The 115343-nt window shown below is 51.4% G+C and carries 111 protein-coding genes, 9 tRNA genes, 1 other RNA gene and 2 pseudogenes; 99 read left to right on the forward strand and 24 right to left on the reverse strand.

Annotated elements, in window-relative coordinates:
• Nucleotides 1-112: 112 nt before the first annotated feature.
• The 8 genes from FKP33_RS06880 (at nt 113) to FKP33_RS06915 (ending at nt 976) form a co-directional block, all read left to right on the forward strand.
• A tRNA-Ser gene (locus FKP33_RS06880) sits at nt 113-200 on the forward strand.
• A 93-nt stretch (nt 201-293) separates the two neighbouring features.
• A tRNA-Met gene (locus FKP33_RS06885) sits at nt 294-370 on the forward strand.
• 65 nt (nt 371-435) lie between these two features.
• Nucleotides 436-511, forward strand: a tRNA-Val gene (locus FKP33_RS06890).
• 7 nt (nt 512-518) lie between these two features.
• A tRNA-Thr gene (locus FKP33_RS06895) sits at nt 519-594 on the forward strand.
• A 15-nt stretch (nt 595-609) separates the two neighbouring features.
• A tRNA-Asp gene (locus tag FKP33_RS06900) sits at nt 610-686 on the forward strand.
• Nucleotides 687-711: 25 nt separating this feature from the next.
• Nucleotides 712-787 (forward strand) — tRNA-Phe (locus FKP33_RS06905).
• Nucleotides 788-808: 21 nt separating this feature from the next.
• A tRNA-Tyr gene (locus FKP33_RS06910) sits at nt 809-894 on the forward strand.
• Between the two features lie 9 nt (nt 895-903).
• Nucleotides 904-976, forward strand: a tRNA-Lys gene (locus FKP33_RS06915).
• Nucleotides 977-1090: 114 nt separating this feature from the next.
• Here FKP33_RS06915 and FKP33_RS06920 read toward each other — a convergent pair.
• From FKP33_RS06920 to FKP33_RS06935, 4 genes are read right to left on the reverse strand one after another with little or no spacing between them, the layout of a single operon-like run.
• Nucleotides 1091-2671, reverse strand: a complete 1581-nt coding sequence (locus FKP33_RS06920) for a GMC family oxidoreductase (protein ID WP_141334335.1) — start codon at nt 2669-2671, stop codon at nt 1091-1093.
• Entirely contained in the window at nt 2668-3276 is a 609-nt protein-coding gene (locus FKP33_RS06925; RefSeq protein ID WP_244933003.1) for a gluconate 2-dehydrogenase subunit 3 family protein, read from the reverse strand. The genes FKP33_RS06920 and FKP33_RS06925 overlap by 4 nt, the downstream gene beginning before the upstream one ends.
• A 7-nt stretch (nt 3277-3283) precedes the next feature.
• Nucleotides 3284-3676: a hypothetical protein gene (locus FKP33_RS06930; RefSeq protein WP_141334337.1), complete on the reverse strand. Its 393-nt coding sequence runs from the start codon at nt 3674-3676 to the stop codon at nt 3284-3286.
• A 24-nt stretch (nt 3677-3700) separates the two neighbouring features.
• Nucleotides 3701-4966 (reverse strand): nickel-dependent lactate racemase family protein, encoded by a 1266-nt coding sequence (locus FKP33_RS06935; RefSeq protein WP_141334339.1) that lies wholly within the window; start codon nt 4964-4966, stop codon nt 3701-3703.
• A gap of 279 nt (nt 4967-5245) precedes the next feature.
• Between FKP33_RS06935 and FKP33_RS06940 the strand changes: the two genes are divergently transcribed.
• The 25 genes from FKP33_RS06940 (at nt 5246) to FKP33_RS07060 (ending at nt 30681) form a co-directional block, all read left to right on the forward strand.
• Entirely contained in the window at nt 5246-6349 is a 1104-nt protein-coding gene (locus tag FKP33_RS06940) for a PucR family transcriptional regulator (RefSeq protein WP_127609199.1), read from the forward strand.
• A gap of 93 nt (nt 6350-6442) precedes the next feature.
• Complete coding sequence (locus tag FKP33_RS06945) at nt 6443-7567, forward strand: ABC transporter ATP-binding protein (protein ID WP_127609197.1); 1125 nt, start codon at nt 6443-6445, stop codon at nt 7565-7567.
• Nucleotides 7568-7710: 143 nt separating this feature from the next.
• Nucleotides 7711-8652, forward strand: coding sequence for an HPr(Ser) kinase/phosphatase (gene hprK, locus FKP33_RS06950; protein WP_141334341.1), 942 nt, complete (start codon nt 7711-7713; stop codon nt 8650-8652).
• Between the two features lie 59 nt (nt 8653-8711).
• Nucleotides 8712-9710 carry a prolipoprotein diacylglyceryl transferase gene (gene lgt, locus FKP33_RS06955; RefSeq protein WP_141334342.1) on the forward strand — a complete coding sequence of 333 codons (999 nt, stop codon included), beginning with the start codon at nt 8712-8714 and terminating at the stop codon, nt 9708-9710.
• Between the two features lie 31 nt (nt 9711-9741).
• Nucleotides 9742-10398: a pyrophosphatase PpaX gene (gene ppaX / locus FKP33_RS06960; RefSeq protein ID WP_141334344.1), complete on the forward strand. Its 657-nt coding sequence runs from the start codon at nt 9742-9744 to the stop codon at nt 10396-10398.
• A complete protein-coding gene (locus FKP33_RS06965) occupies nt 10395-10895 on the forward strand; it encodes an acyltransferase (RefSeq protein WP_127609189.1) in 501 nt (166 codons plus the stop codon). Before ppaX ends, FKP33_RS06965 begins: the two co-directional genes overlap by 4 nt.
• A gap of 287 nt (nt 10896-11182) precedes the next feature.
• The gene (locus FKP33_RS06970) at nt 11183-12382 is read left to right on the forward strand and encodes an ATP phosphoribosyltransferase regulatory subunit (RefSeq protein ID WP_141334346.1); all 1200 of its coding nucleotides are present in this window, start codon (nt 11183-11185) and stop codon (nt 12380-12382) included.
• Nucleotides 12383-12397: 15 nt separating this feature from the next.
• Nucleotides 12398-13042: an ATP phosphoribosyltransferase gene (gene hisG / locus FKP33_RS06975; protein WP_054797495.1), complete on the forward strand. Its 645-nt coding sequence runs from the start codon at nt 12398-12400 to the stop codon at nt 13040-13042.
• A gap of 17 nt (nt 13043-13059) precedes the next feature.
• Nucleotides 13060-14349 (forward strand): histidinol dehydrogenase, encoded by a 1290-nt coding sequence (gene hisD, locus FKP33_RS06980; RefSeq protein WP_141334348.1) that lies wholly within the window; start codon nt 13060-13062, stop codon nt 14347-14349.
• A complete protein-coding gene (hisB, locus tag FKP33_RS06985; protein WP_127609185.1) occupies nt 14342-14959 on the forward strand; it encodes an imidazoleglycerol-phosphate dehydratase HisB in 618 nt (205 codons plus the stop codon). The genes hisD and hisB overlap by 8 nt, the downstream gene beginning before the upstream one ends.
• Before the next feature lie 3 nt (nt 14960-14962).
• On the forward strand, nt 14963-15583 hold the full coding sequence (gene hisH / locus FKP33_RS06990) for an imidazole glycerol phosphate synthase subunit HisH (protein ID WP_127609183.1): 621 nt from the start codon (nt 14963-14965) through the stop codon (nt 15581-15583).
• Nucleotides 15584-15623: 40 nt separating this feature from the next.
• Nucleotides 15624-16352, forward strand: a complete 729-nt coding sequence (gene hisA / locus FKP33_RS06995; RefSeq protein ID WP_054800219.1) for a 1-(5-phosphoribosyl)-5-[(5-phosphoribosylamino)methylideneamino]imidazole-4-carboxamide isomerase — start codon at nt 15624-15626, stop codon at nt 16350-16352.
• Between the two features lie 45 nt (nt 16353-16397).
• A complete protein-coding gene (hisF, locus tag FKP33_RS07000) occupies nt 16398-17156 on the forward strand; it encodes an imidazole glycerol phosphate synthase subunit HisF (RefSeq protein WP_127609179.1) in 759 nt (252 codons plus the stop codon).
• Entirely contained in the window at nt 17153-17845 is a 693-nt protein-coding gene (gene hisIE / locus FKP33_RS07005; protein ID WP_141334350.1) for a bifunctional phosphoribosyl-AMP cyclohydrolase/phosphoribosyl-ATP diphosphatase HisIE, read from the forward strand. Before hisF ends, hisIE begins: the two co-directional genes overlap by 4 nt.
• Before the next feature lie 31 nt (nt 17846-17876).
• Nucleotides 17877-18704 carry a histidinol-phosphatase HisJ gene (gene hisJ, locus FKP33_RS07010; protein WP_141334352.1) on the forward strand — a complete coding sequence of 276 codons (828 nt, stop codon included), beginning with the start codon at nt 17877-17879 and terminating at the stop codon, nt 18702-18704.
• A 100-nt stretch (nt 18705-18804) separates the two neighbouring features.
• Nucleotides 18805-19755, forward strand: coding sequence for a ribose-phosphate diphosphokinase (locus tag FKP33_RS07015; RefSeq protein ID WP_054797498.1), 951 nt, complete (start codon nt 18805-18807; stop codon nt 19753-19755).
• 180 nt (nt 19756-19935) lie between these two features.
• Nucleotides 19936-21684: a tetratricopeptide repeat protein gene (locus tag FKP33_RS07020; protein WP_127609175.1), complete on the forward strand. Its 1749-nt coding sequence runs from the start codon at nt 19936-19938 to the stop codon at nt 21682-21684.
• Between the two features lie 34 nt (nt 21685-21718).
• Nucleotides 21719-22666 carry a thioredoxin-disulfide reductase gene (gene trxB / locus FKP33_RS07025; RefSeq protein WP_054797499.1) on the forward strand — a complete coding sequence of 316 codons (948 nt, stop codon included), beginning with the start codon at nt 21719-21721 and terminating at the stop codon, nt 22664-22666.
• A 190-nt stretch (nt 22667-22856) separates the two neighbouring features.
• On the forward strand, nt 22857-23807 hold the full coding sequence (locus FKP33_RS07030) for an ROK family glucokinase (RefSeq protein ID WP_127609173.1): 951 nt from the start codon (nt 22857-22859) through the stop codon (nt 23805-23807).
• 295 nt (nt 23808-24102) lie between these two features.
• Nucleotides 24103-25002, forward strand: coding sequence for an RNase adapter RapZ (gene rapZ, locus FKP33_RS07035; RefSeq protein WP_127609171.1), 900 nt, complete (start codon nt 24103-24105; stop codon nt 25000-25002).
• Nucleotides 24999-25988 (forward strand): gluconeogenesis factor YvcK family protein, encoded by a 990-nt coding sequence (locus FKP33_RS07040; RefSeq protein ID WP_054797500.1) that lies wholly within the window; start codon nt 24999-25001, stop codon nt 25986-25988. Before rapZ ends, FKP33_RS07040 begins: the two co-directional genes overlap by 4 nt.
• Before the next feature lie 5 nt (nt 25989-25993).
• A complete protein-coding gene (whiA, locus tag FKP33_RS07045; protein WP_127609167.1) occupies nt 25994-26920 on the forward strand; it encodes a DNA-binding protein WhiA in 927 nt (308 codons plus the stop codon).
• A 225-nt stretch (nt 26921-27145) separates the two neighbouring features.
• On the forward strand, nt 27146-27415 hold the full coding sequence (locus FKP33_RS07050) for an HPr family phosphocarrier protein (RefSeq protein ID WP_010500412.1): 270 nt from the start codon (nt 27146-27148) through the stop codon (nt 27413-27415).
• Between the two features lie 451 nt (nt 27416-27866).
• The gene (locus FKP33_RS07055) at nt 27867-29645 is read left to right on the forward strand and encodes a copper amine oxidase N-terminal domain-containing protein (protein WP_141334354.1); all 1779 of its coding nucleotides are present in this window, start codon (nt 27867-27869) and stop codon (nt 29643-29645) included.
• A gap of 223 nt (nt 29646-29868) precedes the next feature.
• Nucleotides 29869-30681, forward strand: coding sequence for a hypothetical protein (locus FKP33_RS07060; RefSeq protein WP_141334355.1), 813 nt, complete (start codon nt 29869-29871; stop codon nt 30679-30681).
• A gap of 79 nt (nt 30682-30760) precedes the next feature.
• On the opposite strand, the gene clpP is transcribed toward FKP33_RS07060, so the two are convergent.
• Entirely contained in the window at nt 30761-31342 is a 582-nt protein-coding gene (gene clpP / locus FKP33_RS07065; protein ID WP_127609161.1) for an ATP-dependent Clp endopeptidase proteolytic subunit ClpP, read from the reverse strand.
• A gap of 133 nt (nt 31343-31475) precedes the next feature.
• A tRNA-Arg gene (locus FKP33_RS07070) sits at nt 31476-31550 on the reverse strand.
• Between the two features lie 243 nt (nt 31551-31793).
• On the opposite strand from FKP33_RS07070, the gene FKP33_RS07075 reads away from it, so the two are divergent.
• The 11 genes from FKP33_RS07075 (at nt 31794) to ssrA (ending at nt 44244) form a co-directional block, all read left to right on the forward strand.
• A complete protein-coding gene (locus FKP33_RS07075) occupies nt 31794-32822 on the forward strand; it encodes a sugar-binding transcriptional regulator (RefSeq protein ID WP_127609159.1) in 1029 nt (342 codons plus the stop codon).
• A gap of 60 nt (nt 32823-32882) precedes the next feature.
• Nucleotides 32883-33890 carry a type I glyceraldehyde-3-phosphate dehydrogenase gene (gene gap, locus FKP33_RS07080; RefSeq protein WP_127609157.1) on the forward strand — a complete coding sequence of 336 codons (1008 nt, stop codon included), beginning with the start codon at nt 32883-32885 and terminating at the stop codon, nt 33888-33890.
• A gap of 288 nt (nt 33891-34178) precedes the next feature.
• Entirely contained in the window at nt 34179-35363 is a 1185-nt protein-coding gene (locus tag FKP33_RS07085; RefSeq protein ID WP_141334356.1) for a phosphoglycerate kinase, read from the forward strand.
• 57 nt (nt 35364-35420) lie between these two features.
• Entirely contained in the window at nt 35421-36173 is a 753-nt protein-coding gene (gene tpiA, locus FKP33_RS07090) for a triose-phosphate isomerase (RefSeq protein WP_141334357.1), read from the forward strand.
• A gap of 1 nt (nt 36174) precedes the next feature.
• Nucleotides 36175-37719: a 2,3-bisphosphoglycerate-independent phosphoglycerate mutase gene (gene gpmI / locus FKP33_RS07095; protein WP_127609151.1), complete on the forward strand. Its 1545-nt coding sequence runs from the start codon at nt 36175-36177 to the stop codon at nt 37717-37719.
• Nucleotides 37720-37763: 44 nt separating this feature from the next.
• Nucleotides 37764-39056, forward strand: coding sequence for a phosphopyruvate hydratase (gene eno / locus FKP33_RS07100; RefSeq protein ID WP_054797503.1), 1293 nt, complete (start codon nt 37764-37766; stop codon nt 39054-39056).
• A gap of 244 nt (nt 39057-39300) precedes the next feature.
• On the forward strand, nt 39301-40011 hold the full coding sequence (locus FKP33_RS07105) for a M50 family metallopeptidase (protein WP_141334358.1): 711 nt from the start codon (nt 39301-39303) through the stop codon (nt 40009-40011).
• Nucleotides 40012-40141: 130 nt separating this feature from the next.
• Entirely contained in the window at nt 40142-40381 is a 240-nt protein-coding gene (secG, locus tag FKP33_RS07110; protein WP_054797504.1) for a preprotein translocase subunit SecG, read from the forward strand.
• 320 nt (nt 40382-40701) lie between these two features.
• Nucleotides 40702-43071, forward strand: coding sequence for a ribonuclease R (gene rnr / locus FKP33_RS07115; RefSeq protein ID WP_141334359.1), 2370 nt, complete (start codon nt 40702-40704; stop codon nt 43069-43071).
• A 94-nt stretch (nt 43072-43165) separates the two neighbouring features.
• Entirely contained in the window at nt 43166-43645 is a 480-nt protein-coding gene (gene smpB / locus FKP33_RS07120) for an SsrA-binding protein SmpB (RefSeq protein ID WP_127610814.1), read from the forward strand.
• A gap of 235 nt (nt 43646-43880) precedes the next feature.
• Nucleotides 43881-44244, forward strand: a transfer-messenger RNA (tmRNA) gene (gene ssrA, locus FKP33_RS07125).
• A gap of 17 nt (nt 44245-44261) precedes the next feature.
• Here the strand turns inward: ssrA and FKP33_RS27020 are convergent.
• The 4 genes from FKP33_RS27020 to FKP33_RS07140 form a co-directional block, all read right to left on the reverse strand.
• Complete coding sequence (locus FKP33_RS27020; RefSeq protein WP_155614707.1) at nt 44262-44423, reverse strand: hypothetical protein; 162 nt, start codon at nt 44421-44423, stop codon at nt 44262-44264.
• 68 nt (nt 44424-44491) lie between these two features.
• Entirely contained in the window at nt 44492-44746 is a 255-nt protein-coding gene (locus FKP33_RS07130) for a hypothetical protein (protein ID WP_141334360.1), read from the reverse strand.
• Nucleotides 44743-45339 (reverse strand): hypothetical protein, encoded by a 597-nt coding sequence (locus tag FKP33_RS07135; RefSeq protein ID WP_141334361.1) that lies wholly within the window; start codon nt 45337-45339, stop codon nt 44743-44745. Before FKP33_RS07135 ends, FKP33_RS07130 begins: the two co-directional genes overlap by 4 nt.
• 324 nt (nt 45340-45663) lie before the next feature.
• Complete coding sequence (locus FKP33_RS07140; RefSeq protein ID WP_141334362.1) at nt 45664-46971, reverse strand: MFS transporter; 1308 nt, start codon at nt 46969-46971, stop codon at nt 45664-45666.
• A gap of 266 nt (nt 46972-47237) precedes the next feature.
• Here FKP33_RS07140 and FKP33_RS07145 point away from each other — a divergent pair, with 266 nt between their 5' ends.
• The 8 genes and pseudogenes from FKP33_RS07145 to FKP33_RS07180 all read left to right on the forward strand — a co-directional run bounded on the left by FKP33_RS07145 (nt 47238) and on the right by FKP33_RS07180 (nt 55653).
• Complete coding sequence (locus tag FKP33_RS07145; protein WP_141334363.1) at nt 47238-48929, forward strand: LytS/YhcK type 5TM receptor domain-containing protein; 1692 nt, start codon at nt 47238-47240, stop codon at nt 48927-48929.
• Between the two features lies 1 nt (nt 48930).
• The gene (locus FKP33_RS07150) at nt 48931-49671 is read left to right on the forward strand and encodes a LytR/AlgR family response regulator transcription factor (protein WP_127608917.1); all 741 of its coding nucleotides are present in this window, start codon (nt 48931-48933) and stop codon (nt 49669-49671) included.
• Between the two features lie 186 nt (nt 49672-49857).
• Entirely contained in the window at nt 49858-50598 is a 741-nt protein-coding gene (locus tag FKP33_RS07155) for a hypothetical protein (protein WP_258313402.1), read from the forward strand.
• Nucleotides 50599-50664: 66 nt separating this feature from the next.
• Complete coding sequence (locus tag FKP33_RS07160; protein WP_141334364.1) at nt 50665-50961, forward strand: type II toxin-antitoxin system death-on-curing family toxin; 297 nt, start codon at nt 50665-50667, stop codon at nt 50959-50961.
• A 369-nt stretch (nt 50962-51330) separates the two neighbouring features.
• Nucleotides 51331-51765 (forward strand): VOC family protein, encoded by a 435-nt coding sequence (locus FKP33_RS07165; protein ID WP_141334419.1) that lies wholly within the window; start codon nt 51331-51333, stop codon nt 51763-51765.
• A gap of 731 nt (nt 51766-52496) precedes the next feature.
• A pseudogene (locus FKP33_RS07170) lies at nt 52497-53419 on the forward strand (MFS transporter).
• A gap of 368 nt (nt 53420-53787) precedes the next feature.
• On the forward strand, nt 53788-55017 hold the full coding sequence (locus tag FKP33_RS07175) for a sensor histidine kinase (RefSeq protein ID WP_181410063.1): 1230 nt from the start codon (nt 53788-53790) through the stop codon (nt 55015-55017).
• 3 nt (nt 55018-55020) lie between these two features.
• Nucleotides 55021-55653: a response regulator transcription factor gene (locus FKP33_RS07180; protein WP_141334366.1), complete on the forward strand. Its 633-nt coding sequence runs from the start codon at nt 55021-55023 to the stop codon at nt 55651-55653.
• Nucleotides 55654-55792: 139 nt separating this feature from the next.
• Here the strand turns inward: FKP33_RS07180 and FKP33_RS07185 are convergent, their stop codons facing one another.
• On the reverse strand, nt 55793-57304 hold the full coding sequence (locus FKP33_RS07185) for a response regulator transcription factor (RefSeq protein WP_141334367.1): 1512 nt from the start codon (nt 57302-57304) through the stop codon (nt 55793-55795).
• On the reverse strand, nt 57301-58812 hold the full coding sequence (locus tag FKP33_RS07190; RefSeq protein WP_373423838.1) for a sensor histidine kinase: 1512 nt from the start codon (nt 58810-58812) through the stop codon (nt 57301-57303). Before FKP33_RS07190 ends, FKP33_RS07185 begins: the two co-directional genes overlap by 4 nt.
• 416 nt (nt 58813-59228) lie before the next feature.
• Here FKP33_RS07190 and FKP33_RS07195 point away from each other — a divergent pair, with 416 nt between their 5' ends.
• The 6 genes from FKP33_RS07195 (at nt 59229) to FKP33_RS27025 (ending at nt 64993) form a co-directional block, all read left to right on the forward strand.
• Nucleotides 59229-60530, forward strand: coding sequence for an ABC transporter substrate-binding protein (locus FKP33_RS07195; RefSeq protein WP_141334369.1), 1302 nt, complete (start codon nt 59229-59231; stop codon nt 60528-60530).
• A gap of 158 nt (nt 60531-60688) precedes the next feature.
• Nucleotides 60689-61537: a carbohydrate ABC transporter permease gene (locus FKP33_RS07200; protein ID WP_258313405.1), complete on the forward strand. Its 849-nt coding sequence runs from the start codon at nt 60689-60691 to the stop codon at nt 61535-61537.
• On the forward strand, nt 61534-62349 hold the full coding sequence (locus tag FKP33_RS07205; protein ID WP_127608909.1) for a carbohydrate ABC transporter permease: 816 nt from the start codon (nt 61534-61536) through the stop codon (nt 62347-62349). Before FKP33_RS07200 ends, FKP33_RS07205 begins: the two co-directional genes overlap by 4 nt.
• A gap of 49 nt (nt 62350-62398) precedes the next feature.
• Nucleotides 62399-63391, forward strand: a complete 993-nt coding sequence (locus FKP33_RS07210) for a 4-hydroxythreonine-4-phosphate dehydrogenase PdxA (RefSeq protein ID WP_141334371.1) — start codon at nt 62399-62401, stop codon at nt 63389-63391.
• 31 nt (nt 63392-63422) lie between these two features.
• Nucleotides 63423-64721 (forward strand): alpha-glucosidase/alpha-galactosidase, encoded by a 1299-nt coding sequence (gene melA, locus FKP33_RS07215; protein ID WP_141334372.1) that lies wholly within the window; start codon nt 63423-63425, stop codon nt 64719-64721.
• A gap of 122 nt (nt 64722-64843) precedes the next feature.
• Complete coding sequence (locus tag FKP33_RS27025; protein ID WP_181410065.1) at nt 64844-64993, forward strand: hypothetical protein; 150 nt, start codon at nt 64844-64846, stop codon at nt 64991-64993.
• 37 nt (nt 64994-65030) lie between these two features.
• Here the strand turns inward: FKP33_RS27025 and FKP33_RS07220 are convergent, their stop codons facing one another.
• A complete protein-coding gene (locus FKP33_RS07220; RefSeq protein WP_127608906.1) occupies nt 65031-65639 on the reverse strand; it encodes a P-loop nucleotide/nucleoside kinase family protein in 609 nt (202 codons plus the stop codon).
• A 324-nt stretch (nt 65640-65963) separates the two neighbouring features.
• On the opposite strand from FKP33_RS07220, the gene FKP33_RS07225 reads away from it, so the two are divergent.
• The 5 genes from FKP33_RS07225 to FKP33_RS07245 are packed head-to-tail and all read left to right on the forward strand — an operon-like array spanning nt 65964 to nt 70533.
• Nucleotides 65964-66758: an IclR family transcriptional regulator gene (locus tag FKP33_RS07225; RefSeq protein ID WP_054796479.1), complete on the forward strand. Its 795-nt coding sequence runs from the start codon at nt 65964-65966 to the stop codon at nt 66756-66758.
• A 60-nt stretch (nt 66759-66818) separates the two neighbouring features.
• Nucleotides 66819-67457 (forward strand): bifunctional 2-keto-4-hydroxyglutarate aldolase/2-keto-3-deoxy-6-phosphogluconate aldolase, encoded by a 639-nt coding sequence (locus FKP33_RS07230; protein ID WP_054796480.1) that lies wholly within the window; start codon nt 66819-66821, stop codon nt 67455-67457.
• A gap of 46 nt (nt 67458-67503) precedes the next feature.
• Nucleotides 67504-67980, forward strand: coding sequence for a tripartite tricarboxylate transporter TctB family protein (locus tag FKP33_RS07235; RefSeq protein WP_164751896.1), 477 nt, complete (start codon nt 67504-67506; stop codon nt 67978-67980).
• A gap of 13 nt (nt 67981-67993) precedes the next feature.
• On the forward strand, nt 67994-69499 hold the full coding sequence (locus tag FKP33_RS07240) for a tripartite tricarboxylate transporter permease (RefSeq protein ID WP_127608904.1): 1506 nt from the start codon (nt 67994-67996) through the stop codon (nt 69497-69499).
• A 41-nt stretch (nt 69500-69540) separates the two neighbouring features.
• Nucleotides 69541-70533, forward strand: a complete 993-nt coding sequence (locus tag FKP33_RS07245) for a tripartite tricarboxylate transporter substrate binding protein (protein WP_127608903.1) — start codon at nt 69541-69543, stop codon at nt 70531-70533.
• A gap of 106 nt (nt 70534-70639) precedes the next feature.
• Here FKP33_RS07245 and FKP33_RS07250 read toward each other — a convergent pair whose 3' ends face one another.
• A complete protein-coding gene (locus FKP33_RS07250) occupies nt 70640-71575 on the reverse strand; it encodes an aldo/keto reductase (protein ID WP_127608902.1) in 936 nt (311 codons plus the stop codon).
• 218 nt (nt 71576-71793) lie between these two features.
• Between FKP33_RS07250 and rpoN the strand changes: the two genes are divergently transcribed.
• A complete protein-coding gene (gene rpoN / locus FKP33_RS07255; RefSeq protein ID WP_181410066.1) occupies nt 71794-73101 on the forward strand; it encodes an RNA polymerase factor sigma-54 in 1308 nt (435 codons plus the stop codon).
• Between the two features lie 33 nt (nt 73102-73134).
• On the opposite strand, the gene FKP33_RS07260 is transcribed toward rpoN, so the two are convergent.
• Complete coding sequence (locus FKP33_RS07260) at nt 73135-76032, reverse strand: transporter substrate-binding protein (protein ID WP_258313403.1); 2898 nt, start codon at nt 76030-76032, stop codon at nt 73135-73137.
• 452 nt (nt 76033-76484) lie between these two features.
• On the opposite strand from FKP33_RS07260, the gene FKP33_RS07265 reads away from it, so the two are divergent.
• The 14 genes from FKP33_RS07265 to ureG all read left to right on the forward strand — a co-directional run bounded on the left by FKP33_RS07265 (nt 76485) and on the right by ureG (nt 88989).
• Nucleotides 76485-77726, forward strand: coding sequence for a transporter substrate-binding domain-containing protein (locus FKP33_RS07265; RefSeq protein ID WP_230876116.1), 1242 nt, complete (start codon nt 76485-76487; stop codon nt 77724-77726).
• A 71-nt stretch (nt 77727-77797) separates the two neighbouring features.
• Complete coding sequence (urtB, locus tag FKP33_RS07270) at nt 77798-78655, forward strand: urea ABC transporter permease subunit UrtB (protein WP_054799448.1); 858 nt, start codon at nt 77798-77800, stop codon at nt 78653-78655.
• A 6-nt stretch (nt 78656-78661) separates the two neighbouring features.
• Nucleotides 78662-79735, forward strand: a complete 1074-nt coding sequence (gene urtC, locus FKP33_RS07275) for an urea ABC transporter permease subunit UrtC (RefSeq protein ID WP_127608900.1) — start codon at nt 78662-78664, stop codon at nt 79733-79735.
• Between the two features lie 19 nt (nt 79736-79754).
• Complete coding sequence (gene urtD / locus FKP33_RS07280; RefSeq protein WP_054796496.1) at nt 79755-80504, forward strand: urea ABC transporter ATP-binding protein UrtD; 750 nt, start codon at nt 79755-79757, stop codon at nt 80502-80504.
• The gene (gene urtE / locus FKP33_RS07285) at nt 80497-81195 is read left to right on the forward strand and encodes an urea ABC transporter ATP-binding subunit UrtE (RefSeq protein WP_141334376.1); all 699 of its coding nucleotides are present in this window, start codon (nt 80497-80499) and stop codon (nt 81193-81195) included. The genes urtD and urtE overlap by 8 nt, the downstream gene beginning before the upstream one ends.
• 48 nt (nt 81196-81243) lie before the next feature.
• A complete protein-coding gene (locus tag FKP33_RS07290) occupies nt 81244-82290 on the forward strand; it encodes an aliphatic amidase (RefSeq protein ID WP_127608897.1) in 1047 nt (348 codons plus the stop codon).
• 133 nt (nt 82291-82423) lie between these two features.
• Nucleotides 82424-83518: an AAA family ATPase gene (locus FKP33_RS07295; protein ID WP_127608896.1), complete on the forward strand. Its 1095-nt coding sequence runs from the start codon at nt 82424-82426 to the stop codon at nt 83516-83518.
• An 18-nt stretch (nt 83519-83536) separates the two neighbouring features.
• A complete protein-coding gene (locus FKP33_RS07300; protein ID WP_141334377.1) occupies nt 83537-84355 on the forward strand; it encodes an urease accessory protein UreD in 819 nt (272 codons plus the stop codon).
• Nucleotides 84356-84368: 13 nt separating this feature from the next.
• Nucleotides 84369-85037, forward strand: a complete 669-nt coding sequence (locus FKP33_RS07305; protein ID WP_141334378.1) for an urease accessory protein UreF — start codon at nt 84369-84371, stop codon at nt 85035-85037.
• Nucleotides 85038-85067: 30 nt separating this feature from the next.
• Nucleotides 85068-85418 (forward strand): urease subunit gamma, encoded by a 351-nt coding sequence (locus tag FKP33_RS07310; protein ID WP_054796501.1) that lies wholly within the window; start codon nt 85068-85070, stop codon nt 85416-85418.
• A 15-nt stretch (nt 85419-85433) separates the two neighbouring features.
• Nucleotides 85434-85853: an urease subunit beta gene (locus FKP33_RS07315; RefSeq protein WP_141334379.1), complete on the forward strand. Its 420-nt coding sequence runs from the start codon at nt 85434-85436 to the stop codon at nt 85851-85853.
• Nucleotides 85843-87555: an urease subunit alpha gene (gene ureC / locus FKP33_RS07320; protein WP_141334380.1), complete on the forward strand. Its 1713-nt coding sequence runs from the start codon at nt 85843-85845 to the stop codon at nt 87553-87555. Before FKP33_RS07315 ends, ureC begins: the two co-directional genes overlap by 11 nt.
• Nucleotides 87556-87591: 36 nt before the next feature.
• A complete protein-coding gene (locus FKP33_RS07325; protein WP_141334381.1) occupies nt 87592-88212 on the forward strand; it encodes an urease accessory protein UreE in 621 nt (206 codons plus the stop codon).
• 162 nt (nt 88213-88374) lie between these two features.
• Nucleotides 88375-88989 carry an urease accessory protein UreG gene (gene ureG, locus FKP33_RS07330; protein ID WP_141334382.1) on the forward strand — a complete coding sequence of 205 codons (615 nt, stop codon included), beginning with the start codon at nt 88375-88377 and terminating at the stop codon, nt 88987-88989.
• Nucleotides 88990-89031: 42 nt separating this feature from the next.
• On the opposite strand, the gene FKP33_RS07335 is transcribed toward ureG, so the two are convergent.
• Complete coding sequence (locus tag FKP33_RS07335; RefSeq protein ID WP_305781541.1) at nt 89032-89994, reverse strand: DNA-3-methyladenine glycosylase family protein; 963 nt, start codon at nt 89992-89994, stop codon at nt 89032-89034.
• Nucleotides 89995-90125: 131 nt separating this feature from the next.
• Between FKP33_RS07335 and FKP33_RS07340 the strand changes: the two genes are divergently transcribed.
• The 4 genes and pseudogenes from FKP33_RS07340 to FKP33_RS07355 form a co-directional block, all read left to right on the forward strand.
• Nucleotides 90126-90722 carry a bifunctional transcriptional activator/DNA repair enzyme AdaA gene (locus FKP33_RS07340; RefSeq protein WP_141334384.1) on the forward strand — a complete coding sequence of 199 codons (597 nt, stop codon included), beginning with the start codon at nt 90126-90128 and terminating at the stop codon, nt 90720-90722.
• Nucleotides 90706-91257, forward strand: coding sequence for a methylated-DNA--[protein]-cysteine S-methyltransferase (locus FKP33_RS07345; protein ID WP_141334385.1), 552 nt, complete (start codon nt 90706-90708; stop codon nt 91255-91257). The genes FKP33_RS07340 and FKP33_RS07345 overlap by 17 nt, the downstream gene beginning before the upstream one ends.
• A gap of 93 nt (nt 91258-91350) precedes the next feature.
• The gene (locus FKP33_RS07350) at nt 91351-91605 is read left to right on the forward strand and encodes a hypothetical protein (protein ID WP_141334386.1); all 255 of its coding nucleotides are present in this window, start codon (nt 91351-91353) and stop codon (nt 91603-91605) included.
• A 293-nt stretch (nt 91606-91898) separates the two neighbouring features.
• Nucleotides 91899-92273 (forward strand): annotated as a pseudogene (locus FKP33_RS07355) (ABC transporter substrate-binding protein); the annotation flags it as partial.
• A gap of 59 nt (nt 92274-92332) precedes the next feature.
• Here FKP33_RS07355 and FKP33_RS07360 read toward each other — a convergent pair.
• On the reverse strand, nt 92333-93145 hold the full coding sequence (locus FKP33_RS07360) for an AraC family transcriptional regulator (RefSeq protein ID WP_141334387.1): 813 nt from the start codon (nt 93143-93145) through the stop codon (nt 92333-92335).
• A gap of 217 nt (nt 93146-93362) precedes the next feature.
• Between FKP33_RS07360 and FKP33_RS07365 the strand changes: the two genes are divergently transcribed.
• The 4 genes from FKP33_RS07365 (at nt 93363) to hmpA (ending at nt 97121) form a co-directional block, all read left to right on the forward strand.
• Complete coding sequence (locus FKP33_RS07365) at nt 93363-93812, forward strand: SRPBCC family protein (protein WP_127608889.1); 450 nt, start codon at nt 93363-93365, stop codon at nt 93810-93812.
• A gap of 317 nt (nt 93813-94129) precedes the next feature.
• Complete coding sequence (locus FKP33_RS07370) at nt 94130-95353, forward strand: ROK family transcriptional regulator (protein WP_164751894.1); 1224 nt, start codon at nt 94130-94132, stop codon at nt 95351-95353.
• Nucleotides 95354-95568: 215 nt separating this feature from the next.
• Nucleotides 95569-95721 (forward strand): (2Fe-2S)-binding protein, encoded by a 153-nt coding sequence (locus FKP33_RS28055; protein ID WP_127608887.1) that lies wholly within the window; start codon nt 95569-95571, stop codon nt 95719-95721.
• Between the two features lie 140 nt (nt 95722-95861).
• Nucleotides 95862-97121 (forward strand): NO-inducible flavohemoprotein, encoded by a 1260-nt coding sequence (gene hmpA / locus FKP33_RS07380; protein WP_141334388.1) that lies wholly within the window; start codon nt 95862-95864, stop codon nt 97119-97121.
• A gap of 7 nt (nt 97122-97128) precedes the next feature.
• On the opposite strand, the gene FKP33_RS07385 is transcribed toward hmpA, so the two are convergent.
• A complete protein-coding gene (locus FKP33_RS07385; RefSeq protein ID WP_127608885.1) occupies nt 97129-97638 on the reverse strand; it encodes a Crp/Fnr family transcriptional regulator in 510 nt (169 codons plus the stop codon).
• A gap of 267 nt (nt 97639-97905) precedes the next feature.
• On the opposite strand from FKP33_RS07385, the gene FKP33_RS07390 reads away from it, so the two are divergent.
• From FKP33_RS07390 to FKP33_RS07420, 7 genes are all read left to right on the forward strand, one after another.
• Complete coding sequence (locus tag FKP33_RS07390; RefSeq protein WP_127608884.1) at nt 97906-98268, forward strand: hypothetical protein; 363 nt, start codon at nt 97906-97908, stop codon at nt 98266-98268.
• A gap of 23 nt (nt 98269-98291) precedes the next feature.
• Entirely contained in the window at nt 98292-99128 is an 837-nt protein-coding gene (locus FKP33_RS07395; protein ID WP_127608883.1) for an electron transfer flavoprotein subunit beta/FixA family protein, read from the forward strand.
• 17 nt (nt 99129-99145) lie between these two features.
• Nucleotides 99146-100267 (forward strand): electron transfer flavoprotein subunit alpha/FixB family protein, encoded by a 1122-nt coding sequence (locus FKP33_RS07400; protein WP_141334389.1) that lies wholly within the window; start codon nt 99146-99148, stop codon nt 100265-100267.
• Complete coding sequence (locus FKP33_RS07405; protein ID WP_127608881.1) at nt 100264-101574, forward strand: FAD-dependent oxidoreductase; 1311 nt, start codon at nt 100264-100266, stop codon at nt 101572-101574. The genes FKP33_RS07400 and FKP33_RS07405 overlap by 4 nt, the downstream gene beginning before the upstream one ends.
• Entirely contained in the window at nt 101571-101855 is a 285-nt protein-coding gene (locus tag FKP33_RS07410; protein ID WP_054796509.1) for a ferredoxin family protein, read from the forward strand. Before FKP33_RS07405 ends, FKP33_RS07410 begins: the two co-directional genes overlap by 4 nt.
• A gap of 398 nt (nt 101856-102253) precedes the next feature.
• Nucleotides 102254-102451 carry a hypothetical protein gene (locus tag FKP33_RS07415; RefSeq protein WP_127608880.1) on the forward strand — a complete coding sequence of 66 codons (198 nt, stop codon included), beginning with the start codon at nt 102254-102256 and terminating at the stop codon, nt 102449-102451.
• A gap of 24 nt (nt 102452-102475) precedes the next feature.
• Nucleotides 102476-102817: a hypothetical protein gene (locus FKP33_RS07420; RefSeq protein WP_181410067.1), complete on the forward strand. Its 342-nt coding sequence runs from the start codon at nt 102476-102478 to the stop codon at nt 102815-102817.
• Here FKP33_RS07420 and FKP33_RS07425 read toward each other — a convergent pair whose 3' ends face one another.
• From FKP33_RS07425 to FKP33_RS07445, 5 genes are all read right to left on the reverse strand, one after another.
• Nucleotides 102818-103543: an ABC transporter permease gene (locus FKP33_RS07425; RefSeq protein WP_127608878.1), complete on the reverse strand. Its 726-nt coding sequence runs from the start codon at nt 103541-103543 to the stop codon at nt 102818-102820.
• 28 nt (nt 103544-103571) lie between these two features.
• On the reverse strand, nt 103572-104300 hold the full coding sequence (locus FKP33_RS07430) for an ABC transporter permease (protein WP_127608877.1): 729 nt from the start codon (nt 104298-104300) through the stop codon (nt 103572-103574).
• The gene (locus FKP33_RS07435) at nt 104297-105205 is read right to left on the reverse strand and encodes an ABC transporter ATP-binding protein (RefSeq protein ID WP_054796515.1); all 909 of its coding nucleotides are present in this window, start codon (nt 105203-105205) and stop codon (nt 104297-104299) included. The genes FKP33_RS07430 and FKP33_RS07435 overlap by 4 nt, the downstream gene beginning before the upstream one ends.
• 82 nt (nt 105206-105287) lie before the next feature.
• Nucleotides 105288-106691, reverse strand: coding sequence for a HAMP domain-containing sensor histidine kinase (locus FKP33_RS07440; RefSeq protein WP_127608876.1), 1404 nt, complete (start codon nt 106689-106691; stop codon nt 105288-105290).
• Nucleotides 106688-107407 carry a response regulator transcription factor gene (locus tag FKP33_RS07445; RefSeq protein ID WP_127608919.1) on the reverse strand — a complete coding sequence of 240 codons (720 nt, stop codon included), beginning with the start codon at nt 107405-107407 and terminating at the stop codon, nt 106688-106690. The genes FKP33_RS07440 and FKP33_RS07445 overlap by 4 nt, the downstream gene beginning before the upstream one ends.
• 438 nt (nt 107408-107845) lie before the next feature.
• On the opposite strand from FKP33_RS07445, the gene FKP33_RS07450 reads away from it, so the two are divergent.
• Nucleotides 107846-108439 (forward strand): FadR/GntR family transcriptional regulator, encoded by a 594-nt coding sequence (locus FKP33_RS07450; protein WP_181410068.1) that lies wholly within the window; start codon nt 107846-107848, stop codon nt 108437-108439.
• On the opposite strand, the gene FKP33_RS07455 is transcribed toward FKP33_RS07450, so the two are convergent.
• On the reverse strand, nt 108422-109780 hold the full coding sequence (locus FKP33_RS07455; RefSeq protein WP_028406325.1) for an IS4 family transposase: 1359 nt from the start codon (nt 109778-109780) through the stop codon (nt 108422-108424). The two genes, FKP33_RS07450 and FKP33_RS07455, sit on opposite strands and share 18 nt — an antisense overlap.
• 182 nt (nt 109781-109962) lie before the next feature.
• Here FKP33_RS07455 and FKP33_RS07460 point away from each other — a divergent pair, with 182 nt between their 5' ends.
• The 5 genes from FKP33_RS07460 (at nt 109963) to scpC (ending at nt 115291) form a co-directional block, all read left to right on the forward strand.
• On the forward strand, nt 109963-110874 hold the full coding sequence (locus FKP33_RS07460) for an ABC transporter ATP-binding protein (protein WP_181410069.1): 912 nt from the start codon (nt 109963-109965) through the stop codon (nt 110872-110874).
• Entirely contained in the window at nt 110858-111574 is a 717-nt protein-coding gene (locus tag FKP33_RS07465; RefSeq protein WP_141334393.1) for an ABC transporter ATP-binding protein, read from the forward strand. Before FKP33_RS07460 ends, FKP33_RS07465 begins: the two co-directional genes overlap by 17 nt.
• 146 nt (nt 111575-111720) lie before the next feature.
• Nucleotides 111721-112746, forward strand: a complete 1026-nt coding sequence (locus FKP33_RS07470; RefSeq protein WP_141334394.1) for an AI-2E family transporter — start codon at nt 111721-111723, stop codon at nt 112744-112746.
• 255 nt (nt 112747-113001) lie between these two features.
• Nucleotides 113002-113646 (forward strand): LytTR family DNA-binding domain-containing protein, encoded by a 645-nt coding sequence (locus tag FKP33_RS07475; protein ID WP_054799475.1) that lies wholly within the window; start codon nt 113002-113004, stop codon nt 113644-113646.
• A gap of 133 nt (nt 113647-113779) precedes the next feature.
• Nucleotides 113780-115291, forward strand: a complete 1512-nt coding sequence (scpC, locus tag FKP33_RS07480; RefSeq protein WP_141334395.1) for a succinyl-CoA:acetate CoA-transferase ScpC — start codon at nt 113780-113782, stop codon at nt 115289-115291.
• The last annotated feature ends 52 nt before the right edge of the window (nt 115292-115343 follow it).

The raw sequence follows: 115343 nt of genomic DNA on the forward strand, positions 1-115343 counted from the left end.
GATTTTCACTATTGTGAAATCAAAGCATTCAGCATGCTGAGTTTCGTATCCAGTTTTCAGGGCGCAAGCTCTGTGCTTATGACGGTGTACAAGCTGTCGTATAGCTCATCTTGGAGAGATACCCAAGTGGCTCAAGGGGACCCTCTGCTAAGGGGTTAGACTGCGCAAGTGGTGCGAGGGTTCGAATCCCTCTCTCTCCGTTGCTTCACCCTCATGGATTGAGGGATGGGAACCGAAGGTTCATCGGAGCATAAGCTTCGTAAGCGAAACTTCGCAGACTCATTGATTGATATGGCGGCGTAGCTCAGCTGGCTAGAGCGTACGGTTCATACCCGTAAGGTCGGGGGTTCGATCCCCTCCGCCGCTACCAAAACAAGTTGAATGATTTAGACATTTTATGGTATGATTCGACTTGTGTGTACTTGTACATACTATGGAGGCTTAGCTCAGCTGGGAGAGCATCTGCCTTACAAGCAGAGGGTCGGCGGTTCGATCCCGTCAGCCTCCACCATACATACGCCGCTGTAGCTCAATTGGTAGAGCAACTGACTTGTAATCAGTAGGTTGGGGGTTCAAGTCCTCTCGGCGGCACCAGTTGTCTTTCATTGTGGAGCCGTGGTGTAGAGGCCTAACATGCCTGCCTGTCACGCAGGAGACCGCGGGTTCGAATCCCGTCGGCTCCGCCATGAATAACTTCATAACCCTACATATGGCTCGGTAGCTCAGTCGGTAGAGCAGAGGACTGAAAATCCTCGTGTCGGCGGTTCGATTCCGTCCCGAGCCACCATAGGCTTTTTTTAGCCGTCTTGGAGGCTTAGCGAAGTGGCCAAACGCAGCAGACTGTAAATCTGTTCTCTGACGAGTTCGGTGGTTCGAATCCATCAGCCTCCACCATTCATGTAAGAGCCATTAGCTCAGTTGGTAGAGCACCTGACTTTTAATCAGGGTGTCGTAGGTTCGAGTCCTACATGGCTCATCTTGTTACAAAGAAGAGATCTTCCATGAGAAGATCTCTTCTTTGTTTTGGCAACATTCCGTTTCTCTACTCACACGGATCGCCCCCCGTTCACAAGGACGAACCGTGTGGTTCTCATTGCAGTTCGAGCCTCGTACCGCTCTGCTTGATATAATCCGCCGTCCGAAGCGCGAGCGCCATGACGGTGTTCGTCGGATTACCGCCGCCTGAAGTGACGAAGGAGTTGGCACCGCATAGAAATAGATTGGGGATGTCGTGACATTGTCCGTAACTGTTCACGACCGACGTCTCCGGGTTGTCTCCCATTCTGCAACCGCCCATCAGATGGGCGGTATCGGGAACAATGAATTCGACACGTCCGCCGGAGGCTTCAAGGATAGCGCTCATTGTACCGATAGCGTGTCGAATTAATCGCCGGTCATTCTCTCCATAACCGAATGTCACTTTAGCTCGCGGCTGGCCGTGAACATCCTTCTCTTCGCATAAGGTGATGCGGTTGGCTTCGTCTGGAAGCACTTCCCCGACCAACGTAACGCGTCCGTAGTAATTATAATCAAGCATCGCCTCGCGCAGCCGATTGCCCCAGACCGGTCCTCCGGCACCCCCGGATTTGGCGATGCCTTGAGCGAAGCCGAGCGGTCTGGCGCCGTGCGCATGCAAGGTATAGCCTCGAGCGAAGTCGCGGTCCGGCGACGTGCTATAAAAGTCCTGCGTCGATGCGAGCACGGGCGTACCTTTATAGAGCCGCACTTCGTCGTCGAAACGGGCGTATACATCATGACTGCTGTGCGTCATGAACGCTTTGCCCACCCAACCGCTGCGGTTGGCGAGGCCTTCGGGATACTGTCCGTTGGCGGAATTGAGCAACAGCCGTGGGGTTTCGACGACATAGGTAGCTAATACGACGATGCGGGCCTTTTGCTCATAGGTATCGCCATGATGTACGAACGTAACACCGGTCACCCTACCGGTCGCATTCATATTCACCTGGGTCACGGTACAATCCGCAAGCACTTCTGCTCCCGCTTTCTCCGCTTTGGGGATGTGGACAATCAGCGTGCTGAATTTGGCGTTCGGCATACAGCCTTGATTGCAAAACCCGCGGTTGATGCAGGGCGGCCTGTCTTCAAACGGTGCGGATAAAATCGCGAGCGGCGTGACCGTCCAGCCGATGCCCAGCTTCTCGCAGCCGCGGGCAAACACTTGCGCATTCGGGCTGATCGGATCACGTTCCGGATACGGATACGGTCCACGGAACGGCCCCCAAGGGAAATATTTCGGGCCGGATACGGCAATGTCCCGCTCGATCTTCTCATAGTAGGGCTTCAGATCGGCATACCGGATCGGCCAATCCTCCCCGACGCCATCGAGCGTACGCGTCTGAAAGTCCGACTCATGAAACCGCAGAAACACCCCGGTAAAATGCGTTGTACCGCCGCCAACCCCCCAGCCGGAGTTATTGTGACCCATTTCCAGCGGATCGGATCCGTCAACAACGCGCGTATCCTGCCAGCCCAACCGCTGCATCGCCAGCTCGTCACTCGCGAAATCATGCTGAGGGTCGCGATAGGGCCCCGACTCCAGCACGACTACTTTCATACCGGCTTCGCTCAGCTCTTTGGCCAAGACGCCTCCGGCGGCGCCAGCGCCTACAATCAAGACGTCGACGGTTTCATCTCCATATCGCCTGTTCATGAGGGCTTACCTTCCTTTATCGGCTCCCAAGGGTCGGGCACATCCGGATTCATGCGTACATAACCGCGGGGATAGGCGGGCCCTCCGTATCCGATTTCCGACCAAACCTCCGGATGCGAGTAATAGCCGTCAATCGCAAGCGTCAACAGCTTTTGAAACCAAGCTTGCTGCGGGATAGACCTCCAAATATCGGGGGGAGAGCCGTCTCCTTGACTGATTGCATGCATAATCTGCTTCTTTTGCTCCTGATCCATATGAAAAAATCGTTTCGTATGTAGTCTCTGACAAGCCGAGTCGAGCGCTTGCAAGCCATTGCGCACGAGCGCCGGAGCCGGCGGTTCGCCAGGTTTACGCTGGCTTTCCTGACCGGAATTCATCTTGGTGTCAATATGATCGAGTACGAACTGTATGATCTCCGGTCGCTCGTCATCCAATAACAGGCAGCACCAAGCCCGCAAGTTTTCAGCTTCAACAGCCGTCAGGAAGGTATAGCCGCCGCCTGTCTGCAGGCGGTCAAGGACGATGCGCCGTGTGTGCTCATCCCATTCGTGCCGCTGACTCATAACGTCATAAGAGGGATAGCGGGTCAAACGTTTAATAGACATTCCTCTCTCACCTCCAGTAATAAGCAAGCAAGCCCAGTACGCTTAACGCGCTAAAGAGAAGCGGCAAAACGACCGGAGGCCCAGCCAGAAAGTTGCGCATCGAATAGCCGCCGACACGGACGCCGACGCCGTGAAAATGATAATAGAAACCGGTGGCTCCGATCATGACGCCCAGCCACATCAGTCCCGCAAAGACCAGAAGCAGCAGGTGGCTGCGGTCGAAGGCGAGCCACACGGCCGTCAGACTGAAGATAGGCGCCGCGACGACGGGGGTCCACATCGATTTGTGATGGAAATTTTGCCGGTAATGCGACAGCGCCACTTGAATCCAAAGGACGAAGAAGGCAACGCCGACAAACAAATAAATGACACGGTCGAGCGACCAGCTTATCCAATCCATGATCATCGCCTCCATGGCTTCGTTTTATAGGCTCGGTGAAGCCGGTTTAGGAAAGGTCAACGCGCCATAAGGCAGACAGGCCGCTGCCGTAGGTCGTTGCGGGGACAGAAGCTCTTCGAGCAGCGAGTTCAGTGATTCGACGGGAGTAAATCCGAGCAGCTGCGTGACGGGTCGCGGCATAGCGGACAACAGATATACGCGATGGTGAGCAAGAATTTCGTCTATATGTAAAATTTTGTGCGCCCCCAATACGAAATGCGCCCTAAGCTGGGCTACCGTGTGTGAACGGTTATGCATCGTATCGAGCCAGGCTTGAAATTGCCCGTTACCGAGCATTTCGGAACATTCCGCCACGAGAATGATGGTCCCGCCCGGTTTCGTGAAGGCTGCGGCGTTACGCAGCGTTTTGACCGCTTGATACATATGCAGGTCCTTCGGATACCCGCCCGGCGAGGCGATCACAATATCATAAACGGGCGAAGCCGGCACTAGAAACCGCTCGGCAGCAAGCCTCATGCCCACTTGATGGGCTTTCACGATATCGCCGGCAACGGCGTCCAAGACATGACGGTCGTGGTCGACGATCACATTCAGCATGAAGTGGACCGGCACCAACCGCTGCGCTTCCTCTAAATCGCGATGGACGGGGTTGTCCGAGCTCCCGACGATGGCTTTGTGCGTAAGCGAGAGCGCGTGGTTGTGCTCAATGCAGCGCTTGGAGGCAACGCCGGGAACTAACGATTTGACGCCTCCGGATATGCCGACGAGCGAGTGCGGCTCGATATTCCCGATGACGATGCGCAGCGGTGAAGCCGCGACAAGGCGGTTAATTTCAACGGGCGTTCCCAGCGTCGTCGTCCCGATATAAACGCAATCTTCGGACAAGCAGGAATGATTATGTACCCGAACCCGCGTATAAACGGGATGGGAAACAAGCTCGCGCAGCTCCTCTTGCGTATGCCGCCGATGATAGCCTAGAGCGACGACCACATCGATGCGATCATCGGGGATCCCCGCCTCGTTCAATTCCTCTAACAGCGGCTCAAGCAGCAAGGGACTAGGGCATAGGCGCGTTCCGTCGGGAATTAAAATAACCGCCTCCGTCTTGCTGCGGGCAAGCCTGCGCAGCGGAGAGCTGCCGATCGGTGCATCGAGCGCGCGGCGAATTCGGGCTCTGGATTCCAGTTGAGATCCCGGATTTCTGGGAAGCCTATAGGTGACGGTGCGAAGCGTATGGCCCGAAGGGATCTGGAAGCTTACGGTCGTCTGGCCATAACGCAGCATGGGCATCTTCTGATTTCACCCCCTGCATGAAGTTAAAAGTGATGAAAGCAGTTCAATTTTTCCCCAATATCATAAAAAGTATCCTGTTTCCCTGGAAATAAGGGATGTTTATACGGCCGCCCGTCCGATCATAAGGAAATGAAATCGGGAATGGAGCCTTTGCTTCCTTTTTGTTTATGCTACAATAAGAGGATGTCGCCGGGAGTGGCGCCGAAATAGAGAAAACGTTTGCAACGTGACGCGGTTCGTCGGTACCGGTTGCAAATAAGGAGAGGGAGCCAAGGAATGGATTGGGAACTCGTACGTCAGCAAGTCGAAAGCGCGCTCGGTATACCTGTCAGCAGCGTCAAATGTTCAGTGGAAGAATGGTCCAAGCAGGTCGAGGAAAACGGCGGCGCCGTCTCGGGGGTGGACAAGAACGGCCAAGTTTACTTTTTGGTGCACAAAGAAGGGCAAGACGCGCTGCTTCTGCAAGTGCCCGCCGGGTCGGTAACGCCCAAGGAACGGATGCTCCTTGGATTGCTGCTCGAAAACCGGAAACAGCAGGATAAAAAATCGGCTTCGCCAAGCGGTGAAGAGGAACGGAAAGCGGCATTGATCCGTGAATGGTTCAAAGGCCAGCAGGAACTCGGCTATACGCAAGCGGAGCTGCCGGATACGCTGGTGTCGCAATTATCGCTGTACGCAACGAAAATTCCGCTGCTGCTGTATGTCGATCAGATTACGTCGCGGCGCGCGCATTATACAGAGCTGAAGAAGCTGTTAGAGTCTTTCTTCGATGCGCCGCTTACACTGATTCCCCTCACGGATAAAGAATGGCTTATTCTCGGTCCGGAAAAAATATTGACGATGGACGGCGGGGACGATAAAGCCGATGCGTCCGACGAAACGCTGGAAGATCAGCTCGCCGCACTTGGTTACGGTCTTCACGAAATGCTGGAGAATGAATGGGTGGGTGAATGCCATCTTGCCGTTCATTACCCGATCCTTCCGGCCAAATCGTTATATGCCACCGTGCTTCAGCTGCGCGAGACGATCATGCTCGGTCGGACCTATCATATCGGCAGTAATATGCATATGCCTTGGGAGCTGCAGTTGGAGAAGCTCGTCCATATGCTTCCCGAAACGGAGAAGGCCAATTTTCTGGAGCGGGTGCTCAAGCGGCTTGATGTCGCTTTCGATCCGGAGACGATGACGACGCTTGAGCATTTTTTTCAGCTCGATTGCAATGTCAGCGAGACGGCCAAGAAGCTCTATATTCATCGGAATACGCTGCTTTATCGGCTGGATAAATTCAAACAGGAAACGGGATTGGACGTGCGGACGTTCAATCATGCGGTGCTTGTGAAGATCGCCTTGTTATTGTACAAAGTAACGAAAAGAAAGTGATTTTTTTGTGAAGATTGTGCATAGTCATCAACGGATCAGTAAGGTATGATGTAAGCATATTAAGAAGATATCAACTCGTAGGGGGAATTAATCATGGCAGGCGTACGTTTAAACCACATCGTAAAAAAATATCCGGGTGCAGCGGAAGCAACGGTTAAAGACTTCCATTTGGACATCAAAGATAAAGAGTTTCTCGTACTCGTAGGCGCTTCCGGCTGTGGTAAATCGACGACGCTTCGTATGATCGCAGGTTTGGAAGAAATCTCCGAGGGCGAATTGTACATCGGCGACCGTTTGGTGAACGACGTGGCTCCGAAAGACCGCGATATTGCAATGGTATTCCAATCCTACGCTTTGTATCCGCACATGAACGTGTATCAAAACATGGCTTTCGGTTTGAAGCTTCGCAAGTTCAAGAAAGCCGACATCGACGCTCGCGTTCGCGAAGCGGCGAAAATTCTCGACATCGAGCACCTGCTCGACCGTAAACCGAAAGCATTGTCCGGCGGTCAGCGCCAACGTGTTGCCTTGGGCCGCGCGATCGTTCGCGAACCGCAAGTGTTCCTGATGGACGAACCGCTTTCCAACCTGGATGCTAAACTTCGCGTACAGATGCGCGCTGAAATTACGAAACTGGTTAAACGGCTTGAAACGACAACCGTTTACGTCACGCATGACCAAACAGAAGCCATGACGATGGGCGATCGGATCGTCGTTATGGATAAAGGGGTTATCCAACAAGCAGCTACGCCGGAAGAGATTTACAACTTCCCTGTTAATATGTTCGTAGCGGGCTTCATTGGTTCCCCATCGATGAACTTCGTTAACGGCAGCTTTACTGAGCAAGGCGGACAGCTGCACTTCCGTACAACGGGTGTCGACGTTCAGCTGCCTGAAGGCAAAGCCAAAATTATCCGTGAAAAAGGTTACGCCAATAAAGAAGTCGTACTCGGCGTTCGTCCGGAAGATTTCCATGAAGAAGCGATCTTCATCGAGGCGTCCCCGAACTCGATCGTTAACGCTCACATCGAAGTGTCCGAGAACCTCGGTCATGAGATGATCCTTCACTTGAACGGTATCGGCAACTCCAACGTTGTTGCCCGCGTAGACAGCCGTTCCGGCTTCCACGAAGGGATGAACGTCAAATTGGCGATCGACATGAACAAAGTTCACTTCTTCGACAAAGAAACGACAGCTTCCATCCTGCTGAATGGCTAATGGAATCGTATAAATAAAAAACCAGCCGAAAGGCTGGTTTTTTATTTGAATGATAGCGATAAGCAAAGCGGGCGGCAGCGGTTGATTTATGCGGCCGATTCCTTTACGATGAGGATATTGGTATAAAAAGGAGACGAACGACCTTGCCTAAAAAAGTAAAAGTTTCGGATTTGGTAAGAGAGTTTCAACTTGAGATTATATGCGGCGATGAGGGCTTGAAGCGTCCGATCATGACTGCCGACCTATATCGACCCGGGCTGGAACTGGCCGGTTATTATGAGTTTCATCCGCATGACCGGGTACAGATTTTAGGAAAAACGGAGCTGACCTTCTTCGAAGGTCTGTCGCCGGAGGAACGCACGGAGCGGATGCACCGGCTTTGCGCGCCGGATGAAATCCCATGCATCATCATTAGCCGCGGCCTGGAAGCGCCGATCGAGCTGCTGGCGGCGGCGAATGACTACCGGATCGCGGTGCTGCGGACGCCGATGGCGACGACGATTTTGGCAAGCCGCTTGACCGGTTTTTTGGAAAATCGTCTCGCACCGACAACGACGATTCACGGCGTACTTGTGGACGTTTACGGTATCGGCATGCTTATCTCCGGTTCGAGCGGTATCGGGAAGAGCGAAACAGCGCTTGAGCTTGTGAAGCGCGGGCACCGCTTGATTGCGGACGATGCGGTGGAAATTCGCCAAACGGCCGACCACACGCTGATCGGGAACGCGCCGGAGCTGATTCGGTACTTATTGGAAATCCGCGGGATTGGTATTATTAATGTCATGACGTTGTTCGGAGCCGGAGCGGTACGCACCGCGAAGAAAATTTCGGTTGTCTGTAAGCTGGAGAATTGGCAGCAGGACAAGCAATACGACCGATTGGGACTGGACGAAGAGAAGACCCGGATTATCGACACGGATATTCCGCTCGTCACGATTCCTGTGCGTCCCGGGCGGAACTTGGCGGTCATTATCGAGGTGGCGGCGATGAATTACCGCTTGAAACGGATGGGCTATAATGCCGCGCTGCAATTTACGAACAAATTGACGGAATCGTTAAACGAGGATATGGACGACTTGGAATAATCCCATTGAACGGGGAGCGGTTCTCGGACCGTTCGCTTCGTATAAGGAGAAGATAGCGCATGTTTTTAGCTCTGAATCCGATCGCATTTTCACTTGGACCGCTGACGGTCTATTGGTATGGCATTATCCTGGGAGCGGCGGCGATGATGGGATTGTTGCTAGCGGTGCAAGAAGGCAAGCGGTTTGGCATTTCACCGGACTTTTTCATGGATTTGGTATTGATCGGCGTGCCTTCGGCCATCATCGGCGCGCGAATTTATTATGTCGCCTTTAAGTGGGAAGATTACAAGGATAATTTGATCGAAGTAGTCAAGATCTGGCATGGCGGCATCGCGATCTACGGCGCTTTGATCGGCGCAATCATCGCTGCTGTCATTTATGTACGGCGCAAAGGCTATTCGTTCTGGAGGATTGCGGACATTTGCGCGCCGGGGCTGATCATCGGACAGGCCATCGGGCGCTGGGGCAACTTCATGAACCAGGAAGCGCACGGTGGACCGGTAAATGAAGCGTTCTTACGGAACAATCTGCATCTGCCTGATTTTATCGTCAATCAGATGTTGATTGAGGGACAGTATTATCACCCGGCCTTCTTATACGAGTCATTGTGGAATTTAGCCGGACTTGTGATCCTGTTCGTACTGCGCCGTCAACGGTTCTTGCGGGCAGGCGAGTTGTTCTTCAGCTATTTCATTTGGTATTCGATCGGCCGCTTCTTCATTGAAGGGGTCCGGACGGACAGCCTGGATTTCACCGGACCGGAATGGTTGGTCTCCCTGATGCACAGCTTATGGTCGCCGATGCGCTCGATCGGGTTTGAGCCTGGGGTGATGACGTACGGCGGCAATGTGCGGATTTCGCAGCTGCTGGCCGTACTGATCGTTATTGCCGCGATCGTCGTGATCATCGTGCGGCGGAAGACAGGAGCGTCTGCAGAGCATTATTCCGATCCTATTCTACAGGTCGGTGCGGCAGCGGCGAGCGAGACGACGACGGCGGTAAACGCCGAAGGAACTCCGAATGAGGCGAAGCCGGGAGAGGCAGAGGAAACAAGATGAACATGAGACCAGCAAACGAAGGAGCAGAAGCATGATTCAAGCCGTACTGTTTGATTTGGATGGGACGATTCTCGATACGAATGAGCTGATCATTCAATCTTTTTTACATACGTTTGACTGGGACACGCCGGAGCCTGTAACGCGGGAGCGCATCATTCCCAACATGGGGCGGCCTTTGCACGAGCAGATGGCGGATTTCTCGGGGCGGGAGCAGGTGGAAGATTTGATCATGAAATACCGGGCTTTCAACATCACCCGGCATGATGAATTGGTCACGGCGTTTCCTCATGTGCCGGAAACGCTCGCCCAATTGCGTGAAGCGGGGGTGAAGCTCGGCGTCGTCACCAGTAAAATCCGGAAGACGACAGAGATGGGCCTGAAGCTGACCGGCATTATCGGTTATTTTGATTCGATTGTCACGGTCGAGGATGTAGAACAGCCGAAGCCGCACGGGGAAGGCATCTTAAGAGCGCTGCGCGAATTGGGTGTGGACGCCTCGAGCGCTTTGATGGTCGGCGACAGCCATTACGACATCGAGGCGGCCCGAAATGCGGGTGTCTCCTCGGTTGGGGTCGCCTGGTCGTTGAAAGGCGTCGAATATTTGCGCCGGTATGAGCCGGACCACGTTATTGACGATATTCGCGAACTATTGCCGATTGCCGGCATAGGAGGAGAATCCAACGCTTGAGACAGACGGACCGATATCCGGTGGACGGGCCTAACTCGTTATGGCAAGTATACAGTACGATAAGCCGATGGAAGGCCATTCGTAACTTTATTTTTATCCAGATCGCCAGGTATGCGCCCTCCTTGCCTTTGAAACGGTGGATTTATCGCCGTATCTTAGGGATGAAAGTGGGGGAGCATGCCTCTTTCGCTTTAATGGTCATGGTGGATGTATTCTTCCCGGAGAAGATCGAGGTGGGGGACAATACGATCATCGGATACAATTCGACGATCCTGACGCATGAGTATTTGATCAAGGAATACCGGCTCGGGCAGGTGAAGATCGGTTCCCATGTGATGATCGGAGCGAACAGCACCATACTGCCGGGCGTAACGATCGGGGATCATGCGATCATTGGGGCAGGCTCGGTCGTGCATAAGGACGTTGCGCCGTACAGCTTCGTCGCGGGCAATCCCCTGCGCGTAATACGAGAGGACGTCCGGGAGAGCGGGGAGTAAAACGATATCCGATTTAGCCTAACAGGGGCCCTTCACACCGGTTTGAACGGGAATAACGAACGTAGTTCCGCTCTTGTCGGAAACGACGGTTTACAAGCAGAAATACCGCACCCGGGTTCCGCTCGGGCGTTCGGATGAAGCTCTGCAGACATACGGAGAACGTTCGTGTTATTCCATTGACGGAGTCTCGTTTCCATGGTAGACTAACGATTACATTCTTTATTTTGGTAGTATGGTAGCACATTAGCGAACTAAAGCAAAAATTACGAATAGTAGGGTGAAGACCGGTGTCCAAACCGAAAGTGTTCGAAAAGCCGACAGGCGTCAAAGATTATTTGCCCGAGGCGGCGGCCAAGCTGCGCAGCATTGAGTTCAAACTGATGCAGTGTTTGGAGCGCTGGGGTTACAGAGAGATCATTACTCCAACGTTGGAGTATTACGATACCGTAGGGGTAGCGAGCTCGACGGAAGATAAGAAGCTGTTCAAGCTGCTCGACCGTAACGGCACGACGCTCGTCATGCGCTCGGATATGACGGCGCCGATCGCGCGTGTCGTTTCGTCCTTGCTTCGTGAACATGCGTTCCCTCTTCGTTTGTCGTACCACGCGAACGTCTTTCGTGCGATTGAAGCGGAAGCGGGGCGGGATGCGGAATTTTTCCAGACTGGCGTTGAGCTCGTCGGCGATGCGTCAAGCGAGTCCGATGCGGAAGTGATCGCACTCGCGGTCGCTTGCTTGCAGGCGGCCGGCGTGAAGCCGTTCAAAATCGCGCTGGGTCATGTCGGCTTCCTGAACGGCTTGTTCCAGGAAACGCTGCGCGACCGTACGGATGCGCAGACGCAGTTGAAGGGCTGCTTGCTGAACCGCGATTACGTCGGTTATCGGGAAGCGCTCAAGACGATGGGCTTGCCGGCGGAGGTGCGGGAAGAGCTGGAGGGCATCCTTCGCTTGCGAGGGGGCCAAGAGATTTGCCGCCAAGCGCGTCAGTTAACCGACGATCCGGTAGCGCAGCAAGCGATCGCACATTTGTGCGAAGTGTGGGACGTGCTGGAGGCGTATGGCGTCAGCGAGCATGTGCTGATCGATTTGACCATGATCGGCGACTTTTCTTATTACACGGGCATGACCTTTGAAGGCTATGCGGCGGATCTCGGATTTCCGGTGTGCAGCGGCGGTCGTTATGACAACCTGCTGGCGCAGTTCGGCCGTCCGGCCCCGGCGACCGGCTTTGCGCTCAAGACGAACCGGATTCTTGAAGTGATCAGCAAGGAGGCTGCCGCAGAGACGTCGAACCGCGTGCTGATCGTCTATACGGCGGACAACCGGCAGCAGGCGTTAAGCCGGGCGGGAGAGCTGCGGATGGAGCGGCAAGCGCCGGTGGAGACGCTGCTCGCCCCGGACGGTCAGTATGAGAAAGAACAGCTGGCCGGCGGTTCGGTTCGCGTTCGGGGGATCGAATATCAAAGCGTCATTGAGTTTGTGAATTAAAGGAGCGGCGAGCCCATGCAGGAGTTATTGAAAGTAGCGATGCCCAAAGGGCGTATTTATAAGCAAGCTTCGAAGCTGTTCCGCGAGGCGGGCCTCGCGATTCCGGACGAAACGGACGAATCGCGCAAGCTGATTATCGCGGTGCCCGAAGCCAATATGGAGTTTATTATGGCGAAGCCCGTCGACGTTCCGACGTATGTGGAATACGGCGTAGCCGATATCGGCGTCGTCGGCAAGGACGTGCTGATGGAGGAAAACCGCGACGTTTACGAGCTGCTCGATCTCGGTATTGCCCGCTGCCGCATGTCGGTCATCGGCTTGCCGGATTGGAAGCCGGTGCTGAATCCGCGGGTGGCGACCAAGTATCCGAACGTCGCCTCGCAGTATTTTCGGGAGCGGGGACAGCAGGTGGAAGTGATCAAGCTGAACGGCTCCATCGAGCTTGCGCCGCTGATCGGGTTAGCCGACCGGATTGTCGATATGGTCGAAACGGGCAGCACGATTCGGGAAAACGGGCTCGCGGAGCACGAAGAGATATTCTCGATTACGAGCCGGTTGATTGCGAACCGGGTAAGCTACCGGATGAAAAATAACGCTATACAAGCACTGTGCGACCGACTGCAGCCGGTCATCGCAGCGGCCTTGGCGGCGAAAGCATAGAAGGAGGTTGCCCTCAGATGAAACGGATGCCGGCATCGGAGTTTGCTTTGAAACGGGAAGTCGAGTACGGCTCGCCGGAGCAGAACGAGCGCGTACGGCTTATTATCGAAGAGGTCCGTCAAGACGGGGACGCGGCGCTGCGCAAGTTCGCCAAGCAGTTCGATCGCGCCGACGTGAGCGACCTCCGTGTCGCCGAAGCGGAGATCGAAGCGGCGTATCGTCAAGTGGATGACGAGTTCCTGACGGCGATTCGCGAAGCGGCCGTCAACATTCGCCGCTTTCACGAGAAGCAGCGGCGTACGTCGTGGATGGATTTGCAGCCGGACGGCAGCATCCTCGGGCAAGTGATGCGGCCTTTGCGGCGGGTCGGGCTGTATGTGCCAGGCGGTAAAGCGGCCTACCCGTCCTCGGTGCTGATGAACGCGATTCCGGCCCAGGTGGCGGGCGTACCGGAAATCGTCATGGTGACACCCCCGGCAACGGCGGGTATCGAAGGGATTAATCCGCACATCCTGGTGGCGGCAGCGGAAGCTGGCGTACGCGAAATTTATCGCGTCGGCGGCGCGCAGGCGGTGGCGGCGCTTGCTTACGGCACGGATTCGATCGCCCCGGTCGACAAAATCGTCGGTCCGGGCAACATTTACGTGGCGCTGGCGAAGCGATACGTGTTCGGCGCCGTCGATATCGACAGCATTGCCGGACCGAGCGAGATCGTTGTCCTCGCCGACGAGTCGGCGGATGCTGCCTATGTGGCGGCCGACCTGCTGTCGCAGGCGGAGCACGACGAGATGGCGTCGGCGATTCTGATTACGCCGTCGGAGGCGCTGGCGGAAGCGGTGCAGGCGGAAGTGCAGCGCCAGCTTGCCGAGCTGCCGAGGCGTGAAATCGCCGGGCAATCGGTGCGCGATTACGGCGCGATTCTGACCGTCGGCAGCCTCGAAGAAGGCGTAGACGCGGTGAATCGGCTCGCCCCGGAGCATCTGGAAATTCTCACGCGCGAGCCGTTCCAATATTTAAGCAAGATTGAGAATGCGGGCGCCATTTTCTTGGGTCCGTACAGCTCGGAGCCGGTCGGCGATTATTTTGCCGGTCCGAACCACGTGCTGCCGACGAACGGCACGGCGCGGTTTTCGTCGCCGCTGAACGTGGATCATTTTATGAAGAAGTCGAGCGTGATTTACTACAGTAAGGAAGCGCTGCTGCGCGACGGGGATAAGATTATCGCCTTGGCACGCCATGAAGGGCTGGAGGCGCATGCGCGCGCCATCGAAATTCGTTTGCAGAAAGAAGGGGACTCTCGTGGCTGAACAAGGACAAGGTCAACAACCGGGTGGACGCCGCTCGGAAGTGGCGCGCCGTACGAATGAAACCGACATCAGGCTTGCGTTTAACGTGGATGGAACCGGTGTGTCGGAGATCGAGACGGACGTGCCGTTCTTGAATCATATGCTCGACCTGTTTACGAAGCACGGCCAATTTGATTTGAAGGTGGATGCGAAGGGCGACGTCGAGATCGACGACCACCATACGGTGGAGGACATCGGCATTTGTCTCGGCCAAACGCTGCGAGAGGCGCTCGGCGACAAACGCGGCATCAAGCGCTACGCGAGCGTGTTTATTCCGATGGACGAGGCGCTGGCGCAGGTTGTCATCGACATTAGCAACCGCCCGCATTTCGAGTACCGCGCCGAGTATCCGTCGGCAACGGTAGGCAGCTTCACGACGGAGCTTGTGCACGAGTTTCTGTGGAAGTTCGCGCTTGAAGCGCGCATTACGCTGCACGTCATCGTGCACTACGGCCACAACACGCATCACATGATCGAGGCGGTGTTCAAAGCGTTGGGGCGTGCGCTCGACGAAGCGACGAGCATTGATCCGCGCGTACAAGGAGTGCCCTCCACGAAAGGGGTTCTGTAAGCCATGATCGCGATTATCGATTACGGAATGGGCAACCTGCACAGCGTTCGTTCGGCAGTCGAGCGGTTAGGTTATCAGGCGCTGATCACCTCGGACGAGCGCGAGCTGCTTGAAGCCGAGGGCGCGATTCTGCCCGGAGTCGGCGCGTTCGGCGATGCGATGGAGCATCTGCGCGCCTCGAGATTGGATGAGGCGACGGCGGCCTACGCGGCAAGCGGCAAGCCGCTGCTCGGCATCTGCCTCGGCATGCAGCTGCTGTTCAGCCGCAGCGAGGAGCACGGCGACCACGAAGGGCTGAATCTGCTGCCAGGTGATGTCGTGCGCTTCCGCGGCGATTACAAGGTGCCGCATATGGGCTGGAACAAGCTGTTGTTCCGCGCCGGCGACAGCCCGCTTTTTCGCGGTGTGGAGGAAGGTCACGTGTATTTCGTCCACTCCTTCCATGTGAAGCCGGAGCGGGAGAGCGATCTGCTGGCGACAACGGACTACCATCAGCAGGTGACGGCTATTGTCGGTCGCGGCAATGTGTACGGGATGCAGTTTCATCCGGAGAAAAGCGGCAGCGTCGGCATGCAGCTGCTTGATAACTTTCTGGGGTTGTGCGAGAAGAAACAAACGGTCTAAGCGGCCCCTTGAACTCTATATGTAGTGGAGGAAACGAATCATGTCTGCTTTTATCATTTATCCCGCCATCGACATCCGCGGAGGCAAGTGCGTTCGTCTGATTCAAGGCGACTATAATCAAGAGACGGTGTACAACGAGAATCCGCTTGAAGTGGCGAAGGCTTGGGAAGCCCAGGGAGCGAAATGGATCCACTTGGTCGATCTGGACGGCGCGAAAGCGGGTAAACCGGTGAACGACCAGCTGATCGGTGAAATCGCGCGTTCCGTCAGCGTTCCGGTTCAGGTCGGCGGAGGCATTCGCTCGGAAAGCGACGTCGACTATGTGCTGTCGCTCGGCGTGTCCCGCATCATCCTTGGCACGGCGGCGATTGAAGACCGCGACTTCGTCCGCCGCGTGCTGCAGAAGCACGGCGAGAAGATTGCGATCGGACTTGACGCCCGCGACGGTTACGTGGCGACACGCGGCTGGCTGGAGACGTCGACGGTCAAAGCCGACGAGCTGGCGGTCGAGTTGGCAAGGGAAGGCGCGCGCACGTTTATTTTCACCGATATTTCCCGCGACGGGATGATGGGCGGACCGAACGTAGAGGCGATTGTCAACCTGGCCAAAGTATCGGGTCAAACGGTCATCGCATCGGGCGGCGTCAGCCAATATGAAGATTTGCAAAAGCTGGCGGAGCATACGGACGAGGGCGTCGGCGGCGCGATCGTCGGCAAGGCGCTGTACACCGGCAGCATCAAGCTGGAGGAAGCGCACAGTCTGGTCTAACGGACCTATGCTCTCGTGCGCATTCCATACGAAAGGGGTACGGCTATGCTAGCCAAACGAATCATTCCCTGTCTTGACGTCAAGGACGGCCGGGTCGTCAAGGGTGTTAACTTTGTCAATTTGCGCGACGCCGGAGATCCGGTGGAGCTTGCTTCGATTTACGACCGCGAAGGCGCGGACGAGCTGGTTTTTCTCGATATCTCGGCTTCGCACGAAGGACGGGCGACGATGGTCGAGGTCGTGCAGAAGACGGCGGGGCAAATTACGATCCCGTTCACGGTCGGGGGCGGGATCGCCAGCGTGGACGATATGAAACGGCTGCTGCGCGCAGGCGCGGATAAGATCGGGATTAACACGGCGGCGGTGCGCAACCCGCAGCTCGTGTCCGACGGCGCGCGCCGGTTCGGTTCGCAGTGCATCGTCGTCGCTGTGGACGCCCGCTTTAACAAGGAGTGGGGCGAGTGGGAAGTGTTCACCCACGGCGGACGGAACGCCACGGGCATGAAGGCGCTGGAATGGGTGAAAGAGGTGGAACGCCTCGGCGCCGGCGAAATTCTGCTGACTAGCATGGATGCCGACGGCACGAAGGACGGCTTTGATGTGCCGCTCACGAAGGCGGTGTCGGAACTGCTGACGATTCCGGTTATCGCTTCCGGCGGAGCGGGGAAGAAGGAGCATTTTTACGAAGTGTTCGCGGAAGGCAAGGCGGATGCGGGTCTGGCTGCAACGATTTTCCATTATAAAGAGATAACGATCGAAGAGGTTAAGGACGACCTCAAGGCTAAAGGAGTGGAAGTGCGATGAGCGAACGAAAAATGGCAACCAACCTGGAGGAGCTCCTAGCTGCGGTGCGCTTCGACGCGCACGGTCTCGTGCCGGCCATCGTGCAGGATGCAGTCAGCAAAGAAGTGCTGATGATGGCGTACATGAACCGGGAGTCGCTCGGCAAAACGTTGGAATCGGGCGAAACCTGGTTCTGGAGCCGTTCGCGCAGCGAGCTGTGGCATAAAGGAGCGACGAGCGGTAACATTCAGAAGGTGCGCTCGCTCCGGTACGACTGCGACGGCGACACCTTGCTCGTGCAGGTCGATCAAGCGGGCCCGGCTTGCCATACAGGCAGCTACAGCTGCTTCTATCATGACGCGAAGATCGGCGCGCTGGCGGCGGATGCGGCAACGGCGAACGAGTCCGACAAGCAGGACCGCTTCGCCATCTTGAACGCGCTCGAAGCGACCATTGCGCAGCGCGATGCCGAACGGCCCGAAGGCGCGTACACGACGTATTTGTTCGAGAAGGGCGTCGACAAAATTCTTAAGAAAGTCGGCGAAGAAGCGGCCGAAGTCATCATCGCAGCCAAAAATCGCGACAAAGACGAGCTGCGTTACGAAGCAAGCGATCTCATCTTCCACTTGATGGTGCTGCTGCGCGAGCAGAGGCTGCCGCTTGACGACGTGATGCGGGAACTGGATCGTCGTCATAATAAACAGAAATAAACGTCAGATTTTCAGGATAAGGAGCGTTTCTATGCGCATTGATTACCATACGCACCATGTGCGCTGCGGACATGCGTCGGGAGAGCTTGAGGAGTACGTGTTGAAGGGCATTGAGATCGGGCTCGTCCAGTTAGGGCTGTCCGATCACATGCCCTTGCTCCATGTCGACCCGGCCGCCTATCTTCCCGACATGGCTATGCCGATGGAGGAATTGCCGAATTATGTCGAAGAGGCGTTCCGACTGCAGGAGAAATACAAAGACCGTATCGACATCCGGGTCGGGATGGAGGGCGACTATATCGAAGGCTGGGAAGCTGAGATCGAGCGTCTTGTGAAGGCGTATCCATGGGATTACGTCATCGGCTCGGTTCATTTTCTGGGCGAATGGGACATTACGGACTACCGGCAAACCGATGGCTGGAAAGAACGCGACGCCTACGAAGTATACAAGCAATACTACGACGCCGTCGGCAAGGCTTGCCGAACCGGATTCTACGATTACATCGGCCATATCGACGTCATTAAGCGATTCGGCTTCAAGCCCGAGCAAAGCGTCGAACACCTCGAACGACAAGCGCTGGAGGCGGTCCGGGCGGCGGGCATGGCGATCGAATTGAATGCGTCGGGGCTGCGGATGCCGGTGAACGAGATGTTCCCGAGCCGGCGCATGCTGGAATACGCCCTGGAGCTTGGAATTCCGCTCACCATCGGCTCCGATGCGCATCAGCCGGAGCGGCTCGCCCAATATTTGGATCAAGCCGTCGATTTGTTGAAAAATGTCGGATTTAACGAATTAGCCACATTTAAGGGCCGGAAACGGACGATGGTGCCTATTGGTTTCGATTCTTTTCATGTATAATGAGGGAGTGGAAGCATTCTAAATTTTATGTAAACGCTCAAGACTTCCGAGTCTGGGCATCGTCAAACGAACCACGTAACAACAGAAAGCGGAGGTAACCATGTATACCGACAAATTGAAGATTTTCTCGGGTTCGTCCAACCCGAAACTGGCGGAGCGTATTTGTCAAGAGCTCGAAGTGCCGCTAGGTCAGATCAAACTTTCCCGATTTAAGAGCGGGGAAATTTACTGTCTTTACGAAGAGAGCATTCGTAACTGCGACGTGTTTCTCGTACAAACGTTCTCGCATCCGATTAACGAGCACTTCATGGAACTTCTCGTGATGATGGATGCGGCGAAACGGGCATCCGCGAGAACGATCAACCTTGTCGTTCCTTACTATGGTTATTCCCGCCAAGAGCGTAAAGCCGCGCCGCGCGAGCCGATTTCGGCCAAGCTGGTTGCGGATCTCCTGACGGCGGCGGGCGCCGACCGTGTGATCACGATCGACCTGCACGCTCCGGCGATTCAAGGCTTTTTCAACATCCCGGTGGATCATTTGACGGCGCTGGATTTGGTTAGTGATTATATTAAAGGTCTGAATATCGAAAATCCGATCATCGTATCGCCGGACGCTGGACGCGCTACGACGGCTGAGAATTTGGCCAACATTCTCGATGCGCCGTTCGCGATGATGATCAAGAAAAGACCCGCTCATAACGAAGCGGTTATTACGCACGTCATCGGGGACGTCGAGGGACGCACGCCGATCATTATCGAGGACCTGATCGATACGGGCACAACGATCGTGAATGTTGTCGAAGGTCTGAAAGAGCGCGGAGCCAAGGACGCTTATATCTGTGCTACGCATCCGGTGTTCTCCGGCCCGGCGCTGCAGCGTCTGGACCATCCGAACATTGCGGAGGTGGTGATTACGGACTCGATCGCGATTCCGGACGATCATTCCGCCCGGTTCAAGGTATTGTCCGTGTCCCACCTGCTCGCCGATGCGATCAACATTATCGTGTCGGGCGGCTCGCTCAGCTCCTTGTTCAAGTACGGCGGAGTATAAAACTTATCCTAAATGTTTTTTCCACACGTCTCCGGCTTTCAAAACCTACGGTTTTGGGCCGGATTGTGTTATAATTAGGAATCATTAGAATTCCGGGAAGCAACAGACGATAGCTAACGTCATTCGTTATTCGTATTCGGCGGTAAGCTCTACCGGACGGGTCACGGAGGTGCCTTAACCATGGAGAAGAAAAAACGTGTGCTGCCCCAGACCAGCACCAATGTCGTTCCGATGCAAATGGATGCCACGTTCTTTTTCGAAAAAGCCGTTCAATCCCTGGACCGTTATCACTACGATAAGGCATTGAAGTATTTTCGCCGGGCGGCCGAGTATGAGCCTGAAAATCCGGTCAACCATTGCAATTTGGCTGGGCTTTTGTCGGAAATGGGCAACTACGAGGAATCGAACCGCATTTTGCAGCATGTCCTGGATCAGATCGATCCGGCGATGACGGAATGTTATTTTTATATGGCCAACAATTTTGCCAATATGGAGAATTACGAGTCGGCCGAGAAGGCGATCGTTCATTATCTGGAGAACGATCCGACAGGGCAATTTCTCGAAGAGTCCGAAGAAATGATGGAGCTGCTGCGCCTGGAGCTCGATCGTCCTGCGAAGCTGACGACGATCAAGAGCCGGGAAGGCTTGTTCGAGCACGATCGCGCGCGCAGCATGCTGGAGGAAGGCAAGTTCTCCGAAGCGGTGCGGCTGCTGGAGACCATTATTCGCAACCATCCGGACTTCATGGCGGCACGCAACAATTTGGCGCTCGCTTATTATTATATGGGTCATTTCGACCGATCGGTGCAGATGATTCGCGAGGTGCTCGAGCTGGAGCCCGGCAATCTGCATGCGCTTTGCAACCTGGCGATTTTCTACCAGCATTTCGGCGACCGCGAGAAGCTGGCGGGGCTGCTGGACATGCTGCGCAAGACGTATCCCTTCCATCAGGACCATGTGTTTAAACTGGCCACGACGATGGGTATATTAAGTGAACATGACAAAGCGTACCGGCTGTTCAAAAGGCTGTTAAAGACAGGCGAGGCAGGACCGGACCCTTGCTTGTTCCACTATGCGGCCGTAGCCGCATACAATACCGGCCGCTGGGACGAAGCGGAGCGGTTGTGGCGGCAAGCGGAGAAGAACGATCCGGGCTCGGATATTCCGAGATTTTATTTGAATATCTTGAACAAGCGTCGCGACGGCGATACGAAGGCTCAGGTGAGCTATCATTATCACCTGCCGTTCGAGGAACAGCTGCGCGGCATGGAGCGTAAGGAAGGCGGCCTGCCGGATCACTTGAAAAAAGATCCGCTCGTCCGTTCCTCGTTCTTCTGGGCGCTGCGGCACGGCGATACCGATACGAAGCTGCAGGTCATTCAGGCGTTTGGTCTTATTGCGGACGATGAAGTAAAGGATGCGCTGACGGAGTTTATTCTGGAGCCGGAGGAAGACGACTATTTGAAAAAGATGGCCGTGTTCGTCCTGCGCAGCATCGGGGTTAAAGATCCGCTGCCGGCGGTGCTGGAAGGCCGTTCGACGACCGTCGCACCGTCGCCGCATTCTCCGAGCCTGCCCGTATGGGACCGGAAATGGCAGCTGGTCATGGAATTGGCGCAGCGTGAAATGGCGCGGCGGTACGATATCGTACAGCAGTACGATTTACAGACCCTTTGGGTAGAATATTTAACGCGGGTATTTCCCGCCGTTCCGAAAATCGCAAAGGTGGAGGGCTGGGCCGCGGCGCTCGAATATTGGATCGCCCGGATGCACCGTCGTCCTGTCAGCTTTCAAGAGACAGCCGACCGTTACGGCGTTTCCGTGGCTACGGTCAGCAAGAACGCCAAGCTCATCGACGAGGCTTGCGGTTTACGCGAGAAAATGGACTCCATTTTCCGAAAGTTTTCCGGACTGGAAGCTCCATCCTAAAAAATAAGCGGGATCTGTAGGGAGGACACCTTCTATGTACAAATCAATCGTAATCGGAACCGGCCCGGCCGGTTTAACGGCAGCTATCTACTTGGCGCGCGCGAATCTGAACCCGCTCGTCATCGAAGGTCCTGAACCCGGCGGTCAATTGACCACGACGACGGAGGTCGAGAACTTCCCGGGTTTTCCCGAAGGCATTATGGGGCCGGAATTAATGGATAATATGCGCAAGCAGGCCGAACGTTTCGGCGCAGAATTCAAGACCGGCTGGGTCAACAAGGTCGATCTGTCGAAACGTCCGTTTAAGCTTAACGTCGAGGGCTTGGGCGATATTGAAGCGGAATCGCTGATTATCTCGACGGGCGCTTCGGCGAAGCTGCTCGGCATTAAGAACGAGAAGGAAAGCATGGGCCGCGGCGTCAGCACATGTGCCACATGCGACGGATTCTTCTTCCGCGGGAAGAAAATCGTCGTGGTCGGCGGCGGCGATTCGGCGATGGAAGAAGCGAATTTCCTGACGCGCTTCGCTACGCAAGTGACGCTGGTGCATCGCAGAGCAGAGCTGCGCGCTTCGAAGATCATGCAGGACCGCGCGCGCGAGAATTCGAAGATCTCGTGGAGCTTGAACCGGACTCCGCTTGAAGTCGTGTCGGGCGACAAGGGCGTTACCGGGTTGAAAGTGAAAAACAACGAGACCGGCCAGGAAGAAATCATTGAGACGGACGGCATTTTCGTCGCGATCGGCCATAAGCCGAACACGGATTTCCTTGAAGGTCAAATCGTTACGGATGAGGTCGGCTACATCTTGGTCAAGCCCGGCACTTCGATGACGAACGTTGAAGGCGTGTTCGCGTGCGGCGACGTGCAGGACAGCAAATACCGTCAAGCGATTACCGCGGCGGGAAGCGGATGTATGGCCGCGCTCGATTGTGAGAAGTTTCTGGAAGGACACATGGTGCACGACTGGAGCCAAACGCTCTAAAAGGCCGTCTGCATAAAGCGTGGAACAAACTTGTTCCACGTTTTTTCCCGTGGACTCTTCTTGACCTCCCGGGTGGGTTGCCTTATAGTTGGAACATGGAGCGCTCATCCTGAGCGGCTGGACAAGACCATAAAGCTCGAACACATACAAAGTTAGACGATGCGATTATTTATGAGGTGAGAAGACGGGTATGGGCGATCAAGTGTATTTGGGAGTCGATTTGGGAGGCACCGCGATTAAGGTAGGTTTGTGCGACGAACAGGGCAATCTGCTGCAAACGGACGAAGGGCCGACCGGAACCGAGCACGGCCCCGATGTAGTGCTGGAAAATATTGCGCAGTATGCGCGTAAACTTGTAACGGAATCCGCATATACATGGGATCAAGTGGCCGGAATCGGTGCCGGGATCGCGGGGTTTCTGGATATCCCGGAAGGCTTTGTCAAGCTATCTCCCAACCTGGGTTGGCGGAATGTGCCGGTCAAAAAAATTCTTGAAGAGAAGCTCGGCAAACCGGTCAAAATCGATAACGACGCGAACGTGGCCGCTCTTGGCGAAGCTTGGGCCGGCGCGGGCAGAGGCATCGCGAATATCGTATGCTACACGCTTGGAACGGGCGTAGGCGGCGGAATCATTATCAACGGCCGCATCTATCAAGGCTCGAACGGTATGGCCGGTGAGCTCGGTCATATGATCATCGTGCCGGATCTCGAAGCGATCGATTGCGGCTGCGGCAAGAAGGGCTGTCTCGAAACCGTATCTTCGGCGACGGGCATCATCCGTATGGGGAAAGAGGCCGTAGAGCGCGGGGAGCATACCTCGCTTGCGCTCGTGGAGAACATTATGGCCAAGGACGTGTTCGATGCTGCGAAAACCGGCGATGAGACGGCGCTTCGCATTATCAACCGCGCCGCTATGTACCTCGGCAAATCGATGGCCACCGTGTCTGTCGTGATCAACCCGCAGCGTTTCGTCGTAGGCGGGGGCGTGTCCAAAGCCGGCGACATTCTGTTCGATGCGATCCGCAAATATTACCGCGAGTGCACGCAGGAAACAGCGCAAGAGGGCGTGGACATCGTGCCGGCCATCCTCGGCAACGACGCCGGTATCGTTGGCGCCGCAGGTTTGAACCTGCGCGGCTAATTTTTGAAAGCAAGGTTCGCAGGTCAAAGCGCGAACCTTTCATATACTATAGCGAGGATTGCTGCGAGCGGCGGCTGTTAACTAGCTGCGATTCGTGATCGGGAGGAGAAACACCCGGAAAGTTTACGTGGCTACTTTAAAATTCGGTCTTTACCCTGCTGCTTTTGTTCTTTAGAAACCGAATTTTAACTGAGCTTGGAGGGAGTTTCTCCGGACGCGGAAACCTATCGCAAAGGTAGCTTGTCTCGCCTCCACGCAGCAACTCCGAGCCTAACAAAGGAGTGCTACAGTCCCCATGGAAGAAATGCAAAGCCTAGGCAAGCTGGTCATCATTACCGGCATGTCGGGCGCGGGCAAAACGATCGCCGTGCAGAGCTTGGAGGATTTGGGCTTCTTTTGCGTAGATAACCTGCCTCCGGTGCTCATCCCGAAATTTGCCGAACTGATCGAGCAATCGAAGGGCCGCATCGGCAAAGTGGCGCTCGTGATCGACTTGCGCGGCCGCGAATTTTTCGATTCGTTGTCCGAGTCGCTGCGCTACTTGAACGAGAATTACACGTTAACGTACGAAATCTTATTTCTGGATGCGACCGATTCCGCACTTGTTCAGCGTTACAAGGAAAGCCGGCGGAAGCATCCGCTTGCGCCGAACGGAGCTCCGCTTGAAGGGATTCACCAAGAGCGGAAGCTGCTGGAGGAGCTGAAGGGACTTGCCACGCAAGTCATCGATACGAGCAGCTTGAAACCGGTGCAGCTTAAAGAACGTATTGTATCCAGGTTTACGAACCTCGAGACGGGCATCATCTCCATCAATGTGATCTCATTCGGCTTTAAGTACGGCATTCCGATCGACGCCGATTTGATCTTTGATGTGCGCTTTTTACCGAATCCGCATTATATCGATCACCTTCGCCCTAATACCGGCCAAGACCCGGACGTATATGAATACGTGATGAAATGGAACGAGACTCAGGATTTTTTGACGAAGCTGCTCGATATGCTTCATTTTTTGGTGCCGCAGTACAAAAAAGAAGGAAAGAGCCAAGTCGTTATCGGTATCGGCTGCACCGGAGGCAAGCACCGTTCGGTAGCGATCGCCGAATATCTCGGCAAGGTGATGGCTAACGGCGAGACGGAGATTGTCCGTGTGAGCCACCGGGATTCCGAGCGAGATCGGGTTGAGGTGAAACAATGAGCTCTGATCGGGAGAGCGCAGCCTATTTACCGCGAATCGTTGTGCTTGGCGGGGGCACCGGACTGTCGGTGATGCTGCGCGGGTTGAAGCAGAAGCCGATCGACATTACGGCGGTCGTTACCGTGGCGGACGACGGCGGTAGCTCCGGCATTTTGCGTTCGGAGCTGGAGATCATTCCTCCCGGCGATATCCGCAACGTGCTGACGGCGCTTGCGGACGTAGAGCCGCTGCTGGGCCAGCTGCTGGAATATCGATTTGATAAAGGCAATGGATTGGCAGGCCACAGCTTGGGCAACCTAATGCTGGCAGCGATGCGCGATATTACGGGCGACTTCGTGACCGGCGTGCGGGAGCTGAGCCGCGTGCTGGCCGTGCGCGGCCGCGTGCTTCCATCCTCGGACCAGGCGCTGGTGCTGCGGGCGGAGATGGAAGACGGCAGCATCATCGAAGGCGAATCGAAGATTCCGAAAGCCGGGGGCGTAATTCGCCGCGTTTCCATCGAACCGAAGGACGCGCGAGCTTTGCCGGAGGCGTTGGAAGCGCTTCGGGAGGCGGATGCCATCCTTGTCGGCCCCGGCAGCTTGTATACGAGCATTTTGCCGAATTTACTCGTACCGGAAATTACGAAGACGATTGTGGAATCGAAGGCGCTGAAGATGTTCATCTGCAATGTGATGACGCAGCCCGGAGAGACGGACGATTACAAAGTGAGCGATCATCTAAAGGCGGTTCGCGACCATGTCGGCGAAGATTTGTTCGATTACGTCATTGTCAACAACGGCGAAATTCCCGAGCAGGTGCAGGCGAGATATGCGGAGCAGGGCGCCAGGGTCGTTCGTCTCGATCTGGACGAGGTAACCAAGCAAGGGTACAAGATCATCGCCGACAAGCTTGTTTTGTTCCGCACGTATTTGCGTCATGATGCCGAGAGGTTAAGTCAGCACATTTATCAACTGGTGGAAAGCTGGATGTTCAAGAAGAGGTGATTTCTGTGTCCTTCGCCGCACAAACGAAAAAAGAGCTAACGCTCATGGAGTCCGACCGCTGCTGCGAACGGGCTGAGTTATCCGCACTGATTCGCATGAACGGTACCGTACAGCTGACAAGCCAAAAAATCGTGCTGGACATCTCGACGGAAAACGCCGCGATTGCCAGAAGAATTTATTCGCTGCTCAAAAAAACGTTTCATGTGCACACTGAGCTGCTTGTACGGAAAAAGATGCGGTTGAAAAAAAACAACGTATATATCGTGCGCGTACCGGTACAAGTACAGGATATCCTCAAGGAGCTGTACATCGTCTCCGAAGGATTCCACTTTACGGACGGCATCGAACCGGGCATCATTAAACGGAGCTGCTGTAAGCGCGCATACTTGCGCGGAGCGTTCCTGGCCGGAGGCTCGGTAAACAACCCGGAAGGCTCGTCGTACCATCTGGAGATTTACTCGATGTACGAGGAGCATTGCAAAGCGATCTGCAAGCTGGCCAACGAATTCGACCTGAACGCCCGCTGTATCGAACGGAAGAAAGGTTTCGTCTTGTACATCAAGGAAGGCGAGAAGATTATTGAGTTCTTAAGTCTGATCGGCGCGCATCAAGCGCTGCTGCGCTTCGAGGACGTCCGCATCATGAAAGACATGCGCAATTCGGTTAATCGGCTGGTTAACTGCGAAACGGCGAATTTAAACAAGACCATCGGCGCTGCAGTCAGGCAGATCGATAACATCCGGCTGCTGCAGAAGGAAGTCGGGCTTGAGAACTTGCCGGAGAAGCTGCGCGAAGTGGCCGAGATCCGCTTGAAGCATCCTGACATGAATTTGAAGGAAGTCGGCGATATGCTGAAAGGCCATGTAAGCAAATCGGGTGTCAACCATCGGTTGCGGAAGATCGACGAGATGGCGGAGAAGTTGCGAAAATAAGAACTTTAGCCGGTTCAAATATAGATTTTTTGTGGAAATCATCAAAAATTCTAGTGCAGAACGCCGAAAAATGCTATACTAGTTGAAAAATCGCATTTTTGCGATTACAGCTGTTTACCGCTGTAAGCAAGTCAGTCTACCGTTGCAATTTGTAAAAATAAAATTTATCTATAGGGTGATTTGCCCTTCATGGATGAGCTAATAAAAGTAGGGGGTATTGGTTGCATGTCGAGACGCCCAGTAGTCGTTAAGTTGAAAACAGGCCTTCATGCCAGACCGGCGGCACTTTTCGTACAGGAAGCAAACAAGTTCTCTTCCGAGATTTTCGTGGAGAAGGACGAGAAGAAAGTGAATGCCAAAAGCATCATGGGGATTATGAGCTTGGCCATCAGCACAGGGACCGAAGTTCACATAAGTGCCGAAGGTTCGGACGCAGAGCAGGCTGTAAACGCTTTAGTCACCTTGGTCAGCAAAGAGGAATTGGAGAACCAATAAGCAGAGTCGCAAGCTTCCGGGAGGAAGCTTCTTCCCTTCCGGGGATTGCGGTAATGGTATCGGTATTCGCGAATCACGGCAGTCTGTTTCAGATAGAACAGATTGCTGGAAGCGAACGACAGAGATGAATGCGCTTGCAATTTTCGTGCCTGCGGCAGACCGGTAAAGCGAGGCAGGATCGTTAGCGGAAATTTCGCTCGCGGCGTAATTGGTGGCATTTGTGCTCGTGGTCGCGTAGTGGGAAAACATGAACGGGAGGCCTCGATTTCCTGGAGGGGAGTCGAGGCTTTTGTATGTTTAAAATTGTACATTTCATGAACATCTGGCTAAACGGCGACTAATACTCGAAACACGCGGCAAATGGGGCGCAACCTTTTATAGGCAGCTATCGTCTAAATTGTCGTCGTATATTGGTATCCTGAAACAGACAGAAGAGGAGAAGAAACAACACATGAGACGTATGAAACAGGAACTGGCCTTATTGCTGGTTTTCACACTATTGCTCGGGACGTTTGGCTTCAGCGCATCGGCTGCTGACAAGAAGGAATCTTCGGTATCGTCAGGGACGACGTACGTGCTGCTGTACTTAAATAAAGCGGAAGCGTTCTTGAACGGGGAGCAGGTCACACTCGACGCCCCGGCAACGATTATCAAGGATAAAATGTTCGTTCCGGCGAAATTTCTGGGCGATGCGTTCGGCATGAAAGTCGAATGGAACGAGCAGACGCGGATGATCGAGATGGAGACGCCGAACGCGCAAATTTTGCTCGACAGCGATAACAAATCCGTCTGGATCAACGGTTATTGGATGCGCTTTGAGGACGCGGCGGCGATCGTAAACGGCCGCTTGATGGTCAAACTCACTTGGCTGGCGGATTACATGGGCGCCCGTTATACATACAACGACGAGCTTAAACGCGTCGAAGTGTTATATGTGAAGACGCCGCAAGGCATCTATATCCCGGATACCGGCAACTCCAAGCCGGTAGCCAAGTTCAGCTTCGGCAAGTCGGTCTACAAGATCGGAGAGCCGATCAAATACGTCGATTTGAGCTACGATCCCGATGCCGAGGGCATTGCGAAGTTCGACTGGAAGGGCCGCCAGGAAGCGATCTTCACGCCGGGCACCTATCCGGTGACCTTGACGGTAGAGGACATTCATGGGAACCGGAGCGAGCCCTACACGCGCTATCTGGTTATCGGCAAGGAGACCTATCTGAATGAGGTGGAGTATCCGATTTACCGCAGCCCGGTAGGCTCGTTCATCAAGACGAACTGGTCCGTACTGTGGAGCAATTTCCACGAGCTGCCGGAGCTGCCGAAGCAAGTGACGGAAGACAAATCGCGCAAGCTGCTTGTCAGCGACAGTCCCGAGACGTTCGAGCAGCAAGGGATTTTGTATCAGGATACGATCGAAGGCAAGGGTCGCCTGTACGCAGACCATATTAACGGTACGAACGAAAAAGTGACGATGGCGATACTCGCCAAAAATATGACGGATAAGCCGGTCACCGTCAGAACGACGAACAAAGGCGAAGTATGGCCTTCCGTATATGCGAACCTGATCGGAAACGAAGCGACTGTCGACTTCCTGCTCGGCGACCCGCTGAACGAGAAGCTGACGATTCCGCCGAATCAAACGTTCGTCTATAAACAAATGCCGGACTTCTATCCGGGGCAAGGCGTGAACCTGTTCTATGACGTCGAAACGGACGGACTGGTGCAGTTTTCGTTCATCGCCTCCAGCCAGATCTCGCAAAACTCGCTGACGTTACCGCTGCTTCCGTTCAACGGACACGTGCGCGGCTCGTTCCCGGTGTCCGAGGTGCAGTGGAACATCGACGCGACCACCTTCACGAGCCCGTCGAGGCTGATCGTCGGGGACGGGAAGATCGATCCGTTCCAGCCGGGCTACGATACGATTCGGATGCAGCAGGTGAACAACGACGGCAATTATGGGGTTGTGTATAAAATTCACGCCGATAAGCCGCGCAAAATGGCGGTTATGATTTTGCCAAAGGGCGGTGTCTTTAAAGGTCCGTTCAAAATCAACGGCGAAATTCGCCTTGTGCCGGAATCCGGCGTCATCACGGCGTTTGACGGCATGCAGATTCTGGCTAAAACGACGGGGACGGAAGAAGCGCTCGATATCGAGTTCAGCCCGCCGGCCGGTTCGGCGTTCCCCATCGATTTAATCTTCTACCCGCTCGACGAGCGTGAAACCAAGTAACGAACGAAGCCTCCCGGTTCTTTAGCGGAATCGGGAGGTTTTTTTGTGCGAATGGCGGGATGCCCGAAGCCTTAAGCACGATGGAGTGAGCGCGTCTTGATGTCCGCCGTCAGTCAACCGTCATCGAAACGTTATTCGATCCCGCGTAACCTTCGCGTCTCCTGAACCGTTATAGAAAACGAGCAGGTAAATTTTTGGAAACCAAGTAGGAGGCGCAGGTAACATGGGAATCGGACGGCATGCTCCGGAAAATTGGATGAGAGTGACAGGTTGGAGCTTATTTGCAATAGGCACGCTGTTTATACCTTATGTTCCCTGGTATATCTTGGGCGGCATCCGCGAGGAAGAAATCGGAAGGTGGGGGTTCTTCGCCGTCATCGGCGGGCTTGTCGTCGGAGTCTGTACGCGGATGTACCGACTGGGCTCGCTTCCGGTGAAACGAGGCCTGCTGCTGCTTGGTATCGTCGGCATGGCTTTCGTCGTCTTGGGGCAGGTGCCCGCCTTGTTCAGCTGGCTGATGTACGGGGGCAGCTTCGTACGCCATTGGATGCCGTGGGAACGGATCGGGTTCGGGCTTGGCATGCTGCTGCACATCTGGCTGGCGGTCACGGCGTTAATGACGGCGGTCGTATCAGGCTATGCATTAACCGGCCGGATGGAGCCGGAGCTGCGGCTGAGGGCGAGGGAGGGTGCGATTTATTTCGCTCTACTCGCGGCAGTTATCGGGGGGTGGTGGGGCTGGGACCGCTATCAAAGCTCGCATTGGATCGCGCAAACGGTTCCGGCGGACGGAAGCTTGGAGGTTCCCCGCGATAGCGAGGTTCGGGTTGTGTGGAAGGGCCGGCACGACAGCATGGGCATGCGCGTTCGTTACGCAGATTCGCCGGATACACCGGTCCCGGGAGAGACCGCGGGTTCCGGCGGCGGTATGAGCTACAGGCCGGAGGGCGGCTTTGCTCCCGGAGCGCGTGTGCAGATCACCGTAGAGGCAGGGCGGCGTACGCATACGTTCACGTTCACTACGGCGTCGGAATAACCCTGCCGTCTGGCGATATGACAACAGCCCTGACCCCGCGGCAGGAGAGCCGTAGAGTCAGGGCTGTTACAGGTTTGGTTTAGATCCGCTCGATGACGTTGTCGATCAAGCCGTAGTTTTTCGCTTCTTCCGCGGACATGAAGTTGTCGCGGTCGGTGTCCTTCTCGATCCGCTCGAACGATTGTCCCGTGCGCTCCGCAAGGATCGTGTTCAACTTGTCGCGCATCTTCAGAATGCGCTTCGCGCGAATTTCGATGTCGCTCGCTTGGCCTTCCGCACCGCCGAGCGGCTGGTGGATCATGACTTCGCTGTTCGGCAGCGCATAGCGCTTGCCTTTGGCGCCTGCCGCCAGCAGGAATGCACCCATCGAAGCGGCCATACCGACGCAGATCGTCGAAACGTCCGGCTTAATGAACTGCATCGTGTCATAAATCGCCATCCCCGAAGTGATCGAGCCGCCGGGACTGTTGATATACAGGCTAATGTCTTTGTCCGGGTCTTGTGCGGCCAGGAAAAGCAGTTGCGCGATGATCGAATTGGCTACAACGTCGTTGATTCCGCTACCGAGAAAAATAATCCGGTCCTTAAGCAGGCGCGAATAAATGTCATATGCGCGTTCCCCTCTTGCATCCGGTTCGACAACCATAGGAATAAAACTCATGTGCTGCAGCCTCCTTTTATAATTAAACTATATCCATCATAGCGGAAATTCAAACAAAGGTCAAGAAAGGTCAAACAAAGAGTAAAAAAAACAGCCATCACGTGAAGTTAGGGCTGATTGTCGTTAGTATAGATGGCGCGCCCGTAAGGAATCGAACCTTAATCTCAGGCTCCGGAGGCCTACGTCATATCCATTGGACCACGGGCGCGTATGATGTTGTGCAAGTCACAAAGAGTGACAGCAAAAGTTATTATAAGACATTCTCCAATGAATTGCAAGTCAAAGTTGATGTCTTTTTTAGGCGGATATCTACTTGAATGTGGAATCAAATTGAATTATAATGGGAACATCTAAGTGAGAAGCTTAGTTCTTTTTTTGGGTCATGTGGGACTGAAAATGTATCACCGGGACAAAAAGAGTCCCAACAGAGAGCGATGTGAGATTCGAGGCCATGCGAGATATTCTGGATATTCAGAAGCAGCTTCTGCCCGACCTGCTCGAAACGATGAAAAAACGGTACACGATTCTGCAGCACATTCTTATTTCGGGAGTCGTCGGACGCCGTACGCTGGCGGTTTCGATCGGATCGACCGAGCGGGTGCTGCGCGGTGAAGTCGATTTTCTCAAAGAACAGGGCTTGCTTCAGATCGATGCTTCGGGGATGCGAATCACCGATGCGGGCCGCGTTCTGCTCGAGAAGATCGAGCCGCTGGTCAAAGACGTATTCGGATTGACGGAGTGGGAAGAGCTCATTCGCGACCGATTCGGCTTGAAGCAGGTGGTGATCGTGCCGGGCGATTCGGAAGTTTCGCCGCATGCGAAGAAGGAACTGGGCCGCGCCGGCGCTTTGGTGGTGCGAAAGCTGGTTAAAGAAGATGAAGTCATCGCCGTTACGGGGGGCTCAACGATGGCGCAGGTGGCCGATCAGTTGAATGCTACGGCGTCGATGAAGAGCTGCTGGTTCGTCCCCGCACGAGGCGGACTTGGCGAAAGCGTGGAACTGCAGGCCAACACGGTGGCGGCTACGATGGCCAAGAAGGCCGGCGCCCGATACCGGCTGCTGCACGTGCCGGACCACTTGAATGAAGAGGCCTACCAATCGTTGATACAGGACGATCATATCGCCGAGATCATTCAGTTCATCCGCCGGGCAAGGATGGTCGTACACGGCATGGGAGATGCTATGGTCATGGCAAGACGCCGGAAGGTCGATCCGGAAACGACGAGCAGTTTGCAGCGCGAAGGAGCGCTCGCGGAGGCATTCGGCTACTACTTCGACCGCAGCGGCCGCATTTTGCACAAGATGCCTACGGTAGGTCTTCGCATCGAAGACATTCACGAGATGGATACGGTCATCGGCATCGCGGGCGGGAAGAGCAAGGGCGAGGCGATCGTCGCCGTTCTCCGCCACGGTCACGAGGATGTGCTCGTTACGGATGAGGCTGCCGCCGCTGAAATCGTAAGAAGCTTGACATCTTGACGGGTTTATACCTGTCTTGACATATATAAAAAGAAACCATATTTTAGGAGGAACTTTCTCATGGCAACGAAAATTGGTATTAACGGATTTGGACGTATCGGACGTAACGTGTTCCGCGCAGCGCTGAATAACCCTGAAGTTGAAGTCGTAGCCATCAACGACTTGACGGATGTTAAAACATTGGCTCACTTGCTGAAATATGACACGACGCACGGCAAATTGGACGCTACGGTGGAGTCGACGGAAGGCGCATTGATCGTGAACGGCAGAACGGTTAAAGTCTTTGCCGAGCGCAACCCGGAAAACCTGCCATGGGGAGCTAACGGCGTTGAAATCGTCGTTGAATCCACCGGTATTTTCACAGCTAAAGAGAAAGCCGAGCTTCACTTGAAAGGCGGCGCGAAGAAAGTTATCATCTCCGCACCTGCTACGAACGAAGACATCACGATCGTGCTTGGCGTTAACGAAGATAAATACGATCCTGCTGCACATACGATTATCTCCAACGCATCCTGCACAACGAACTGCTTGGCGCCATTTGCGAAAGTATTGAACGACACGTTCGGTATCGTAAAAGGGATGATGACGACGGTTCACTCCTACACGAACGATCAATCCGTGCTCGACCTGCCGCACAAAGACTTGCGCCGTGCACGTGCAGCTGCCGAGAATATCATTCCGTCCACGACCGGTGCAGCGAAAGCCGTTTCCCTCGTATTGCCTGAGCTGAAAGGCAAATTGAACGGTATGGCTATGCGCGTGCCAACACCTAACGTTTCCGTAACGGACCTCGTAGTTGAAGTCAGCAAAAACGTAACGGTTGATGAAGTTAACGCAGCTTTGAGAGAAGCGGCTAACGGCCCGCTGAAAGGTATCTTGAACTACACCGAAGAGCCGCTCGTATCCAGCGACTTCAACGGCGACCCTGCTTCCTCGACAATCGATGCTTTGTCCACGATGGTTGTCGGCGACAACATGGTGAAAGTTGTTTCCTGGTACGATAACGAGTGGGGCTACTCCAACCGCGTCGTGGATCTCGTTAGCTTCATCGCGAAAAAAGGTCTGTAAGATCGCTTGAAACCCATTGTGGTGATGAACTGAAACTCAAGTTCGACCAATAGCGCAGGGACGGCATTTGTCCGCTTCCGGCAAGCCGGTATCGGCTTGCACGGGAGCGGGCCAACGCGGGGTTCCCTAGCGGGAGGTGCGGGCGAGACGCAGATCATGACCACAATTTTTGTGTGCGGGTAAATGTGCCTAATTTGTGAACAGATAGGGAAAATTCGGATAGAGAGCGAAAATTAAAGAGAGAATGCGGGAAAGAATATCGAGTAATCAATCGGGAGGCGACGAGAAATGAACAAGAAAAGCGTGCGTGACGTCGAAGTTAGCGGAAAACGGGTATTTGTGCGGGTGGATTTCAACGTACCGCTGGAGAACGGCCACATTACCGACGATACGCGGATTCGTGAAACTTTGCCGACCATCAAGTATTTGACCGAGCGCGGCGCGAAAGTGATTCTGGCGAGCCACTTGGGCCGTCCGAAGGGACAAGTTGTGGAGGAGCTGCGCTTAACGCCGGCGGCCGCCCGTTTGTCCCAGCTGCTCGGCAAGCCGGTTTTGAAAGCGGATGAAGCGATCGGCGACGCGGTCAAAGCGCAAGTCGCAGCGTTGAACGACGGCGACGTGCTGCTGCTTGAGAATGTTCGTTTCTACTCCGGTGAAGAGAAGAACGATCCGGAGCTGGCCAAGTCGTTTGCGGAGCTGGCCGACCTGTATGTGAACGACGCGTTCGGTGCTGCTCACCGCGCTCATGCTTCGACCGAAGGCATCGCGCATCACTTGCCGGCCGTTTCCGGCCTTCTGATGGAGAAGGAGCTCGATGTGCTCGGGAAAGCGTTGAACAATCCGGAGCGTCCTTTCACTGCGATCGTCGGAGGCGCGAAAGTCAAAGACAAGATCGACGTCATCAACAATCTGCTGAACATTGCCGACAACATCATTATCGGCGGCGGCTTGTCCTACACGTTCCTGAAGGCGCTAGGCAACGAGATCGGCAAATCGCTCGTCGATAACGAGAAGATTGATCTGGCGCTCAGCTTCATCAACAAAGCGAAGGAAAAAGGCGTGAACTTCCTGCTGCCGGACGACATCGTGGTCACCGACGAATTCAGCCCTACAGCGAACACGCGAATCGTATCGATCAGCGAAATTCCGGCGGACTGGGAAGGCATCGACATCGGGCCGAAAACGCGCGAGAAATATGCCAAGGTGATTGCCGAGTCCAAGCTGGTCGTGTGGAACGGACCGATGGGCGTATTCGAAATCGAACCGTTCTCGCACGGAACGCGTGCCGTGGCGGAAGCTTGCGCGACGACGAGCGCTTACACCGTTATCGGCGGCGGCGATTCGGCGGCGGCGGCCGAGAAGTTCCAATTGGCTGACAAGATGGATCATATCTCGACCGGCGGCGGCGCATCCCTCGAGTTTATGGAAGGCAAGGCGCTTCCGGGCGTCGTGGCTTTGAACGATAAGGAATAGCTTACGATAAGCAGATGAAGCTGTTTAAGGCAAATTTGGAAAGGGGCTCGGACATCGATGCGGAAACCGATTATTGCAGGCAACTGGAAAATGTTCAAAACGGTAAGCGAAGCCGTAGCATTCGTTAACGAGGTTAAAGGCAAAGCGGAGGTAGACGGCGTGGAGAGCGTCATTTGCGCTCCCTTCACGAACCTTCCGGCGTTGGTCGAAGCCGTGAAGGGCACGACGCTGAAAGTCGGCGCACAAAACCTGCATTTTGAAGACAACGGCGCTTACACGGGCGAAATCAGCGGCGTTATGCTGAAAGACCTCGGCGTAGATTACGTTATCATCGGGCACTCCGAGCGCCGCGCTTACTTCGCGGAAACTGACGAGACGGTGAACAAGAAGGTCCATGCCGCGTTCAAGCACGGCTTGACGCCGATCGTGTGCGTAGGCGAGAAGCTCGAAGAGCGCGAAGCCGGTCAAACGAAAGACGTGTGCAAAGTGCAAACGGAAGCGGCTTTTGCCGGTCTGAGCGCGGAGCAAGCAGCTCAAGTCGTGATCGCATACGAGCCGATCTGGGCGATCGGAACGGGCAAATCTTCTACGGCGGCCGATGCGCAGGACGTGATCGGTTACATCCGCGGCCTGGTCGAAGGTCTGTACGGCGCGGAAACGGCGGCAGCGGTCCGGATTCAATACGGCGGCAGCGTGAAGCCGAACAACATCGCCGAGTACATGAGCGAAGCCGATATCGACGGTGCGCTCGTGGGCGGCGCCAGCTTGGAGCCGGCCTCTTACATCGCGCTGGTTGAGGGGGCCAAGTAAAATGGCCAGACCGAAACCGGTAGCGCTCATTATTTTGGATGGCTTCGGCCTGCGCGGCGACGTGCAGGGCAACGCTGTTGCCCAAGCGAAGAAGCCGAACTACGATCGGTATTGGAACCAATTCCCGCACACGACCTTGACGGCGTGCGGGGAAGCGGTCGGCCTGCCCGAGGGTCAGATGGGCAACTCGGAAGTCGGCCATTTGAACATTGGCGCGGGACGGATTGTGTACCAGGATTTGACCCGGATCTCCAAATCGATTCGCGACGGCGAGTTTTACGATAATGAAACGATTCTCGGCGCGATTCGTCACGCCAAGCAGAACGGCAAGAAGCTGCATCTTTACGGCTTGCTCTCCGACGGCGGCGTGCATAGCCATATCGCACACTTGTTCGCTTTGCTCGAAGCCTGCAAGAAAGAGCAGCTGGACGATGTGTACATTCATGCGTTTCTGGACGGCCGCGACGTAGCCCCGGACAGCGCCGCAAAGTACATGGAGCAGCTGCTTGCCAAAATCGCCGAGCTCGGCGTCGGCCGCATCGCGACCGTACAAGGCCGCTATTATGCGATGGACCGTGACAAGCGCTGGGAGCGGACAGAGAAGTCGTACCGTGCGATGGTATACGGCGACGGTCCGAAGTATGAAGATCCGATGAGAGCGATCACGGAATCGTACGAGCGTTCGGTGTTCGACGAATTCGTCATGCCGACGGTCATCGTGAAGCCGGACGGTACGCCGGTCGGACTCGTCGAATCCGGCGATGCGGTGGTGTTCTTCAATTTCCGCCCGGACCGGGCGATTCAATTGTCGCAAGTATTCACCAACAGCGATTTCCGCGGCTTCGACCGCGGCGATAAAGCGCCGACGGATCTGCACTACGTCTGCTTGACGCTGTTCAGCGAGACGGTCGGCGGTTACGTGGCGTATAAGCCGAAAAATCTCGACAATACGCTCGGCGAAGTGCTCGTACAGAACAACCTGAAGCAGCTTCGCATCGCCGAGACGGAGAAGTATCCGCACGTGACGTTCTTCTTCAGCGGCGGCCGGGATGTCGAGCTTCCGGGGGAAACCCGCATTCTGATCAAGTCGCCGGCGGTCGCCACCTACGACCTGAAGCCGGAGATGAGCGCTTACGAAGTCGCGGCGGCAGCGGTCGCCGAGATTGAAGCGGAGCGGCAGGATGTCATCATCTTGAATTTTGCCAATCCGGACATGGTCGGGCACTCGGGCCTGCTGGAGCCGACGGTGAAAGCGATCGAAGCGACAGACGATTGCCTCGGTCAAGTGGTCGAAGCGATTCTCGCCAAAGGCGGCGTTGCGCTGATTACGGCCGACCACGGCAACGCCGATGTCGTCACGAATCCGGACGGCTCGCGCAATACGGCGCACACGACGAATCCGGTGCCTTTCATTGTGACGGATAGTCATGTTACACTAAGGAACGATGGCATTTTGGCAGATATTGCCCCAACGGTCTTGGCGATTCTCGGCGTAGCGAAGCCGGAGGAAATGACCGGAACTTCGCTGATTGCTCAGCGTGTTTAATGACGCCGAAGCTTGATTAAAAATGATAAGGAGTGTTTAGAATCATGACAGTAATTTCTAATGTGTACGCTCGTGAAGTGCTTGACTCCCGCGGTAACCCGACGGTTGAAGTGGACGTGTATCTGGAGTCCGGCGCGCGCGGCCGCGCAATCGTTCCATCCGGCGCTTCTACCGGCGCTTACGAAGCTGTAGAGCTTCGCGACGGCGACAAATCCCGTTACCTTGGTAAAGGCGTGCTGAAAGCCGTTGAGAACGTGAACGACATCATCGCTCCGGAAATCATCGGCATGAACGCTTTGGACCAAGTTGGCATCGACCAGCGCATGATCCAGCTTGACGGCACTCCGAACAAAGGCAAGCTGGGCGCGAACGCGATCCTCGCGGTATCGATGGCGGTTGCCCGCGCAGCTGCCGAAGCTTTGGATATTCCTTTGTACGTTTACCTCGGCGGATTCAACGCGAAGACGCTCCCGGTTCCGATGATGAACATCATCAACGGCGGCGCGCATGCCGACAACAACGTAGACGTGCAAGAGTTCATGGTCTTGCCGGTAGGCGCTCCTACGTTTAAAGAAGCGCTTCGCACAGGCGCTGAAATCTTCCACAGCCTGAAATCGGTTCTGAAAGAAAAAGGCCTGAACACTGCTGTCGGCGACGAAGGCGGCTTCGCTCCGAACCTGGGTTCGAACGAAGAAGCGATTCAAACGATCATCACGGCGATCGAACGCGCAGGCTACAAGCCGGGTGTTGACGTATTCCTCGGCATGGACGTCGCTTCCACCGAGTTCTTTAAAGACGGCAAATACCACCTCGAAGGCGAAGGCAAATCCTTCACGTCCGCCGAGTGGGTCGATTTCTTGGCTGCTTGGGTCGACAAATACCCGATCATCACGATCGAAGACGGCTGCTCCGAAGACGACTGGGATGGCTGGAAGCTTCTGACCGAGAAGCTGGGCTCCAAAGTTCAGCTCGTCGGCGACGATCTGTTCGTGACAAACACCGAGCGTCTGTCCCAAGGTATTGAGAAAGGCATCGGTAACTCCATCCTGATCAAAGTGAACCAAATCGGTTCCTTGACCGAAACGTTCGACGCGATCGAAATGGCGAAGCGCGCCGGCTACACGGCGGTTATTTCCCACCGTTCCGGCGAAAGCGAAGACAGCACGATTGCCGACATCGCGGCAGCGACGAACGCAGGCCAAATCAAAACCGGTGCGCCTTCCCGTACGGACCGCGTAGCGAAATACAACCAATTGCTCCGCATCGAGGATCAATTGGCCGATGTCGCTCAATACGCAGGCAAATCCGCGTTCTACAACTTGAAAAACTTCAAATAATATATATAAATAAACTGTCAGGTAGAAGAGGTTTTGGACTTGGAGCTTTGCCGTCAGGCGAAGAGTAGTGTATGCACCGGAGAGTTTACGTGCCGCCTTTAAAAACGGATGATACCCGCAGCTTATTTCAAATCCAATCATCCGTTTTTAACAAAGGCCGGAGGGCATACAGCTGCTCGCAGCCGACAGGAGGCAACGCCTAGCCTCAACCTTGTTCACCTGACCAACCCCCGGAGGGAATCTTATGAGTAATCTGATAAAGACTGTACTGTTTCTTGTGGTATCGGCCTTTCTTACGCATTTGATTCCCTTCAGCGATTTTTTCCGCAATCTGGATACCATGATCCACGAATTCGGTCACGCTGTCGTCACGCTGGCGCTGTCCGGCAAGGTGATGTACATTGAGCTGTACGCCAACCACAGCGGCGTTACGTATTCGCAGGTATCGAGCAGATGGAGCTTAATTCCGATCTCGCTCGCGGGGTATGCGACAGCTTCGCTGTTTGCGCTATTGTTGTTCCGGCTCCGGTCGCGGGATAAAGAGCGCCTCGGGCTGCAGGTAATGACACTGCTTGCGGTGCTGTCTCTGGTGCTGTTCGTTCGGAATCCGGCCGGTATTTCGTGGCTGATCGGGTTCATCATTCTGAACGTGATCGTGCTGGCTATCGCTCCGCGATGGTTGCGGGATCTGTACTACTTGCTGCTGGCGTTCCTGACGCTGGAGGAATCGGTTTTCGGGCCGCTTTCGCTCATTATGTACGCGTGGAACGATCCGATGCGAGCAGGGGACGCCTCCAACTTGAGCGCGGTGACGCCGTTCCCGGCGATCGGCTGGGCCGTGCTGTTTACCGTCTTCTCGTTATGGTGCGCGGTCAAAGCGCTGAAGCTGTTCCTCCGCGGACGATCGTCTCATCGCGAAGGGAAGCCTCGCATCCAGCAACGGTTCGAACGTTGAACCTGACAAAAATACCGTTACGCTGCTCATCCGTATGGACTGGATTTGTCAGCGTATTTTTTTTGTGGTATAATAAGCTTGCTGTCTATTTTCGGACAAGTTGTGATTGCTGCTCGTAGGAGGTGTGAAGATGGAAATTGCACTGAAAATTATTTTGGTGATTGCGTCGATTGGATTAATCGCGGCCGTATTGCTGCAGCCGGGCAAAAGCGCGGGATTATCCGGTGCCATCTCCGGGGGTGCGGAGCATTTGTTCGGGAAACAGAAGGCGCGCGGTCTGGAGCTGTTCTTGCAGCGTTTGACTATGGCGTTGGCCGTTGTTTTCTTTGTTTTGTCTCTGATCGTGGCGTACTTTGTAAAAACCGCTTAATCATAAAACAACGACAGCAGGGGAATATTACTCCTGCTGTTTTTTTTTCTCTCCGGACGGGTAATGAAGCGGAGGAGGCTTGAAAGATACGCTGGTCGTTCCGAGGAGCGCCGATTACATAGATAAGCATATGTCCTCGCCTTTCCGGCAGATCGCCTATTCCCCGGAATCCTCGCATGGACTGCTGCTGGACGACGAGCGGGAACGGGTTGGCTATGCATTCGGGATTTTTACTTACACTCGGTCAATACGGGCATGGGAACAAGCGGGCGGCAGGTTCCTCCACATAAATTAGAAAGAGAAGATAGGAGTGAGCGCCAATGATCACAAGAGAAGCATTGCTCGATTTTATGAAAGAAACGGCTTATAAGCCTATGACGTACCACGAGTTGGAGCAGCATTTTGAACTGGAGGATGCTCAGGCATTTAAAGAGTTCTTGAAGCTGCTGAACGATTTGGAAAATGAGGGCTTGATATTACGTACCCGGAACGATCGATACGGTATTCCGGAACGGATGAATTTACTGCGAGGCAAGCTGCAAGCGCATGCGAAAGGGTTCGGATTTCTGATCCCGGACGACCGGGAGCTTCCGGATGTGTACATTCACGCCAATGATATGGGAACCGCCATGAACGGCGACATTATTCTGGTCCGCGTCAACTCGAAGAGCGCGTCCGGCGGTCGTATGGAAGGCGAAGTCGTACGCGTAGTCAGCCGTGCCAATACGCAAATTGTCGGCTTGTTTAAGTCGTTGGAAGAGTATGCTTTCGTCATACCGGACGACAAGCGGGTCGTGCGGGATATTTTTATTCCGAAGGATGCGTTTAACGGAGCGATGGACGGGCACAAGGTCGTGGTGCGGATCGTGTCGTACCCGGAAGGCCGCGCTGCGGCACAGGGCGAAGTCATTGAAATTTTGGGGCATAAGAATGATCCGGGCATTGATATTTTGTCAATCATCCGGAAGCACGGCTTGCCGGAATCGTTCGCCGACGATGTGATGGACGAAGCGGCCGCCGCACCGGAGTCGATTACGGAGGAGGAGATCCGCAGTCAGGGACGGCGCGATCTGCGCGGCAAGCGGATTGTTACGATCGACGGCGAAGACGCCAAGGACTTGGACGATGCGGTGAACGTCGAGCGTTTGCCGAACGGCAACTACGTCCTGGGCGTTCATATCGCCGATGTGAGCTATTATGTGCGCGAGGGCTCGGCGCTTGATCAGGAGGCGTACAACCGCGGCTGCAGTGTGTATTTGGTGGACCGGGTCATTCCGATGCTGCCGCACCGGTTGTCGAACGGGATTTGCTCGTTGAATCCGCAGGTCGACCGGCTGACGATGTCCTGTGAGATGGAGTTCGATCAGGATGCGAATGTCGTCCGGCATGATATTTTCACGAGTGTGATCAAGACCAGCGAGCGAATGACGTATAAGAACGTACGTACGCTGCTTACGGAAGAAGCTCCGGAACCGGAGCTGCTCGAGAAGTACGGCTACCTGATGGACGACTTCCGGCTGATGGAAGAGCTCGCGATGAAGCTTCGGTCCAAGCGGATGCGGCGCGGCGCGATTGATTTTGATTTTCAAGAGTCGAAAATCCTGGTAGACGAGAACGGGAAGCCGACCGACATTATTAAGCGCGACCGTACGATCGCCGAGATGATCATCGAGGAGTTCATGCTGGCGGCGAATGAAACGGTGGCGGAGCATTTCTACTGGATGAAGGTGCCGTTCTTGTACCGGATTCACGAAGACCCGGACGGCGAGAAGCTGGCGCATTTCATGGAGTTTATTACGAACTTCGGGTATGTGGTGCGCGGCAAGGGCAATACGGTGCATCCGCGGGCGCTGCAGACGCTGCTGGAGGAAATCAAGGGTACGAAGGAAGAGACGGTTATCAGCACCGTGATGCTTCGTTCGATGAAGCAGGCGAAGTATGATGCCAATAGTCTGGGCCATTATGGCCTCGCGGCGGAGTTTTATTCACACTTCACTTCCCCGATCCGGCGGTACCCGGACCTGATCATCCATCGCGTCATTCGCGAGGTGCTGGAGAGCGGCGGCGTACTCAGCGACAAGCGTCACGAATACTTGGCATCGCGGATGGAAGATATCGCGCGGCAGTCGTCGGAGCGTGAGCGCGTCGCCGTAGATGCGGAACGCGAGACGGAGTCGCTGAAGAAGGCCGAGTTCATGCTCGACAAGGTCGGCGAGGAATTCGGCGGCATCATCAGCAGCGTGACCAGCTTCGGCATGTTCATCGAGCTGGACAATACCGTGGAAGGGCTTATCCGTCTGTCCGACTTAACGGACGACTACTACCACTACCACGATGCCCAGCACGCGCTGATCGGCGAGCGCACCTCGAAGATTTTCCGCCTTGGCGATGAGGTGAAGGTGCGTGTGTCGCGTGTGAACATGGATGAACGCACCATCGACTTCGAGATGGTGGACATGAAGCCGCGGCAGCAGAAGGTGAGCCTCGTTGACGCGCTGAAAGCGGTGCGCCAAGGCAAGCGGGGCGGCCGCGGCAAAGGGCCGGGCGCCGCGAAGACGCGCGCGCTCGAGGCGACGGGCCGCTCGGCGGAGAGCGGCAGCGGGAAGCGCGGCGCGAGTGCCTTCGGCGCCGGTGGTGGCGCGGGCGTCGGCTTCGCCAAGAAGAAGCGCAAAAAGACCGTGAAGCACTAGGCGCCTCTTGATTTCCGGGGATGGAGTTTGGTACAATGGACTCCATCCCTTGGTTTGGTTTGGAGTCTTGATGGGAAGGAGCGGTGCTGCGACAATGGGCAAGAAAGCGGACGGGAAAGTGCTGGCGCAGAACAAGAAAGCGTCGCATGATTATTTTATAGAGGATACGTACGAATGCGGTTTGGTGTTGACCGGAACCGAGATCAAGTCGATCCGCCTCGGTAAAGCCAATATCGGCGATGCGTTCGCGTTGATCCGGAATGGCGAAGCGTTCATTCATAACATGCACATCAGCCCTTTCGAGCAAGGCAACCGCCACAACCCGAGCGATCCGACCAGGGCGCGCAAGCTGCTGCTGAAGAAACCGGAGATTCGCAAGCTGCTCGGTCTAGCCAAGCAGGAAGGCTACGCGCTGGTGCCGCTTAAGATCTACGTGCGCAACGGCTACGCCAAGCTGCTCATCGGCCTCGGCCGAGGGAAGAAGCAGTTCGACAAGCGGGAAACCGCCGCGAAGAAAGACGCCCAACGCGACATCCAACGTGCGCTTCGCGAGAAGCAGAAGGTTGCACGGTAGGCGGGCGCACAGTTACCAGCTTTACCGAGTGCTGGATTTGCTCCCAATAGGTTGGCCTTCCTTTTCAGAGCATGTGTGTTATAATAAGAGTACGCCAGAGGACATCAGCATCAATCAGATCTTATGAAGTCAGCACATCAACAGCTTTGTTGATAAACCTTTTTTCATAACTTCCTTGAATTCATATTTTTACATTGTTTCACTTTTAGGCTCCTTAACCGGAGCCTTCCTATGCGGGGACGTTCTTGGATTCGACGGGGATAGTTCGAGCATGGGTTGCGGGTAGTGGGGACGCGTCCACTTCATCAACGCTAAAGCCAATTAAATGGCAAACAACAACAAAACTACGCTTTCGCAGCTTAATAACCTGTGAGCGTGCTCCTACTCTGCATCGCCCATGTGCCGGGCTAGGGGCTCAACTTTAGTGGGATACGCTGTCTCATCTCCGCCTGCGGTGAGCTGAAGAAGACAATCAGGCTGACCCAACGCGTAGCCGGTTACGGGGCGACGCTCGGGTGACATCAAAACTGTGACTACACCCGTAGAAGCCTGTGTGGCGTTATCTTCGGACAGGGGTTCGACTCCCCTCGTCTCCATAAAGACAAAAGGCACTGACCTAGTGGTCGGTGCCTTTACCTTTTCTGGGATTGTTTTTCGTATCCTTAACTGTAAAGCCTGCTTTTAATAAATCCGATTTTAGTTTTTCCTTAGATGAAGACTTATAATATTCATCTAATTTTGCTTTCCAGACTGCAATTGAATTTCTACCTTTATTCATAAGAAAACCTCCATGACTCCAATACTATAATTCTAGTATTGACTCCATTGAAGGTTTTATACTAACTACTATACAATATCAAGAAGCTGGCCGTTTTTATCAACTAATACTTTTGTTGTGTGCAAGTCTTCATCGAGTTCGCTACTTGCTGCAGCCTCTCTAAAAGAAATTAGTAACTGATTCTTGGCGACATCGTGGTCCACAGCATTTTCAGAGTCGATGACACTGAAACCAGCCAACTGCAGATCTGCTTTAAGAGATTTTGCATCTATATTATTGTAGTAAGAACTCATTTTCTGAGCCCATTTTTGTGCGGCATTCATAATATAACACCTCTTTTCTTAGGGTTATTACCCCGCATTACCTTTTCAAAGCTCAGGATTATATCCGTATTAATAACGCAATATTGTTTCTCAGTTCTAAAGTGTCTAGTAATGCCATAGGGTTTGCTTCTATGATTCGAGAATAATGGAGGAAGAACTTCTTGCTTATCCTTGTAGGGAAAGGTTTTGGATATAAGATGTAAATTTAGAATATTAGCCAAATGATTACACATAAAGGAATCATGGTATTCATTCACATCGAGCTTCTTCTCACTAATCTCACTGTTTAAACGAAGCATTTGTTGGAAAAACAAATCTTGATGCTCCCTAAGGTCAAGATCCATATAATGATCTTCATTTATGCGGACAGTACATTTAAGAACAGCCCAATTCTCTTCTCTATATTTTTCATTTCGAGTAACCTTCATGATCGACCAAACTTTTGCTTGAGTATCATCATGATAGAAGTAATATCCATCACCAAGATAATGTTCATCTCCTGTGGATTTAAGATGGGGTAGCAGCGTTTGGGCTAAGACGATTTGATCAATTGCACTTTCCGTATTGCCATGGTATAGGGTCAACTCTATCATAGGGGTTCCTTTTCAACGAATCTGTTATCATTATACCACTTATTGGTATGTTTGTAACTGCCTTGTTTGGACTTACGGGGCGACGCTCGGGTGACATCAAAACTGTGACTACACCCGTAGAAGCCTGTGTGGCGTTATCTTCGGACAGGGGTTCGACTCCCCTCGTCTCCATAAAATGCGAGAGCATCGACCAAAAGCGGTCGATGCTCTTTCGCATTTATAGATCGGATAAAGGAAGGCGAGAGCCCTGGGAGTTCAGACCGCATGCAACGGAGCAGGGCGGAGTGAGCACGGCATGGACATGTACCGCCAAGGTTGTCCCCTTTATTTGCGGTCAAGCTCGGCTTCGATGTGGGACGATTTGGAAGACTCGCCCATACGCCAGTAGACGAAGAAACTCACCGCAATACAGGCAGCCACATAGAAGTAGAAGAGCGACTCCATTCCAATGCTCTTGAACCACAATGCGATGAACTCCGCGGTCCCGCCGAACACCGCAACGGTGAGTCCGTACGGGAAGCCTACGCCAAGAGCGCGAACTTCTGTCGGGAAAAGCTCGGCTTTCACGATGGCATTGATGGAAGTATAACCGGTAACAATGATGAGACCAGCCAGCATGAGCAAGAAAGCACCCATAGGATTCTTCATGTTCTCCATGATAAAGAACAGTGGCGCTGTCAGCAAAGTACCGAGGATACCGAAACAGAGCAATAGCGGGCGCCGTCCGATCCGGTCGGACAGCATGCCGGCGAGCGGCTGAAGTACGATAAATACCAGCAGGGCAATAAAGTTGATCCAGCTGACGACGTCCTTGGGGAGGCCTACAGAATTCACCATGAACTTTTGTAAATACGTTGTATAAGTATAGAAGGCGACGGTTCCGCCGAGCGTTAATCCGACCACGGTCAGCACCGCTTTAGGATGCTTCATCAGAGCTCGCATGGTCCCGGCGTTTGTCCTGCTTTCGGAGCCCATTTTGGAAAACTGTTCTGATTCGTCCATCGAACGGCGCAGCCACAAGACAGCTAGTGCCCCCAGCGCTCCAATGATGAAAGGAATACGCCAGCCCCAGGCCTGCATTTCGGCTTCGCTGAGTAGTTGTTGGAGGATGATCTGGACGCCCAGCGCCACCAACTGGCCTCCAATAAGTGTGACGTATTGGAAGCTTGAGTAGAAGCCGCGCCGGCCTCTGCTGGCCATCTCGGACAAGTACGTTGCCGAGGTTCCATATTCTCCGCCCAGCGACAACCCTTGGAGTAATCGAGCGAGAACCAAAATGATGGGAGCCATTATGCCAATGGAGCTATAACTAGGGGTACAGGCAATGATCAGGGAACCACTGGCCATGACAGAGATGGAAAGCGTCAGCGCAGCACGGCGGCCATGACGGTCGGCGTATCGGCCCAGCAACAGGCTCCCTATCGGGCGCATTAAGAAGCCTACGGCAAAGATCGCCGCCGTGTTGAGGAGTTGGCTTGTCGGGTCTCCCTTAGGAAAGAACTGTGATGAGAAATAGACTGCGAATGCAGCATAAACGTACCAGTCGTACCATTCGATCAGATTTCCAACCGAACCTTTAAAGATGTTACCTGCAATACTTCCCTTCTTTGTCGACTCAACGGATTGAGACATTATTTAATTCCTCCTTCAGAAAGTAACCGCTTTCTTCGATGGGTGCATGTTGATTATTTTTTAAGCCTTTGCTTGCATCAATGATCGACCTTTCGAAGATTTGTGTAACGCTTACACCCGTCTAGTTGAAGTCATTAGAACTGTTCTTTATACTACAAAATAGTATCTTTCCCTTTTAATTATATCCATTAATTGTTTCCAGGTATTCAAAAATAGCAGCTGATTTGCCGTCTATTTATGCTGAAATGCAAAAAGGAGGAGGACGAGTGGATTTAACCATCCTGCTAAGGCTCTTTGAGAATGTAGTCGTAGTTGCTCTAATCTCTTTATTCATTGGTCAATTGAATTATTTTAGACTCTTGATTTATGGGAAAAATGGTTGGAAGCGAACCGTTATTCTTTCAGTAATATTTGGGTTTTTATCCATTCTTGGAACAGAAAATGGCATTCAAATCGATGATGCATTGGCCAACACGAGGATTGTCGGTGCTGTGGTAGGAGGGCTTGTAGGAGGCCCTCTGGTTGGGATATTTTCCGGAATCATAGGAGGCATTCATAGATATTCTATCGGTGGATTTACCGCCGCTGCCTGCGCCATCTCTACCGTACTTTGCGGCTTATTGGGAGGGCTAGCAGGGATCAAATACGATATGTTAAGAATGAAATGGCAGCACATCGTTCTGTTAGGGCTCACAGCGGAATTGATTCAAAAGATATTAGTGCTGCTCCTAGCCAAACCATTTGCAGCAGCGCTGGCATTGGAATTGAAAATAGCTATACCTACTACAAGTGTGACGATCTTGGGAGTGATGATTTTCATCAGGATTTTTATGAACATTAAACTTTTACAGGACCAATCCGGGGCTATTGCGGCTAATCTTGCCCTTAGTATTGCTAGCCGTACCCTCCCCCATCTTAGAACCGGTCTAAATGAAACGTCGGCGAAACAAACAGCAGAGATTATTCATGAAATTGCAAATGTCGATGCGGTCGTAATAACGGATTGTGATCAAACTTTAAGTATAGTAGGTGTTGGAAGTGACCGCGGTCTTCATGAAAAGGCGATTTATGCACAGGTAACAGAAGCCATCCTCAAACAAAATAAGATGAGGATCCTTTCTCTAGATAAAGAGTTTGCACATTTCCATCGTAATTTTCCCTTAAAATCAGCAGTAGGTGCAAAATTGGTTCATAACAGCAAACCGGTTGGAACATTGCAGATTTACTATAAAAGTTCATTTAAAGAAACCCAAACCGACCTCAATCTTGTTGACGGACTAGCCAAGCTACTTTCGGTACAAATTGAACTTGCGGAGATAGAAAAGCAAACCAAAATGAGGCAGCAAGCGGAATTGAATGCATTGCAGGCACAAATTAAACCGCATTTTCTTTTTAACACGCTAAGCACCATCATGTCTTACTGCAGAACCAATCCTGAGCTTGCAAGAAACCTGCTGGGCAATTTGAGCGACATTTTCAGGCGAAATCTGAATAATAAAAACAACTTTAACAGTTTGAAAGAAGAGTTGGATGGTATAAAATCTTATTTGGAGATTGAGAAGGTCAGATTCGCAAACCGATTAAAGGTGACTATGGAAATTGACGAATCCTTATTGAATATGAAATTGCCAGTTCTAACCTTGCAGCCTATTATTGAGAACTCGATTCATCACGGTTTATTTCCAAAAATAAATAACTGCTTGTTATTTATTCGTGTTTGTAAAAACAGAAATCATGTACAAATCCGTGTTGAAGATAATGGAATCGGAATTAACGAGAAACGGTTAGCGGAAATTTTAAATCACCAAACAAAGGGAATAGGTTTTTCTAATATTCACCGTAGATTACAGTCTATATACGGGAAAGATTATGGTCTGCATATTAAAAGTGAACCGGGATCCGGTACGATCGTAACATTTGAAATTCCGATGACCGGTCTAAAAGAGGATGTGATCTAACTTGTTTATAAAAACAATCATTGTGGATGATGAACCGGCTATTTGTTCCGAGTTGGCATTCCTGCTTCAAAAATATATAGATATTCAAATTGTCTCGATCCATCACAATCCCGTTGAAGCTCTTTCAAAAGTTATTCATGATGAGCCTGATCTGCTTTTTCTAGATATCCAAATGCCTGAGATGAATGGGTTAGATTTCGCCAAGCGTTTAAATCAAATGACCCATCCTCCGTTCATTATTTTTTCAACAGCTTTTTATGAACATGCGTTAGAAGCATTTAATACGCCCGCTATAGCTTATCTTACAAAACCTATATCGGAATCCAGATTGGACGATGCCATCAAAAAAGTGAAATCTCTTCAAGCCAAGACAAAAATTAAATGGGAAAAAGCGCCGCCAATGCTCGAAGGTCGTATCTGTATACGGAAAAACAACATCATAAAACCGATTCAAGTAAGTGAAATCAGTTTTGCGTTTGTCAAAGACAAAGAATTATACATTTCCACTAAAGATTCCATAGAAAAAAGCGAATTGTCTCTAAATGAATTGGAATTGGTTTTAGATGAAACGGGTTATTTTTTTCGATCTCACCGAAATTATATTATCAACCTAAACTTCATAACTGAAATCATTCCTTGGTTTAACAGTACGTATTTAGTAAAGATGAATGACGCCAATAGCACAAAGGTTCCAGTAAGCAGAGGAAAATTAAAAGAATTTAAAAGTATTATGAATCTATAATCGTCATCGATTATCATGCTCCCATAGGTGCCCCTATCTGCTTCGCGGCTTAACGATTGACCTCCGAATCAGGTCTGGGGATCAACATCACATATGGGAATTTTCTTGTTTTGGTTAAGGAAAAATTTAAAAGCCGCACTTACGGACATCATGCAACCTCGCCAAACAGCATAACGCGGCGGCGGATTGTGGATTGGCCAAGCCACGGTTCGCTCCATAAGTACTACCAGTGAGAGCACCACATCAGCGCTCTTTCTGCGTTTTAGAAGGGTTTCACAGGGGATTTTGTGGAGAGCGGCTTTATGCGGCTTTTTTCTATTTCATCTGCTATCCAGGATCATGATACAATGTAAAAGAAAGGAAGGCGGTGCTGTTCAACATAAAAGGAGGGATTTGATGGAGTATGTCCGGGATTACACGATGTACGCTTCCATTTTCGGCATGTTCAGTTTTGTCTGGTTCGGTTGGGCGCAAGAAAAACCGAAAGCAAGCTGGCGAATATATATTGGTTTGGCGTCGGCCGCAGCTCTTCTTGTTTGCCTGGTTGGCGTCTATCTGAGCGTGAAGAATTGGGATGCGCCTTCTGCTTTGTCGGACGGAACGGCTTTCCGCAATTATTTGTTTACGGTCTATATCGAATTATTTTTGGCTGGCGCAGGCGCTTTTGTGTTTTATAAATTGAACCGTCAAAATGTTGTTGCTCCCTGGATTGCCTTTATCGTCGGAATCCATTTTATCGGCCTGCAAAGCGTTTTTGACGATCCCAGCTTATATCTTCTGGCGGCGCTTCTCGTTGCGGTCTCTATTCTTTCCATATTTATTTCTCCAAAACTTCAAGTAGCGAACAGCGCGATTGCGGGCATAGGAGCGGGCACGGTATTGTTTTGCTTTGCTGTACTTGGTTTGATTCGGTATTTATCAGTATAAATGGGAAGGCGGCCTCATGTTTGAGGCTGTCTTTTCATCCCATTGTTTTTATTTTGAAGGAGAGGGTTGTTACTCGACTCCGCGGTACATAGGCCCCAGCAAAGTGTTTTCGGAGAAGATGCTTACCCCTCTCTATTTGACAAGCCTGCGGCATTACTGGAATCTCTGGTCAAAAATCATTGCTTTCATCATGGAAATAAACGAACAGCCTATCTTGTTACAAAATCATTTTTGATGTTGAATGGATACCATCTACGAATGGAACGTAAATATGCAGTGGAGTTTATAGTCGATATTGCAAAAGGATTGCATACTTTAGAGACAATCGTTCATATTTTAGAAGAGCATTCTCAAGAAAGATGATTCAAAGGGCCTCCCTAGGTGACATCAAAACTGCAACTACATCCGTAGAAAGCCGCATGGGGTGATCCTCGGACAGAGGTTCCCCTTGCATCCACCAAATTATGAGAAAAGACACCGTGTCATGTCAGGTGTCTTTTTTGCATAATAATGTCGCTGTTGACATTCAAACAACGGATGTCTTCATGGAATAAAATTCAGGATGACTGCACTTGGGGCAGGAGTATTCATCGTTCGATATATCGTGTGAATGTTCGCTTTTTAAAAAACAAATCCATACAGGAACATTTGTTCGAAAAAATGTTTGCGAAGCTCAATATTGGTGTATAATGAATGAGGTTGTCCAAATTGCTCAAAAGGAGCTGTTAGATGATGTCAATCAGTTTGAACCCGTATTTGATTTTTGACGGCAAAGCAAGAGAAGCGGTCCATTTTTACGAGAAAGCATTAGGCGGGAAAGTGATGGGCATCATGACGTTCGGAGATATGCCGGCGGACCCGAATCATCCGTTGACGGATGACATGAAGAATCGCGTTATGCATGCGTTCTTGAAAGTCGGCGACGCGGATCTCATGTTCTCCGATACGTTCCCAGGCATGCCTCATCAGCCAGGCGATACGGTTCAGATTGCCATCCATCCCAGAGAAGAGGCAAGAGCGAGAGAAATCTTCGCTGCCTTGGAAGACGGTGGACAAGTCGTCATGCCCCTTATGAAGACAGATTGGAGCCCCTTGTACGGGATCGTAAAGGACAAGTTCGGCGTTACTTTCCAAGTGAATGTTCCAGGGGAGCAGCCGCAGGAATAGCATAAAGACTTTTGCTCGGCCAACAGACAAAATCTCCTGTTCACAAATGGACAGGAGGCTTACTTTAACGAATACGACTGTTGAAGATACAAAGTATTTACGTGAATGATGGAGCATAGTGGCCAACTTGGGCTACCTCTCCAAACGGCCTCAATATCGGGTGGCGGCGGAACGTGGATTTGCCAAGCTACGCTTTGTCTCCATAAGCTAAATCCACAAAAACGAAAAGGAGCTTTGCCACTGAAGTACGGTGGCAGGCATCTTCTTGTGTTACATGGCTTCGCCGCTGAGGCGAAACCCCTCCTTTTTGTCTGCGGGTGCTGCAAAACTCTTCAACTTTCATTACTTTAAGTTGAAAACCATGTCTGACCGGAAGACAACCTCGCTCCCAATGCTTGACCACAGATAGCGAATTGACAACTAATCATTTATGAACGATTTTTTAAAGTTATAAAGGAGGTTAGCTTATCCATGCATTCCGTTCGCTTAAGATAAGACGGCAATAAAAAAGCAGATTTTTCCATATTTATGGGCTTTTTTGTTGTGCTTATTTTTATGAATGGGATCAAACATGGATAGGTTGAGGAGTAGCCTTTATAAGCTATGCCTTTTATTTCTCTATGCCTTTTCATTGGTTTGCAGACCGAAGCCCGTACATGTGGACTTGAGGCCTGCATTTTTATTGCCAAAAAACAATAAACAACCAATAAAAATGCGAGGAGAACAAAGATATGAACAATCAAAAGGCAAACTGGAAACGTAATTTTTTCACGATATGGGCGGGGCAAGCACTATCACTGATTACCAGTTCTATTCTTCAAATGGTGATTATTTGGTATCTGATTGAACAAACAGGCTCGGCCATGGTGCTTTCAATGGCAACGCTTGTTGGATTTTTACCACAGGCGCTTGGAGGACCCCTGATTGGTGTTATGGTGGACCGTTGGAGCCGCAAAAAAGTAATGATTATGGCTGATATCATCGTGGCGGCAGCAGCAGCTTTGGCCGTCGTTGCTTTGTATATGGAATTGCCTGTCTGGGTGATCATGATTGTACTGTTTATTCGCAGTATGGGTACGGCTTTTCATTCCACTGCACTGAATGCGTCAACGCCTTTGATCGTACCGGAGGAACAACTGGCAAAATGCGCCGGGTACAGCCAGTCCGTGCAATCGGCCAGCTATATTATAAGTCCGGCGGCGGCGGCACTTTTATACTCGACCTGGGATCTGAATGCTGTTATTGCCATCGATATTTTGGGTGCGATGTTTGCTTGCATCGCGGTCGCGATGATTACGATTCCGAAGCCGGAAGCCAAGGAGTCCGTAACACAAAGCGGATTTGCAGAAGAACTTAAAGCAGGATATGATGCACTGAAACATCACAAAGGCTTAGTTGCTCTTCTTTGGGTTGGCGGGTTATACATCTTTGCTTGATTAAACCGGAGTATTTGGGTAGAGTGTTTGGATTGTTTGGGAGCGTGATGGCTTTGGCAATGCCCCTTGGCCTGGTCATTTCGGGTGTTTTTGCGGATCAAATCGGTGTGAATCGGTGGTTTATGCTAACGGGTATCATGATGATCGGGATTACGGTGCTTTGTCTGTTCATTCCGGCAATTAAACAACTGGATCACTCACAAGAATCAGAGCAATGACCTAGAGTTGTTAGACCCCTTGCTTATTCGCATAAATAATTACGCCACTCCCCAAACTTCCTCAGCATAACGCGGCGGCGGATTGTGGATTTACTATGGCACGGCGCGTCTCCATATGCTAAATCCACAAAACAAAGAGGAGCTTTGTCACTAAAACAGGCAGGCTCCTTTTTGCGTTTCACGGTAACAGGACTTCAATAAGGGCGTTATAGATGGTGATCTTTTCCGCGTAGCTGTTTATGAATTCCTTGATTTCCGGCAAGTTGTTGTTCATCTTTATTCCTCGTAAGTACAGGAGTTTAGCTAAAATCGTCGAAATTCATAATGTAGGAAGAATAACCTCTTACATGACAAAGGAGATAGTCAGGTTGAGCATAAATATTGTAAAAGATTTTTTGCTGCAACTGGTGTTAATAGCTGTACTGATTTTTACCTATCAAATATTTTTTTCAGAGCGGTCTGGGAGGAACAAGTACGAAAAGTTTATTCTATCCGTTCTGTTTGGTCTCTCCATCCTACTATGTATGTCCCTTCCTGTTGTCTTTTCCTCCGACTACCGTGTAGATCTAAGAATTATACCGTTACTTTTAGGGACGTTATATGGTGGTTGGGGAACGGGAATATTCCTAAGTGTCCTTATCATCCTATACCGATTATGCGTTGGGGTCGATTTGGGATTGTATACGACAACTCTGACCCTCTTAATTAGCATGCCGGTGATTCTGCTATTCCAAAAGTTTTTCACAAAAGCAGAGAAGAAACAGCGGATACAAATTGCACTAATTTTATTGGTCTTCTATAGTCTTGTTGGAATAACATCAGTGTGGGTAATTAGAGGCTTATCATTCATGGCAGTCTTTCAGGTACATTTCATTCACATGATTATTAGCGTAGTGTCTGTGTTGTTCTTTACTTCTTTAAACGAAACGATAAAGGAAATGATCAGAAAGAATCAAAAGCTGCAATCCGAGGCCAAGGATGCGGAAATTGCTTTTTTGCGTTCCCAGATCAAGCCGCATTTCCTTTACAACGCCCTGAATTCGATAGCCGCACTGTGCAACGACGAACCTCATAAGGCAGAGGAATTGACGTTGGATCTGTCGAAGTATTTGAGAAGTGCCTTTGATTTCAATCAACTGGAGTCACTAACAACCATAGAGAATGAATTGGAGCTCGTCAAAGCGTATATCAATATCGAAAAGGCACGTTTTGGCGCCAGATTGTGTGTGGAGTATGACGTGGATGCGAATCCGGATATCCTGATTCCGCCGCTGATTCTTCAGCCTCTGGTGGAAAATGCTATAAGACACGGCCTGATGTCCAACTTACGAGGGGGAACAGTAACAATCTCCGTCAAACAGGCAGCAGATGCGGTGGTCAGCTTTGTCATAGAAGACAATGGATGCGGCATGAGCGAAATGAGAAGAGACGAAATAATGAAACCGGATGTGAAGAAAAAGGGCATAGGGCTAAGGAACATAAGTCAGCGCTTACAGCTTCTTTACGGAAAAAGCATTAGTGTTGAAAGTGCAGAAGGGGTAGGTACGAAGATTTTTTTCGACATTCCGGCCCGTCCAATCAAGCAGAGTGGAGGTTGAAGCATGCTGCGAGCCATGATCGTGGATGATGAAGAACTATCGGTGAAATGGTTGAAGAAGATCCTCTCCGAGAGCGGCGATGTCGAAATATGCCAGGCATTTTTTAGCCCGTTGGAAGCTTACGAATATGTGAAAACCAATAAGATAGATATCGCATTTCTCGATATTTCCATGCCGGAAATTAACGGTATCTCGCTATCCAGCCTGTTGCTTGATCTCGATGCCACGATAGATGTGGTTTTTGTAACCGCTCATGACAATTATGCGATTCAAGCCTTCGAAGTGAGCGCGTTGGATTATCTTATGAAGCCCGTTACCGCCCAGCGGTTGGCAAAAACATTGGACAAGGTCAGAAGAAATAATCGGAGCGGGACAGCAGGGTCTTCGATGGATGCTCTGCGGCGGGATCAGGATCAAGCTCCGGGTACAGAACTGTCGCTGAAAGAAATATTAACCGAGCAGGAAACACGGATTTTACGGTTGATCGCGAAAGGTTTGTCGAACAAGGAAATCGCCGATCGCCTGCACATCACGGGAGAAACCGTAAAGTCGCATATAAAAAATGTGTACAGAAAGCTTGGAATCAACAATCGAGTACAAGCGCTGCAGCGTGCGGAACAATTGAAGATACGGTAGTGAGCTATGAGGATCGGCATATCTGTCAAATAGAGGTTGCGTTCCTTCATCAATTGGAAAAATGATCAATCTCAAAATGGAAAAGGCAACGGAGTACGCGAGCATTACTCCGTTGCCTTTTCTTGTATTTTCGAATCCATTATGTAGTCCCCTCTGCTTCTTTTTTCATTTGTAGATTCTTCTTATATTCGGACGGATAACATCCGACAATCTCTTTAAATAATTTAGTAAAATGTCTTGAACTAAAATAACCAACCTGCTCAGCAGCTTGCTGTACTTGTACCGACGGATCAGCCAACAATTCTTTCGCTTTCAACATCCTGAGCTTGGTCACATACTGCATAAATGTCGTTCCTGTACGTTTGTGAAAAAGACTGCTTAAATGATTGGGTGTAACATTAAACTCTTCTGCTACCTGACCTAACGTTAAATCCCCCGTATAGTGATTTTCTATATAAATAATCGTCTTGGTCACCAAATCAGGTGTGGTTCCTGCTTGTTTTATTTTTTTATCTAGAAGTTGTTCACCCAGGTTTCGAAGTGACTTAAACCAATCCTCTTCTTTAGTAGGAGTCAGCATCGGGGCATTGATGGAGCAGTTTAAAAATCGTGCAATGGCTAGTGAAGTTGTGATTGAAATCCGATCACGCTGTAAATCAAATATTTTAATGAATTGTTCAATGGTGTTCATATAACTCACATAATGTCTTTTGTGGTACTCATCTATCGCCTTGATTAAAGTGCGGCATAGCTCAGCAATCGCAGGCTGCGATTCAACTTCAAATAAATCGACTTTGTTCCAGCTACGGGAGATGCCCAGCGAACAGCGGAGATAGGCAATCTTATGAAGAGTTGTCACCTCATCCAGGAGCGATGTATAAGAATCACATTCATCAGATACTACCAGACTAAATGCCAGGCCCGGCTCCTCAGCTTGTTTCACAAGCTCTGAATAAAAACAGAATAATTTCTCCAGCATCTCTGCACCCTGCAAAGTTGTGTATTTCCCCACCACAGCCCATTCTCCGCTTGGCAGAAGGATCGTAGCCAATTCTAAATCCTTATGATAATACTGGGGCATCGTAGAGCTAATGGCAGTAAAGAACGGCTTAATGGATACCGATTTTTCTGCTTCAGGATAGCAGCTGTCCATGTAAATAATCTGACATCGCATCCGACTGAACGGTTTATTATCGGATTCTCTTTCATCCCAGCTACGGATAAGTCCATGAAATAAGGAAAGCATGTCAGATTCGAAAAGCTTGTTATTTTCAATGATTTGGAGAAGTGTGGTTTGTCGTATTTTAGTTATCAGGGCTTGCACAGCCTGAATATCAACGGGCTTAAGCAGATAGTCGATAGCCTTTAATCGGAGCGCCTCTTTCGCATATTCAAAGTCGGCAAATCCCGTTAAAATGATCCATTGGGTATTGGGTGATAAAGGGGCTGCTTCTTGGATGGCTTCCAAGCCTGATTTGACAGGCATCCGGATGTCGACAAAAGCAGCCTCAGGCTTGACTCGATTAACAACATCTATGAGCTCCTGACCATTACGCGCTTCAAAGAGCTGTAGATCAGGGCATATTTCCAACAGGATAGATGACATGGCTTCTCTTGCTAATTCCTCATCATCGGAAATAACAATATTCATTGTGGTAGCTCCTCTTTATTAAGCGTTATCGTTATGTTAATGTAAGTACCATGCCCAATACGGCTATCCAATTGAAAATCGTATTTACCCGGAAATGCGAGCGCCAATCGTTCCTTTACATTGCTTAAACCAATGCTCTGATTATTAGATCGTTCAAGTGGTTTGAAACCGATACCATTATCAGCAATCCGTATGACAAACCTATCTTCGTCCGTAATTTTTGGGAGCATTTCGGCGCTTACCTCCACCAAACAAGGATGCTCACAAGGCTCCACACCGTGAATGATGGCGTTTTCCACCAATGGTTGGACTAGCAGCTTAGGGACACGGATATGCGCAATTTCGGGATCTAAGGTGATTTTAATCTCTAAACGATCACGGAAGCGCATGCTCATAAGCTCTCCGTATTTTTGAATAATGGAGAATTCCTCCTCTAAACTGCAGGTATCATGGGAGGTTAAGATGTAACGGAGCATCCCGCTTAACGATATGATGGCTCGTTCTAAATGGGCATGCTCACCTTTGCGGTTTAAACTTAATAATGCATTTAATGTGTTATAGAGAAAATGTGGATGAATTTGTGATTGAAAAGCGCGAAACTCGGCATTCTTAAGATTCAGCTTGGTACGATATTCTTTAATGATTAATTCATCCAATTGATAGATCATTCGGTTTAAAGCTGTTCCCAACTGAGCAATCTCATCTTGGCCTTGTATAGAAACCCTCTTCTTCATATTTCCGCGCTGAACGTGGCTCATGACACTGATCATTTCTTTGAACGGTGTTAAAAGGGTTCTGGAATAGGCAAAAAACAAAAAGAAGGTAAGCACAACACCACCAACTGCAAAAGAAGCCCCCATGATATGCATCCAACTGACCTTGGAGGCAAGCTCAGCTTTAGATAACCAAACGGTAATTTCCCATGAACTGATAGGTATTGTCCTTGAAACAGGTACATAGGAATGCTGTTTGTAAAGGATATTGGACGGGTTTTTCACAAATTGATGCAGCTCTTCCGGAGATAAGTAAGTATTAGAATAAACCAATCTATGATCCTTGTCAGTTATTGTAACAATGGAATTCACATTAAACGAAACTTGCCTTACGATTTTATCCAAAATGACTGTATCCGCATCAGCCATAATGACGGCGAGAGGCTGTTTGGAGTCAGGATCTTTTATTAATCGGGCTACAGAGAACACTTCAGGGACAGAATCAAGCTTTAAATAATCTTGCGGGTGGACATTAATGAAGGCAACTCTCCCGTTTGCTGTAACGGCTTCCCGATACCAATTTTCCTCAGTATATCGATAATCGGTGCGAGTTTCAGTTAGATAGGAGTCACTATCATTATAGTAGACAGAACCATCGATGGTTACGAGTAGTGTACCTAATATATCCTTACGTAAATTAACAAGCAATCTTGGAAGCGTATGGTACAAAGTATAGTCGGCTTTATACCTTGAATAATTATCAACGTCACTCTGTAATCCTCTGGCTTTTAGCATGAGAGAGCTCATTACCTCGTTGTTCGTGTAAGGAGAGACGGTCACTCGTTCCAAATCATCTAAATACGTTTGGATATTTTCGGTCAGGCCAACCAAGGTTGCTTCTGTGAGCTTCTCGGTTTCTTTCGTGATTATTTTGACATAATAAGAAGGCATAACAAAAGCGATAATGATAACAGGGAACAGGATAGTTAACGAATAGAGCAGAATTAGTTTCCCACGAATCGAGATATTTGGCTTATTCAGGCAGGACTACCCCTCCATGATTAATTGTGTGGTCGATTATACTGTAAATTGTAAAGGGTTGCAACAATAAATATGAGCGCCTGAAATCGTAGATTAGACACATATGTAAACCCTTACAATCGTGATAAGATTTACGCGTATAATAAATATAAATGATATGAGGTGGGTACATGTTAAAAAAATGGAAAGTATCTTTGGCGTTAACCCTAGTATCAGCTATAGCGATAAGCGGTTGTTCCCAGCGTCCCGAAACTCCTTCTACTGCACCTTCGAGTGGAAAGGAAAGCAGTAACAGTAACAGCAATACCCCCAAGAAAACTTTATCCATGATGATGAATGTTGCAGACCAGCCTGTCCAAGATATGTATCGTCAAATAATCAATGATTTCACAAAAGAGAACCCGGATATCGCTGTGAATATTCAGTTCCCTGGTTCAGCATATGAAAATAACATGAAAGTTAAAATGGCGGCTAATGATCTTCCCGACATATTCGATACGCATGGTTGGGCACAGGTTCGTTATGGCGAATATTTGGCTGATCTCAGAGAAGAACCATGGGTAACACAATTGACCGATACGATTAAAAATGTTGTAACAGACAAGGCCGGCAAAGTTTACGCCTTGCCCATCAGTGAAGCCAAGGACGGCATTATGTACAATGTCGATATGCTCAAAAAATATAATGTGGAACCGCCTCAAACCTTCGATGAGCTAATAGCTGCAGCCGAAAAAATTAAAAAAGAAAGCGGTGGAAAAACAACACCTTTTTTCTTTTCAGGAATTGATGAAAGCACGATTGGCACCTATTTTGGATATTTCGCAAACGCTTTATTGATCAATCCTGCAAATAATTCGGCAGAAGATCTGTTAAATAATACGTTTGATTGGAATAAATGGACGGTGCTTCCGGAAAAGCTGTTAGATATCAAAAAGCGCGGACTGATAAATGAAGATTTCCTGACAGCAAAGCGAAGCGATCTACCTGGTGTATTTGCTGAAGAGAAAGTAGCATTTGTCATGCTGGCCCCATCATTCGTAGATGCTGTTCATAAATTGAAGCCGGATATGAAAGTTGGATTAATGCCAATTCCATCAATGTCGGCCAGTGATAAACCGGCTTTTTCCGGTGGAGAACGGAACACCATGGGAGTATGGAAGGATTCCAAGAATATACCTGAGGCCAAGAAGCTGATGGCGTTCTTTGCCAAACCTGAGAATTTATCTAAAATTTCCAATATAACTAAGCTGCAGCCCGGGTTGAAGGGCGTTGCTTCGAAGCACGTATTAACGGAGTATTACGAGAAATATGCAAGCAATCGAGTATTACCTTATTTCGACAGGGTGTATTTGCCAAACGGAATGTGGAGCGTCATGTCTAAATCGGGTACAGAGCTGCTGTCGGGTCGGATCACTTCGAAGGAATATTCAGAGACCATGAAGCGGGAAGTGCAACGGCTGAAAAAAAATTAACGGAACACTAAAGGGGTGTGATAATGAACAAGGTTTCACCCCCCTCATTTCTTGCCTTGGTTAAGGAGCGATTAAATCTGGAAACTTTAGATCGTAAGATAGATGAAAGTAGAACGGCTACCCTTCGATTGCGTCGTTGGCGAAATTCTCCTTCTGCAATGAATTTGATGTACCTTCCTGCGTTCCTGTTGTTTGTGCTGTTTATCTATTATCCATTTATTAAAGGGGTGATGATTTCTTTTACTAATTGGGATGGGTACTCACAGATGTATCGGTATATAGGGTTGGACAATTATAAAAGGATGCTTTCGGACCATAGGATAGGTACGGTAATTATGAATACTCTGATTTATGGAGTTGGAAGCACGATCCTACAGAATATCATAGGGTTAGCTTACGCCGTTTTATTAAACAGCTATATACGGGGAAAGACGCTTATTCGTACTATCGTCTATCTTCCGGTGATCGTCAGTCCCCTGATTATGGGTTATATCTGGTATTTCTTCTTTCAGTTTAATGGAGGAGCTCTTAACGATATTATTTTGTTGTTTCGTGATAAGCCGATCAATTTACTTGCTGACACTGAGCTTAATGTATGGATCATTACACTAGTGAACACCTATCAATTTCTGGGAGTTGCTATGATAATCTTCTTGGCCGGACTTCAATCTATTTCCAAGGAATATTATGAGGCGGCGGAGATAGACGGGGCTTCGGGATTCTCAAGATTTCGTAACATTACCCTTCCTCTGCTTGCGCCGGCCATTACCATTAACGTTGTGCTTAATTTAATCGGCGGATTGAAGTTGTTTGATGTTATAACAGCTTTAACCAACGGGGGTCCGGGCTATGCGTCTGCTTCATTATCTACAATGATTTATCAATTGTATTTCGCTCACCAGGATGCCGGCTACGCTGCAGCATTAGGTAACTTTATGTTTCTGCTTATTTCAATTATCGGTTTGACATCGTTGTATTATTTGCGCAGAAAGGAAATTTCCTTATGAAGCGTGCAAAGGCGCTATATACATTATTGGGTGCTCTCATAGGTCTCATTCATATTGTTCCTTTTTATGTGCTGATCACTACTTCATTTAAAGAAGAATTGGATACTAGCTCTAAATGGGTTATGCCGGGCTATCTTTTTTGGGATAACTTTACGAATGCATGGCAGCTCGCAGGTTTGGATCGAGCGTTTGTGAATACGGTAATTGTCACTGTGCTATCTATTGTTCTGATCTTGATTCTGGGTTCGTCAGCGGCTTTCCCGCTTGCCCGCCATCGAAGTGCACTAAACAAGTGGATGTACGGCTTTTTTGTAAGTGCTCTTATCGTCCCGCCGCTTACAATCCTGGTTCCTTTGTATAAGATGTTTGTCGATATTGGGGCCATGAATACGTATACAGGAATCGTGATTCTTCATGTTACCTTTCACCTTTCTATGGCCATCTTTTTGTTTACGGGTTTTATTAGTACGATTCCAAGAGAGTTGGACGAAGCCGCAATGATAGACGGGGCATCAAGGTTAGGCTTGTTTTTTCGGATTATCTTACCGGTACTCATGCCGATTACAGCAACGGTCATCATTATGAATGGTGTTTCGATCTGGAATGATTATCAGTTCTCGGTATTTTTTCTGCAGAAACTGGAATATAGAACGATCACCGTTGCCTTATCCGCATTTTTCGGAGAGAACAATTCAGATATCGGGTGGGTAGCCGCAGGTTCCTTATTAGCCGCTCTTCCCAGCATCTTACTGTACTTGTTTCTGCAAAAATATTTCGTGGAAGGAATGACTTCCGGGGCTGTAAAAGGATAATAGATGATCAATTAGGTGATCAAAGCTATGAAGAAGGGGAAGCGGGAGCATGAAGAGAAAACCGTTAATGGGCTTAACATTAGGAGATGCAACAGGCATCGGATCGGAATTGGTTGCAAAATCTCTCCAATCCGAAGAAATCCGGCAACTGGCGACATGGGTTTTGGTCGGCGATGAACGTGTTTTTCAGCAAGGGCAAGCTATAGCAGGCGTATCCGTTTCTTATCAAAAAATTGATACGATCGATCAAATCGACAGCGAAGACCAAATTTATTTCATCGATTTGCAAAATTTGTCGACAGACTCGTATACGTTAGGCCAATTGTCAATAGATTCCGGTAAAGCAACGGGTGAAACATTGACGTTCGTACTGAAGCTGGCGCAGCAAAAAAAGTTGGACGGTTTCGTTTATGCTCCTATTAATAAGGAAGCGTTACATAGCGGTGGATTTCATTTTCAAGATGAGCTGCATTTTTTCGCTTCGCTTCTTGATTGCAAAGAAGGATTTAGTGAAATTAACGTCATGGGAGATCTTTGGTTTACGCGAATAACATCCCACGTACCGTTAAAAGAAGTCAGCAGCCTGATTAAGAAAGATCGTGTCGCCCGCATCATTCGTTTTGCACATGATACATTAATCAGCGTTGGATTCGATAATCCGCGAATCGCTGTAGCGGCTCTGAATCCGCATGCTGGCGATGGAGGACTGCTCGGCACGGAGGAAATTGACGAAATCAGCCCGGCCATTCATGAAGCCTGGGAGCAAGGGATTAACGTAGTAGGCCCTTATCCCGCAGACACCATTTTCTTGCGTTTACAAACAAAACCTTTTGATTGTTTGGTTAGTATGTATCACGATCAGGCTCAGACGGGGATGAAGTTATTGGGCTTTAACAAAGGCGTTACTGTCAGCGGAGGACTTCCTATCGCCATCGCTACACCTGCACACGGAACAGCTTTTGATATTGCAGGTAAAGGTACCTCTGACCCGGGTGCAACAGTTCAAGCCATGAAACTGGCCGTCAGATTAGCTGGATTCTAAAATTTTTACATAAAAGTAGGAGGCAAGAAACATGTCAAAGATTACTTTCCTAGGTGCAGGCAGTTCTGTATTTGCTAAAAATGTGTTGGGTGACTGCATGATGACTCCAGCGCTGCAAGGCTTTGAACTAGCCTTGTTCGATATCAATGAAGAACGCCTTAAAGATTCTGAGAACATGCTAAATAATTTAAAGCTTACCCTTGGAAGCACATGCGTTGTAAAAGCATATACAAACCGAAAAGATGCGCTCCGTGGGGCGAAGTACGTTGTCAATGCGATACAAGTTGGCGGCTACGATCCATGCACCATTACAGATTTTGAAATACCGAAGAAATACGGTTTGCAACAAACGATAGGCGATACCTTAGGTATAGGGGGTATTTTTCGAAATCTCCGAACCATTCCGGTATTGCTCGATTTTGCCAAAGATATGAATGAGGTTTGCCCGGATGCATGGTTTCTCAATTATACGAATCCCATGGCGGTGCTGACCAATGCAATGACGACAACCGGTGGTGTAAAAACCGTTGGTTTGTGCCACAGTGTACAAAGATGCATACCGGACTTATTTGAGGCATTAGAGATGGAGAGTGAAGGGGTACAAACTAAAATCGCTGGCATTAACCACATGGCATGGTTGCTTGAAGTAACAAAAGACGGAGTGGATTTATATCCGGAAATCAAGCGCCGTGCCCGTGAGAAGCAAAAAGAAAAGCACGACGACATGGTTCGTTTTGAAATGATGTTCCGATTTGGATATTACGTTACGGAATCTTCCGAGCATAATGCGGAATATCACCCGTACTTTATCAAAAAAAACTATCCCGAGTTGATTGAGCGCTTCAATATTCCGATCGATGAGTACCTGCGCCGTTGCGAACGACAGATTGCAAGATGGGCAACCATGCGTGATGAGCTGGTGAATAACAAAGCTTTGAGCCACGTCCGGTCTCATGAATACGCATCTTATATGTTTGAGGCCATGGAAACAAACAAGCCGTTCAAAATCGGCGGAAATGTAAGGAATACGGGTTTGATTACGAATCTTCCGAAGGAAGCCATAGTCGAAGTTCCCTGCTTGGTAGATTCAAGCGGGATTACACCAACGTATATTGGGGATCTGCCTCAGCAGCTTGCTGCATTGAACCGCACCAATATCAATACGCAGCTGTTAACCTTGGAAGCTGCGACAACAGGGAAAAAAGAGCATATTTATCATGCCGCGATGCTTGACCCGCATACGGCAGCGGAACTATCAATCGATGATATCGTAGCGATGTGTGATGGTTTAATTGAAGCTCATGGGGATTGGTTACCCAAGTTTGTATAAGTTTGGAAATGAAAAGGAGCCTTGCCACTGAAGTACGGTGGAAGGCTTCTTTTTGTGTTGAGGCAGGGTTAGATCGCCTTGTCTTTTCGTTGAGAGTTTGAAAGAAAGGAATTGCGGTTAAGATGGACGGTCAACCGGTCACCATTGGGGATGGCGAAGACCAGGCGCATTTTGACACCGACACCGGTATGCTTACGTATACCGCGAAAGCTCTAATCTACTACATTAGCCCTGAAGGGGTTCTCGTAAGGACGCTTGGCGGTAAGCCGTAATCAAGGCTTTAGACAAGGGTATCACATAGCCGTTCGTTCAGGGACGCGGAGGGAGAGCGGAGGAACCTTGGGCAGGTGTAAAAGGCAATATGTGATATAGCTTGTCCAAGTCGACCGTTGCAGAACTATTATCAAATTGTAAGATTTCAATGCCTTCCCACAAACACTGCTTTTCTTGAATGCTTTGTATAAAGGTGTCCCAATTGCTGAATTTCCAAGCGTCTCTTTCCAGCGCGCGGGCTTGCATTCTTTCTTTCAATACTGAAAAATCAACGGTGACTTGCAGGACTAACGGTTTGACGTTCTGCCAGTCATACTTCTCTTTTAGCTCATGAATATAATTTCTGTTAGAAAAGTAGCCAAGGAAAGGGGCATCCAATACTACGGACCTGCCAAGTTGCAGGTTGTCATTGGCTATATCAAGCAAGGTTTGGTATTCAAGATCCATAACGACATCGCTGTAAAACGTGCAGCCGTCCCGCTCATGAGGCGAATACCCGTTCGATTCCAGGATGAGGCCGGTTAATTTGTTGCAAACCACATCTTTATCAAGATAACAACAATTGTACTTAGATGAGATCAGTTTACCGATAGTCGATTTTCCAGATCCCGCAGGACCAATCAAAAAAATGACGGTAGGTTCCAAGTTACGTTCCTCCAAGAAGTCATGTTTAAAGGCATCGGCGCTAATAAAGCGCTTCTTATTTATTGTTCGCATATGTGAACTTAATTCGTGATTGTGAATCGTTATATATAGAGTATATCAATTCCACTAAGTATTTCAATCCCGTTTTACACTTTTCATATAGAGAACATGCATTATGTTCCAGCAGAACTCCGTAGAAATATTTTTGAAGGAGGATATTGAATTCATCAGTGTTTCTATTTATAATTACGTTGAAAGTTCTAAATGGCGAAATTGATTCACATATGCGAACCGAATGTATATCATGATTCAAAAGGAGAGTCTATGGAAAAGTTTCGTATGAATAAATCGGCTGAGAGGGTGGTAGATCTTTTATACTTACTTGCTAATAGTGGTTCTTCCTTAACCCTGAATGAAATCTGTACGGGGTTAGGCCTCCCTAAAAGCAGTGGTTTTGAATTGGTGCAAACCTTGCTCTATAAAGGTTTTATAGAGATGGATGACGTGCGGTTAAAAAGTTATCGTCTAGGGTTGGGTGCATTTGAAGTGGGCAGTAAGTATCTGTCCAACTTGGGACTTCCGCAGCGAGCAAGGCCTTTTCTGGAAGAATTAAACAAACAGACCGGCAGCACCGTTTTTCTGGGGATTGAAGACAAAGGTAAGATTGTTTACTTGGATAAAGCGGAAAATTACTCGGTCATGCGACCGACAGCCAAACTGGGTTCTCGACGATTCATGCACACTACAGGTCTTGGGAAAGCCTTGTTGGCAGCGTTTCCTACGGATAAGATTCAATACATCCTGGGTGATGGTGAAATTGAGGGGAAGACACCGTATTCGAAAGTGACTTTGCCGGATATTTTACAGGATATGAAGGAAATACGCGAACGAGGTTACTCGATTGATGACCGTGAAGATAATTTGGAGATGTATTGTATCGGTTCGGCCATATATGACCAATCGAATAATCCGGTTGCTGCGATTAGTGTGGCCAGCATCCGTTCCAACATGACGCCAGAGCGTGAAGAGATGATCGTGAAATTGGTCAAAGAAACGGCGTTGAAACTTTCTCGTCAGCTCGGTTACAGCGGCGAGAGGCTGTATATGGATCCTATGTAAGGTAAGCGGAAACGGATGGCATTATTCAAATGAAATATTAAACAACGTGGAGGACATACTATGTGGAGAAAGCTAGAGAACCTAAACAAGATTTATGAAAGCGGAATCGTCCTCATTATCCGTTCCGATAACGAACAGGAAGCGCTGGCTGTTGCGGAAGCTGCGATAGAAGGCGGAATTAAAGTGCTGGAAATCACGATGAGTGTGCCGAATGCACTCCAAGTGATTCGCACGTTAGCTGACAAATATAGCGACGTTTTAATTGGCGCGGGGACGATTCTGGATGGCGAAACCGCCAGAGCGGCTATATTGGCGGGGGCTGAGCTTTTAGTAAGTCCGCAGCTGAATCCGGAAATGATCAAGATGGCCAATCGCTACCAGGCCATTACGATAAGCGGCGCTTTCACTCCGAAAGAGGTATTGGAAAGTATAGAAGCGGGTGCAGACATTGTGAAGCTATTCCCGGCCGAAGTAGTCGGACCGCAGTATATAAAAGCCGTCAAAGCTCCAGTACCGCAAGCTCCGATTGCACCGACAGGCGGAGTTACCCCACAGAATGTTCACGAATGGCTGCAAGCCGGCTGTGTAGGGGTCGGGGTAGGCAGCTATATTAGTAAAGCGGCGCAAAAGGATGGTGACTATCGCAAGGTTACGGCTGCTGCCAAAGAGTTTCTTCAGGCGGTTGCCGCAGCACGCTAGTCTTCCGATTCGACCTGAACCACATCAATAAAAGGAGGTGAACGGCTTGGATCATGCGAAAGAAAGCGGTTTAGTAAAAAATGCGGGATTTTGGACAGGTATTGTGTTGCTTATTTTCGCTTCCATTGTTTTTTGGCAATCCTTCTCTCTGAAATATTACACGGCTTTCGGACCTGGTCCCGGTATGTTTCCCAGATGGCTGAGCGGCATTCTGATCATTATTTCTATCGTTTATATCTGGCAATCGGTAAAAAAAGAAGTGTTCCAATTTAAAGATATTTTTCCCAAGGGTCGAGAGTTAGGAAATATTTTGTCCGTTCTGGCGTCGGTGGTTGTGTTTATGCTCATTGTGAATTTTACCGGCTTTATTATTGCAAGCACCGTATTGCTTTTTATTCTGCTTGTTCGCGAATATAAGTGGTATTCGGGGCTCGCCATCTCGGCAGTAACATCCATCATATTGTTTATAGTGTTCAAATCATTCTTTGATATTCCGCTTCCAGTCAACATGTTTGGATGGTAATAGGAGGAAGTAAATGGAATCTCTTATGCAATTGCTTGCAGGTTTCGAGACAGCGCTTACCTGGTGGAATTTGCTGTATTGCTTGATTGGCGTTACTGTAGGGATGTTTGTAGGCGTATTGCCCGGGCTTGGCCCCACAACGGCTACAGCCTTGCTGATTCCGGTAACCTTTGGGATGGAACCGGTTTCCGCCATTATTATGTTGGCTGGGATTTATTACGGCGGTATGTATGGAGGGACCGTCACTTCCGTTCTAATTAACACGCCCGGAGAGGCAGCATCCGTTATTACCTGCTTGGACGGCCATCCTTTGGCTAAGCAGGGAAGGGCAGGGGTTGCCCTTGGTGTGGCGGGGATCGGCTCCTTCATCGGAGGGACCGTATCGATCATCGGCCTGGCATTGATCGGCCCGGTCTTGGCGGACTTTGCCTTGCGGTTCGGTCCGCCGGAATTTTTCGCTCTGATGGTATTCGGTCTCATCATGGTCATTGGTTTAATGGGCAAGTCGCTCGTTCGGGGTTTGATTGCGGCGTTCATCGGGTTAACATTGTCTCTGGTCGGGATGGACCCTGTTTCCGGAGCGGTCCGGTTCACTTTCGGCGAGCCGTATTTAATGAACGGGTTTGATTTAGTCACTATCGCGATGGGCTTGTTCGGGCTCTCGGAGATCCTGCTTGGTATGGAGAACCTCACAAATTCGGAGAAACCGGCCAAAGTGAAAGGGCTTCTGCCCAGACGCGAAGAATGGAAACCGACGGTGAACTCTATAGGCCGGGGAACCGTGCTTGGATTTATAACGGGCTTGATCCCGGGCACGAACTCTGTCATCCCGGCTCTGCTTTCCTACTCATTGGAAAAGAAGATTGCCAAAGATCCTTCACGTTTCGGGAAAGGTGCAATCGAAGGTGTTGCCGGTCCTGAAACCGCCAACAATTCGTATTGCGGAGCAGCGCTTATTCCATTGTTCACGCTGGGAATTCCAAGCTCACCGACCATTGCGATTCTTTTGGGAGCTTTCATCATGCATGGGCTTACTCCAGGGCCAGTGCTGTTCCAGAATAACCCGGGCTTCGTCTGGGCGATTATCGCAAGTATGTTTATCGGCAATTTCTTTTTGCTGATCATGAATTTGCCTTTGGCGGGGATGTGGGCAAAAATTACGATGGTTCCTGCCAAGCTCCTGTATCCGATTATCCTGATCATTTCTGTACTAGGGGCATATACCGTCAATAACAGCCTCTGGGATGTTGGCGTCATGTTTGTTTTCGGCATCATCGGCTACGTCATGAAAAAACTCGACATTCCCATGGCACCCATTGTATTGACGTTTGTATTAAGCAAGCTCATGGAAAGCTCTTTATTGCAGTCGTATAAAATGTTTCATGGCAACTTGCTGGAGTTGTTTCAACGGCCGTTATCCGGCTCCTTGTTAGTCATTTCTCTTATTGTGCTAGTTCTTAGCGTCATCGCCGAAATCAGGAAAAAGAAATCCGGTTTTGCCGCGGATATCGAGATGTAACATGCATTAAACCATAAAAAACCTTCATGGGGGAACGAACAATGAAAAAAATCGCATTAATTGCAAGCTTGTCTTTAGGTTTGTTGGCTGGTTGTGGCACACAAGGTACACAGGGAACAGAGGGAACGCAAGGGGGACAAGCCTCACAAGCAGCATTCCCGGAAAAAGAAATTACGTTAGTTGTTCCATTCGCTGCAGGCGGCGCTTCAGACGCCACAGGCCGTATGGTTGCCAAGGGCATGGAGGAAAAACTTAAGAAGCCCGTAGTAATCGTAAATAAACCAGGCGGCACAGGCGGCGTAGGGATGTCCTTCGTTCAAGCCAGTCCCAAAGACGGATACACCATAGGATATGTTCCTGCGGAGTTCGCTATGCATAAACCATTAGGACTCTCTGATTTGGAGCCAAGCAAGTTCGATCTCATTGGGCAAGCAACGATGGTTCCTGCAGCCGTTACCGTTGCAGCAAACGCTCCTTATAACACGATTGAAGAGTTTATCGAATTCGCCAAGAAAAATCCGGAGCAAGTCAAAGTGGGCAATTCGGGATCAGGCTCCATATGGCACGTTGCCGCCAGCGCATTTGCCAATAAAACAGGCGTTAAATTCACCGATATTCCTTTTGATGGTGCTGCTCCCGCTGTAACCGCATTAATGGGAGGCCATGTCGATGCAGTCATGGTCGGCACCGGGGAAGTGAAAAGCGGGCTGGAAGCCAAGAAGCTGAAGGTTCTTGCCGTTATGACTGCTGAACGGGATAAAAATTTACCGGATGTCCCGACACTGAAGGAAAAAGGGATTGATGTTCAGTTTGCAGGATGGGGTGGATTTGTAGTGCCAAAAGGTACTCCGAATGAAGTGAAAACCGTGCTGGCTGACGCTTTGAAATATGCCGTTGAATCGGATGCGTTCAAAAAGTTTGCGGACGAACGGAGTATGCTCGCGATCTATAAAGGACCTGAAGATTTTGGCAAGTTTGCAGATGAACAATTCAAATATTTCTCTGAACTGATTCCTACTATGAAACTTAAGTAAATTAAGTTGAACCCCTTTCCAAATTGGAAGGGGGTTCTTTGCTGTACGCCCCGCTTGCAGCGTTCTTGTCGAAACCGCAAGCGGAGTCAGAGCCGCAGTTCGCGGGTTACGCCTGAAAAATTTGGTCGATATTCCTGATATCCTCGGGGGTCAGCGATACCTCTAGGGTTTTCAGGTTGTTAAGCACCTGCTCGGGTCTTTTCGCGCCGGGGATCAGCGCGTCGATCGAGTCGCGGGTAAGATACCAGGCGAGCACGACGTGCGCCACGTCCGCATGTTTGGCTTCCGCGATTTGACGGACCTGCTCCACCTTGTCCAGATTGCGGACAAATTCCTCGCCTTGGAACAGCGGGTTTTTGGCGCGGCTGTCCTCGAATTTCGAGTCCTTGTTGTATTTGCCGCCCAGCAGTCCGGCAGCCAGCGGGAAATAAGGGACGAACGAGATGCCGTTGGCTGCCGTATAGGGCAGGATTTCCTGCTCGACGCCGCGTTTGAACAGGTTGTATTCGCTTTGCAGCACGTCCACGTAGCCGTCCTTATTGGCTTCCTTCAGCTGTTCGATCGAGAAGTTGGATACGCCGATGGCGCGGATTTTCCCTTCATCCTTCAGCCGCTTCAATGCGCCCACGGCTTCGTCCTTAGGCGTATGCTCGTCGGGAAAGTGGATATAAAACAAATCGATATAGTCCGTTTGCAGCTGCTTCAGGCTGTTTTCAACCGCTTGCTTCAGGAAGGCGGGGGAGTTGTCCACCGTCATCTTGCCGTCGACCGGTTTGTGCGCGCCTTTGGTGGCGATAACGACATCTTCGCGGCGGCCCCGTTCTTTGAGCACTTCGCCGATCAATTGCTCCGAGCGTTCGGGACCGTATATGTAGGCCGTATCGATAAAGTTGATCCCGTTGCCGAGCGCGGTGCGCACCACTTCTTTTCCGGTTTCGTCGCTAAGATTCGGAAACAGGTTATGGCCGCCAACCGCATTGGCGCCGAGCCCGATCGGATTGACGTACAGCCCGGTTTTCCCCAAACGTGTCTTTGTTCCCATGTTACCACTCATCTCCTTTTTTTGGAATATATTCATTATACCAAAAAGAAGAAAAAAAACCGAAACCGGAAGGCTGCCATCTATTAATGTTATATATAATAACATAATAAGTTATTTTCTTCTTGAGATTGCGCCGAAAATGATTATAATTGATGTTAATTAATGAAGAAAAAGAGGGTTTATGTTACTTTCTTGTAAGAAAGGGGCCTGGGATCACTGTGAACAACAGACTCGTACTGACACAAACCCAGAAGCTGGCGGTCACCGCCAACATGCAGCAAAGCCTGTATATTCTCCAAAGCTCCAATATGGAGCTGATCGAATTTATCAATCAGCAGGCCGATGAAAACCCTGTTTTGGAAGCCGATTTCGGGACGATGCTCCATAATCGGGGGGTAGCGGGGAGCTCCGCAGCTGCTCCGGAATACGATCCCATTGCGATGGCGGCGAACGCTGCCCCCACGCTGGAGCAGCATCTGCTTCGCCAGCTGAACTGTCTGACAGGCCTCCCTGCGGGAGTGTACGAGGCGGCGAAGTATATGATCGGCAATTTGGACGATAACGGCTATTTGGCGCTGCCGCTCGAGCAGGTCGCCGGGGATCTCGGAATCAGTCCGGCGATCGTCGACCTTGCCCTTAACCGGGTGCAGGAGCTGGACCCCGCCGGCGTAGGGGCGCGGAATTTGAGAGAATGCCTGCTTATTCAACTGCGGCTTACGCACGGAGTGGACAGTCTCGTTTACCGGCTCGTCGAGGGACATTTGGAGGATCTGGCGGCCAATCGTATCAAGCGGATCGCCAAGGAGCTGAGGGCCGATGCCGACGAGATCCGCGAGGCGGCCTGCCGGCTTACGGCGCTGGTTCCCCGCCCTGGGGCGATATTCCAAGCCGACAAGCCCCACTATGTGATACCGGACATCGTCATCGAACAAAGGGAGGAAGGTTTCGATATTCGTGTCCGCTCGATATCCAAGTCCGTAAGGATCAACGGCTTTTACAAGGGAATGTCGGAGCTGGCGGCGGCGGGAGACCCGGAGCGGCAGTTTTTGAAGGAGAAGCTTTCTTCCGCCGAATGGCTTCTGAAATGCCTGTCCCAGCGCGAGAAGACGCTGCGGCTCGTGGCGGAAGCCGTCGTGGAAGCGCAGGCGGAGTTTTTCCGGACGGGAAAGGGCAGCCTGGCGCCCCTTTCGCTGAAGGAAGTCGCGGAGCGGATTGGCATGCACGAATCCACCGTCAGCCGTTCGGTTGCCGGGAAGTTCGCGCAGACGCCGAGGGGCATATTCGAGTTGAAATATTTTTTCGCATCGGGCGTTTATGCCTCGGAAGGGCCGGCCGTGTCGGCGGATCATATCAAGCGGAAAATCAAAGAGTTGATCCGGTTGGAAAACGCAGCCAAGCCCTTGTCCGACCAGCAGCTGGCGGAAGCTCTTCTGGCGGCCGGGCTCAGCATCTCCCGGAGAACCGTCGCCAAATACAGGGAGGAGATGGGCATCGCCCCGTCGAGCCGGCGCGCGGCCCGCTCGTAATGTCTGCTCGGCGGCAGCGGCAAGGGGGGCAGTTCATTCCTTGCCGATCTTGATTTGGTACTCCTCCAGCTTCCGGTACAGTGTAGTTCGCGAGATCCCAAGGCTCTTGGCCGTCCTGCTGATATTCCCCTTGTTTCTTATCAACGCCTGGATATACACATTCCGCTCGCTTTCCTCTCCCTTTTGCTTGATTTCCTTGATGTGGTCGAAGTTTTGGAACATTTCCGCGAGATTCGGCTGATTTCCGGGCTGTTCGTTCTGCAGGCTGTGCACAATGTACTGCGGCAGATGGATGACCTTGATATGGGGCGAACGGTCGGATAAATAAAACGCCCGTTCCATCACATTGTGCAGCTCCCGGATATTCCCCTGCCAGCTATAGTCCATCAGCACCTTGATGGCTTCCGGGGAAATCTCTTTTGCCGGGCGGCCGGTTTCGATCGACAGTTCCTCGATGAAATGGGCGGACAGCTCGGCGACATCGCCGATCCGTTCGCGCAGGGGCACGAGCTCGATGGTAAACACGTTCAGCCTGTAAAATAAATCGCTGCGGAACGACCCGTTATACGCGATTTCCTGGTTCAGGTTTTTGTTGGTTGCCGCAATGATGCGGACATCCACGGGAATCGGCTTGTGCCCTCCTACGCGGATCACTTCCTTCTCCTGAAGAACACGCAGCAGAGTGGCCTGAAGCTCGAACGGCATATCCCCGATTTCGTCGAGAAATAACGTTCCCCCGTCGGCGGCTTCGAACTTGCCGGCATTTCCCCCTTTTTTGGCCCCTGTAAAAGCTCCCTCCATATAACCGAACAATTCCGCATTGATCAGCTCTTTGGGAATAGCGGCGCAATTGATGGCGATAAAAGGCTTATCTCTTCTCGCGCTTTCATTATGAATGGCGCGGGCGAACAATTCCTTGCCTGTACCGCTTTCCCCGAGCAGCAGCACGTTGGCGTTCGTCTTCGCTGCGGATTTGGCCAGGGATACGGTCCGCAGGAAATTGCCGTCAGAGCCGATCAGCTCTTTGGTCGTAAGCTTGTTTTTGTCCCTCCGGCCGGGTGTGGCGCGATGGCCCAACTGTTTGAAGTAGACATAGTGAAACTCCGTTTTTTTGACGATCTGAATTTCGTATAAGCTGTCGGAGTCCTGCTTTCTCATCATGTAGTTCGCTTCCTCGCGGTTGTCCGAAGCAATATCCGACAGAGCCGAATGCACCAGATCGCGTTTTCTCCATAACAAATTCCGGCCCGCCTCGTTATGGAACGCGATTTTTCCTTTGCGCAGCACGAACAGGCTTTTGGAAAGCTGGTCGGACACATCCTGCATCATTTTCGATAAGGAAAAGTAGTCGTCGTGTTTGCGGGTAAGCTCGGCGCAGGCTGCGGCTAACCGGGACAAGCTTTCGAGCGGGTAACCGGCATCGTCTTCGCCGCCCTTTTTGATAAAGACGCCGAGCACCCCCATAGGGACGGTGTCCGCTTCGCTTTTGACTGGCAGCCCCGCGGAGGTCCAGGACGGCAGCCCCGGTATTTCCCGCAAATCGGCGCTTGTGTAAGACGGCGTATGCCCGGTCAAGGCCAGGCCGATGCCGGATTTGTCCAACGGATGGCGAATCCACTGGCTGCCGCCCAGGCGCAGCAGTCGGAGCAGTTCCGGGTCCGGCGGTGTCTCGTCCGGAAAAACGTCCAGCAGTACGCCCTCGGGATCGAAAAAGGCGAAGGTGAAGGGCAGAAATCCGGTCGCCTTTTTTAATTCCTTCAGCAGAAACTCGTTGCGCGTCAACCGCTTCTCCAGTACGTCCCGGAACAGCTCCTCCTGTCCGGCGTCCGTCTGCTTCTGTTCCGCTTCAAAGAACGGAACGGGAGGCAGGGGCGTCTCCGATTCCCACACGATTTGAAACCGGCCGCTGTCATCGACCCGGGCGATACGGGAGTTTAACCACAAATGCTGGTTTTTGTGGTCGACGACGATTTGCCCCTGGGGCGCCTCGAGCTTGAGTCCGGACAGGGCGCGGCGGATGGCGTCCGTGGACGTTTCCTTGGACCGGCGCAGCGCCTCAGCCAGCAAAAACACCGAGTTATAGGCGTTTTCCATCACCGAGCTTATCGTATCCGTGCCGTAGGTGCGCCTGTATTCCGAAACGAACTGCCGGTTGGCGGGATTGTCGATTGTATTAAAGTAAGGAAAGCTGGAGTAATGTCCTGCGGCATAGGAAGGCTGGATCGCGGAGATTTCGGTTTCCGCCGTAATCGAACTGGCGATCGGCTGCTTGAAGCCGTATTGGTAATGCTGCTGGTAAAAGGCCCCTGCGCTGTCGCCGACCAGCGTGGAGAAGATAACGTCGGGACTGGCTCGGCGGATGTCCTGCAGGTGCTGGCTGAACTTCGTGTCCCCCAGGGCGACATAGGTTTCGCCGATTATCGATCCCCCGCAGCTGTCAACCAGGTGCCGGATATACCGGTTCGTTTCCCGCGGATAAATGTAATCCGATCCGATCAGATAAAAGCTTTTGCCCAGATGTCCGATAATCCAGGGGATAAAATGCAGCAGCTGCTGGTTGGGGAGTGAACCGCAGTAGAAAATATTCCGGTGCTGCTCGGCTCCTTCATATAAGGTCGGATAGAAAAGCAGGGTGTCGTGTTTCTCCAATACAGGGATAGCCATTTTGCGGCAGGCCGACGTATATAAGCCGACAATGGCGGCGACCCGGTCGGATACGATCAGCTTTTCCGCCTTTTGGGCCGCGAGGCAAGGGTCCGACGCAATATCCTCCACAATCGGAATGAGCCGTTTGCCGTTGGCGCCGCCCTGTTCGTTGATTTGCCGGATCGCCAGCAGGCTGGCCTGATACTGCCCCCGTTCCGTAATCCCCGTAGGTCCTGTGAGGGAAAACAAAATACCCACCTTCAGTTCCCCGCCCTGCATGTTCATGTCACATAACGCCCCTTTTTAGTTCGTAATAGGATATGACGCACTCTTGGTGTCCATGAAATGTAATAAAAGTGAAACACGGTAAAAAGCAATAATATTACAATGTGTCAGTTATTATAACACAACTTTTGTTCATTTTGTGTTCAATCCCTATTATTTTTTAATTTCGGCGTGGAGAGGGGTTAAAATTAAATAAATATATAACCTTTAATGTAATATATATTCCCGCATAAAAACTGTGTTTGGGAAGGGCGGAATCATTTTTTTTAATTTTTTTCAATTATTTCGATCGGTTGGCACAAGATTTGCTTATTAAATAGATCGAAAGCACAAATCGCCGTTTGTATCTAATCTGAATGCGTAAGATTAGTTAACAAATCAGGGAAGGGGTTTGCAGTGTGTTGTTAGAAAGGCTGGGCATAAAAAAGAAAATGGGAGTGGTACTTGTGAAAATGTTCAAAAAACAAACCGTATCGGCGCTTTTATCCATGATCCTGACATGTTCCGTCCTCGCGGGGTGCGCGGGAGGACAGAGCGGCACAGCCGCCACGAATACCGCAGCCGGCGGCGATGCGATCAAGGTGGGCGTCCTGTTCTCGTTGAGCGGCTCCCTGGCCGTAACGGAAAAAGGAATGGCGAACGCGGCCCTGCTTGCCATCGAGGAGATCAACAAAAACGGCGGCGTCAACGGAAAAACCATCGCCCCCGTACAGGAAGACTATGCCTCCGAGCCTTCCGGCGCCGCGACGAAGGCCAAGAAGCTGCTCCAGCAGGACAAGGTTACGGCGATCGTGGGCGGATACAGCTCCGCAAGCCGCCAGGCGATGCTGCCGATCGTCGAGCAGTACAAGGGCGTGCTCGTTTATCCGACCTACTATGAAGGCGAAGAATACTCCAAAAACATTATTTACACCGGCACCACACCCAATCAGCAGCTTCAGGATTTCGTTCCATGGCTGACCAAGAATGTAGGCAAAAAAGTTTATTTCATCGGTTCCGACTATGTATACCCGGTTGAAACCAACAAACAGGTAAAGGAGCTGCTGAAGCAAAACGGCGGCGAAGTGGTCGGCGAGCAGTACGTGCCGCTCGGCCAATCGGAATTCGCGTCCGTGATCAACAAAATCAAGGAAGCCAAGCCGGATGTGATTTTCTCCGATCTCGTCGGCGACAGCGTGGCCGCCTTCTATAAGCAGTACAAGAGCTACGGTTTGGACCCGGCCGTTATGCCGATCGCGAGTCCCGTTACCGCCGAATCGGAGATCGTATCGATGGGCGCCGACGTAGCGAAGGGGCACATCTCTTCGGCCGCTTATTTCCAAACGGTGGATACGCCGGAAAACAAAAAATTCGTCGATGCCTATCAGGCGAAATACGGCAAGACGGAGCCGATCACGCAGGTGATGGAAGCCTCCTACTTCTCGACGCTGCTGCTCGCCGAAGCTTTGAAAAAGGCGACGGATCTAACGAACTCCGAGACGATTATCAGCGCGTTTGCCGGACTTGAAATCAAAGCGCCGCAGGGAACGGTCAAAATCGATGCGGAAAACAACCACGCCTGGTTGAACTCGCGGATCGGTAAAATCAATGCGAGCGGCCAATTCGAAATCGTTCAAAGCACTACAGAGCCGATCTATCCCGAGCCTTGGGCCAAAGCTTTGTTCCCTAATCACGAAGAACCCTGGAAAAAGTAAAAGGGTGACGGACGGGGCGGAAAAGGAACATGCCTTTTCCGTACTCCCTTCCGAGCCGAAAGGAGGACAAGATGGGCATCATGCAGCAGTTTGCCGACGGAATCAGCGTGGCGGGTATTTTATTGATCGTCGCCATCGGTTTGGGAATCACCTTCGGGGTGATGAAAATTATTAATATGGCTCATGGAGAGCTCATCATGATCGGAGCTTACACGACCTATATGATCTGCACGGTGGGGCATATGCCGTTTGTCGTCGGCATGATCGTCAGCTTTATTGTGACGGCGCTGGTCGGATTGCTGCTGGAAAAGTTTGTGCTGCGCCGTTTGTACGGGCGACCGATGGAAACCTTGCTCGCCACCTTCGGTATCTCCATTTTTCTTCAGCAGCTGATCCGGATGATCTTCGGTCCCGATGGTAAATCCGTGACCAGCCCGTTCCAGGGCGTGATGAACGTGGGGGACGTAGCCTTGCCGTATTACCGGCTGTTTATTGCAGGGATCGCCTTATTGATGGTGCTGGCCACAGCCTTCGCCATGTTCAGAACGAAGTTCGGCATCCAGCTCCGTTCCGTGTCGCAAAACCGGGATATGTGCGAATGCCTGGGCATCAACACCTCCCGTATCGACGCCTATACCTTCGCTTTCGGAGCGGGGCTGGCCGGACTGGCCGGGGCGATTCTGTCGCCGATCAAGAGCGTGTCGCCCACGATGGGCCTCGACTATATGATCGATTCTTTCATGGTCGTCGTGCTGGGCGGCGTAGGGTCTCTCATGGGCGCGGTGTTCGGCTCCGCCGCAATGGGCGAAAGCAACCAGCTGCTGACCACATTTATGGGCGAAACCGGTGCGAAAATTGTCGTGTTCCTGCTCATTATTCTAGTCATTCGGTTTAAGCCGGAAGGTTTGTTCCGGATGGAAAGGAGGTAGAAGGCTGTGCCAACGAACAAATTCGGTCTCAACCATACTTTTGCGGCGCTGACTCTCGTATTCCTGGTCGTCTTTCCATTGTTCGCTTCGGAATTCCGCGTCGAGTTAATGGGAAAATTCATCGTGTTCATCCTGTTCGCCTTTTCATTGAACCTGATCTGGGGCTATACCGGGCTTTTGAGCCTGGGGCACGCCGTATTTTTCGGGCTCGGGGGTTATATGCTGGCCCTCGCTTACAGCTTGCAAAAAGGGATTCCGTCCTTTATGTCCCGCTTCAACATTACGGAAATTCCGCTGGTGATGAAGCCGCTGCAAAGCATTCCGATGGCGCTGATTCTCGGATTGGCGCTGCCGGCGGTGCTGGCGGCCCTCATAGGATTTTTCGTATTCAAGAGCCGGGTGAGCGGGGTGTACTTCTCCATCATTACGCTGGCGCTGGCCAAATTGTTTGAAATGCTGGTCATCAACCTGCAGGCCTATACGGGCGGCTTCAACGGATTGATGGGACTGCCGCGGTTTCCGATCAACGGCGAGCCGTTAAGTCTTACTTCCTATTATTATGTCGTGCTGGCCGTCACGGTCCTGGCCTTTTTCTTCACCCGCTGGCTGGCCCAATCGCATTTCGGCAAAGTCATCAAGTCGATCCGCGAGGACGAGAGCCGCATCCGCTTCCTGAGCTACAATCCGGCGAACTATAAAATTTTCATCTTTACGGTTTCCGGACTGCTGGCGGGGCTGGCGGGCATGCTGTACGTGCCGATGAACGGCTTTATTTCGCCGCAGGATACGGGTATCGCGATGTCGACGGGCCTTGTGATCTGGCTGGCGATCGGCGGCAGAGGCACGCTGATGGGGCCGATCGTCGGGGTGTTCGTGGTCAACTGGCTGTCGAACCTGCTGTCCGAGCAGTATCCGACGCTATGGCAGCTGATTCTGGGCGCCGTGATGGTGCTGATCGTGCTGTTCCTGCCGAACGGCATCTACGGAACGCTGGAAAACTGGTGGAACGACCGGAGTTTACGCAAGAAGAGCGCGACAGTGGAAGAGCCCCTTCTTTACGGCAAGGGCGAAGTTCTATAAAGAAAGCCAGGTGGCAAACATGGGCGACAAAATACTCGAAACAATCGGGCTGACCGTGCAGTTCGGCGGGTTCAAGGCGATCTCCGATTTGAACTTTTCGGTGAACCAAGGCGAGCTGCGGGTCATTCTCGGGCCCAACGGGGCCGGCAAAACGACGCTGATGGATCTGATAACGGGCAAAACGAAGCCGACGTCGGGGCGGATCCTGTACGACAACCACGAAATTTCCGGCATGGAGCCCTATCAGACGGCCAAGCTCGGCATCGGGCGGAAATTTCAGAACCCGCACGTGTTCGACAACATGACGGTGATGGAAAACATCGAGGTGGCGTTCCGGGGGTTCGACCGCGTATTTCAAGCCCTTTTCTATCAAAAGAAGGCGGACATCAAGGACCGCATCGAGCATATTTTGTCCACGATCGGTCTGAAGAGCAAAGCCGACCGGATGGCGGCCAATTTGTCACACGGCGAACGGCAGTGGCTGGAGATCGGCATGCTGCTCGCCCAGGACCCCAAGCTGATCATCCTGGATGAGCCGACCGCAGGCATGACGGCGGAGGAAACCTACAAAACCGGCGAGCTGATTCTGACGGTGTTCAAGGATCGTTCCGTTATCGTAGTCGAGCACGATATGGCGTTTGTCCGCCAAATTTCCAATATCGTCACCGTACTGCACCAGGGGAAGTTTCTGGCCGAGGGGCCGCTTGCCGAAATCGAGCAAAACGCGAAGGTGCAGGAGGTTTATTTGAAGGAGGATGCCCATGCTTAACGCTAACGCACTCCAAGTCTCATACGGAAAAAGCCGGGTGATCAACGGGGTAAGCCTCGAGGTAGGCAAGAGCGACAAGGTTTGCCTGATGGGGCGCAATGGAGTCGGCAAGACCACGCTGCTGAAAAGCCTGATCGGCCTGCTGGCCCCCAAGGAAGGCGCCATTACCTGGGAGGGCAAGGAAATAACCCGTACCCGGGCCAACGAGAGATCGCGGATGGGCATCGCCTATGTGCCGCAGGGCAGGGAAATTATCCCGATGCTGACGGTCAAGGAAAACCTGGAGCTTGGGGCCATGGCCCATCATCCCAAGGAAACCGCCCGGCTGATGGAAGAAATGCTGGAATATTTCCCGGCATTGAAGGAGCATTTGCCACGGAAAGGGGGTGTATTGTCAGGGGGACAGCAGCAGCAGCTTGCCATTGGCCGCGCTTTGATGTCCAAGCCGAAGGTTCTGTTTCTGGATGAACCGTCGGAGGGCATCCAACCGAATGTGGTCGCCGAAATCGCCAGAACGCTGAACCGGGTCCATGAGGAAAAGTCGCTTTCGGTTTTTATCGTCGAGCAGAATCTGGACTTCGCGTTCAAGATCGCCGAGAGGTTTTACGTCATGGAAAAAGGGCAGATCGTCAACTCGGGAAATACCCGGGAGGTTTCCACGGATACGATTAAAAAGTATTTAACCATCTGATTTTTGATTTTCATCAAATAAACCATACATGTGAGAGGAGATTTTACAATGAGACATGGGGACATTTCGAGCAGCGCAGATACGGTAGGGGTAGCGGTAGTCAACTATAAAATTCCACGTCTGCACACCAAGGAGGAGGTTCTGGAGAACGCGCGTAAAATTGCGGATATGGTCGTCGGCATGAAAAAGGGTCTGCCGGGCATGGATCTGGTTGTATTTCCGGAATACAGCACGATGGGCATCATGTATGACAACGACGAAATGTACGCTACAGCGGCGTCGATTCCCGGCGAAGAGACCGCTATTTTCTCGGAGGCTTGCCGAACAGCGGGCGTTTGGGGCGTGTTCTCCCTGACCGGCGAGAAGCACGAGAACCATCCGGAAAAAGCGCCTTACAACACGCTGATCCTGATGAACGACAAGGGCGAAATCGTGCAGAAGTACCGCAAATGCATTCCGTGGTGCCCGATCGAAGGCTGGTATCCGGGAGACACCACTTATGTGACCGAAGGGCCGAAGGGCATGAAAATCAGCCTGATCATTTGCGACGACGGCAACTATCCGGAAATTTGGCGCGATTGCGCGATGAAGGGCGCCGAGCTGATCGTCAGATGCCAGGGCTATATGTATCCGGCCAAGGACCAGCAAATCATGATGTCCAAATCGATGGCGTGGGCGAACAATGTGTATGTGGCTGTCGCCAACTGCACCGGCTTCGACGGCGTATATTCCTACTTCGGGCACTCCGCGCTGATCGGCTTTGACGGACGGACGCTCGGCGAGTGCGGAACGGAAGAATACGGCGTGCAGTTCGCCGAGTTGTCGGTATCGCAAATCCGCGATTTCCGCAAAAACTCGCAGTCCCAGAACCACCTGTTCAAGCTGCTTCACCGCGGATATACCGGCGTGCTGAACTCCGGCGACGGCGAGCGCGGAATTGCCGACTGCCCGTTCGACTTCTACCGCACATGGGTGATGGACGCAGAGAAGGCGAGAGAAGACGTGGAGAAAATTACGCGCTCCACGCTGGGCACGGCCGAATGTCCGATCGAGGGCATTCCGAACGAAGGCAGGCTGCAGGAAGCGGGCAAGTAAGCCTCACGGTCATGAGGATAACGGAAGGAGCGGCTGCGCCAAGCGGCCGGTCCTTCCAGATCATGGCCGTCCTGTTTTATCTGAAAAGCCGGTTGGACCGAGCGAATGATAAGGTAAAAGGGGGAAACACCTTATGCCGTTTATTAACGACAAGCTTCAGGACCTGGAACAAAAGCGTTCCGCTTCCCCCGGCACAGGCAACAAGACGCAAACCCGCTTCAGGTTCGATGTGGAAGACGTCATGGGCAAAATGCGCAGCCGGATTTACGGGCAGGAGCAGGCGATGGAATCGATCGAGAACATGCTCAAAATTGTCCGGTCCGATATCGCGGACCCTGACAAGCCGCTGTATGTCGGCCTGTTTCTCGGGCCTACCGGCGTGGGGAAAACGGAGATCGTGCGCACGCTCGCGGAAATTATTCACGGCTCCAAGGACGGGTTCTGCCGGGTGGACATGAACACGCTGGCCCAGGATCATTACGCCGCGGCCTTGACGGGCGCGCCCCCGGGCTATGTCGGGAGCAAGGAAGGCTCCACCATTCTGAATAAAGAGAAAATCGAGGGCAGCTTCAGCAAGCCGGGCATCGTGCTGTTCGATGAAATTGAAAAAGCGGGCCCCCAGGTGCTGCTGACGCTGCTCAATATTTTCGATAACGGCATCATGACGATTTCCAGCGGCGATAAAGTCATCGATTTCCGGAATACGATAATTTTCATGACGAGCAATATTGCCGCTTCGGATATTTACCGGTTTACCGACCGGCAGCTATCGTCGGCCCCGGCGTTATTCTCGTATTACGCCAATCCGGCCAACTGGGTCCGCCGCGAGCAAAACCTGCTCGAGAGGATCGTGATGAGAAAGCTGGAAAGGTTCCTCAAGCCGGAGTTTATTAACCGGATTGACGATATCGTCATCTTCAACTGGCTGGCGCAGCCGACGCTGGAGAAGGTGACGGGCGTGTTGACGGAGCAGCTGAACCTCAGGCTTCGCAAGCACCGCTGCACCCTGCGGATAGACAATGCCGCCAGGGACTTTCTGGCCGAGCAAGGCTATAACAAGAAATTCGGGGCCCGGGCTTTGAAGCGGGCATTCCGGACGTACATCGAGGTGCCGCTGGCGGAGCTGTTGATGGAGCGGCCGCCGGGCGAAGCGCCGGGCGTGTATACCGCAAGCTACTCACCGGGCGGGGCGCATGTCGTTTTTCAGCATTCATCGGCTTCGGAGTGACACGCGGGGAGGAACGGCATGCGCGGCACATTGGATTTGGGCATTACCGCAAACCGGCGGAATCAAAGCTTTATTTCCCGGATGAACTACACCTTTCCTTTAAAAGTATTGCGGCCCTTCTATCTGGACGGGATCGGCACCGCCTACATCTATTTGCTGGATACGGCGGGAGGGATGCTGGCCGGAGACAGCCTGGATTACCGGATTCGCGTGGAGGACGGCGCCCGGCTTTACTTAACGAACGCCTCCGCCTCCAAGTCGTACGTGATGAACGGGGGCGGGGCGCAAGTGCATCAGTTTTTTTCCGTCGGACGGCAGGCCAGCATGGAGTTTTTTCCGGAGGAGGTCATGCTGTTCAAGGATACGACCCTGGAGACGGCTACCCGCATCGAGGCCGAGCGCGATTCGGTGTTCGCTTTCTGCGACATGTACGCGTGCGGGCGGAAGCATAAGGGCGAACGGTTCGAGTTCCGGAGTATGGGAAATCTGCTCGAAATCGTGATCGACGGCAAGCTGGCCGTCTGGGAGAAGTACCGTGTGGACGGGCATCGGCTGCAGTCGGGCCAGCCCGGTTACCTGGAGGAATATACCCATTGGGGCACTTTATACATGTACAGCAGCGAGACGGACGGCGCTGTGCTGCAGACCGCCCGGGAATGCCTGGCCGGCATCGGCGAAGGCGGGGTGTGGGCGGGCTGCTCGCTTCATCCCAGCGGAGTGCTGACCGTGAAAGCTTTAAGCGCGGAATACGAGGCGGTCAAGGACTGCTTTCAACAAGTATGGGCGCAGCTGCGGCCCCGGATGCTGAAGGAGGCGCTGCCTTATATCCGCAAATAACAGACCGAACGCTTTGCTGACCTGGCTGCAGCTTGCCGGGGGCACCTTCCCGACAGGCAGCTTTAACCATTCCTACGGTCTGGAAACTTATATACAATCGGGGCGGGTGCGCAGTGCGGCGGATGTGGAAGCGATCCTGCTCGCCTATATGGATGTGTACATCCAAACCGATCTGATTTTCGTGAAGCAGGCGTATGAGGCGATCCGCAGGAACGATACGGAGGCTATCGAAACGCTGCAGTCTTATTACTCCGCAACCAAGCCGGCCAGCGAGCTGCACGCCGCCAGTCTGAAAACGGGACGATCCCTGCTGCTCGGCGTGAGAAATCTGTATGCGGGCCAAGCGCCCGAGTCTTTCGGCCGCTTGAAAGATCCCGCGATGATGTACCATTACGCTTTGGCTTACGGTCTTTCGGCCGCCATTATGGAGCTGCCCTTTCATGAAACGGCGCAAACCTATATGTACGCGGGACTGGCCTCGCTCGTGTCCGTAGCGACGCGAATTATCCCGCTCGGGCAAAACGAATCCCAGCTGGTTTTGTTCCGGCTCGGCCGGCGGCTCTCGGAGCTGGAGATCGATGATCAAGAGCTGACGCTGGAGAAGATGAACACCTTTTCACCGGGGCTGGAAATCGCCTCCATGGCCCATGAAACCTTATATACCCGGTTGTGCATGTCTTGATAAACAAATCTGACGAGGCGGTGATGCAAGGTGCATCTTACTCCGAGGGAGAACGAGAGACTGCTTATTTATACGGCTGCCGAACTGGCAAGAAGAAGACTGAAGAACGGCATCAAGCTGAACCATCCCGAAGCGGTTGCGGTCATTTGCGACGAGCTCCTGGAGCAGGCCCGGGAAGGGAAAAAGCGTCTGGCCGACGTCATTGCGTTCGGCTCCCGGATTTTGGCTCAGGAGGAAGTGCTGGAGGGCGTGGAGCAGCTGATCCCGATGATCCAGGTGGAAGGGATGTTCCCGGACGGTTCCAAGCTGATCACGGTTCACGATCCCATCCGTTTCTCCACCCGCAAGGAAATGAACGAGACGGCATATCTGACATTGTAACGGAGGTTGCGGACGATGCATGCAGAGCGATTCGAGATCGGCGCTATGATCTACAGGGAAGAACAAATCGAGCTTCGTCCCGGACGCAGAAGAATGGATATCCGGGTCCGGCATTGCGGGGATCGTCCTATCCAGGTCGGTTCCCACTTTCACTTTTTTGAAGTGAACAAGGTGCTGGAATTCGACCGGCGGCAGGCCTTCGGCATGCATCTTGACGTGCTGTCGGGGACGGCGGTCCGCTTCGAGCCGGGCGAGGAGAAGGACGTCAGGCTGGTAGCTTACGGCGGTGCGCAAAAGCTGATCGGCTTTAACGGATTGACGATGGGCGACCTGAACGACGAAGCGGTCAAGGAGGCCGCATACAGGCGTGCCGAAGGCCGGGGTTACATCAAGGAATGCCGGGACGACGGACAAGGGGGACGCCATGCGGATTAGCAGAAAGCATTACGGGGAGCTTTTCGGGCCGACGGCCGGGGACAAGCTGCGGCTGGCGGATACGGACCTGTGGATCGAAATCGAAAAGGATTACAACGCTCCCCATTATGGGGACGAAGCCGTATTCGGGGGCGGCAAGACGCTGCGCGACGGCATGGGGCAGTCGAGCATACCGAATGCCGAAGGAGCGCTCGACTTTGTCATTACCAATGTCATCGTGATGGACCCGATACTCGGCATCGTCAAGGGCGATATCGGGATCAAGGAAGGGAAAATCGTCGGCATCGGCAAAGCCGGCAATCCGAACACGATGGACATTACGCCGGGACTGATCGTCGGACCCGGTACCGATATCATTTCGGCCGATCCGGGCATGATCGCCACGCCGGGCGGCATCGATACGCATGTGCATTTCGATTCCGCGCAGCTTGTCGCGGAAGCTTTAAGCAGCGGCATTACGACGATGATCGGCGGCGGCACAGGGCCGAAGACGGTGGGCATCGAGGCGCCGGGGGCGTTCAATATCCAGCGGATGATCGCCGCTTTCGAAGCGTTTCCGATGAATATGGGCATGCTCGGCAAAGGCAACGCCAGCGAGAAAGCGGCGCTGATCGAGCAGATCGAAGGCGGCGCGATCGGCCTGAAAATTCACGAGGACTGGGGCAGCACGCTGGCCGTTATCGATACCTGCCTGCAGGTGGCCGACGAGCTGGACTTTCAGGTGCAGATCCATACGGATACGTTAAACGAATCCGGGTTTGTCGACGATACGCTGGAGGCCATCGGCGGCCGAACGATTCACGCCTACCATGTGGAAGGGGCGGGAGGCGGCCACGCGCCCGACATCCTGAAAGTAGTCGGCTATCCGCACGTGATTCCGTCCTCCACCAATCCGACCAACCCGTTTACCGTCAACACAGTCGATGAGCATCAGGACATGATCATGGTCTGCCATCATTTGAATCCGGCAGTGCCGGAGGATGTGGCCTTCGCCGATTCGCGGGTTCGCGAGGAGACGATAGCGGCCGAAGACGTGCTCCACGATATGGGCGCGATCAGCATTATGGGCTCCGACTCCCAGGGAATGGGGCGGATCGGGGAAACCGTCCTGCGCGTCTGGCAGCTGGCCTCGAAGATGAAGCGTCAGCGCGGGCCGCTGCCGGAGGAGCAGGGGGAGAACGATAACTTTCGGGTTCTCCGCTATTTGGCCAAGTATACGATCAACCCGGCCACGGTGTTCGGCGTGCAGGATTACGTCGGCTCGCTGGAGCCGGGGAAGCTGGCCGATATCGTACTGTGGCGACATACGTTCTTCGGCGCCAAGCCGGAGACGATTATCAAGGGAGGCTTTATCGCCTGGTCGACGATGGGTGAGGCGAACGGTTCGCTGATGACCTGCCAGCCGATTATGTATCGTCCGCAGTACGGCGCTTTCGGCGGCAATCCGAACAGCCTCTCGTATATTTTCGTGAACCGGGCCGCTTTGGATAAAGGCATCGCGCAGAAGCTCCCGGCTTCGGCGGGCAAGTTCGTGCCGGTTAAGAACACCCGGAATCTCGGCAAAAAGGATATGGTGCGCAACGATTATTGCCCGAATATCACCGTCGACCCCGAGCTGTACCGCGTGGAGATCGACGGGGAGCCGGTAACCTGCGAGCCGCTGGAAGAGGTTCCGCTGAGCAAGCTGTATTTTATTCGATGACATTGATTTCGACGAGCAGAAAAGAGGCGGACATCCATGATATGTACCGAAATATTGGGCAATTCCTTTGAGCTGGAGCTGGCGCAGGATAACGAAGAATTGTACGGATTCGAGATCGTGGCGTTGACGTGGGATGAATGCGCCAAGCGTATCCTGCGCAAGAATACCGATCTCGGCAAAGTGATCGGCATCTCCCTTCCGCTGCAAACGATGCTGCGGCACGGTGACATTTTATTCCGCGATGAGGAGCATACGGTGCTTGTTTTCGTTCAGCCCTGCGAGGTTCTGGTTATTTTCGCCGAATCGGTGCGGGAGCTGGGGACGCTTGCCTACGAGCTCGGAAACCGCCATCTGCCGCTGCAGGTTACCGAGAAGGGCGAGATCGTCGTCCTTCCGGACGATCCGACGGAGGCGCTGCTGACCAAGCTGGGCGCCCGCTATGAAAGGCAGAGCCGACGGTTCCAGCCGATTCCCAAGGGCGGCGGACACCATCACCACGATGATCGCACGGGCCACGGCAGCAGTCATGAACACAGTCACACGCATGCAGCCAGCCATGGTCACAGCCACCATCACGATCACAGTCATGCAGCCGGCCACGATCATGATCACGATCATCATCGAAACCGTGAAAACGGGCTTCGCGTCGGTTTCTGACGTGCAGGAGGCGCGGGTTTGGCCGAAAAAACAGCGGCCGAGAGGTGACAACGGTGCAGGGCAGCGGCATCCGCAGGCTTTCCGCGAGAAAGCCGCTTCGTAAGCTTGCGCTGCCCGTACCCGAGGTTTGTTCACCTCAATTTCCACAGGAGGAGTTAGCATATGGGTTATATACGAGTCGGAATCGCCGGACCGGTCGGTTCGGGAAAAACAGCGCTTGCCGAGAAGCTGGCCCGTCATATGTCCGGGCAGTACAGCATGGCGGTCGTAACCAACGATATTTATACGAAAGAGGACGCGGAATTTCTGGTGCGCAGCGGTGTTTTGCCGGCCGAGCGTATTGTCGGCGTAGAGACGGGCGGCTGTCCGCATACGGCTATCCGCGAGGATGCATCGATGAATCTGGAAGCCATCGACGGTCTTGTCCGACGTTTCCCGGATGTGGAGATCATCCTGGTGGAAAGCGGCGGGGACAACCTGTCGGCGATCTTCAGCCCGGAGCTGGTGGACGCCTTCATCTATGTGATCGATGTGGCCGAAGGCGACAAAATCCCCCGCAAAGGCGGCCCGGGCATCACCCGGTCGGATCTGCTGGTCATCAACAAAATCGATTTGGCCCCTTATGTAGGCGCCGATCTGTCGGTCATGGACCGCGATTCGCGGAAAATGAGGGGAGAGCGTCCCTATATTTTTACGAACCTGAAAAGCGAGGAAGGATTAGAGCAGGTCATCGCGTGGATTCAAAAAGAGGTGCTGCTGGAGGATTTGGCGGGCTAGGCCGAAGCCCGGCGGCGCCCGGCGTTTCAAGATGGGCTTATCCTAATAAAGAAACCTCCACAAGTAAAACGTGGCATAGGACTCCCAATTCGTCCATCCGGAGGACAGCTTCAAAATTTCATCCTTCGTCGGTTTCTTCTCCGTCCCCAGTAGAAATTTGATGGCATTATGCAAGCCGACATCGTCAATCGGAAAGGCGGAAGGCATCCGAAGGCAGCGCATGAGTACATAATTGGCCGTCCATGGACCGATGCCTCGAATGGCGACAAGCTTTTTTTCGACCTTTTTGATGTCGCCTGCGTCGATCAGCATGTCACGGGTCAGCTGCCCTTCCGCCATCAGCTTGGCCACGCCGATCAAGTATTCGCATTTCTTGACCGTCATGCGCAGTACATCCAGATCTTCCACCGTTAGAGCTGCAATAACCTGCGGGGTGGGGAATATCCAGTAGGTTTCCCCTTCGCACTCCACGCGTCGGCCAAAATTCTCGACAAGCCTCCTTTTCAGCGTGTACGCATAGGTCAGGTTGATTTGCTGTCCGATGATTCCCCAGCTGATCGCCTCGAACAAATCGGGAATGCCGACATTGCGCAGGCCGTAGAAGCGCTCCACCGCTTGTTTCAAGAGCCTATCGCGGCGCGCCATGCCGTAGAACGGAAGCAGATCCGTATCCAGATCAAACCAGTCCCTGACATAACGTGCGACCGCGGCCCGGACCCTCTGCTCCTTCGGGATCGTATCCCCCAAAAAACGGATGAGGATCGCACCGTCCTGATCCGCGCTTATTTCAACTACGGGCGTTTCCTGTTCCACCGGAATCGCTTTATACAGTCGCCGATCTTTCGTGTGAAACAAGCACTCGTTCGAGGCAGCCGCCAAATAGTTCAGATTTTCATCGAAGCTGAACTCGTTCGGCACGTGCAGCTTTAACTCACAGCCGTTATCTTCCCAGCAGCCTTGAGGCAAGCCGGCATCATGATGTTCCAATGTAATCCCCCATTCCACTCGGTATGCTCCCCCTTCTAGTTGTAACATAAAAAAGCAATTTCATAATTTCGTTATCTTGCTGTTCCATTCGGGCAAACACCCACACGTTCACGATTGGGGGTATAATAAGGGGCACGGAGGTGAACGAAATGACGAACCCGGATTCACTCACGGACGAGATGTGGCAGGCTATTCTCAACAATGACGCATCTTACGACGGACAGTTTTTTTATGCGGTCAAGACAACAGGCATCTTTTGCCGGCCTTCCTGCCAATCCAAGCCGCCAAAGAAAGAAAATGTTCGTGTTTTCCAGCATGCTGACCACGCGGTCACCGGAAAATTCCGTCCCTGCAAGCGCTGCAAACCAACCGGCCGGCGTTTGCCGGATGAGGAGTGGGTAGCGATCGTCACCGCATTTATTGACAAGCATTATACAGAAGCATTGACGCCGGAGACATTGGCGGATATAAGCCATGGCAGTCCGTATCATTTGCACCGAACGTTCAAACGCATCAAAGGCATGACACCGGTTGCGTATATTCAGAACCAAAGAATAGAGAAAGCCAAGGAGCTATTACGCTCTACAGATAAAGCCGTCGCGGATATCGGAATAAGCGTGGGGCTGCACAATACTCCCTATTTCGTAACCTTATTTAAAAAGAAAACCGGGCATACGCCCACGAGTTATCGTCAATTCAAAAACCAAACTCCTGTGGAGGTGTTACCGCGTGGAAAGCAGCCTTAATTCGGCGATCTACTGGACGTTATTGACCTATGAAGACTGGAGGCTGCACGTTGCGGCCACACCGGAAGGGCTTTGTTACGTCGGATCGCCCAATCAACCTTTTGAAGCAATGACCGACTGGATCTGCCTTCGCTTTCCCGGCCGCACGCTGGTTCAGCATGATGAAGAGTTGAAGCCTTATGGGAATGAACTCATCGAATATTTGCAGGGGAAACGCAGGAGCTTTTCCGTTCTATCCGATTTACGGGGAACCCCGTTTCAGGTGGCGGTGTGGAACGCGCTTGGCGAAATTCCGTACGGACAAACGGTGTCTTACTCGGATATTGCAACCCGCATCCGGAAGCCTGCTTCCGTACGTGCCGTTGGAGGAGCGATTGGCGCGAATCCCGTCCTGATCACCGTACCGTGTCATCGCGTAATCGGCAAGAATGGCGCCCTTACCGGTTATCGGGGCGGCATGGATATGAAGACAAAGCTTCTTCAACTCGAGCGTGAAGGTTCGCTTGTCGCAGGAGGTTTGCCGCCGCATGCCTGATGGTCTCACCCAACGAATCGCAGATCTTAAAAGCAACATTTTTTCGGATGAATGCGTCTTTACCATAAAATGTATTCATTTGGAGGATTAAACGTGGCCCTAAAGTTGCTTTCGGTTGTTTTCATTGTAATTGGAATCTCAATTCTATTCATGAGCCCTACATGGGGCGCGGATGCGGCGCTTTCCTATTTACAAAATGTTGGCGGTATGGAGCCGGCAAGATTGATTGCTTTACAAGATTCTTATTGTGCTTCCTTTCGAACAGCAGGGGCCATCTTGTTAAGCGCAGGAATAATCCGTCTATTATTTTGGAATTTGCCTGGACATCCCAAGCAAGATATGACGTAGTTTCGTGATACGGTTCTACTATCGCTCCGATCACCGAGGATAGGCTTTCCCGCATATTGATCTAGAGCTTTCTCACTTTGAGTAAGATGAAAGACGTCGTTGCTGTCAAGGTGGCGAACATTTCGATCGCCGCCCTCCAGATATTTTCATTGACAATATAATGACAGGGGTTATAAAATCCTTGTTAGTAATGATAATCATTATCATAAGAACAAAGCTTCCGGTATGTCAAACTAGCAGGGGGGAAATAAGAGAGAGTCAGGGAAGCCCATAATAAGATCGGCGACGGTACTGTCATGGCGGTACGCGTCACAGCGAAAGAGCTCTGAGTCTTCAGTAGGAGACGTCCCATGGGACCGATCTTGTTTGAAGACCTGGGCTTAAAGCCTGCCAAAGGATTCGATCAGCTCAGTAAGGACAAGGCCTATGAGCTGATTTCACAGGAAGTGCTTCCTGACTATGACGCCGATGCGATCTTCGTCGTTGTTAACAGAGATGATGGAGCCCAAAAGTTATACCAGCAAATCCAAAGCAGTCCCATTTGGCAAGGATTAAAGGCCGTCAAAGCAAACCACGTATATGCCATCCCCGATCAGCCATGGCTCGATTACTCAGCATTAGGCAGCAAAATGGCACTGGATGATGCGGAAAAAATGTTTGCGAAGTAACCCGCTCTTTGAGCGGGTTTTTCCGTGTTGCGCGCACTGCGCTGTACGCTATAAAAGCATCAGGTCGATGCTGTACGCCGTCTGACATACTCCTCCGGAGTCATACCGATGGTGGCTTTGAAATCTTTGATAAAATGCGATTGGTCGTGATAGCCAAGATCCATCGACAGCTTCGCCCAGTCGTGGTTTGGATGAAGATCCATCGTTTCTGCCGCATTTTGGAGCCGGTAAAGTTGAATGACCCATTTCGGGCTGACTCCGACATATTGATCGAAGAGGCGCTGCAGCGTTCTTTTGTTAAGACTGAACGCGGTACAAATGTGATCTACTTTAGTCATATCCCGTTCTTCGATGATCCGGTCGATGATTTGATTAATCAGCGTGATATGGGGATCCTTATCCGGAAGTTTCGGCCGAATAAAACGCTCGGCATGTTCGACCATCTTGGCTTCATCTTCCTGAGAAAGAATGGCGCTCTCTAACGTTTGGGCATCTACGTCTAACACGCTGCCGACGTCCATGGGATGTTGGGATAACCTCGACACCGGTTGTTTAATAAACGGATAAAATCCGCCCGGTTTGAATTTCACGCCTAACACGCACCCTTTTCCCTGGATGAGATAGGAGTACTTACTTTTTGCGGCGCCGTAGAAGGCTGTCCGATTCGGTTCGATCACCAAATTCACACAAGGATTCGGGACGACATCTTGCAAATACGGCTCCTGCCCTGTTAAATCCCAGCTGACGATCCAGAAGTGCTTGACGAAAAAACCAAGATCGCCGGAGGGCGCATAACGGGAAAGCTGGAATTTTTTTTCGCCTCCATTTAAATGCAATACGCCCATACTGGGCTTTGGGACATTTGAAATCACTTTCAGTCACTCCAGTCCATTGTTTTCGGGAAGAGGGTTCCGCCAGGATGAAGGATTTATCCGGTTGAGTTATGCCGGTCGGTTCTCTTGTCGCGTTTTTACAATACTTGCAGCCAAGTACGCAACTATAATCATCTTAGCACATATGAGCTGCCTATAGGCGGAACCGCGGACAAGACCAGGTAGGATCAGTTCAAATCACGAAGGAGTGGACAATGTGGAACTCAAATACGAATTTTATATCGATGCACAGCCCGAGGACGTATGGAACACGTTGGTGTCCCCGGAAGGAACGCGCAAAACCTTTTTCGGCAGCGTGATCAGGTCAACGTTCAAGGCAGGCGATGCCTTGGAGTATGTAGGTCCGGGCAACGATGGCGACGAAACCGTTCATGTATATGGCACGTTATTGGCTTACGAACCTCATCAAACGCTAAGTTTTATCGAACATCCCGGTCCGTCCTACTTTCCGAACCATGCAGAGCTTGAGTCTAGGGTAACGTTTACGCTGGAAACGGTGGGCCAATGTACCAAACTGACGTTGGTCAATGACCAGTGGTCAGCGAATCATCCTTCTTATCCTAATGCTCAATCGCATTGGTGGATGATCCTCAGCAACATCAAGACTTTTACCGAGACCGGAAGGACGCTGGACTTTGGTTGGTAAAAGAAGGAATATAACAGAACGCCGGTTTCCAAACAGGGAAACCGGCGTTCTGTTGTTAGGGGTCCGCAAGCGGGTTGCCAGGATCTTCGCTGCTGTTTAGAAGGAGCCGAATGGCACCGTTTGCGGTCCTATAAGAACATCTTGACGTTCTGACCATAAACTGGTAATATCCACTTGGTATTGTGTGAGCAAAGCTTGATCGTTTGTAATCATGTTTTCCATTTATTAGAATACATATAGGCAGGCTTCGTTAATCCGATTGAATAAATCGGATTAATTGTCTATTTTCCGTATTATGAATGAAAGTGGTGATTGAATTGCATTCCGTAACAGCTCGCGTTCTTCAAATCATTAGAAGATCTAAAGATCCGCTATCCAAAACAGACATTGCTGCGGAATCAGGTCTATCCTTGTCGGCCGTTAACGATCATATTGAACGCTTGATCAGCGACAAATTAATCATCATTTCAGAGATCGGAAATTCGAGCGGAGGACGCAAACCACGGCTGTACGCTCTGAATAAAGACGCCGGGCATGTCATTTCTATTGAACTCGGGGCTTCCAGCGTACAGTTTGCCATCTGCGATTTCGACTGTAATCTGAAGTTCTCCGACCGTGCTTCCATCGAGCTTGGTCAAGGTCCGGATGAAGTCCTGGAACAAATCTACAGGCGGATCAGCTCATTAATGGAAATGAACCGGATCTCTAAGACTTCGATTAAAGGGATTGGTATCGGTATTCCAAGTCCTGTAGAGTTTATTTCCGGTCTGCCTATTTCTCCGCCGATTATGCCTGGATGGGACAGGTATCCCATCCGCGACTTTTGGGCTAAATATTTTGACTGCCCGTGTTATGTCGATAACGACGTTAATATTATGGCCTTGGGCGAGCATGCTAAAGGGTTGAACTTTGAAGTCGATAATCTGATTTATATCAAGATTGGATCGGGAATCGGCGCCGGTATCATCAGTCACGGGCAGTTATACCGCGGCTCCAACGGAAGCGCAGGGGATATCGGCCATATTGACGTTGGCAGCGATGTGTTATGCTGGTGCGGAAACCGCGGCTGTCTGGAAGCTATCGCGGGAGGGAAAGCACTGACCGCAAAGGCGAAAGAGCTGGCTTCTTCCGGACACAGTTCGTTCCTTATGGAAACGCTTAAAGAAAAGAACGACATTACGCTTAAAGATATAAGAGCCGCCATTCAACAGCCCGATCCCTTGTCCGTGGAATTAATTCGTGACAGCGGCGCGACGATTGGACGCGTTATCGCATCGTTAGTGAACTTCTTTAATCCATCCTTAATTTCGATCGGCGGCAGCGTGTCCGAGTTTGGGGATATTTTCCTCGCCTCGTTAAGACAGGGGGTATACCAGCGGTCGCTTCCGCTCGCCACGCGCGATCTTCGTATCAATAAGTCGACACTCGGGAGGCCGGCCGGGCTCATCGGCGGAGCGTTTATGACCATCAGCCAATTGATCGTCAACAGCACGGACAGTGATACGGATACCGTCCTGGAACGGAAACAAAGTCACCTGTGAACCCGTCTGTGATCTTAAGCCTGAAGCTGAGAATCCTTGTATGCAGGGTTCTCGGCTTTTTCATTTGGCCGCAGGTCGCTCAAGCGGGCTGGCCTTGCGATTGCACGTCGGTGATGGATAGGATGCTGCAGCCGGGAGAGCCCCGGGCTATGAATTGTATGTCTTTCTGTATATAATGAGAATAATTCTCAATATATACAGAAAGGCTGATCCCAATGAATAACGTCAAACACCTCGCAAGATTTGACAGCCCGAAATGCATAGTCCCGGCTTCAGATCAACCGATCCGCATTCGGAAAACCTGCTGCTATTATTATATGATTTCCGACCATGAGAGCTATTGTCCCTCCTGTCCGAAAGTAAATTAAGGCCCTGCGGCAGGGCGGCAGGCGTCTTGCGGGTCCGTCACAGAACCTTGCGTATTCCTGTGACTCTAATCACACGGGCGGTACATCCTTTTGTTTATACTTGGTTCATATCAAGCAAACGCGAAAGCGAGGAGATCATCATGCTGCGTGTGGAAACGATTGAAACCATTAAATCGACGGTACCCGTGTTGGAGGTTCATGGGAAGGAGATTACCAAGCGCTTCTATCAAATGATGTTTACCCATCATCCTGAGCTGCTGAACGTATTTAATCACGCCAATCAGAATCAGGGCAGACAGCAAACTGCACTTGCCAACGCGGTGTATGCCGCGGCCGCCAATATAGACAAACTGGAGGCCATCCTTCCGGTCGTCAAGCAGATTGCACATAAGCATCGCAGTCTGGGTGTGAAAGCCGAGCATTATCCGATCGTCGGGCAGTATTTGCTCGCTGCGATCAAGGACGTACTGGGCGATGCGGCAACCGACGACATCTTACAGGCCTGGGCGGAGGCTTACGGCGTAATAGCCGACGTCTTCATGGGCATAGAGGCGGAGATGTACGAGAATGCCGAACGTCAGGAGGGCGGCTGGCCATCCTTCCGGGCGTTTCGGGTGGAGCGTAAAGTGAAGGAAAGCGAAGTGATCACTTCTTTTTACTTGGTGCCGGACGATGGTAAGGCGATCGCGGCCTTTGAACCGGGGCAATATGTGAGTGTAAAGATAGAAATTCCCGGGGAGTCCCATACCCATATCCGTCAGTACAGCCTCTCGGGAGCGCCGGGGCGCCCTTATTACCGGATTTCCGTGAAACGGGAGGATGCGATAGAGGGGCGGCCTGCAGGGAAGGTGTCCGTTTACTTGCATGAGCAGATCGAGGAAGGCGAGCTTCTTTGGCTTTCTGCGCCGGCCGGTGAGTTTACGCTGGATCGTACCGATACGCGGCCTGTTGTTCTGATTAGCGGCGGGGTCGGGTTGACGCCGATGATCAGCATGCTTGACACGCTGGTGGAAACGGATCCGAAGCGCCAGGTGACGTTCATCCATGCCGCCCGGAACGGGAATGTACACGCGATGAAGGCGCATGTGGAGAAAATCGCCGCCCAACACCCACAGGTGTCGGTGTCTTGGTGCTATGAACAACCGACTGAACTCGATAAAGCGGAGGGCGCTTTCCAGAAGGAAGGATTTATCGATTTGCCCTGGCTGCAAACCGTCATACCGACCCGCGATGCCGGCTTCTATTTCTGCGGTCCCGTTCCGTTCATGAAAGCGTTGAACCGCGCGCTGAAGGACTGGGGGATTATGGCGTCGGATATTCATTATGAGTTTTTCGGTCCGGCCGGCGATCTGGAACAGCCCTCCGAAACGGCTGAGGCCGAAGTCAGCCGTCAGCGATAACGACCGATTAATTATCGGAGCTGGATTGAGCGCGCAGCAGCCGGTTCACCGTTTCACGGCGAAGGCCGATGAACTGGCCGATCTCGTCCTGCGTCAGCAGCTGGGTTAAGGAGGCGGGCGCAGCATAGGAGCGGAGCCATATTTGAAGCTTCCTGAGCCTCTCGGCGGGAGCGACTTCGGTTAATTGGTCGATCCGCTGCTGCATCATTCGAAGCTTCTCCTGCAGCTGCAAGGCGATGCTGCGGCATCGATCCGGGCTGCGCTCCAATTCCCGATACCATTCCGCCGCAGACAACACTTCGATCTCGCTTGTCATCAGTGCAATCGCCGTTCCATAGTACGGATTCGGGCTAATGAGAGAATGGTGCGGAATGACTTCATTCGGCACGATAATATTCACTAAGATCGTTGTACCGTCTTCGTGAACGCGAACAATTTTCAGTAGTCCGTTCTTCAGGTGATAAAGCGGTCCCGTTTCACCCTGACGAAATAAGGTTTCGCCCTTATGCAGAATCATAATATCCTCCCTAAATGACGAAGCGAAAGCCATTCCCACCAGGCGTTCGCTTTGTTTCATTATAGCATAGTTCGAAAGTCAGCTCCCTCCTACGATACCCCTGCATGTTTTGAAATCCGCGAAAATACGAGAGGCGGACAGGGAAATATTTGTGAAAGTCGGCATATGATATAACAGAACATGCAATATTTGTTGCGCCAAGGCTTGAAAACGCTTAAACATCAACTTGTTTGAACTCCACCATGAGACTCATGAGGGGGCGGCCTGATGTTCCATTATTTTAATCTTGTGGACCTGTTCCCAAGACCCGCGCTTCCTATAGGACAGCAGGATAAGCATGAGCTGGAAGATATGTACACCTCCAAAGAGGGAAAGTCCATCAGGTTCACACACTGGCTGGTCGTATTGTTGTGGTATGCGGAGCAAGAGACTAACGGCTGGAAGGTCATGGTATTCCCGGTATCGGAGGAGAGGGTGTTCTGGACGGTGCCCCCGCTGTTTCATACGCTGGCGCCCTCCTCCTTCGAGAAAGCTTGGAAACTGTCCGAGGCTATACAAGCAAGCTGTCAGAGCGATCAGCTCACTTTGAAGTTCGTCCACCCGTATTGGGACAATTGGGCTGCAATCTAAGTTACCGTCAAGGAGGCAAGGGCATGCTCCACCTTATCGTTTGCATCAAGCAGGTCCCCGATAGCCGCGAAATCCGCATAGATCCTGTGAACAACACGTTAATCCGGCAGGGCGTTCCGAGTATCGTCAATTTTTACGATTTGCACGGGCTTGAAGAGGCGCTGCGCATCAAGGATGAGCATGGCGCCAGGGTTACAGTCGTCACCATGGGGCCGCCTCCGGCTGAGAAATCGCTCAAGGAATGCATTTCCCTGGGGGCCGATGAAGCGGTGCTTGTGACCGACCGTAAATTTGCCGGCGCGGATACGCTGGCGACCTCCTACGTGTTGGCCAAAACGATTGAAAAGGTAGAGCAGGAATGGGGGAAGGCGGATATTATTTTTTGCGGAAAGCAGACGTTGGACGGCGATACCGGACAGGTTGGCCCCGGCATTGCTTGCCGCCTGGATGTGGAGCAGCTTACGTATGTCGGCAAAGTGTCCGAAGTAGACCCTGCGGCGCGCAAAGTAACCGTGCACCGGTATTTGGAGGACGGCACCGAGGTGGTTCAGTCTGCCATGCCCGTGCTTGTCACCGCGTTGAAGGAGCTGAACACCATCCGCAGAGCTTCGCTGCCGGGGATGATCCGGGCTGCCCGATATAAGCCGACCGTATGGACAACGGCCGATTTTCCGGATTTGGAAGTGGCCAAGATTGGGCTGAAGGGGTCGCCAACGATCGTAAGTAAAACCTGGGTGCCCGAACTTCGCAAGATTAACGGGCAAGTCATAGGCGGCGATAAGCCGGAACAAATCTCAGAAGAGCTCATAGAGAAATTGTGGGGAAGCGATCTGCCGGAAAGATTAGGCTGGACTTCATAAAAAAGGAGGAGAAGCCGGTGTGCGCACGAAAAGAGACGGAACCAGCACCCGATTGGTCCGATTACCGGGGCGTGTTTGTTTATGTGGAACAGCGTGGAGGGGAAGCGAAGAAAGTTTCCTGGCAGCTGCTGGGCGAGGGGAAACGGCTCGCCAATAAGCTTGACGTCGATCTGATAGCGCTTGTTATCGGGGATGAAGTGGAGCATTTGGCCAGAGAAGCGATTTATTACGGAGCGGACAAAGTGTTCTTGTGCGAGGCGCCGGAGCTCAAAGCTTATCGAACCAGGCCGTACAGCCGGATTGCGATGAAGGTCATCGGCGAGGCCAAGCCTGAGATATGCTTGTTCGGGGCTACGGGCACCGGCCGGGATTTGGCTGGAGCCATCGCGACGCACCTGCCTACCGGCTTGACGGCCGATACGACCGAATTGGATGTGGAACCGCCGCCTTCCCGGCTCCTGCTGGCAAGCCGGCCGGCTTTCTCGGAGAAGATGATGGCGACTATTCTGTGCAAGCAATATCGCCCCCAGATGGCTACAGCCCGTGCCGGCGTGTTTCAGGCCTTGCCGCGCGACGTGTCCCGGCAAGGGGAAATCGTTCGGGTGGCAAATGGGATGAGCGAAGAACAAATGGCCACACAAGTGCTCGATTTCATTCAAGGGCAAGCAACGTTGAATTTGGAAGAAGCGGAGATCATTGTCGCCGGCGGCCGGGGATTAGGGGGGCCGGAGCCTTTCGCCATGCTGAAGGAACTGGCCGATGCTCTGGGAGGCGTAGTGGGCGCGTCGCGGGCGGCCGTTGACGCCGGCTGGATCAAGCATGCGCATCAGGTCGGACAAACCGGCTGTACGGTGAGGCCTAAGCTGTACTTTGCCATAGGCATTTCCGGAGCGGTTCAGCATACGGTGGGGATGTCGGGTTCGGAGGTGATCGTGGCGATTAATAAAGACCCGGAGGCGCCGATTTTTCAAACCGCTCATTACCGGATCGTCGGCGATTTGTTCAAAATCGTACCTGCCCTTACGGAGCAAGTGAAGAAGAAGCGGGCGGCGGGCATGCCTGGTAAAGCGGATCAGACCGGTTCTGCCAGCGTGAAACCGGAAGAAGCCTTGTTGTCGGAAAGGGGCGAGGGACGATGAATGAAAAGTTTGACGCGGTGGTCGTCGGTGCAGGTCCGGCCGGCGCGGCGGCGGCCTTGACGATGGCCAGGGCCGGTCTTTCGGTTGTTCTGCTGGAGCGTGGCGAGTTTCCCGGGGCGAAAAATATTTTTGGCGGCGTCTTGTACAGAAAAATGTTAGAGGATCTGATCCCCGAGTTTTGGACGGAAAAAGGGTTTCCGATGGAGCGGCAAATCGTGGAACAGCGGATTTGGATGATGAGTAAACAATCCGTCGTCACGTTCGGGCACCGGAATGAAGCTTACAAAGAGCCGTTCAACTGTTTTACCGGACTGCGGGTCAAGTTCGATCAATGGTTTGCCGACAAGGCGGTGCAGGCCGGGGCTATCCCGGTTTACCAGACGGTCGCAACCGAGTTCCTGAAGGAAGGAGACCGGGTTGTCGGAGTCAAGACGGACCGGGCCGACGGGAATCTTTACGCCGATGTCGTGGTCATCGCCGATGGGGTCAACTCGCTGCTCGGCAAATCGCTCGGCATCCATAAGGAATGGCGGCCCGATGAGGTGTCTCTGGCGGTGAAGGAAGTGATCGCCCTTCCCAGGGAGAAGATCGAAGACCGGTTTCAGGTGGAAGGGGACGAAGGGGTTACGATCGAGTTTATGGGCGAAACGTCACTGGGGATGGCCGGGCTGGGATTTTTGTATACCAACAAGGAGACGCTCTCCCTGGGCGTCGGGGTCATGGTCGATCAGCTGCGGGAGAAACGGATCAAGCCCTATGCCCTGCTGGAAGCGGCCAAACAGCACCCGATGATCCGCAAATTAATCCAGGGGGGAGAAGTCTTGGAATATTCGGGACATCTGATCCCCGAAGGCGGATACCATTCCATTCCGCCTCTGTCCGGAGACGGCTGGTGTATCGTCGGCGATGCCGCGCAGCTGATTAATTTCGTACATCGGGAAGGTACGAACCTCGCGATGACCTCGGGGCGGTTAGCGGGCGAAGCCATTGTCCAGGCCAGGGAGAAAGGCGACTATTCACGAGATACGCTAAAGGCATACGATGACAAGATCAGGAGCTCTTTCCTCGAGAAGGATCTGAAAAAATACAAAGGCATGCATCAGTTCCTTAAAGAGCAAGACCCGGAGCTGCTGTTCGACAAGCTGCCGCAGGCTCTGAATGAAGCCGCCTATCACATGTTTCTGGTGGATGGCGTATCCAAGGCGGATAAGCAAAAGCTAGCCGTTAAATTAATCAAAGATGCTGCCGGCGGAACGATGAATTTGATGAAATTAGGCTATAAAAGCTGGAGGGCGATGAATGGATGAGCGATTCCATATCCGACAAATTGTTTACGATCCGCTTCAAATGCGATGATGTGTCCCATTTGATCATCAAGGAGCACGCGAACTGTCTGCAATGCGTGAAGAAAGATTGCAATTATTTTTGTCCGGCCGATGTGTATGAATGGGAGAAGAAGCAAAAGATGACGACGGTCGCTTATGAAAACTGCATCGAATGCGGCACCTGTCGTATCGCCTGTCCTTACGACAACATTGAATGGGTTTATCCCAAGGGGGGACACGGCATCACCTACAAATTTGGCTGACCGCAGCGAGATCGTCATGGACTTGCACAATCAAATACGTGGACAAATAGGGACGGAACAAAAGCCGAAGGAGCAGTTTCCCGCTGCTTCTTTGGTTTTTGTTCCGTTGTTTTTTGACGCATGGCTTATCCTGTAACGGGGTGACAGCAGATTGTTGCTCTGTCTGAATTTCGTGTTTGCGTTTTCCACCTCCATATCAGGGCTATTCTTATCGATTTATTTGTGGAGATTAACGGAGAGTTGGATCGTCAACGGTTTGTTTCATATTTCGATGTTCGTCTTTGTCGTGGTTGGATTTATTGCCGGAGGCTGGGTATCCAAACAAAAGGACCGAAGAAACGTTTCGCGCCCAAACCCTTCTTTTTGCTTTCATTTTTAAAAGGAGTCTAAAACAGCGAATGTGGATCAGCCATTTTTTGGGCTGGCTCATCATGGGATTAAGAGAAGGAGTGATCCTGTTGTTTCCTCCTATTCTTCTTTATCACATCGTACAAAAAGAAAGCACGGTTGGTTTGTTAACCGTACTGTTTGGAGTCGTGAGTATTTTATCGAATCACTGGTTAGGCCGTTTTGGGAAAAAAGAAAACTATCACTAGTATACATTGGGAGCTGCAATCGGTTTGGTAGTCACGACAGGGGTGCTCATGTATGAAATCAGCATGGTCACCCTCTTGATCTTCATGATTGGAAATGCTTTTTTTAACCCGCCCATAAGAAATTCGTATACAAGCCATATGTATTTATTAATGTCCAGTCTGCCTAATAACGGGAAAAAATTAAAGACGGAGCTGATCGTTACCCGTCAAATATTTTTATCCATCGGCCGCATAGTTCCCATCGTCTTTTTTATGCTGTTTGCTGATGGAATGGATTATCATCTGGTTGCCTGGATATCGATGATTACGGCTGTTACCCAGTTGGTGCTTTATTACGGAATCGTGCAAAAAAATGTCAAATTGTGATTACATAACATCTTTCTTCCTAAAGTGAATCAAGCCCGCGCCCAGACTGAGCAAGAAGAGCAGCAGGGAGCTGGAGAACATGGCCGGGCTCCCATGAAATTGGTTTAGCGTACCGTTAAGGGAAGCGACCATCGGGTACGTCCAGGGGTCGAATATCCAATATTTAGAGTTGGCCACAAGCAGGTTGGGCAGCGATAATCCCGCGGCGATTGCCAAAGGAATGCCCACTTGGGCGAACGTGACGCTCAACCAATATTGAATGGACATGATGGGCATAGCGGCCGCAAAAGCGAGAAGCATAGGGAGAAAAATCCGGTCATAAGGAATAGGTCCTTCCGCCTGAACGATGAATCCGCCCAATAGGATGCAGACGCACAGCATGCCTATGCTTAGGAACGTTAAAAAAACACCGATGGCAAATTTCATCAAATAGAAGGGCGCTCTGCCGATGGGCAAAGCTAAACACTGCTTCCAGCCATTATGGCTGTGTTCGATGCGCGCCATCATGACCATAAGCACAGCAATGAACAGGGGCAGCATAAGCGACGAATAAAAAATAAAGCTTTGTTCAATAAGGACGGTCCAGGCATCCCGCGTCCAAATTTGCTTATACCTCATGAAGTTGGCCGTGCCTTGCGCTGAAATCAATACGGGCGTAAGCAGAACGAGCCACATCAATTTGGAGTGTCTTAATTTGCTCCATTCCGCCCTCAATAAGTGGGTCATTGAACCCCATCTCCTCTCATTCTCTCATTCACATCATGTCTTTGGATTGAAACTCCAGCATTCCCAGCGCAATGCCTCCGATGCCAAATCCTAACCCGCTAATCAGTGCAATGTTCTGATTGGTGTCCAGGAGCGGCAGCGCAGCAAGAGCGGAGGCATATGGCATGTACTGCGTCATTTCGGATTGCGCCAAAAAGAGTGCGCAAACACTTCCTGTAATGCCGATAGCGACTGGAATCATCGTATTTTTACATTTGGAACTAAGCCAGTGCTGTATGCTGGAGATACCCAGACCGGATACGAATAAGTACAGCCCGTACTCGCCGTAAAGAAGGATAGGAAACCGCTCCGGAAATCCGAAGATCAGCCCCGTAACCCATATCCCCGCCAGGAAGACAAGGATGGACATGCCGGTCAGCAGGATCAGAAGGAACCATTTGGTCAAATAAATGTGGGAACGTGCAACCGGCATACTGAGCAGCTGCTTCCATACATCGTCTTGAAACTCGCAGAAGTGGATCATAGCCGCGAGCAGGGTCACGCCGATGGGGAAGAAAAAAGACCATAAGAAAAAGATTTCGCGCATGGCAATTTCCCAGGACGTCATGGGAGCGAACTTCATCATAAGATAGTCGTAACGCAGAAACAAATTAACAAACAGCAATAGAACGACAAGCAGAGGGCCTGCTGTTGAAAGAATCCATACCATTTTCTTTTGTTTCTGACATTCGGACAAAAAAATAGCGCCCCATTTCACCAGCTTTCGCCCCCTCTTGTCATGTTCAAGAAAATATCTTCCAGCGATTCCTTGCTTTCGCTGAGATGAGATACCCGAAAGCCGGCCAGCACCAAATCCTGATTAATCGTGGAAATCCGTTCGCTCGGGGCGTCGATAAGCAAATGATCCCCATCCCGTTTCAAGGTGTAGCCAAGCCTGGACAACAAGGCGGCCGATTCTTCAACCGGCGCTGCGGCGACCCGGATGCCTGAATACCCTTTGCTCCTTAATTCGCTTAAGGAACCTTGAAATAGCAATTCACCCTTGTAAATAATGCCGACTTCGCTTGCCATAAGCTCGATTTCTTTTAAAATATGGCTGGAAACAAGCACTGTAATTCCTTGTTCAACAGGCAAGCGGGTTATCAATTCCCGGATTTCCTGGATACCGGCCGGATCCAAGCCGTTCGTAGGTTCATCTAATATCAGGAGCTCCGGATTGCCTAGCAAGGCCTGAGCGATGCCCAATCTTTGCTTCATCCCCAGCGAATAGGTCTTTACCTTCTTGTGCTGCCATTCCTGCAAGCGAACAATACCCAACACATGCCCGATATCACGTTTGGCTGCTCCGCGCAGCTTACGCACGATCTCCAAATTTTCATATCCGCTAAGATGACCGTAGTAGGATGGAGATTCTACCATGGAACCGACCTTGTTCAAAATTTCCAGGCGGTGCTTCCGAACATCCTTGCCGAATATAGAGATCGTTCCTTGTGTTGGCTGAATCAAGCCTAATAGCATGCGAATGGTAGTCGTTTTGCCTGCGCCGTTCGGGCCCAGGAAACCGTACACGCCACCGCGCTTCACCTTCAAATCAATGCCTTTCACTGGATAAAAGGACTTGAACGACTTGGATAAATGCTTCGTTTCCACTAAGAAACTCAAAAAAAATCACGCTCCCTGTAGATATCGTACAGAGAGCATGATACGAGTTGGCGTTTAAGGCTGCTTTTAGCTTACCTTAAATCTAGCTTAATTGTTTGGGCAAACGTACGTTCAGGAGGGTGCCGCTGCCTGTATGGCTTTGTACGCCGATGGTACCGTGATGGGCCTCAATAATTTGCTTGGCAATGGCTAACCCGAGGCCGCTTCCTTCGTGATCCATCGTATTCGTACCTCTGTAATACCGCTCGAACAATCGGCTAATTTCTTGCTCCTGGATACCGTTGCCGGTATCCCTGATCTGAACAAACACTTCTCTGTCGGTAGATTGAATCTGAATGCGTACCTGGGCCGGGTACGGATTATGAATCAGCGCATTGCTAATCAGATTTTGAAAGGCGCGTCGCAGCTGCTTGGAGTCGCAGGCCAGGAATACGGGCGGGCCGTCCTTTTCAATCAGGATAGTCCTTGATTGAAATCGGGGATGGTTTAGCAAGAGTGTTTGCAGTCCTTCCAGCAATTGAACGATATTTTCTTCCTGCTTGTGGATCGGAAGGGTCTGATTTTTTAATTGAAACGTAAGCTTGAAATCTTGAAGCAGCTCCTCCATATACGCCGCTTGCCGGACGATGACCTTGGCGAATCCGATTTGTTCCCGTCGTTCCAAATCGTACTCCTCATCGGCAAGCAATTCCGAATAGCCTTTAATGGAAGACAAGGGCGTCTTCATGTCATGCGAAAGATTGGATACCCACTCTTCTCGAAGCTGGTCCGTTACTTTCCTGTGTTCGGCGAGGAAATGGAGCGTTTGCGACAAATGGTTGAGGCTGAGATACACGTTTTTATATAAACCCTTCGGCTTCAGGTTTACCTGATAGCGGCCTTCCGCCAGCTGCTTGATGCTTCCGATGATTAACCATACCGGGTTCGACAACCACCTGGAAAATAAATAACCTACGAGCACAATGGCGGCGATGGCTGTTCCCATAAATAAGAGCAGGCCCTTGTGCCACATCGTGAAAAACTGTTCGGGACCGAAGTAAAACGTGAATTTCGAGATGGCCATTTCGGGAAACCCGATCAGATAGCTCCAATGGTAACCTTCTCGTTCGGTTCGCCCGGTAAACACCGTATATCCTCCTACGGAAAATTTATTCATGAAAACAATTTCACTAGGCGAATAGTGGCTCTGAGCGTGACCCGGCAAGTTGTAATGATAAGCTTCCGACCCATTCGTATCGAGGATTTGAATCCACGCTTGTTTTGAATCGAGCAGTTGCATGCCTTCGTCTGTCACATAGGGCAGGTGATCCCGAAACGCGATCTGACTTTCAAAATCAAGGACCAGCCGTTCGACACCCTGCAAGGTACGGTTGCCGCTGAAAAAAGGATTGAAGACAAAGTGCACGGCGGCTATGATGAGGATGACAAGAAGGATGGCCAGGGTGGAGATAGCCGTTAAAAATTGAAATATAATTTTCCACTTCATCGGCTTTCATCCTGCGGAAGCAATTTATAGCCAAGCCCTCTTACGGTTAGGATCAGCCTTGGATTCGCCGGGTCGTGTTCAAGCTTTTCGCGCAAATGATGAATGTGTACCATGACCGTATTGTCGTAACCGCTTAGCAGACTTTCTCCCCATACCGCTTCATACAATTCCGATTTGTTAAAAATGCGGGAGGGGTGCTTGGCCAAATAAACGAGAAGCTGGAATTCCTTCGCCGTCAATGGAACAAGGGCGCCATCTTTCCGCACTTCGCCCCTTTGCTCGTCGATCTGGACATTCCCGAAGACGCAAGGCTCCCGCTCAGACTGCCTGGAGTAGACGAGGCTTCTGCGGAGATGCGCTTTAATCCGATACGCAACTTCCTTTGGGCTGAAAGGCTTGGTGATATAATCGTCTCCGCCTAAAGCAAGGCCCACAATTTTATCGGTGTCGTCGTCTCTGGCGGACAAAAAGAAGATGGGGCATAAAGAAAATTGGCGTATTTGTTTACAGAGCGTAAACCCGTCCATGTCAGGGAGCATCACATCCAAAATAATCGCATCCGGCTTAACCTCCCGGCAGCGCTCAATTGCCGATATTCCCGAATATGCGTGATAGATATGCAGGAACCCTTCTTTCAACAGGACCGTTTCCAATAAATTAACGATATCGGGCTCATCGTCAACAATCATGATTTTTAACGGTTTGAGATTAACCATTTCCACTGAAATTGTAAGCCTCCTCAATCTGCAGCTTGCCTTTCGGGTGACAGGAATATATGACCATTATAAGAACTAGTACATGCATGTACAATTTTATTTGATTTCATCATAGACGAAGCCCGATGATCCAGTCCTCATAATTGTCATAAAAAGGGAATAAAATGGAGCGAGGGCTCCTGTTGTTGCGCTGAAAGTCAGATGATATGATACTCTTACATGCAGGTCGGTTTAAGGAGTTTCGCACTATGGATAATTTATTTTGTAAGCGGATTCTCGATAGCTTGCGATGGCGGGAGTTACAATTCATCAGAGTTATGGTATATAATATCACATGTAGATTGGATAGGACGACATATATAGTTATCTATGTAAAATAAGTGAAAACTTAGAAAAAAGATGCGGATACGGAAGGTTAACCGGCAGGAGGTGAACGAAGTGACAGCGGTCAATAAAAACCATCGCATGTTTGAACAAGTATTGCACCAATTCCGCGAGTATATTTCTTCGCGCAATTTGGCGGCAGGAGATAAGTTGATGACGGAACGTGAGATGGCGGCCTATTTGCAGGTGAGCAGATCTTCGGTGCGGGAAGCTTTACGGATCCTTGAAATGTTCGACGTCATTTATTCCAAACCGGGAGAGGGTACCATTCTTAAAACCCCCCATATCCCTAAAATATTGACGACGATGCTCCAATTTTTCACGATTCCTACGGAAACATCCATTGAATTGCTGGAATCGAGGAAGGTTCTTGAGGGCGGCGTTGCAAAGCTGGCGGCCAAACGCAGAAAAGAAGCTGATATCCGGCTGCTGCAAAATGCGGTGGAGCGTATGCGTTCGGCCAGTGATTTGCAGGCTCAAATCCAGGCGGACTTGGATTTCCATCTATTCCTTGCGAAAGCTGCCTACAATAATACGTTATCGGATATTTTGGTGCTCGTCTCCGATTTGGTAACGCCGAATCTGTACACCACACGTTTACAGACACAAGAGATCGCTGGAGTTAATGACTCAACTTTCGCAGCATGAAATCGGCAAACAAGCCTTGATGTAACTGGGCAAAACGGCAATCCATTGCTGGAGTTGACGCTGTATCAGAGCCGAAAGCTTTTTGCCGGCCTTCGTGGCAATTTCGTTGATGAGATCGAGCAATTGTTGTAAGGCAACCGCCCAATCGAGCGTACCGACTTCGTCGCATAGCAAATAAAACAAGCCTCCGAAGGAGCGCGCATCGGTGCTTTGCCGATGCTGCCAAGCCAGCAGGATGTAGCGCGAAAACACAAGCGTCGTATGGCTGATCAGCAAATCATAGGAGCGGCCTTGAAACTCTTTTTGCAAACGAAGCAGTGATTTGGTGCACTTGAAGAAGACCTCAATGTCCCAGCGAATCGCGTAGATGCGGATCACGTCCTCTACGGAAAGGGAAAGGTCTGTCGTCAAAATAGCGAGCCATTCATTCTTCTTCGTACGATGACGAACGAACACCACGCGAACCGGAATGTCTGGGGCAAGCTCGGTTCGAATGCAGCGGAGAATGCCACGCTTGTTGCTCACCACAGGAAACGCTGCCGCGTACAGTTCTTTGAGCGACAGCTTCCGGCCTTGAACCAGGAAACGCTTATTGTCATTCTTGACCATGCCGATCACGTCGAGCCCGCGGGCAATGACTTCGCCAATGAGAGGCGCATGCGTAAACCAGCTGTCCATCAAGACGTAGGAGGCGGTCGCCCCTGCTGCCAAAGCGCGATCCAGCATGGACGCAATGACCTGCGGAGCCGATCGGAGCGATTCCTGACGGCGCTTGTAGCCGTGCGATCGTTTGTCGATGTTCTCGCTCATGCCGTTGATGGCAGACTTGCTTGAACTGAGCAGCGCGAAGTCGAGCGGCAAGAAGGTATGCCCGTCGGACCAGCCCATGGTGAGCATACGAAATCCTTTGTAATAAGCGCCGGTGGCATGATCTTTGAATCGGGCGAGCAACTCAACAGCCTTGCTGCGATTGCGTTCGAACATCGAATCGTCAACGATGAAGACGGTGTCCCGGTCGACAGACGTAAGAGTGCTGACCTTCCGTACCGTGGCGACACTGAGTGATGTCAGAAAGCGACGCCAGGCAAAGCCGGCATGATTGAGGAAGCGATACACCGCATCTTTGCCGGGAAACGATTCTCCCTTGCTGCTCTCGAGCAGACGAAACCAGTTCTTTTGATGAAACAACAGGACAAAGACGAGTTGGAACAGTCGGGCACAGCTGAAACCAAATCGCTTGCGCAACCCAGCTTGTCGAAGATGTTTCATGACGTTCAGTTCTTGAAAAGCAGACTTTAATTCGTTTGGCAGTTGATTAAGATCGGGCTGATGGTCTATCATGATGGAAGACACCTCTTCTGTTTGATAGTGATTGCTCGCACTTTCACTTTACCAAACGAAGCGGTGTTTTTCTATTTTGCAAGCCATGTATCTGATTGCTTAGTAGCCCTGTGGCTGCAAGGATTTAGGCTAGTTTTTGCTCTGCGAAAGTTGAGTTATTAATGTTTGTGGTCCTTTACTTTTTGCCTAAGGGCATATCGGGTACGATCATTGATTATTTGGAAAAGAAAAAAACGCCCAAGGAAAATCGGGCTGCTTATGACGCCATTCCGCTCGATCAACTGCTGAACGTCAATGCCAATACCGCTTCCGGTACGCTGCTCAGCATTAACAATCTCAACAAACAATTTGGCGGGCTTCATGTCATTAAAGATCTTTCATTGGAGGTTCAGTCCTCGACGGTGTTGTCGCTTATTGGGCCCAATGGAGCCGGCAAGAGCACCGTTATTAATATGATATCCGGTTTCTATACGCCGACCTCCGGCGATATTTATTTAAACGGGAAAAAAATTGACGGATCTACTCCCCAAGAGATGCTGCACCAAGGCATTGCCCGGACGTTCCAGCACACTCGGTTGTTTGGCGAGTTGACGGTTCTTGAAAATATCATGATCGGCGTGGCCCAATCCCACAAACAACATTTGTTTTCGGCCTTGTTCCGCTCCGGCGGCATGCGCAGACAGGAGCAGCGGATCGCTGATCTGGCGCACGCCTACCTGGATCTGGCGGGATATAAGGGACTGCGCCACATCAAAGCGGCCAATCTGGCGTACGGGCACCAGCGCGTCGTCGAAATTGCCAGAGCATTGGCGGCCAAACCGTCGCTGCTGCTGCTGGATGAACCGGCCGCCGGCTTGACGTCGGGAGAAATTGTTGAGCTTGAGCATGTCATTCGCAAGCTGAAAGAAGCCGGCCTGACGATCATCCTCATTGAACATCATATGGATTTCGTGTCGCGCATCTCGGATAAAGTGACCGTGATCGATTACGGAAGAAAGATCGCGGAAGGTAAAGCGGACGAAGTTCAGGATGATCCCAATGTCATTAAGGCTTATCTCGGAGAGGAGGAGACGGAACATGCTGACAGTCTCTGATCTTCATATGTATTATGGGGGCGTTCATGCGCTGAAGGGAGTAAGTCTCGAAGTAAATGAAGGGGAAGTCGTCGCCGTCATTGGTTCCAACGGAGCGGGCAAGACGACGCTGTTGAGCGCTATCCTCGGGATGGTGAAGCCCCGATCGGGACAAATTTCGTATTCGAACCAGGATATCACGTATATAACGGCTCATAAAACGGTAAACATGGGGATTTCCCTGGTACCCGAAGGAAGAGAAGTATTCAGCAGTATGACCGTTTATGAAAATCTTCGCTTAGGTTTGAAAAAACGGGTGGGACGGGTGAACCAGAAAGAATTCGACCGTGAGCTCGAACATATATTTTTCCGGTTTCCCCGTCTGAAAGAACGCATCGACCAATTGGCGGGAACGTTAAGCGGCGGCGAGCAGCAGATGATGGTGATCTCGCGCGCTTTAATCGGCAAGCCCAAGCTGCTGCTGCTGGATGAACCTTCGCTCGGATTGGCGCCCATTATCGTCAATGAAATTTTCGATATCATCAAGGGCTTGAAGCAAGACGGAATGACGATTATTTTGGTTGAGCAGATGGCCAATAAGGCGCTGTCGGTTGCCGACCGCGGTTATGTACTGGAGAACGGCCATATTGCCATGAGCGGAACAGCCAAAGAATTACGGGGCAACCGGGAAGTCGCCAAAGCCTACCTCGGTGTTTCCTAGGACGATTTGTTCATTCGTACATGAAGAGAGTGCCTTAACGGGCGCTCTTTTCGCTATATTCGGTTTATTTCATTGCTATAATCATTTTCATTGCTGTAGACTAAGAAAAGAGCGCATTAGCGGCCTACTTGAATGGAGATGAACCGATGGAAAGTATTAAGCGTTTTTTTGAAACATTAACGGTACGAAGATTTTTCATTCTGACCCTGATCGTTGTACTGTTATTTAGTATAAGGGATATGCTCAACCTGGTTTTGTTAACGTTCTTAATAGCTTACATCATGAACAGTCTGCAACATATGCTAACGAGAAAACTAAGCAAATACATCGCCATCAACAGCAAGTTCATTATTATTTTGCTTTATCTGGCTTTGGTCACCATCGTAGTGTTTGCGATCATTAACTATTTGCCGAAGGTCTTTGTTCAAATCAAACAGGTCAAAGATATGTTGATCGGCTTAACGAATATGCCCGTCCCCCAAGATGAAGTTTCCCAATATGTGTACAAAACATTGAAAGACTTGAATTTGCAGGCTTATGTCAAACAAGGCTTCGAATACATTCTAAGAATCAGCAATTGGGGAACGACCTTCGTGCTGGCGATCATTTTAAGCCTTGTCTTCATTCTTGAGAAAAACAGGGTCATCGCCTTTACTTCCAGGCTGAAAGAAAGCAAAATTTCTTGGCTGTATGAAGAGCTTGAGTATTTCGGCAAAAAATTCATTTTGTCCTTCGGGAAAGTCATCGAGGCGCAATTTCTTATTGCGATATTCAATACGATATTTACGGTGATCGGATTATGGATTCTAGGCTTTCCTTATTTGTTTGCGCTGTCGATCATGATCTTCCTGCTTAGTTTAATTCCCGTGGCGGGCTTTCTCATTTCATTACTTCCTTTATGTATTATCGGGTATAATATCGGCGGGCATCTGATGCTGATCTATGTGCTCTCGATGATCGCGGTGCTCCATTTCCTGGAGGGTTACTTCTTAAACCCGAAGCTGATGTCTTCGAAAATGAACCTCCCTATGTTCTATACGTTTATCGTTCTGATTTTCTCCGAGCATTACCTGGGAATCTGGGGCTTGATCGTCGGTATTCCGATCTTCGTCTTTTTATTGGACATCCTTGACATCGATACGACGAAGGGAGAGAACAAGACCAGTGCATGAGCAATGAGACCTTCCGGCCTATCGCCGGACTTGTATGAAACGAGGGGCTGCTTCGCTTATGAAGCAGCCTTTTTCTATGGAGCTGCCGGCCTTGCTTGTGTGCCTGTCGATTCTTTTATCTATCGTTACTTGGGTCAGACAAAAGTAATTCAAGCTTGCCAGGCGTCCGATTCGGGCGTGCTAGAAGGATATTCCTGGTTTGCATCGAAATAAGCTTTGCGTAAAGGAATGATTATTTCGAAGAAGGTGCGGGATATGGAGCATTTTACAATGGAGTCCATCTTTAATGCGATTGGGGAATTGTTCTCGGACGAAACCTCGATTGTTGTTGCCAATACTAAGGAGTACATCTATTACAGGCCCAGCAAAAGGATCGATCTGAAAATTAAGCCCGGCGATCCCATTAAGGAAGGGACGATTACGCATAAAGCATTGACAGGCAAACAAAAAGTATCCGAGTTCATTGACCGTGACATATTCGGAGTCCCTTATTACGGTATGGCGGTCCCTTTGATCCATGAAGGCAAGCTCGAGGGGTGCGTGTCTGCGATTTTCCCTACCCTGACGACGGGACAATCCGTTGTCACCGTGAAGTATCAGGACGGGTGGGTTCCGGTTCCTTTCCCGGAAGTGCTGTATCTGGAAGCAAGCGACCGCAAAACGTACGTCGTCACCGAGAAGCTCTCCGGCACCCATAAATACACGCTAAATGAGTTTGACTTTCTGCTGCCGAGAGACTATTTTGTGCGCTGCCACCGTTCCTTTATCGTGAATGTAAACCACATTAAGGAAATCTACCCGGATACGCACTCCACGCTTGTGTTAATCATGAGGAACGGGACCAAGATCACGGTCAGTCAATCGTATATCCGCTATTTCCGGAAGCTGCTCGGTTTCTAATGGACTTTTACGGTTTCGTTCGTCCATATACGTGTTCTGTCCGATTTTTTCCCTATTTCATCCGAAAATGCCTCTCCGCGGCCGATCATCGGTTAAAATGTGGCTAAACGACATATGAATGGGGGAAAACCCTTTGGAAAACGTTTTCAATCGCATTCGAAATCAACGTCTCCACGAGAAGGTCGTTTCTGCAGAAGAAGCCGCTTCCTGGATTAAAAACGGAATGACCTTGGGATTAAGCGGATTTACGCGGGCCGGAGATGCAAAAGCGGTTCCCATGGCGTTAGCGGAGCGTGCAAAAAGTGAAAAGCTTAAAGTTAATGTATATACGGGAGCTTCTCTTGGATCGGATATCGACAAGTTATTTGCCGAAGTCGGCTTGCTCCATAAACGTCTTCCTTTTCAAGCGGATCCGACGATGAGGCGGAAAATCAATCAAGGCGAGTTTTATTTCATAGATCAGCATTTATCCAAAACGTCGGAAATGGTGCGCGCTCAGGTGCTGGAGCCCATTGATTTCGCCATCGTGGAAGCGATTGCGATAACGGAAGACGGCATGATTATCCCGACGACATCCGTAGGCAACTCGATGGTGTTCGCGCAGCACGCGCGTTCCATTATTGTCGAAATCAACCTGGCGCAACCGCAGTCGCTGGAAGGACTTCATGATTTGTACGAACCGGGTAAACAAGGGGAGCGTACCCCCATTCCCATCTCCAGGCCGGATGACCGGATCGGGACCTTGGGCATACCCGTCGACATGAGTAAAGTCCGGGGGATTGTGTTTACGAACCAGACCGATTCCCCTTCAACCATCACAGCGCCGGACAAGGACACGGAAACAATCGCCCGGCATTTAATCGCGTTTCTGCGTCAGGAAGTCCGCGCGGGACGATTAACGAACCGGCTGGCTCCTCTCCAGTCAGGGATCGGATCGGTTTCCAATGCGGTTTTTCATGGTTTGCTGCAATCGGAATTCACGGATCTGGAGGTATATTCCGAAGTATTGCAGGACGCCGTGTTCGATTTAATGGATGCGGGCAAAGTCCGGTTTGCCTCCTGTTGTTCGATTACGCTCTCGGCTCCGAAGATGGAGCAAGTGTTCCCGAATCTCGAGAAATACCGGGACCGGCTCATCCTAAGACCGCAGGAGCTGTCCAATCATCCGGAGGTCATTCGCCGCATGGGTCTGATCGCCATCAATACGGCGTTGGAATTCGATATATACGGCAACGTGAATTCCACCCATGTGCTGGGGACGCAAATGATGAACGGCATCGGGGGCTCGGGAGACTTTGCGCGAAACGCCCGTATCTCGGTGTTCGTCACGAAATCGATCGCCAAAGACGGGAACATCTCGAGTATCGTGCCCTTTGTGTCCCATGTGGACCATACGGAGCACGATGTGGATGTGGTCGTCACCGAGCAAGGCTACGCCGATTTGCGCGGACTGGCGCCGAGAGAGCGTGCGGAGCTTATTATCGATCGCTGCGCCCATCCGCTGTACCGCGAAGCCTTACTGGACTATTATAAGGAAGCCCTTACGCGGGGAGGACAAACTCCGCATGTGCTGGAAAAGGCGCTGTCGTGGCATTCCAATTACAAGCAGTCGGGAACGATGCTTCAGAAAGTCTTGTCTTTATAAAGTGCGAAAACACAGACTTCGGGTCTGTGTTTTTTGCTGTGGGAAAATTTCC

The organism is Paenibacillus sp. tmac-D7 (genome assembly GCF_006519665.1).
In the GTDB taxonomy this organism is placed as follows: domain Bacteria; phylum Bacillota; class Bacilli; order Paenibacillales; family NBRC-103111; genus Paenibacillus_G; species Paenibacillus_G validus.

What these genes read in the sequence shown, in the direction of transcription:
- FKP33_RS06920 (WP_141334335.1), bottom strand. Translation starts at nt 2,671, where the DNA reads ATGAACAGGCGATATGGAGATGAAACCGTCGACGTCTTGATTGTAGGC.
- FKP33_RS06925 (WP_244933003.1), bottom strand. Translation starts at nt 3,276, where the DNA reads ATGTCTATTAAACGTTTGACCCGCTATCCCTCTTATGACGTTATGAGT.
- FKP33_RS06930 (WP_141334337.1), bottom strand. Translation starts at nt 3,676, where the DNA reads ATGGATTGGATAAGCTGGTCGCTCGACCGTGTCATTTATTTGTTTGTC.
- FKP33_RS06935 (WP_141334339.1), bottom strand. Translation starts at nt 4,966, where the DNA reads ATGCCCATGCTGCGTTATGGCCAGACGACCGTAAGCTTCCAGATCCCT.
- FKP33_RS06940 (WP_127609199.1), top strand. Translation starts at nt 5,246, where the DNA reads ATGGATTGGGAACTCGTACGTCAGCAAGTCGAAAGCGCGCTCGGTATA.
- FKP33_RS06945 (WP_127609197.1), top strand. Translation starts at nt 6,443, where the DNA reads ATGGCAGGCGTACGTTTAAACCACATCGTAAAAAAATATCCGGGTGCA.
- lgt (WP_141334342.1), top strand. Translation starts at nt 8,712, where the DNA reads ATGTTTTTAGCTCTGAATCCGATCGCATTTTCACTTGGACCGCTGACG.
- ppaX (WP_141334344.1), top strand. Translation starts at nt 9,742, where the DNA reads ATGATTCAAGCCGTACTGTTTGATTTGGATGGGACGATTCTCGATACG.
- hisG (WP_054797495.1), top strand. Translation starts at nt 12,398, where the DNA reads ATGCAGGAGTTATTGAAAGTAGCGATGCCCAAAGGGCGTATTTATAAG.
- hisD (WP_141334348.1), top strand. Translation starts at nt 13,060, where the DNA reads ATGAAACGGATGCCGGCATCGGAGTTTGCTTTGAAACGGGAAGTCGAG.
- hisH (WP_127609183.1), top strand. Translation starts at nt 14,963, where the DNA reads ATGATCGCGATTATCGATTACGGAATGGGCAACCTGCACAGCGTTCGT.
- hisA (WP_054800219.1), top strand. Translation starts at nt 15,624, where the DNA reads ATGTCTGCTTTTATCATTTATCCCGCCATCGACATCCGCGGAGGCAAG.
- hisF (WP_127609179.1), top strand. Translation starts at nt 16,398, where the DNA reads ATGCTAGCCAAACGAATCATTCCCTGTCTTGACGTCAAGGACGGCCGG.
- hisIE (WP_141334350.1), top strand. Translation starts at nt 17,153, where the DNA reads ATGAGCGAACGAAAAATGGCAACCAACCTGGAGGAGCTCCTAGCTGCG.
- hisJ (WP_141334352.1), top strand. Translation starts at nt 17,877, where the DNA reads ATGCGCATTGATTACCATACGCACCATGTGCGCTGCGGACATGCGTCG.
- FKP33_RS07015 (WP_054797498.1), top strand. Translation starts at nt 18,805, where the DNA reads ATGTATACCGACAAATTGAAGATTTTCTCGGGTTCGTCCAACCCGAAA.
- FKP33_RS07020 (WP_127609175.1), top strand. Translation starts at nt 19,936, where the DNA reads ATGGAGAAGAAAAAACGTGTGCTGCCCCAGACCAGCACCAATGTCGTT.
- trxB (WP_054797499.1), top strand. Translation starts at nt 21,719, where the DNA reads ATGTACAAATCAATCGTAATCGGAACCGGCCCGGCCGGTTTAACGGCA.
- FKP33_RS07030 (WP_127609173.1), top strand. Translation starts at nt 22,857, where the DNA reads ATGGGCGATCAAGTGTATTTGGGAGTCGATTTGGGAGGCACCGCGATT.
- rapZ (WP_127609171.1), top strand. Translation starts at nt 24,103, where the DNA reads ATGGAAGAAATGCAAAGCCTAGGCAAGCTGGTCATCATTACCGGCATG.
- FKP33_RS07040 (WP_054797500.1), top strand. Translation starts at nt 24,999, where the DNA reads ATGAGCTCTGATCGGGAGAGCGCAGCCTATTTACCGCGAATCGTTGTG.
- FKP33_RS07050 (WP_010500412.1), top strand. Translation starts at nt 27,146, where the DNA reads ATGTCGAGACGCCCAGTAGTCGTTAAGTTGAAAACAGGCCTTCATGCC.
- FKP33_RS07055 (WP_141334354.1), top strand. Translation starts at nt 27,867, where the DNA reads ATGAGACGTATGAAACAGGAACTGGCCTTATTGCTGGTTTTCACACTA.
- FKP33_RS07060 (WP_141334355.1), top strand. Translation starts at nt 29,869, where the DNA reads ATGGGAATCGGACGGCATGCTCCGGAAAATTGGATGAGAGTGACAGGT.
- clpP (WP_127609161.1), bottom strand. Translation starts at nt 31,342, where the DNA reads ATGAGTTTTATTCCTATGGTTGTCGAACCGGATGCAAGAGGGGAACGC.
- FKP33_RS07075 (WP_127609159.1), top strand. Translation starts at nt 31,794, where the DNA reads ATGCGAGATATTCTGGATATTCAGAAGCAGCTTCTGCCCGACCTGCTC.
- gap (WP_127609157.1), top strand. Translation starts at nt 32,883, where the DNA reads ATGGCAACGAAAATTGGTATTAACGGATTTGGACGTATCGGACGTAAC.
- FKP33_RS07085 (WP_141334356.1), top strand. Translation starts at nt 34,179, where the DNA reads ATGAACAAGAAAAGCGTGCGTGACGTCGAAGTTAGCGGAAAACGGGTA.
- tpiA (WP_141334357.1), top strand. Translation starts at nt 35,421, where the DNA reads ATGCGGAAACCGATTATTGCAGGCAACTGGAAAATGTTCAAAACGGTA.
- gpmI (WP_127609151.1), top strand. Translation starts at nt 36,175, where the DNA reads ATGGCCAGACCGAAACCGGTAGCGCTCATTATTTTGGATGGCTTCGGC.
- eno (WP_054797503.1), top strand. Translation starts at nt 37,764, where the DNA reads ATGACAGTAATTTCTAATGTGTACGCTCGTGAAGTGCTTGACTCCCGC.
- FKP33_RS07105 (WP_141334358.1), top strand. Translation starts at nt 39,301, where the DNA reads ATGAGTAATCTGATAAAGACTGTACTGTTTCTTGTGGTATCGGCCTTT.
- secG (WP_054797504.1), top strand. Translation starts at nt 40,142, where the DNA reads ATGGAAATTGCACTGAAAATTATTTTGGTGATTGCGTCGATTGGATTA.
- rnr (WP_141334359.1), top strand. Translation starts at nt 40,702, where the DNA reads ATGATCACAAGAGAAGCATTGCTCGATTTTATGAAAGAAACGGCTTAT.
- smpB (WP_127610814.1), top strand. Translation starts at nt 43,166, where the DNA reads ATGGGCAAGAAAGCGGACGGGAAAGTGCTGGCGCAGAACAAGAAAGCG.
- FKP33_RS27020 (WP_155614707.1), bottom strand. Translation starts at nt 44,423, where the DNA reads ATGAATAAAGGTAGAAATTCAATTGCAGTCTGGAAAGCAAAATTAGAT.
- FKP33_RS07130 (WP_141334360.1), bottom strand. Translation starts at nt 44,746, where the DNA reads ATGAATGCCGCACAAAAATGGGCTCAGAAAATGAGTTCTTACTACAAT.
- FKP33_RS07135 (WP_141334361.1), bottom strand. Translation starts at nt 45,339, where the DNA reads ATGATAGAGTTGACCCTATACCATGGCAATACGGAAAGTGCAATTGAT.
- FKP33_RS07140 (WP_141334362.1), bottom strand. Translation starts at nt 46,971, where the DNA reads ATGTCTCAATCCGTTGAGTCGACAAAGAAGGGAAGTATTGCAGGTAAC.
- FKP33_RS07165 (WP_141334419.1), top strand. Translation starts at nt 51,331, where the DNA reads ATGTCAATCAGTTTGAACCCGTATTTGATTTTTGACGGCAAAGCAAGA.
- FKP33_RS07180 (WP_141334366.1), top strand. Translation starts at nt 55,021, where the DNA reads ATGCTGCGAGCCATGATCGTGGATGATGAAGAACTATCGGTGAAATGG.
- FKP33_RS07185 (WP_141334367.1), bottom strand. Translation starts at nt 57,304, where the DNA reads ATGAATATTGTTATTTCCGATGATGAGGAATTAGCAAGAGAAGCCATG.
- FKP33_RS07190 (WP_373423838.1), bottom strand. Translation starts at nt 58,812, where the DNA reads ATGCTAAAAGCCAGAGGATTACAGAGTGACGTTGATAATTATTCAAGG.
- FKP33_RS07195 (WP_141334369.1), top strand. Translation starts at nt 59,229, where the DNA reads ATGTTAAAAAAATGGAAAGTATCTTTGGCGTTAACCCTAGTATCAGCT.
- FKP33_RS07200 (WP_258313405.1), top strand. Translation starts at nt 60,689, where the DNA reads ATGAATTTGATGTACCTTCCTGCGTTCCTGTTGTTTGTGCTGTTTATC.
- FKP33_RS07205 (WP_127608909.1), top strand. Translation starts at nt 61,534, where the DNA reads ATGAAGCGTGCAAAGGCGCTATATACATTATTGGGTGCTCTCATAGGT.
- FKP33_RS07210 (WP_141334371.1), top strand. Translation starts at nt 62,399, where the DNA reads ATGAAGAGAAAACCGTTAATGGGCTTAACATTAGGAGATGCAACAGGC.
- melA (WP_141334372.1), top strand. Translation starts at nt 63,423, where the DNA reads ATGTCAAAGATTACTTTCCTAGGTGCAGGCAGTTCTGTATTTGCTAAA.
- FKP33_RS27025 (WP_181410065.1), top strand. Translation starts at nt 64,844, where the DNA reads ATGGACGGTCAACCGGTCACCATTGGGGATGGCGAAGACCAGGCGCAT.
- FKP33_RS07225 (WP_054796479.1), top strand. Translation starts at nt 65,964, where the DNA reads ATGGAAAAGTTTCGTATGAATAAATCGGCTGAGAGGGTGGTAGATCTT.
- FKP33_RS07230 (WP_054796480.1), top strand. Translation starts at nt 66,819, where the DNA reads ATGTGGAGAAAGCTAGAGAACCTAAACAAGATTTATGAAAGCGGAATC.
- FKP33_RS07240 (WP_127608904.1), top strand. Translation starts at nt 67,994, where the DNA reads ATGGAATCTCTTATGCAATTGCTTGCAGGTTTCGAGACAGCGCTTACC.
- FKP33_RS07245 (WP_127608903.1), top strand. Translation starts at nt 69,541, where the DNA reads ATGAAAAAAATCGCATTAATTGCAAGCTTGTCTTTAGGTTTGTTGGCT.
- FKP33_RS07250 (WP_127608902.1), bottom strand. Translation starts at nt 71,575, where the DNA reads ATGGGAACAAAGACACGTTTGGGGAAAACCGGGCTGTACGTCAATCCG.
- FKP33_RS07260 (WP_258313403.1), bottom strand. Translation starts at nt 76,032, where the DNA reads ATGAACATGCAGGGCGGGGAACTGAAGGTGGGTATTTTGTTTTCCCTC.
- FKP33_RS07265 (WP_230876116.1), top strand. Translation starts at nt 76,485, where the DNA reads ATGTTCAAAAAACAAACCGTATCGGCGCTTTTATCCATGATCCTGACA.
- urtB (WP_054799448.1), top strand. Translation starts at nt 77,798, where the DNA reads ATGGGCATCATGCAGCAGTTTGCCGACGGAATCAGCGTGGCGGGTATT.
- urtD (WP_054796496.1), top strand. Translation starts at nt 79,755, where the DNA reads ATGGGCGACAAAATACTCGAAACAATCGGGCTGACCGTGCAGTTCGGC.
- urtE (WP_141334376.1), top strand. Translation starts at nt 80,497, where the DNA reads ATGCTTAACGCTAACGCACTCCAAGTCTCATACGGAAAAAGCCGGGTG.
- FKP33_RS07290 (WP_127608897.1), top strand. Translation starts at nt 81,244, where the DNA reads ATGAGACATGGGGACATTTCGAGCAGCGCAGATACGGTAGGGGTAGCG.
- FKP33_RS07295 (WP_127608896.1), top strand. Translation starts at nt 82,424, where the DNA reads ATGCCGTTTATTAACGACAAGCTTCAGGACCTGGAACAAAAGCGTTCC.
- FKP33_RS07300 (WP_141334377.1), top strand. Translation starts at nt 83,537, where the DNA reads ATGCGCGGCACATTGGATTTGGGCATTACCGCAAACCGGCGGAATCAA.
- FKP33_RS07315 (WP_141334379.1), top strand. Translation starts at nt 85,434, where the DNA reads ATGCATGCAGAGCGATTCGAGATCGGCGCTATGATCTACAGGGAAGAA.
- ureC (WP_141334380.1), top strand. Translation starts at nt 85,843, where the DNA reads ATGCGGATTAGCAGAAAGCATTACGGGGAGCTTTTCGGGCCGACGGCC.
- FKP33_RS07325 (WP_141334381.1), top strand. Translation starts at nt 87,592, where the DNA reads ATGATATGTACCGAAATATTGGGCAATTCCTTTGAGCTGGAGCTGGCG.
- ureG (WP_141334382.1), top strand. Translation starts at nt 88,375, where the DNA reads ATGGGTTATATACGAGTCGGAATCGCCGGACCGGTCGGTTCGGGAAAA.
- FKP33_RS07340 (WP_141334384.1), top strand. Translation starts at nt 90,126, where the DNA reads ATGACGAACCCGGATTCACTCACGGACGAGATGTGGCAGGCTATTCTC.
- FKP33_RS28055 (WP_127608887.1), top strand. Translation starts at nt 95,569, where the DNA reads ATGAATAACGTCAAACACCTCGCAAGATTTGACAGCCCGAAATGCATA.
- hmpA (WP_141334388.1), top strand. Translation starts at nt 95,862, where the DNA reads ATGCTGCGTGTGGAAACGATTGAAACCATTAAATCGACGGTACCCGTG.
- FKP33_RS07385 (WP_127608885.1), bottom strand. Translation starts at nt 97,638, where the DNA reads ATGATTCTGCATAAGGGCGAAACCTTATTTCGTCAGGGTGAAACGGGA.
- FKP33_RS07390 (WP_127608884.1), top strand. Translation starts at nt 97,906, where the DNA reads ATGTTCCATTATTTTAATCTTGTGGACCTGTTCCCAAGACCCGCGCTT.
- FKP33_RS07395 (WP_127608883.1), top strand. Translation starts at nt 98,292, where the DNA reads ATGCTCCACCTTATCGTTTGCATCAAGCAGGTCCCCGATAGCCGCGAA.
- FKP33_RS07405 (WP_127608881.1), top strand. Translation starts at nt 100,264, where the DNA reads ATGAATGAAAAGTTTGACGCGGTGGTCGTCGGTGCAGGTCCGGCCGGC.
- FKP33_RS07410 (WP_054796509.1), top strand. Translation starts at nt 101,571, where the DNA reads ATGAGCGATTCCATATCCGACAAATTGTTTACGATCCGCTTCAAATGC.
- FKP33_RS07415 (WP_127608880.1), top strand. Translation starts at nt 102,254, where the DNA reads ATGTGGATCAGCCATTTTTTGGGCTGGCTCATCATGGGATTAAGAGAA.
- FKP33_RS07425 (WP_127608878.1), bottom strand. Translation starts at nt 103,543, where the DNA reads ATGACCCACTTATTGAGGGCGGAATGGAGCAAATTAAGACACTCCAAA.
- FKP33_RS07440 (WP_127608876.1), bottom strand. Translation starts at nt 106,691, where the DNA reads ATGAAGTGGAAAATTATATTTCAATTTTTAACGGCTATCTCCACCCTG.
- FKP33_RS07445 (WP_127608919.1), bottom strand. Translation starts at nt 107,407, where the DNA reads ATGGTTAATCTCAAACCGTTAAAAATCATGATTGTTGACGATGAGCCC.
- FKP33_RS07455 (WP_028406325.1), bottom strand. Translation starts at nt 109,780, where the DNA reads ATGATAGACCATCAGCCCGATCTTAATCAACTGCCAAACGAATTAAAG.
- FKP33_RS07465 (WP_141334393.1), top strand. Translation starts at nt 110,858, where the DNA reads ATGCTGACAGTCTCTGATCTTCATATGTATTATGGGGGCGTTCATGCG.
- FKP33_RS07470 (WP_141334394.1), top strand. Translation starts at nt 111,721, where the DNA reads ATGGAAAGTATTAAGCGTTTTTTTGAAACATTAACGGTACGAAGATTT.
- FKP33_RS07475 (WP_054799475.1), top strand. Translation starts at nt 113,002, where the DNA reads ATGGAGCATTTTACAATGGAGTCCATCTTTAATGCGATTGGGGAATTG.